The following is a 115343-nucleotide window of genomic DNA, read 5'->3' on the forward strand; positions in this document are numbered from 1 at the left end:
TGGTTTTTATAATTTAATGTATTTTTTTGCCCGTCTTAATACACGCTTGCATGATTCTTATTCACTGTTGCTGCAACTAAGCGATTAAATCGATGGTTTCTAGACGGCATTAAATTGTGCTAAAATATATACCATTTTTATAGTGTAATTATTAGGGCATGCAAGACAACTACAATCAATTTGAAAAACGCAAACAGGATCATATTGCTCTTGCGTTAATGGAAGCGAATCAAGCCAGTGAACGGAATGCCTTCGACGAAATTTCTCTCACTCATGAAGCACTGCCTGATCTAGATTTTGCTGATATTACAATCCGTGGTGAACGGTTTGGCCAACCTGTTGAGAAACCTTTTTTAGTGAGTTCGATGACTGCTGGACATCGGGATGCGATTAATATTAATCGTAATTTGATTGCAGCCTGTGCTGAAAGTAAATGGGCTATGGGGGTGGGATCTCAGCGACGTGAATTGACAGATAGGGAAGCAGCTACAGAATGGAAAGAGTTACGTAAAGATTTTCCTGAGGTTACTTTGTTCAGTAATTTGGGTATCGCCCAAATAATTAATACGCCAATAGTTAAACTTCAGCGTTTAGCAGATGCTTTACAGGCCCAGGCATTAATTGTTCACTGCAACCCTTTACAAGAAGCAATACAGCCTGAAGGGACGCCTTCATTTAAAGGATGTTGGCGTGCGCTTACCCTTTTAGTGGATAAACTCCCAATTCCTGTCATTGTTAAGGAAACAGGTTGCGGCTTTTCACTTTCAACGCTTAAACGTTTAAATGAAATCGGAATCAGCGCGGTTGACGTCAGTGGTTTGGGTGGAACACATTGGGGAAGAATTGAAGGACATCGTGCCGCCGAAGGTAGTGTTCACCAACGTGCTGCAGTGAGCTTTCGTAATTGGGGAATTGATACGGTACAGAGTGTTAAAAATGCGGTTTCCTTGTCTCCATCTTTTGAGGTGTGGGGGTCAGGTGGTGTACGTCATGGGCTGGATGCTGCCAAGCTATTTGCATTAGGTGTAAGCACTGTAGGCTTTGCAAAACCGATGCTCGATGTGGCCTTGCAACATGCAGAAAACGTATATGCTCTGATGACAGCAATTGAATATGAATTAAAGGTTGCTATGTTTTGCACTGGTAGCCGGATACTCGCTGAACTTAAGGAGAAGGCATGCTTTTAAGCAATAAAGCCGATCAATTATTTCAGGGTTTTTCCAAGTTAACACGTGAGGAACGTTTTCAACGTTTATTAGAGCTGGGTGCTTTAACTGCTGAAGATATTCAATACCTGCAGCAGGGAGGAGTAAAAGAGACTATTCTTGCGGATAAATTAATTGAAAACGTTATTGGTTATTTTCAGCTTCCTTTAGGAGTAGCCACTAACTTTTGTATTGATGGAGAAGACTACGTTATTCCTTTAGCAGTTGAGGAAACCTCCATTATTGCCGCCCTGTCTAAAACTGCCAAATGGATAAGACAGCATGGAGAAATTAAAACCTGGGTAACCGGGGAGTGTATTCTTGGTCAAATTCAAATGGCAAAGGTTAGTGATTTTGCCAGGTTGTCCACTATTTTTAGTGAAAATAAACAATTTTTAATTGAAAAAGCCAATGAAGAAGTGGCCTCTACCATGGTTAAACGAGGTGGTGGTGTCATAGACTTGCAATTGCGCCATATCCCTCGGCATGATGGCGGGGATATGGGGGTTATTCATGTCACAATGAATACTTGTGATGCTATGGGTGCCAATATTATTAATCAGGTTCTCGAATTTTTAAAAACGCCGATAGAAAATATCACTGGTGAACAAGTTACCATGTGTATTCTATCCAATCTAAACGATGAAAAACTAACTACAGCAAAGGTAACTATTCGTAACGTCGAGCCAGAATTAGGGGAACGTCTACAAGAAGCTTCCTTATTTGCAGAAATTGATCCTTATCGGGCCGCTACTCATAATAAAGGCGTAATGAACGGAATTGATCCAGTATTAATTGCGACGGGTAATGATTGGCGAGCTGTAGAAGCAGGAATTCATGCTTATGCGACTCGCTCTGGTCACTACCAGGCTATCACGCGCTGGCGTTACCAGGAAGGATGCCTTGTTGGTGAGTTAACAGCACCAATTATCGTTGGTACTGTAGGTGGGGTTACAGCACTGCATCCTACAGCAAAACTTTGTTTACGTATGATGGGTGTTCAATCAGCCAACCATTTATCCCGTATACTGGCAGCAGTAGGTTTGGTGCAGAATTTAGGCGCTATTCGAGCCTTATGTACTGAAGGAATTATTCAAGGTCATATGAAGTTGCACATCGATAATTTGCTATTAGTAGCAGGGGCTACAGATCATGAAATGCCAGTTTTGAAAGAACGCTTGCAGCACTGGTTGATCACAAATAAACGAGTGAGTGTCAATAACGCTTATGACCTTTTAACTGAAATTAGACAAGCTCGGATAACCTCATGAAATGGCATATCCCGGCGAAAACGTTTTTAGTTGGCGAATATGCCGCTGTCGCTGGTGGTTCCGCCATCGTATTAACAACCGCTCCCTGTTTTGAATTAGCCATTGCCCATGACAGTTTAATGCACGGTATTCATCCTGAGTCGCCTGCAGGACAATGGTGGATACACCATTGTATTCCCATGCAGGGATTACACTGGCGTGATCCTTATGAAGGAAAGGGAGGGCTAGGGGCCTCCAGTGCTCAATTTATAGGTGCATACTTTGCAAGTTGCCATCTATTACATATTAAACCAAATCTTGAAGCTCTACTGGATGCTTATTACCAATTTGCCTGGAAAGGAGAAGGGTTAAGGCCAAGTGGCTATGACGTGTTGGCGCAAGTCCAAAATCGCTGTGTCTATATTAATCGTCAAAACGATAGCATGGAAACTTATGATTGGGTTTTTGAAGACGTTGCTTTTTTATTACTGCATAGTGGTCAAAAGTTGGCAACCCATTATCATCTGCAGCAAATGACCTTACCAGCTTCCATTAATGAGTTATCTGCTATTACAGAGCACGCCAAGCGAGCGTTTGAACAAGCAAACAGTCATGCGCTAGTTGAGGCAATTAATAATTACCAGCAAACGTTGATAAATTGTAATCTTGTTGCACCGCATAGTTTGCAGCATATTCAAATTTTTAGACGGCAGGAAGATGTCTTGGCCGTTAAAGGCTGTGGTGCTTTAGGCGCGGATGTTTTACTTCTGATTGTACCGAAGCGTGTGTTAAAGCCCAAAGTTAGCAGTTTAATCGCAGAAGGCTGGACGATTTTGGCGGGCAGTGATGATTTATACACAGGTCGAGCACTAATGAAAAATAAAAGACAGAAAACACTTGAAATTTTACCTTAATCCGGTATCATTCCAGCCTCTTTAGGGCCGTTAGCTCAGTCGGTAGAGCAGGAGGCTTTTAACCTCTGTGTCATAGGTTCGAATCCTATACGGCCCACCACTAAAGTAGTAATTTAATGTGGTGTGATCTAAAATTTTGTTTACCTGTAAGGGCCGTTAGCTCAGTCGGTAGAGCAGGAGGCTTTTAACCTCTGTGTCATAGGTTCGAATCCTATACGGCCCACCATTCTGGCTATGCTTTTCAAAGTCCAGACAACAGTGTAGCAATAAACCGAATTATCAAGCAGTAACCCAAATTGCGCTCGTAGCTCAGCTGGATAGAGTACTTGGCTTCGAACCAAGGTGTCGGGGGTTCGAGTCCCTCCGAGCGCGCCATTTAGGGGATCGGGCGGGTCTTCGGGTCTTCCCCAAATCCGGGGGCACTTTACTCATCCACAAAGCACTCTAACTCTTAATCTATAATTTTCAAAATTTGGGTCTTCCCCAAATCCGGGGGCACTTTACTCATCCACAAAGCACTCTAACTCTTAATCTATAATTTGGGTCTTCCCCAAATCCGGGGGCACTTTACTCATCCACAAAGCACTCTAACTCTTAATCTATAATTTTCAAAATTTCTAAACCCATAAGCCCTGCGTTGAATCAATTTCAGGGTCTTCCCCAAATCCGGGGGCACTTTACTCATCCACAAAGCACTCTAACTCTTAATCTATAATTTTCAAAATTTCTAAACCCATAAGCCCTGCGTTGAATCAATTTCATCTTTCGATGAAACCCTTCAGTTATTCCATTATTCTTAGTAAAACGAAGCATTCTAACGACTTCCTCTCTCCATTTAAATAGTGTATTTCCTAAAGTTCTAAGCGATTGAAAAGCGCTTTGCTTTAGTTCTTTAACCATTTCCAAGAATTGCGGTAATAAGCGTTTACACTCTTTTGCTGTACAATGCTTCTTAGTTAATAGTTCATGCAACTGTTGTTTAAAATCATAAATCGCAGCAATCGCGGGTTGTTGTTTCAGGTATTGGTCGCGTTTGCTTAAACGTAATGACGTTAGATTCTCTGGCTTTGTCTTCAAAGCCATGAGTGTGCCTCTTTGATACTTCATTGTGGGATCAATTTGATGAAAGGTTTGCATGCTCAGTTGGTTAATTAATCGGATGACATGAAAGCGATCAGCCACAATCTTGGCCTTAGGAAAGTGGCGTTTCACCAAAGCCCGATAGCTGCTACTTAAATCGATACACACGACACGTACACGCTCTTTGCCTTCCAATGTTTTAAAATAAGCCTCTAAATCTCGCCCTGAGCGGCCTTTAACAATATCAAAAATATTCGTACTCCTTCTATGTTTCTATTTCCCTCAACAATTATTTGCAATTAGCACTGATAATCAAATTGTTATCTTTGGTGATAGCTATTCTGACAATGGTAATACCTTCAAAAAATCCTCTAATACTTACCCTGGCCGTGCTTATTCATTAGGGCGATTTACGAATGGTCCAACCTGGTCGGAGTATTTAGCTATGAAGTTGGGTATCGATAATATGGATATTACAGCATATAGAAATTATGCTTATGGCCAAGCTCAGCTCTTGGGTAAAATAGAGCTTTTGACTCATAATGAAGAAAAAGAATGGTCCTTCACTGTTCCCGATCTGTCATCACAAATCGATGAGTATCTCAAGGATGTAAATATAAATCCCAATAATTCTTTATTCTTTGTATTTATTGGAACTAATGATGTGTTGAATTACAAACCAATTAGTAAAGAAGAAAATAAAGCTTTTATTAGCGATTTACTACATCACTTAAGTCAACAAATTAATCGTTTAAAGGAAATTGGTGCAAATAGAATTATTTTATTTAAATGGCGTGATTTAAAACATTTTCCTCTATCTAAACAATTAGCTGATGAATATCAAAATAACTATCTGAATACTTTAGATGAGATGATTGAACAATTTAATCTAGGAATATTAAATCTTTATCAAAATGATAGGATTGTCCATCTTTATGATACTTATTCCTTTGATTACAAAGTTTATTCTTCACTCAAAAAATATCAATGGAGAGGTCAGAAACTGTATCTTTATGAGAAAGAGAATGCCTGTTATCTCCATGGCGGTAATTATATAGATTATATTCATAATAAGTATTGCTCCTCTCCGTGGACTCATTGGTTTTTTGATCGGATTCATCCAACAACCTATATCGATTTTCTAATGAGTGAAGATGTTTATTTCTTTTTAGTCAAAGCAAACTTGGTATAATAATATGAGATTATCTCAAGCATTAAAACATTATGATCTAATCGTTGAAAATGGCCCTCTAGGTACACGTCTCAAGTATGACTATGGCCATACTGGCAATGATTTTTCTAAAGATAGTCAGAGTAGAAAAATATTAACTGAGTTATATAAAGGCGATATAGCTATCGCACGCGAATATAATACTCCCATTATTATAAACGCCGCGACCTTTCGAACTAGCCGTAATCATCTTGCCACCAATGGTCTTATAGATTTTGAGCAGGTAAAAAAAATTAATTTAAATAATCTTCAAGTTATAATTGATTTGAAGAAAGAGGTGGAAAGCGACGTAACTGTGATTCTTGGTGCGCCACTGGGCTCCATGTTTGATGCTTATAGTGTGGAAAATAAACCAAGTATTGAAGAAGCTTACAATTACCATAAGGAACAAATCAATCTTTTTAAAAGTATGCCAGTTGATTTTATCAATATAGTTACTCTACCCACTCTCTCAGAGGCGACAGGGATAGCCCGAGCATGTGATGAATCAGGAATGGAGTATACAATTGGATTTATTTTGGGGAACAATGGAAAATTATTAGATGGTACTACTCTTAATGAGGCTATTACAGAAATAGATAGTAGAACTAATCATAAGCCTCTCGGTTATTTAGTTACCTGCACACACTCATCAGTTATTGAACTATTAGACAGCAATTCCAAAAATATAAATAGATTAATCGGATTGCAAGCAAACGGCTCTTGTTTGTCACCCACTGAGCTAGCAAAATTAAACAAGCCAGTTGCGGATGAGCCAGAACAATTCTCCCAGGAACTAAAGGAATTAAAGGACAAGTTGAACTTAAAAAAACTTGGTGGGTGTTGTGGTACCACCAAAGAGCATCTCTCCCAAATTATACAGGTTTCTCAATATGAGAATCGTTTTGTGCTTTCGTAAGAGGTAAATATTATGTCGAATACCTGTATCTTAGTATTAGGAGCAAATCAATTTCAAAGAGAAAGATCTTTAATCGGTATTGAAAAAGCGATTAATGCAACGGTTATTACAGTAGCCCCGAATGCACCTTTCCATGAGAATAAATATCCTTCAAAAGTTATTCGTTCTAGTGAAACGAATCCTGATGTGCTACTCCAAGATGTGCAAAATTACTTACATAAAAGCAAAATGCATTTAATTGGTGTTATACCATTAAATGACTTTGTACTAAATTCTGGATTCGTTATTGCACAGTTTTATAAATTGCCATACAACAGCGCTGAAACAATTATAAACTGCCGATATAAAAATAAGCTTAAACAAGTTTTGGCGAATGCAAATTTACCAGTAGTTAAGAGTTATGAAATTTCATCTTTTAAAGATGCCGATGGAGTTGCCCCTCCTAAACCGAACCATCTAGTTAGCTGAAATGGCCAATCGAAATTCTCTTGGAGCCATCCTATTAAGCCCTTTATGTGGGGCAAAATTATTATAATCCTCAAACCAAATCGGTAAGTTTTTCATTAATGATTCAGCATTCATAGGATCATAAAAAGCGATATAATCGCGTTTAAAAGTTTTTACAAAGGCTTCTGCCATGCCATTGCTTTCTGGGCTATAAGCAGGAGTTGTGCAAACATCAAACCCCAGCTCTCTAGCAAAGCTAACAGTTTCCCGTGCTACATAGCAAGGACCGTTATCACTTAGCCACTGAATAGTTTTTGGAAGCTGGTTTATTTTACCAAATCGATACTCAACACTTTCGAGTATTAAATCACGAATGGCAGCACCATCAATTCCAACAGTTGATGCAATATAGCTAAGAATTTCTCGGTCACAAGTATCCATAGAAAAAGCGATAAATACTCTATCTCCATTAGCACATTGAACACTAAAACTATCGGAGCACCATCGGGTATTGCTATGCAAGGTAATAATTTTTCCGTCATGTAGTCGTGTTGGTTTTTTTCCGTAGGCTGGAAGTAATAAGCCATTCTTTTTCATAATACGGTAAACTCCTTTATGGTTTACTTTATTCTTATTTTCCTGCTTTAGTTGACGATTAAGTAATGTGGTTACACGGCGATAGCCATAACTAGCTCGTTTATCAACTATTTTCTTTATATAAGGTAGCAAGAGCTCGTCTTCCTCTGGGTTGACTCGAGACGCACGAGAACAATTTTTTTCCATCTTTTTTATCCTTGTCGTTAAATGGGAACGGGAAACTTTAAGAGCATTGGCTATGGCTCTTATTCCATATCTTCCACTCCGAGCAAGGATTGTCGCGAGATCAGTTTTTTTTCGCGACTTAACTTCACTGCTTCTTTTAAAATCTCGTTTTCTAAAGTCTTTTTACCTAAGATTCTTTCTAATTGTTTAATTTGACGTTTTAACTCATTTACTTCCCTTTGTGGTACAACATCCTATTATGCTTGGTTAAAAGGTTCTGAAAGCTCACGTATACAAGAAGATAAACGTTTAGCACAAACGCTTCGGGATGAATTTTTGCAATCGCGTCAAACCTACGGCATGCCTCGATTACAACAGGCATTGCGTAAGTTGGGTAAATATCATGGGAAAAAGAGGATCAAACGCTTAATGCAGCAGGAAGGACTCAAACCTAAAGCGGCAAGGCGTTTTAAAGTGACAACAGATAGTCGCCACTCAAAGCCTGTGGCCGAAAATATTTTGGGAAGACAATTAATCCTGTTGCTATTAACACCGCTTGGGCGTTTGATATAACCTACATTCATACTGATGAGGGCTGGCTTTATCTAGCTACGGTCATGGATTTATTCAATCGAAAGATTGTCGGTTGGAGCATGGGAACTCGGTTGGTTACAAGCCTTATTGAAGGTGCTCTTATCATGGCGATTCACCGCAATAACCCACCTAATGGCGTCATTCATCATTCTGACAGAGGATCTCAATATGCAGTAATGCTGATCAATCGCTTCTCAAAAACATGGTTTTATTTGCTCCATGAGTGGCTCGGGTAACTGTTATGACAATGCAGTTATGGAAAGTTTCTATCATACTTTGAAAGTCGAAATGATTTATGGGGAACAATATAAAACTAGAAAGGAGCTCAATTAGCTCTATTCGATTACATTGAAGTGTTTTACAATCGTCAGCGCATCCATTCAATTTTAGGGTTTCAGACCCCGAATGACTTTAGGTTGGTTGCATAATGTTGGTGTCCGGTTTTTCGAGGAAAGATCAGTCGTAGCATAACCAACTTTCCGATTAAACGAATGCTCATCAAGGCCTAATACTCTAGGACAAGAACGTGTCGCTATCTTCTTATGGCGAAGCTCATAACCGTGATGATACCAGCCCTCTACAGTTGATTTCCCAAGCTTTAAATCACGGGACAAATCCTTTTGACTCACTCCTTTACTGTGATAATGAAAGATCTGTTTACGTAAACTCTCTGTCGCTCTTTGATGTTTACCTATCCCAGGAAAGCGTTGATTAAAATAACGACCGCAAGGTGGGCAATAATATTTATAAGCCTTTAAGCACAAATAGCTACGACGTAAACTAATAGACTCATGACGTATACGTCTTATAAAACTGTCTTTTTTACGTAACTTCTTATTTACCGCAATGAATACAACGAACCACCCAACGATGGCTTACCTCTATATATACCGGGTTTTCTCCACTTACTCTTTAATAGAATATCCCGGTCAATTTAGGATACAATCTTTCTTAGGCATTTTAATCTTCCTTTTGACCCTCAAATCAAAGGTTAGTCTAAACTAACTTGATTAAAAGGCCTTATTTGGGGTAGAGCCATGGAATCAGCCTGATTATGGGTGCAATAATGGATATTAAGATCATTAATCAAATTATTAAACAAGAAATACAATTACTTAATAGAACTGATTCGCCAGATATACTTGCTGAGCTTATTGATGATGAGTTTGTAGAAATTGGTAGTAGCACCGTTGTTAATGATAAAACTGAAGTAGTGCGATGGCTTGCCAGTGATGATAAATCTGAATATGTTGGAGATGCCTTTAAAGCTTATCCGCTTGCTGAGAACATCCTCATATTAACCTATATTAGTACGACGAAAGGCCCCTCAATTACTGAAAAAAGACAAACTATGCGGTCTTCAATTTGGAGATTGACAAATGGTCACTGGCGCATGGTTTTTCATCAAGGGACTCCATTAAAATAGGGAGGAAACATCTCTAGTAAAAGGCTAAGTGCCCTTATACATTTTTTTAAACAAATGGGTATCTGGATTTAACACCTTGCGGAGATCAACAATGTTTTCTCCTAACGTTTTAGACACATAAAAATGATCTTTATCCCCAAGATAAGCGGTTGCATCCAACCCCATTTTAGAGGATAGACCACGACTGTCACCCGACGGATCAAGTTTTGAGCCTAAGGCACGATTCATCACTACCAAATCACGATCGGCTTGAAAACGAGTTGCGACCGCCCATTCAATTTGATCGGGTGAATCAATATCAATATCTTCATCAACAACGGTAACTAATTTGATATCGTAGTGCATACCAAAAGCACAAGCGATAACATTTTTTGCTTGACCATACTGATTTTTTTCATTTTAATTACTATGTGGTAGCGACCCTGTCCTCCCGGAGTTAGACGTAGGTCAGTGACATTTGGAAAGATAACCTGCATTCGTTCTAAAATACTCGCTTCACGTGGCACCCCACCTAAAACGATATTTTCTGCCCCTGCAGGGTTATTGGTTTGATAGATTGGTGACTTGCGATGAGTGATACAATCAATTTGAATCACGGGAAGCATACTATAACCAGTATAATATTTGGGAAATTCACCAAAAGGGCCTTCTAAGCAGCGTACATTAGGTAAAATGCGTCCTTCGATAGAAAATTCGGCAGTTGCTGGAATCATGATATCGTTAGTATACGACTTGACCACTGGTAATGGTTTACCTTTTAAAGCACCTGCAATTTCAAGTTCGCATAGGTCAAGTGGTGCCATAGCTTGAGAAGAAAGTTGCACAATTGGATCATGGCCGATAGTGATCGTGATCGGCAGAGGCAAATTCTGCTCTTCTGCATAACTAAAGTAAGCAAATAAATCCTGTGGTAATATGAGTATACTTAGTTTATCCGGTGCTTGAACCTGCATACGGTGTATATCAAAATTTTGTTTTTTGGTTACTAGATTTTTAGCGTTTACACATCCAGAAGTAATAAAGGGTCCCGCATCTTTTTCATGATGAGTGACAATTGGTAATATTTTTTTGATATCAATGTCTTTATTAATAACTACTTCATGTACGGGAGCTTGATCTTGCGGCACCTCTTGCCATGGCATGGGGTGACTTACCGCATGTTGTAAACGCGATAATAATTTTTCCGGATGAATCCCTAATGCCGCTGCAACCCAACTTCGTTGTTGTAGAATTCCAGTGACCACAGGCACGGAGTGGTTAGAAGGTCTAGGGAAAAAACAAGCTTTTTTACCCTCAAATTTTTGCGCAATATGCATTAAGTCATATTTTAAATCTACATCATCGCGAATAACGCTAAGTAATTCATTGTCATCTAAATAATGTAACCAGTCCCGAAGATCGTCCATTATTATTCCTCAAAAATTATGACAGTCTAAAAAATCATAGTTTTGTTTGTTTTGCTCATCGCTTGGTTTTGTTGGGGCAGGAGAGGAAGATGGGGTTACTTTAAAAGTAGGCAAAATAACAACCTCATAACCATCATGATATTCGGCACTGACAGTGGCTATGTTGTCCATAGCGACACCTTGTTCACTTAATAATTTTTTCGGATCAGCGAGCAATGAATCTAAAAAGGTTCTATCTTTTTTAGCGCGTTCTTTTACTGCATATATTTTATCAGCTAAGTCTCTTACAGGGTCGTCCATGTTTATCTATCCTCGGATTTAGTTTTTATTAAACGGCAGCATATCATATATTTTTCTTCCCCCACAAACCAAGACCAGTGATTTCCCGCTAAGTATTGGGGAGTACGATTTATATAACTTAGCCTTACTCTGATTTTTCTGAATGATTAATCCATTGGACAAAGCGTTTCGCATGGTTGACCCATAACTCTGGATATAATAAGGTAAAATGGCCATGTGAAAAAGGTGTGCTATTCTGCAAAACCCATTTTTCATATTTAACGTGTTTCATTAAATCAGGCATGCGATAAAAATTGGGAGAATCTAAAGCATCGTCGGTGAAATCAAGAGCAAAAACCTTGGTTTTTATAGAATGTAATAAAGGCTCTGGACTATAACTGGATGAGGCTGACATAATATATATTACGTCATTGGGATCATGCTTTGCACTCTCTAACATCGCTGAATGAATGTAATTACTCGCCTCGTTGGGATTAGAAATTATACGCTGCATATGTGGGGTACCATCTACCATCATCGCTACCCATGGCCAAGCAGCCTTTAATCCGTAAGGAGTATTTTTATAATTTCCATTCTGCCAAGATGGATCATTTTTTATACTGTGAACAACAACTTGTCGCCATAATAAATTTCGTCCTTCAATTTGCTGAGGAAGACATACGATTGCCATAATGCCATCCATAAAATTAGGATATAGCTCACTCCACATCCAAGCATGCATGCAACCCATCGAAGTTCCAACAATCATCTTTAAATGAGCAATTTTTAATTTGTCAGTAACTAAATGATGTTGCAACTCAACCATGTCGTGATAATTATAATGAGGGAAGGCCATGCGTAACCCATCACTAGGTTTGCTCGAATGACCTTGGCCAATATTATCTGGAAAAATTAGAAAATATTTATTCGCATCAAAGGGTTTTTCTGGGGCTAATAGAGCCTGTTTAAAATGGATAAGCATTTCTTTTCCACTTCCACCCGTCCAATGCAAAAATAAAATCGCGTTTGTAATTTCCCCTCGTTTATTTTTGTGAGAGGTACCCATAGTAATGTAATGTATTCGTAGATTCTCCAATGTCTGATTATTTTTAAAACGATATTGAGGAATAATAAAATTATCTTCTTTATAGTTATTTTTCACATTTTTATCTAAAGCAAATCTAAGTGATTCATTCGCTTTTCCAAAAGTTTGTGGTAGCTGAAAAAATATTAAAAAACACAATAGAAGAATTCTCATAAGAAATTCCTAAATTTAAATGACAAGGGATTATGTGTATCTCAAGCGATCAACATTCACACCACTAAAATTGATAATTAAAAATCCTCAATTAATCGTTAAAACCCTAATCAATTGTAACTATCAACATTTGAAAAGGTTTTAATTTTCCTTAAGATTCCATAGAAGAATAGAACAATTTCCATTATTTAAATCAACTTAATTCTTTCTTTATGCTCTAGTTTTTAAACTTTTATTAATACTTGAAGTCTAATTCATTGCCATAAAATGGGCTTGTTATAAATATCTTATGTGAGATAATTGACTACATATCAAGGAATGATACAAGGAATGATGATGACAAAGCACCTCAATGATTTGCGTGAATATCTTAACGAACTCTCCAAAATTAACGAGGTTCAACCCATTGATCAAGAAGTGGATTTATTTCTTGAAGCAGGTGCAATAATAAGACGTAGTTATGATTTGAAAGCACCAGCACCTCTAATGTCCAATCTAAAATACAAAAATACGAAATTGAATAATGGGCTAAGGGTTTTAGGTGCATCTGCTGGAGCCAGTCGCCAGCCTAAATTATTCCTCACTCGAGTAGCAATTTCTTTAGGACTTGAACCAGATGCAACATCCCAGGAAATTATTGAGGCATTGGTAAAATTACAGTGTTCAACACCGATTAAACCGGAGATTGTTTCTACCGGGCCTTGTAAGGAAAATATTTTCCTTGGGGAAAAAGTGGATTTAGAGCAGTTACCTGCTCCTCAAATTAATCAGAATGATGGCGGTCGTTATCTCAATACCTTTGGTACTATTGTAGCTAAATCAGTTGATGGCCAATGGGTTAATTGGGGTATCGCAAGAATTATGTTGCTTGACAAGAAGCGTTGTGTGGCCAATGTGGTGCCTGGTCAGGACACACGGAAAATCCAGGAAGAATGGTTTTCTCAAGGTAAAAATATGCCTGTTGCAATTTTCCAGGGAGGCCCACCTGTCATTCCGTTTGTTTCGGGAATGGGGGTTCCTTCTGGAGTTTCTGAAAGGGATTTAATTGGTGGCTACCTTGGACACCCTCTACAATTGGTTAAATGTGAAACGGTTGATTTGGAAGTTCCGGCAACAGCAGAAATTGTGATTGAAGGAGAGTTTTCTGCCACAGAAAAGGCAATGGAAGGGCCGATGGGTGAATTTTCAGGAAGCATATGTCTTGCGTCTAAAAACTATAATCCTGTCATTAATGTATCGGCTATTTCTTACAGAAATGAAGGTATTTTGCCGGTGGTTGCTGGTGGTTACCCTATTGAGGAAAATCATTCTTGTTGGGCATTAGGTATGTCATCCAAGATATATGCTGATTTAAAAAATGCAGGATTGCCAGTCACACAATGTTTTATTCCTTTTGAAAGCGCAGTACATTGGTTAGTCATTACAGTGGATAGAAATTACATCTGGCATAAAAAAAACCGCGGAAAATATTCTATCAATACATTGATAGATGAATTTAAGAAAGTTCTATTTAAAATAAAGCCAGCCATTTGGATGACCAAAATCTTAATCATGGCTGATGACATTGATGCGAGTAATATTAATGATGTGGTATGGGCTTTTGCAACGCGTTGTCATCCTGATCAACATTTATTATTTCCTAACGAAGATTTGCCCATGCCTTTAGTTGGTTTTTTATCTGATGCAGAGAAGAAATCATTAAAGTGTCCAAAAATTATTTATAATTGTTTACGCCCAGAAACTTGGAGCAAAGAAGAAATCCCGACTCCAGCCAAATTTGAAACTAATTGGCCCAAAGACATTCAGGAAAAAGTTCTCAAAAATTGGTCTGAATACGGTTATACGGATCTACTCTGACGGTTGAATGGAAGTATTTTGGTTTTTTATTTGGAAGTCAGACTGCTTTAATGGTCTGGTAGTTATTTAATCTGACAGATGATTTTATGAAAAAAAAACGTATTATTATAGGGATAACTGGAGCATCTGGCTTAATTTATGGTGTACGTCTTCTCGAGTTATTGCGATATACAGATTATGAAACGCACCTCATTGTTTCCAAGGCAGCTCAACAAACCAGAGCTTATGAATCGACTCTTACAGCCGCTGATCTTTATAACCTTGCCGATAGATATTATTCAATCAGTGATATAGCAGCATGCATTTCGAGTGGTTCTTATCTAACAGGAGGAATGATTATTGCACCTTGCTCAATGCGCACTTTGGCTGATATTGCTTATAGCACGACATCAAATTTATTAACACGTGCAGCTGACGTCATTTTAAAAGAGCGTAGGCGGTTAGTTTTAATGGTTCGTGAAACACCTTTGCATTTGGGGCATATTGAAAACATGAAGCGGGTTACAGAAATAGGAGCAACAATTGCTCCTCCCATCCCTGCTTTTTATAACAATCCGAAAACCATCGACGATCTAGTTAATCATAGTGTAGGGCGCGTTCTTGATTTGTTTGATATTGATATCAATATCGTCCAACGTTGGGAATCAAGGAATATTAGTGTCAATTTAATTTAAATGATTAATTAAGCCCCCCTCTAATGGGCTTCATTATTCAATAAAAATGATTCTAATAGGTTGAAAAATGAATTTCTCTATATACACAGGATTGTTTCCTGTCACCTTGACTATTAGTAACCAGGTAAATTTAGGATAATATCTTCTTCGGCACTTTGATCCTCTTTTGATTGCAGAATCAAAGAGTTGGATTACTATAATCCATTAAAGTGCCCTACATTTGGGGGAGAGCCAAAAACTAGAGTTACTATATAATAGTAGCGCATAATCTTAATCAATTTAATTTCAGACCAATGTGTCGGGAGATTCCAGTCACTCTCCACGCATCATTTTTGGAAATATCTATGAATTTAAATAAACCATTCTCTAACATATCAACAGCAAGTAAGCTTATACTTTTATGGACACCTTGTTTCTCTTTTATTATATTTAATTTTTTCCCTCTTCTCTTTCCAGAATTAATTAGCAACCTTAACTCAAATTTCTGGCCAGCAACCTTAATTGTTTTAACGGTACTTCTAAAATGTTGGTTTATCATCCTACTTCCTGGCATATGGACCTTATTGATGATTCATTTCTTTACACCTATGAAAGAAATCTTAATCCATAAATGTATTGATTTACAATTTCAAACAGTAAAGCAGTATTTTTTTTATCCAATCGTAATCATATGTTTTTATTTGGCTCTCATTAAATATTATTTTCATGGAGAGATTAAAAATATTTTTGCTTCCTTAATAGCATTAAGCTTTATGTTTAGCTTTTTCATTTATTATAAACAATCACAAAAACACCTCCCTGCATATATAAGCCATAAGACATTTTTTTTGAAAAAAGGAGCTAATACTTTATTAATAGCTAGCACGTTCTATATTTTCATTGCTTTCATTCTTTTCTTTTTAGCTTTACTTATTGAAAAATGCGCTATTCCCTTTGCGCCTATAAAAAATCAAAAATCATTAGAATTTACATATTTTTTTGCACTATTGCTTTTATTTACATTACCTTCACAATGTCTTTTAATTGCATTTACACGCAAGTCAGAAGACACATATGTGTGGCTATTAAATGCTATTTTTACCATGTTATGCATTTTTTTTCTTTATATCGAATGGTGTTCTCCTATCTTGAAACCCGAATTAAAGAAATATCACTATGCCTTTTTTAATGATATTGTGTACTACTTTGACATACCTTCGTGCTTAATTTTAGAACAAAATAAAATAAAACTAGAGTACTTAGATAAAAAGCTATGTACTGTGAAAGAAAAATTTGAAACTACATCTGCTATTGGTAGGGAGCTTATTTTAACGTTTAAAAATAATCAACGAATTGTAATTCCAAAACCGCATTATTACTCTCAATTATTAGTCGCATACAATAAAAATTGAAATGAATGTCACTCGATATGTATTTATTACTCTAAAGGATTGAACAAATAATGCTTCAGAGTAAATGCAGCAATAGGTTTCACCTTTTGTTTATCTCTTCTATAACTGATCATGAGGTTGCACTTCCTTATAAACTTTGCTGCGCTAACCTCATTTTAGAATTTTAAAAGTAGATTATGGCAGCTGAGAGTTCATCGATTGGGGATTTTATCTCGGTTGCAAGCACCTGGGATACGCATTCTGACCTATGGCACTAAATCTAACCCTTTCGAGTCTTTTTAGGTTTTGTTTAAGATTACATGTGCAAGAAATGCCTATTAGCATACGGGTGTAGGAGGCTGAAGGGGTGAAGTGTAATGAAAGTTCCTTTGACATAAACTATGAGTGCCCCCAATGCCTATCGGGTAAGCTCGCCTTTCCACTCTGCAAGACCACCACGAAGATGGAGGACTTTTCGAAAGCCCAATTTTAGTAAGTGACTAGCCCCTTCGGCGCTTCTTTTGCCGATTTGGCAATAGACAAGATAGGTTAATGTGGGGTCTAATTTGTGAATAAGGCGCTCATCCGATAATAATTGAGGAAGCGGTAAATGAACGGCATTGTTTACATGACCCGTTTGCCATTCACCGAGTTCCCGTACATCTAAGAATACAACATCCTTTCTATTTAAATACTTTTCTCCCTCTATCGCTGAAATATGCGGTATTTGTTTGGTTTCAGAAGCACATTTTTTTTCCAAATCATGAAGAAAAATCGCTGCCTTTGGTTTGTTGCATATCACACAGGTTTTTCTTTTTTTTATCCTGATGGTATTGACCGCCATAGTGCGTCCATCAATTGTCCAAAGCTTTCCTATCAAAGGCTTAAAGGGGGCAATAGGGCTAGGGGGCTGATTAATGATCCATTTAATTGTTTCCATCGATTGCACACAACCAATAATACCAGCCAATGCACCCAAAATGCCGAATTCTGCACAATTTGGAATATAATGTTGAGGCGGTTCTGGATAAAGACAGCGATAACATGGACCGGCTTTATCACCAAAAACAGTTACACGACCTTCAAAGCCTAGTATTGAAGCATAAACGTTAGGAATACCCCGCTTTAAAGCGGCATCATTAATAAGATATTTGGTGCTAAAATTATCACTGCCATCAACTACAATATCATAATTCTGCAATATTTTTTCAGCATTTGATGCCTCCAGTACCTCATCATAAATATGAATTTCCAAATGCTTATTGAGTTGAAGTAATTCTTTTCGAGCGGCGATTACTTTTTTCTGCCCAATGTCCCGCTCACTAAAGAGAATTTGACGGGGTAAATTAGTAATATCCACTTTATCGCCATCAATAATACCTATGGTACCTACACCTGCTGCAGTTAAGTAGATTAATATAGGCGAGCCTAATCCCCCTGCGCCTACACAGAGTACTTTAGCCTTCTTAAGCTTTTCTTGCCCATCAATACCAATTTCTGGCAAGATTATTTGCCTCTGATATTGCTTCAACTCCTCAGAGGAGAGTGTAATTTCGGAGTGCTTAACCATAATCTATTTTTTCAATGTAAAGTTACCTGCTAAGTATTGATTTGAGCCATCAAAATAATTCTCCTGTTTCCATCTTGGCAATCGTTTTTTAATTTCATTAATAATATAACCCGCCATATCATGGGCTAATTTAAAAGAACTAGCCGATACCATTACAAGGGTACACACTTCTCCAGCTGGGATATATCCAGTTGTACAGGAGATATAGATAGCTGCATTGTTATCAAAGTGTTTTTTAGCTTCGTGTGCAATATCCCTCAACGTTTTTTCAGCCAAGGCCGTATGCATTTCATAGGTTAAACCTCGTACTGCTTTATTTTTATTGTACGAATCGATATATCCCACCATCATACTGAGGGCACGCGAGTGATTTTTTTAATAAATTCTTGGTAAATTTCTACAATGTCTGACAAAGGAGAAAATAAAATTTTTATGGTAATATTATTTAATTGAGTGCTCATTTTATCCTCCACAAACGGGCGGTAAAATTGCAATTAAATCTCCAGATTGCAACACAAAATCGTCTTCCTCGATTAAATCATCATTTTTTGCAAAGGCTGAACTTTTAAGGATTTGTATGAGCTCCTTGTTTTTTTCCTCACTATAGGATGTGCTTTGGCAAAGCGTAGTATAGATAATTTGAGAAAGAGCCTGAATTGTTAAATGGGCTGGTACCTTTATCTTCAACAGCTTGTCATCAGGATGATAATTATGCAAAATCCCATAGAACTTTATATTAATTTGAATATCCAATTTGGCTCCTAATCAATTAAAAACGTTGCAGCTCCTCAACAGCTTTTACAAGAAGCTCTGGTAAGACTCTCATCGATTCATATATCGCATTTTTTGAACCAGGTATTGTTACAATTAAAGAGCGGCCTAAAACCGCCCCAAGAGAGCAGCTTAACCAGGTAAAAGGGGTATGTTGTTCACCTGTTTTCCTAAGCAATTCACCGAAGCCTGGTATTAACCGATCAGAAATTTCGATGACAGCTTGGGTAGTAACATCCCGTTTAGTAATTCCAGTTCCGCCACGCAAGAAAATGACATGACAAGAAGCATCGGCGGCCTTTTTTATTTCTTGTTGGATTAACTCTTTTTCATCAGGTACTAAGGCATAAGAAATGGCTTTAGCCCCAAGTTTTTCAAGTTCTTCTTTTAAATAAATGCCAATGTCAGGATAGTCTTCGTGCCCTTGATAAGCACGATCACTGATACTGATTACTGCCATTCGTAAATCCGCAAAGGGGGTTTGAGAAAACAATTTTTGCTGCAACCATTCTGGGACACCTTGAGAATGTACCCATAATCCTGATTTACCCCCTTCTTTATATAAAAGATAAATGTCACTTATCAATAACTCTTTATTGACTATTTTGCAAAGATCATAAATGGATAATAAGGCAGCATTGACGCCGGCTAAGGCTTCCATTTCCACACCGGTCTTAGCAAATGCTGAGACGATGCAATAGATCATAATTGAAAATTCTTTTTCATTCGGTTCCGACAGTACAATAACTTGATCTAAATTTAAGGGATGGCAAAGAGGGATACATTGAAAAGCACATTTCGCCCCCGTAATTCCTGCCACTTCAGCAAGTATTAAAGGATCACCTTTGGGCATGGTTTTATCTTGAATTTTCCTAAACGCTTTTTCACCCACATAAATTTTTCCTTGTGCGACAGCGCAGCGGAAGGTCGGAGTTTTTTTCCCTATATCCACCATTCTATAAGCATGTTCAGGAAGACTATTATTCCATGGATCAGAAATGGCTTCTTTCTTGCTAGATTCTGAAGTATGCTGATGTATCATTCCTGCTCGCTCCTCGTTTAAATAAATTAGCCACCTACCCGAAACATGTCGACTTTTTTTCTTCTTTGAATCTCTTTCAATGAAAGTGAATGACGAATTTCGGAGTAGCGATCTTGACGCAACTGCCAACGTTGGCCTAACCATTCTTTTAATTTCTGATCACTAATACCATTACGCAACGCTTGTCTTATATCTAGCTTTTTTTCAGCAAATAAGCAGGTATAAAACTGGCCGTCTGCAGATAAACGCGCGCGGGTACAATTTCCACAAAAGGGCTGACTTACTGAAGAGATTACACCAATTTCACCAGACCCATCTAAATATCGATAGCGTTTTGCTACCTCCGATCCCGTGTTGTTGATCGGCTCCAAAGGATATTGGGAATGAATTTGTTCTATGACTTCAGAAGATGGAATTACTTGTGTCCAATCCCAACCTCTACTATTTCCAGTGTCCATAAATTCAATAAAACGAAGGACAATTCCAGTACCTTTAAAATAGCGCACAAGCGGTAATATCTCCTGTTCATTTACACCACGTCTTAAAACAGTATTGATTTTTATGACATCAAAACCAGCTTTTTTTGCATGTTCTATCCCATGCAAAACCCGATTGATATCAACTGGACGACCGGCCATTTTTTTAAAAGTCTCTTCATTGAGAGAATCAATGCTAATGGTGACACGCTGTAGCCCTGCCTTGTGCAATAAGAGGGCTTTTTCAGCTAAAAAATAACCATTCGTCGTTAAAGCAATGTCATTAATTTCTGGAATTTTAGCAATTTGTCTAACTAATTCTTCAAGATTCTTTCTGAGTAAAGGCTCTCCTCCTGTTAGCCTGATCTTAGAAACACCCAGAGCTGTGAATGCTTTAATTACACGAATGATCTCAGCAAAACTTAGAAGTTGAGCTTTTTTAAGAAAATGAAATTGATCATAAATTTCCGCAGGCATGCAATAAGTACAACGAAAATTGCAGGAATCGATCACTGATACACGTAAATCTTTTAGCCTCCGTTTCAGCTTATCTTTGACAATATAATCCGCTGACCTCATGCATTGTTCTTAAATGTGAATATATTAAAAAAGTATAGGTTATAGTGATTGTGTTATCCAGAACTAGCCTTTTTTAACCGACCACTAAGCTTCCTATGCCTCTGGGTTAGCATAAATCGTACTGGATCACAGGCAATTCTCAATCTATAGTGGGTTAGTGCCTCATGAATGCACCATAATACCTGTGCTATTTTAAGCGTATATAATAAGTGGTCTTTGCTGAGTATGATGTGCAATAATTTGTGGAACAGGGGCTTGAAACCCAGTATACAAAACCTGAGTAATAGGAGCCTCTAATGCAAGCTGTTCTGGTATTTGCTTCATATAAATAATGCCCTGACTTGTCAGGAAGCGCGCTACATAAGACCAACTAGTAGGTACGTACATGTTAATTATTTTTGGCGGACTCCCGGGAACCGGGAAAACAACTTTATCAAAACAACTTGCTAAACAATTAAAAGCAGTTTATCTACGAATTGATACAGTGGAACAGGCATTTAAAAAATTCTCTGGTTTTGCGGAAAAAAGGGTTGGGCCTGAAGGGTACATGATATCTTATGCTATTGCATTAGATAACCTAAAGCTAGGACTTTCTGTAGTTGCTGATTCAGTCAACCCCATTGCTATTACACGTAATGCTTGGCGAAAAGTAGCAATGGATGCAAATACTCCTTTTATTGAAATCGAGCTGGTGTGTTCAAATGCCAAAGCGCACCAACGCCGCATTGAAACCAGGAAAGCCGATATACCAGGACACAGGTTACCTAACTGGATTGATGTATTAAATCGAGATTATGAACCATGGCTATCAAAATCAATGACCTTAGACACCTCGGAGTATTCTATTGAGGAATCAGTAGAGCTCATTATGGATTTTATCAGGTCAAAGATTTGAATGAATCTAATTAATAATCACTATGACTATTGATGATAAAAAACAGCGTGATGTGAAGCAACAACTCAATGAATGCCTTGATGTGCTGACAAAGGTTTTAGGCGCAGATCTTTTAGGCGTTTATCTTTATGGCTCTTTTCTTGTAGGCGGTTTACAAAAGTACAGTGACATTGACTTATTTGTTGTCACCAATCGTGCCATGAACACTAAAGAAAAAAGGGAGTTAATTAGCCATCTTCTTCAAATATCAGGCATTTATATGAAAAGTACAAAGCCACCGCTAGAAGTGACCCTAGTGGAAAAGAGGGCTATCAATCCGTGGCATTATCCTCCTCTTTTTGATTTTCAATATGGTGATTGGCTGCGTCAATCCTTTGAAAAGGGAAATGTTGCACCATGGCAAAGTCGTGAAATGCCTGATCTTGCTTTGATTATTACGCAAGTATTATTGAAGAGCCACACCTTGTTCGGATCAAAGCCTGAACAATTATTAGCCCCCGTCCCTTATCGTGATTTTATAAAGGCGATGCTCCATGATCTTGAGAGACTTTCAGCTGATCTTGAACACGATACTCGCAATGTGCTACTGACCTATGCACGAATTTGGAGTACGTTAGTAACGAATGAGATTAGATCAAAACCTGCTGCAGCTGATTGGGTAGTGCAGCGTTTACCTAAAAGGTACCAGCCTGTAATAAACAGAGCTAAATCCATATGCATTGGTTGGGAAGAGGAATACTGGAATGATATTAATGTACTTGTAAAATCCTGTGCAGATTTTATGTTAAGCAGAATTAATGAACAAACGTCAGCAGTAAACTTAAAAGATCCTTCCAAGGTAATCACGTTAGCGTAAATCTTTTCCTGTAGTCACTTCATTGGGTTTGATAATTGCTTTTCGAGCTGCCGCAAGTTCTGCCTCGGTAAATTTTCCTTATAGCCTGTCCCGACCGAATTGATGCGTCTAATATTCACTGCATTTGAAAATTTTCTCTGTTCCGCCACTTAAATTGCTATTACCTCCATCCCTGATTTTTCGACATGCTCGTCAGGCAATTCAAGCCCTCTCAATTGATAAATTCGGTTATAAGCAATACCGCGGTTAGACTGAAACAAACTGAGTTCATTTTTTTCAATATAGCGTGCTGATGAAGCTTCTTGATAATTAGTAGCGCCGCATAACTCTATTCTTTCCGCAGGAGCAAAGAAAGAATATTTTGTCTCTCTTATAGTCACAAGATGCTTTTTTTCATTAGTGCAACAAGCTTGCGCTAAATGAAACGTTAAAAGAGCTGATGCAACAACTGTGAGCAACATAACTGCAGCTAATAATGCAGGAGGGAATGCACAAAAAAATCCCAAGGGGACATTTATTATAAAAGCAGCAAGTGCAGAACAAATTAATGCATCACAGAGGCTATATTTCCTGTAAAAATTATCAACAGCATAATATTTGAACTTTTCGTTCAGCTTGAGTGATTCTGATAATGCACCATACACCCAATAATAGGGATTAAGGTACACACTCATAAAGGCATGACAAGTACTTCTTACTCCCCAAAAGCCACTTAATTTTAAATATTCTTCATGAATAATTTTATTTAACTCAGTATTAAACCATAGGATATGGTCATCTATTCTAGAGAAAAAAGAATTAATTATCGGATCTTTCTTTAACTCCCTTAAAAAAGATTGATAATCCTCATCTTCTTCTTTACTTAAATAATTATAAGAAATATTTTTTTCTTCATCATATTCTTTTCTTGTCTGAGCATTTCCTAACACTAAATAGGCAAGCCTCACTTGTTGAAACTTCTGATTCAGTTCATCTAACTTTTCAGGAGGTAATTCAGGATGTTTATCTGGATGAATATCAAGTAGTTTTTTTGTGTAGGCTTTTTTAATGTCAGCTTGAGTAATCGTTTGTTTATTCTTTGGATCCAATCCTAAAACTTCATAATAACTAGGCATAATAAAGAGGAACCTTTAATTTAAAATATTAAGGAGCTAATTGTACTACAGCTTATTAATTAGCCTATTAATTTCGTTGATTCTAACTAAAAGGACCGTCATGTTGATGAGTTTATTTGGAGATTGTTATAGTCTTGCCTGTTTCAACATTTTCATTGCGCAATCTTCCCATCTTTTCTTTAATTTGCTTTGTAATATCTGATGTACCAGTATTTAAGGTCGCGACAGAAGAGTGAGTAGGAGGAGCTTGTAATTTACCATTAACCTTTTCTTGAGCTAGATTCTTTTCCTCAAATTGTACTGTTTCATCATTCTCTGCATTTCTAGTTTGCTCTTCTCGTTGACGAGCTTCTGCCAATTCACATTCGCTAGCCATTTCTAAATTAACTTCCTGTTTTTCTCTTAAGCCTAAGCCGTCGACTTTGCATTCTCTTTTTTGCACAACTTTCGCTGCGGGGATAACCACTGATTGCACGCTTTTATTGAAGGCGGAACCGCAGTTTTCCTCAAGGCCTGAGTCCAATCCATGCAATTGATCGAGCTGAGCTTTCATATCCTTTTCTAGTTGCAGATACTCAGGGGGGGTAAATAGTAGGTCGACGTCAGCGGAAATATTTTTTTCAACAATGGTGGGCACATCAAAATGAACGTCAATAAACTCCAGAGCATCCTTTTCAGCTACTTTAATATGATGATTGTCACATATTTTTAGTAAATTTTTAGCGCCGTTTATTAATTTATTAAGAACAGATACTTCCCCTTTTATTTTTTGAACTTCTTCCTCATTTTTCTTAGCTCTACCACGAATCTCAGCATGTTTTTCTTCCAATGCTTTTAAATCCTTCTTATATTTTTCCCTTGCTTTAATTAACTGATTTTGTAGAGGCAACACTTTTCTATCAAGATCTCTTAAAATTTTAAAATCAGCATGCAAAATGATGCCTTTTGCTCGTTCATCATCAGGGCCTTTAATATATATTTCTTTTGAGCGCGAAGATTTGGCTTTGTAATTATCAAGTATCTTTTCAGCGGCTTTATGACCATTCAAAAAATTAACCGCATCTTGTGTCATTTTGTCAATTTCCTTAGTTGAAACGACCATGTGCTGACTTTCCAGTGCTTTTATGATCGCTGGCTTAATATCAGCCGCTTTAACGGGTGCTTTATTATAGGCTAAAAGTTCGGGAGGCAGTTCATAATCAGGCTTTCCAAGCTTGCTTTTCATGACCCCATGAAGGATCACAAAGAAATTTTTTTCTTTTCGATCTTCAGATGATGGATTCGTTGTGGCATTTAGTAATCTTTGTGTAACTACATTCCTTATATTTCTTTTTAAGGCAGCCTTATTTTCCTCTTCATCTTCTTCAGAATTGGCCGAAATAGATAACCTTTGCATAACAGTTGAAATAAACTCTCCAATACGGGGAATTCTTCTCTCGGAAATTTCTTCATTATCGTTCACTGCAAGAGCTATTCGTTTTACACGAGAAGTCATGCTTTCGAGAAAAGCCTCCGGCGTTAAATTTTTATCTTTTCTAGCTAAAATTATTTCGCGCTGAATACCCTCAACAAAAGGTTTCCATTTTTTAGCATTTCTTTCTGGTTCATTCTCATAGATAAAATCATCATATATGTCAAGATCATAGAGGTGATAGCGCAGAAATTGATTTAAATCCATACCCTCTATTTTTATATCTGTATTTGGTACATCTTCTCCATTATCATTTTTACGAGTCGGAGGCTCTCTTGCCGCTTGGAATAATGAATCAATTAAAGTACCCTTACCGCTTGGAGTAATAAACTCCTCATATCTTTCCTCAACTGCTTCAAAAACCTGGTCGATATAATCATCAAGTTTTTCACTAATTTGTTGGGTGGTCAGTCTTTTGACTGAGTGTTGTTTGTAAAGCTGCTGCATCAAATAAATACAAGCTTCTCCCAAATTATCATGTAATATCCCATCCACTCGAAGACCGCTGTCTTCTTCATAGTCTCCTGTTCCAGAGCACATTGAGCGAAGCTGATCATTTAGCATGTCCTGATGCTTTTTCCGTTGATTTAATTCATCTTTAGCCGATTCAGGAAATTGAACAGCTATCTGTTCTTTTGCTTCTTTAACAAGTCTAGCAATTTTAATTTCCAAATCTTTAATTTTTCCTTTTATGGCAATGGGTTGATCGTCCGCCTCTTTTTCTGGCCCATACTCTATTTCACCTTTATATTCTTGCCGCAGCGCAGCTTTAGCAGCCTTAACATCGGCAATTTCTTTACGAATCTCTTTTCTTTTAATCATTGCTTTTTTGTAAGCATCCATAGTTTCTTTGGCAATTAGGGATAGCTGAGAATGATTTCCAGCCAAAATACGTTCTTTTAATCTAGATGAAATAAAAATATTCGTGCTAGTTAATTGTGGCTCTTTCTTAGTTTGGCCTATTGCACTTTGTTGTTCGACAGGTTGTTTAGTGGTTTGCTTTGTTGGTACTTGTACTGAAATTGTAACCCCTGTTTTTTGATGTGTAATGCCTTTTTTATCCGTAATGGTTTGATTTGTTGGCTTTATCCTGACTTGGATCTCTTGCTTATCAATACCATCAAATCCCCAGGTTGCTAATTCAAATATAGGGGTTTCTTTTGAGACATTTGGAGCATTTGCATACTGAATTGTCAGTGAGGGCTCTAATTGTGTTGGTGTGCATATACCGTTGAGAGCGGTTGCTAATTCTTCAACGTTTCCACCTTCAACTTGATATCGATACGCGGCAAAATTTAATTTATTTAACAGTTTTCCTTCTAATGACTTAACTTTGGGGCCTACAATGGGTAATAAACCTTCTGCACTATCGGAACGAATATCATACAAGCTCCAACCTTCTACAACCGAATTCTTAAAGGCATTTGCTTCAGCTTGGTTTATTATAATAACCTGAGGGCTTTTTGATTCTCTGGCCAGAAAATACCGTATGGGCGGAATTAAGTGGGCTCCCTTGCCCTTATAACTGGGACTACATCTAATAGAATCTTCCTCTTTAAACAATTGAGTCATGTGTAGTGTTTTACTAGCTAGTGAAAGAGTTTGGGTTTTCTCGCTCGTCAAAAGGAAATCCACAGAGGCTGGTTCTACTGTAATGTTTGGTTTTTTAATTCTAACTTCAACAACCACTTCTTCATTTTTAACATCAGAAAATGCATATGTTTGAGTTTGACTTTGGCTTTGACTTTCTGATTGACTGTGTGATTGGTTTTCAGTCTCAGATTGTGCTTCTGATAGCGAGTTTCCTTCTTGTGGAATAGTAAATTCCGGAGAAATTTGCGCTGCTCGTCTTTCTATTACTTCTCTTTCCATAGCAAAATAAGGCTCTTTATCTTTTTCTGATAGGGCGTTCAGCTCTAACTTTATTCTAGCTTTATTTACGGAGGTAAAAATATTTGCCATTCTGGCTTTAAATCGAGTGTCCAAATCCTGTATAAATACTTCTTTTTTAATTTTTCCGTAACATCCCCCATATTTTGTCTGCAAATTGGGTGAACTACCGGAAATAAATTTTGATATTTCATTTAATTCACTAATGCAATCCTTGAAAATGTTAATTTGCTCTGGAGTAAGATTGGAGCCTGTCATAAAATTTGTTATGTTTGCTTGTTGTTGTAGAATAGCGTTTTTAACAATAGCATCTAATTCAGTTGTCAATATCGCAACCTTGTTTAAATCATTCTTTAATTCTTTTTGTCTTAACCAAAAGGCAATATCATTACCAGTTAGTGTATGTGTTTTGGGGAGCTTTAAATCCTCCAGTATTTTATTCCTAACTATATCAGGCACAGCGATAGAAAATGATTGTTTTAAATTTCTATCAATAATTTTTCTCATTCGCATAATGGCTTGTTTATAATCATTATTATCAAGTGTTAAACTTGCGGTAAGAATGGCCTTGGCCCCATCCATTTGTTTGATATCTGCACCTCGAGAATGGCTTTGGTCATAGTACGTAAAAAATTTGCCTTCAAGGTCGGATTTCGCCACCAGTTCGGGTGTTAAATCTTTTATCGTTTCTTTACTGTGAGCATCTAAAATTAGCACCTTTTTCATATTGGTGATATCATCATAGAAGATAACCCCTTCAAGGTTATTTAGTTTTGGATTGATACTTTTTCGTAATTGCAGTGCAATTTCCTTAGCTACCTCGCGATTGGATACTTTACACAATCCTCCAACGTCAATAAGAGCTCTAGTACTGTCTTCGAACATTTCAGCAAATTGAGCAATCATTGCTGCGCTATAATTTTCATCTACTTCTGATAAACTGGCTGAATTAACAATATGAGTGCCTTGATTTTCTGAACGGGCCATAATACCCAAAGTCATATTTCCATCAGCCGCCGGATCAAGCATATTTTCTTTAAAATGTGAAGAGGTATCCCCGGCCGTTCCCGAAAAACCGATGACCACATCTTGGGGAGTTCCTTGTTCGTAACGATTACTATTAGCTTTTCCTGCGTCAAATTTAATCTGATCTTGAATAATAGTACGTGCTAACATTCTTCTGAACGCAGGCATTCGTGCTATCTCTGTAAAGTAAGCCTCTCTTTTTTCATTTCGAGAAACTGTTTCCGGCGTTTCAGCAACTTTTTTTATAATTTCTAAAGCGTCAGCAAACTCTGGTTCAATATGTTGTTCTGTCGGATCTAAATAGGGTCTTTCACCAGAACCACTTCTAAATGATTCTATTAAAAATTCAAAATGAGGTACTGCACAGATTTCAGTATTGGGATCAAGATAATATAGGAAGGTTGTAATCGCAGTTACTTCTGGATTGTCAAATCTCGAGCCCTGTGGTTTGGGTTGATTGGCAGATGAATAGGGTACAGTAATCAGTAAAGGATTTTTTGCTTGTGTTTCAGTCGCTGTTCTCAGTGCTTCAAAATCGTATTTTTTCTTACCGTCACTACCATTTTGGAACCAAACTCCAAAATCTTTTCCAGCCTCTTTCTCGGTAAAAAGCGTGAGTATACCTTTGGGATCCGTTAAAATAGCACGCATTAAATATACTAATGTACTATTTGTTGGAGTCACAGAGCTGGGTTCTCGTTCTTCTAAGGAGAGAATGTAATTGGAGATACTGGCTCTGTCTTCCCCGTGGACATTGAATTTATCCAGTAATAACTTAGCTAAATTAGCCGGTGATTTATCTTTGGCAGCCAGAATAGTTTGAGTGATAACTTCTAATGGATAAATTTCTTTAGGATCCAGAGGTAGTTTATTACCTGAAGTATAATTAACCTCCGTTGTTGCACTATCCTGAGTTGCATCTAATTCGTCAAAGACAGATATCGTTGTTATTGAACGAATTTCATTTAATACTGAAATACATTCTATTAGTTCTTTGTTTTGCAAAGCTTCTGTTGCTGTTGGTTTTTCTGAAATCCTAAGAAGCATGTCTAAAAAGATTTTAGCTTGACACTCCATTGAATTGCGTACACTAGGCGATTGGACCAAAACTTCTCTATTGGCGATGATTTTCTTATATATTGCTAGTCGTTTCTTTAAATCTTCTTTTGCACTTTGAAGAGATTGAAGACGTGAACTCTCTAATCCCATGTCAGCTTTAGGATCTGAGGCAATACTATACCGTTGAAAATCATCTTTTACTGCACGTTTACCTATCACATTGGTTAGGGTAACCGACATGTCAGCGGTATTGGTTTCCAAAGCAGATTTTGGAACAATGAAGCGTACTAGTTTATCGCCTCCTGTTTTATAGAGTGCAACTAAAGGTAATAATGTCGTTTTACCAAAGCCCATTCTTGCCTGGGCAGAATCAATTTTATCGGGATTCGTTTCCTCGTCTAATAATAATCCGCGGAACACATTCACTTGACGAGTATTACAACGGTGATTGAATTCAGATTCAAATAATAAGAATGCTCGTTGCATTTTTTGCTCTTGTTCTTCCTTAAACACTTCCTCTGGAGTAGAGTTTTTATCTAATTTTGATGCTGATAGGAGTAGTTTATCTAAGGGATAATTTCTTTTAATGTATAGCATTGAAATAGCTTTACTATCCTGTCCCATTTCAAAGGTATTTTGCACATCATTCAAATGATCCAATTCAGTCTTATAGTACAGCATTCGCGTCATGGCATTATTTAAAGCAATTTGCACTTTAACATGTTCTTCCGGAGGAAAATTGCTAAGGATTTCCCGGTAATCATTTAACAAATAAGCCGCATGCAAATCTGCCATTGTGATCTCGTCAGAAGCTTGGGTCAAAAGTGAATCAATTTTGTTTTTGGCTCCAAGAAATTCAAGGTTGTAATGCTTCTGAGCGTCGGTTATTTTTAGGCGCAACTCCTCCTTGTGACCAGCTGCAAAAGTGTATGCACCCCCATTTACTGCGGTTTGATATAAAAAGGTCTCCAAGCGATCAGAAACCGTTTTTATTGCTCCTCTGTCAAAACCTTTCTCAGCAAGAAAGGCCCCAACATCTGGATGGGAAAAGAACTCAATAGGATGTTTAGCAATTTGAAATTTTCCCTCCATATCTGCAACATTTTTTATCCATTGCTTTTCTTTCATTAGTGTTAGGAGATCTTCGATATTGGCTTTAGTTAAACCTTCAATGCCAAGATGCTTGGAGGTAATACTAAATAAGTGTTCTAATGTTTTATTATTAAATAACCCAAAATTTTCATAGTAGTACCCATCTTCCTGTGCCTGTATGGATTCTTCAAAACCTTCGAGTTTTTTTAATCGAGTAGCAAGTTCCATTTGCTCTTTATCAATAAGAGAAAGAGGATTCTCATAGATTCGGAATTCAATCTGAGTATGTCCATCAAAATTTTCTATTGGCATATTATTAGTTTTGGTATTGATGCTGAGAGGTTGTTTGATAATTTCCGGCAATTGTTTTATTGGCTTAGAAAAGAACTTAATAACCTCATCGTCTTTTACAAATTCTGATTCTATTGCTCGCCATAACTCTGAAAATTGCTGAACGGGTATAGACTCGTGAGCTTTCTGTACAGCACTTACGGATTCTTTGAACGCATTAATTGCATGCATGTACGCTTTTCTATTCCACCCAGAAGATTTTCCTGTGGCAGCCGCGGTTCTTTCTAATAAATGATGTGTTATCTCAATACCAAGCAATGTTACGCGTGCTAGATGCTCTTCCGTGGTAGTAGGGTTTACATATTGAGCCTGAAGATTGTATAACTCTTCTAATTCAACTGTTTTTAATGGTGAAGTGGGGACATTTGCACTCAACATTTGGATTAAAATCTGCGTTTTTCCTTCGATTAGTCCAATGTGTAAGATACTATGAAAATCCTTGGCTTTTAAAGTTTCTTCTTTGATTTGATAGACGCGTAAATAATCGGTCGTTGCGTAAGCTCTCCTTAGTTCATTCTGCACTTTAAAAAATGCGGCTTTGGTTTGGTCATATTTTGAAGCTACTTGTTCCCTATCTTTACCCCCATCTTTAAATGCAGCGTAAGCACCTAGCATCTCTGTTCTTAATTGAGCATATCTTTCTTCCAATTCTTTAATTTTCGGCGAATCACCTACAAATAAAAATATTTCTGCATCCTTTATTTCTCTAATTCTAGATACACAAGCTTTGATAGAGTTTTTAATTTTTGCTTTAGACTGTTTACTTACGAGATTGGATTGAGTAATGGCAGCTAAATCCGATGTCAGCGAAACAATTTTTTTCTCTAATTTAGCAACCTCTGCAGCCTCTGCAGGACTTAATACCTTTTGCAAAATTGCGTTTCCTTCCTTGGTTACTTCAAAATGCTTACGGGAGGAATGGTCTGTTTTACTGTCTGCAATAAAATAATGTGGTGAAGTTTCATCTTTGATTATAAATTTAAAGATTGACGGTACGTATACTGTGTTCTTATCAACGGCAATCATTTCTTTAGAAGGGAAGATTTTTGAAAGATCCTTAATAAGGTCTAACTCCTTATTCAGAACTATTGAAATAAACATGTTATTTTTATCTAATAACTTTCCACTCCAAATTTCATTCTCTTTGCTTATTTTTAACACGGGTGTGAAATCAGCATTAAAAGCATGGATAGCGTTATCCTTATCGATGAAGAAGTGATCCGCATTCACTCTCCTTCGAAGTGATATTGGCAGCACCTCTTCTATTTTTTCAGGTGGAATATACTGTAGAGTAATATCTTTACCATCTATAGTTTTTAGTTCTCTTTGAATAATAAGACTGCCATCTTCCTGTGGAGTTATTGAGGCTTTAATTTTTTTACCTTCAGTATATATGTATCCACCATCTTTCGGCTTAAATGGAAGGCGATGAATGGATAATATTTCTAGGGCAATGTTTGATTGAATGTGGGCTGGTATATATCCCAATTTATTAGCACCAATGTAAATTGCTCCGTGTAAGGTATCGAGGCTGTTGATACCACCTAATGAAATAAAGCCAGGCACAGGGGAGGAAGAGGGTTTTCCTTGTAAATTAACCATCATATCATTGAATTTTCTTGCTTCAGCATATTCTTTAAATTCCTTTTCAAATATCCTCGCTTTTGCAGGATCTTTTAGATCCTTAGAAAATTGAATGATGTGGTGTTGTTCTTTATTAATATTAGCCTGAACCAGGGCCATTTCCCGAATGATTTCAAAATTCTTATCAATGCCTAATAAAGTATCTTCAGGAGTTTGGTCATACATCAATTGATAAGCTAAATTTGAGTAAATTAACTTCGCATACAATTTATCAGTTTCAGTTTGTGGCGCACCCTTAGCCCGGGCACTCTCAATCTGTAATGTAATTAAATTAATTTCTTTCGCAAAGCCAAAAAGTCGCTTAAGGCCATCTTTTTGTGTCGGATCAGTATATTCTTTGATAAATGCAATGGATTGGCTTAGTATAGCTTCTCTCTGTCGACTTTCTCCTGCCCCTTTAAATGCTTTAGGATCAAGTATAGATGCACGATATAATACCTCTTCAAGAAAAATTTCATGAGAAACCATAAGATTACAGCTGTTAGCTTGTTCAGGATCTAACTGGATTAATTCGATATGTTGTAAAAGTTTTTCTTTTTCAGAATCTGTCGCATTGACAAATGCATCAACAAAAGCTCTGATAAATAGCTCGCGTCCTGCGGTGCTATTAAGTCCATCAGCGGAAAGCAGCATTTTTTTATCGTAGAACTGAATAAATTGATGCGCTAAAATTTTATCACCATTGCGCATTCCAAGTCGGTCAGCTAATTTACGTAAACCAGTAAATTCCTCGTCCTGGTCATCTTGTTTTTGTTTCCCGTAATCCGTTAAAGCTATTTGTTGTCCTGTCTGACCTTCAAGTATCCCTTCGAGGCCAATGGGAGAGTAGAGAATTGAAGAATCTACGGCCTCAATGAGAGAATTATCAACTGGTATAGAGCCCCCGGGTTCTAGTTGCGCAATTCTTTCAGACATGGTCGTGTCTTTTGGAATAGTTAATCGTTCCCAATGTTTGATAGTGGAATAAAATTTTGCATCAACTTTGGTTTTGCTTCCTGGGATGTTAGGGAGTTGAGTTAAATTAAATTTGATTAAATTCGTTAAAATCTGAGCGCGCTGAGAATTTTCTAATTTCATAAACAATGTATCAAAATTTCCATTATCATCCTTATAACGCGCTAACATGGACGTAGAAAGGTCGATTACTAGTTTTGCACCGGGTGGAAATGGAAGAATTAAAGTATTGGCAGCAACCGAATGGCAAAACTCCGTAATACGTTGCTCTTTATTTTCTAAGCCTTGATGTCCTTCTAATTTTTCAAGGTAACTACTTACTGCTTGATAATATTCATTACACTTTTCCAGCGTTAACTCTGTTGGTAGGGTGGGTGTGGGATTTTCCCGCAAGAAATCTAAAGTACTACCATCAATGACCGTATCCGTATACAAAGGAATAAACTCTATATCAGCTGGGGCATTGAATTTTGCTCCCGCAGATGGAGCATGTGTTGCCATCAAATCGATGGCGGTCAGCTGAACGGGAAGAGGAGCAGGCTCGCGCTCAGGTGTTTGTTTAGGTTTTCTGCTAAACACTGCTTTAAAGCGTTCGGCAATCGTAAGTGAAGCTTTATGCTGAGCCTTACGATATTGAACCATTTCCTCTTCGGTAATTGTCTTCCAACCCAAATTTTGGATTGAAAGCTCAACTGGGAATTCAGTTTCTTTTAACGATGCAACTTTAATATTTGCTTTTTGGTGAAGGAAATGCTGAAAAACCTTTTTTATTGCAATTTCTGAATCTGATTTTCTTTGTAGATTATATAATTTTTCTTTGTCTTCATGCTTCAGCCAAATAGCAAACATTCCTTTCATCCACTCTGTTTTTACAGTAGATGAAATAGGTTTCTGAGTGATCATTTTTGCTTGCTCTTCAATACTGGCATAAATACTATTTCCACTACTCATTGTATCTAGTGAACTGGGTCCATATATATCGGTACTAAGAAGAACTCTACGCTCTATTTCTCCAGTAATTTTCCCTTTAAGTTGTTGGTTTAAACTTTGAATTTCTTGAAATACGGAACCTTTCAAGAAGGTATTTTTTCCTTGTTTATAAAACTCCTCTCTTTTTTCAGGAGTTTGCGAATACAACTCTCGGTTTTTTTGCTTTTCGGTTCCTATATTTCCCATCGCAAGTTCATCGAGAATACGATAATCTGGATTTGCCCTTAGATAATTACTAATAATTTTTTCTCGAAAAACCTTTAGTCCTTGAAGTCGGTGATTAGATTGTTGCTCAACATCATCCTCCTCGAATTCTCTAACACGTGATATAAGCTGTTTACGAACCTCTTCAAGTTCATTCATTGCCTCTTTAAAAGCACGGGAGACAGCGTTCATTGTGTTTAATTTAGGGTCATTATCTTTCAGTTTCGCCAAGATTAATTCAGCTCTGGTTTTTTCAGCATTATTTCCACGAAGATTAAGCAACTTATTGGACACAGATATTTTCAAAGCATTTAGTTCATCCATTTCTTGCATTAAGAATTGGACTCTAGCGTCTAAATTTTGTAATTTTATTGATTTATTTCCTTCACCAATCAATGTTTTTTCACTGAAGATTTCTTCATTCAGGTGATCAATATTTTCTTGGCATTGTGCCATTAATATTTTTACTTTTTCTTGACCTTGCTCTAACCGACTTAGGGTAGTATTTATATTTAAGTCTGCCTTTTCTATATTGGTCGTTAATTTTTCTATAAATGCTTGACGTTGCGCTGGGTATACTTCTTTAATGTATCTTTTTTCAATTTCTGGTTTTGAATTACGCAAAGCATCAAGTAATCCCATGACTTTAGGATTAGTTAAGGCCTCTTTATTCGCTATAACTAAGCGAAAAAAAGTTGCTTTATCAATTTCTTTACGTGTTCTGCCTATATTTATTTCAATCTTAGTGTCTTCATTTCTGGAAAAACCTGTAACAAAAGAAACAATATTCGCATTCTCTAAATCTTTTAATGTTACATTTCCTGAAGCTCTCCAATAGCTGGCATGTTCTAACCGTTGATTAGGCGAATGTATATGTCGCTCATTTACACTTAGTTTTTGAATTTGGTGATTTAATATCTGCAGACTTGCTTTCCAAGCTAATGCAGCTGCATGTTCTGATACTCTATTTAATGCCGTGAAGAGAAGTTTTCCTTCATCATCCTCTTTGAAAGGAAATACATTACCCTCCCAGGAAAAAGAGTCATCCCTATATACTTCAGGAATAAAATATTCTTGAATCTCTTCGTCTCTGCCCGCACTTTTTAAATAAAAATAAAGTTCTTTGGCATGATTTGCAATTTTTTGTTCAATGCGCCTTATTGCAAGATTTTTGTCATTGTTCTCAGGCGCTTTTGCCAACTGTTCCTTAAGATCTATCAAGGAAGTGAAATAATTTTGATAATATTGGTTTGAGGGTGGTTCATTTATTTCAGTTAAACGCATAGAAGCTTCATGCAATTCTGCAGGAGAAAGATATTCGGGCTCCAGCCCTTTAAGTATAGGGATATATTCGGCATCCACAAATGCCTGTTCCCCTTTTTTATCACCGCAAATGTCGGAAAGCAAGGCCTGTCGTTGTTCGAGTAGCATTGCTAATCGCACTTTCTTATAAGTTGATTTTCCTAATTCATACAATTCATTGGATTGTGTTTTTTTAGCATAACAATTCCCCGTGTTTTGCGGGCGTTGCAATAGTTCTTCGAACTGAGGAGGGGCGTCTTCCGATGCTAAATAGCTAAATCTTTCAATATACCGTTGGTAGACATAAGCTTGATCATTTAAAGCAAAAGCTTTTCTGAGCCTACCCATAATGCTGTCACCCATTTGGTTTCGCTCTTCCATTGAAGTATGTCTAACATTTTCTTCAATATGGGTTTGTGCCCAACCTGCATAGCTTTTTGAATGGATTAAATCAGTTAAATAGGCTAATCCCTCAGCAGAATTAAGACGCTCTTCGGATACTTTGAATGATAAAGCATTTTTCCGCATTCCACTGTTACCTATGCGGGAAAGTTTAAGTAAACCGGCTAGTGAACCTTTATTAGTCGTATTTTCTAAAGCACCAGAAGAATCATAAGTTGAAAGCTTAAATTGGTTACCTTCTCGCTTTATAACAAGTTGCATGGCGTGACCTTCTAGTCCTGTTTCAAGATATAAAGCTTCACCATTTTTCAGCTCCAGACAGCCTCTTTGTAAAGCCTTGCCGGCCAAATCGAGTTTTGTCTGGTATTTCTTTTGTCCTTTTAGAAATTCTGCTGGGCCTAATTTTCGATAATCGTCTTTGCCGGGTATTTTTTCATATCCACCCCACTCCTCACAGACGTGCTGCATAATATTAATTAAATTTTCAGAGCGTTTTTGATTTTTATGATAGGTAGCAATTTGATCTCTTTCTTCTTTTGTAAATTTTAAACCGTAATCTTCAAAAGCATGAGGTAAATCAACGAGTTTACCCATCAAATTTCTTTCAAATGATGTAACCATTTCAGGCTCGCCACCAATGCCAAAGGCATGATCACCGTCTTTTACTTTAAAAGGGGATGTTCCGCCTGGATTTACGGATCGGACTGCACGCAATATGCTGTTCTTTTCAACATTGGTATCATCTAAGGTAACTAAAGAACCAATAACGGAACCTATAGAACTAAGTTGATCCGTCTGGGTTCCAGAGACAACTTGAGAAGCAAGGGCCATTCCAAAACGAGTCATAATAGCCGATTTAATTTGTTCAGGAGTTCTTGCGGTTTGTTCCCCAATAACGGTTAGAGCGGTTTTTGCAGAAATTTCATCTGCTCCACTTTGTGCAAAAACTTTTAGACGATCATTTTCCGCTTCTGTGATTTTTAATTCATAGGGTTTATCAGGAATTCTAGATTTTCTATATAGCTGTTTCAATCCTTTTCCAAGTGGTTTGGTAACAGGTCTTAAATATTCAGCAGGGATGGTTACAATAGAACCTACAGCTCCCAAAGGAAGACTAAAAATTAAAGTCACCGCATTGAGCGCAATCCAAGAGCCCAAACGCTGATCTTTACCTCGTTTGGGTGTGATAGTCTTCCAAACTGCCCCTACAGCTTTAGCGTATCCTTTAAATGGTGACAAAATTGTCCATTTAACTAGTGAAGCTACACTTGTCACTGCCACCTTCGCTGTGGTTTTAAGGCCATTCAGCATTTGGGACAATAGATTTTTCTTCGTTATTGGGGTTGCTTCTGGTGATTTAAGGACTGAATGATTACTAATTGCTAAGTTAGCTTTATGAACATTCTTAATAATTTTTTTCCAAATACTTACATCCCATTGAAGATTTTTATGCTGTTTTAGCCATTCTGCAGGTTTTTGAGAATTAAATTCTCGTTTGTTGTTGGCTTCATCTATTGCTTGTTGAATTGCTGTAAGCTGTTCATCTTTAAGACTTTTGAGTTTTTGTTCTAAGATAAACAATTCATCATCCGTTGCACGCGCAAGCACTAACTGTCTGATTTCGTTATTTTTTAAAGCAAACAGTGCTTCTTTGGTCAGATGTTCATAAGTTTTTTGCAAATATTCAGTAATTGTAGCGGTTTTTGCGAGCTCGCTTGCGAGAATTGGTTGTTTTCCCTCAGCAAAAATTTGCTTTTTATGCTCTGTTAAAAATTGTTTTATTTGTTTGCGTCTTGATAAATTTTTAATCTGAGGTAGAACTTCCGCATGCAAAATTTTAACATCACTTATTCCAAGTGTTGCGATATATGTTTTTAGCTGCTTAGTGTCGAAGTGGGAGAATAGAGTGGCAACTTCACCAGCATATCTAGTCATATGCTACCTTACTATCTATTTTCACAATTTGTTCTCCAAATGAATTTCAATCCGCAACAGTGAGGTTTAGTTAGAAAGATTATTGTTTCTTTTATTTTATTGTAGACCAGATAGTATTAATTTATGTCATTTGCAATTAATATTGAGCTATGTGATTTAACTTATATCTTTTGGTGTTATTTAAAGTCCAATAAGCGTTGTTTTTAACAGTTTCTGGTGAAATGAAATGCCGCGCTAAAATGTCTAAATAAATGGAGGGCCTTTATAAGGGATGGAGAATAAAATAGGTCATAAAATGGGCGGCTTTAAGAATTAAAGAGTATATTATTGTCTCTTAATATTTGGTCCAGGATACATTATTGCGTTATGTTGATTAGGTCCTGATCCCTTTATAGATGCTGGGGTCTGTTCATCGTGGCAGTGAATGAAGGCCAAGCGTAGGCTAATTCTTCAGAAATTTTTGTGACCTGGAGAGATGACCTCCAGGTTTCGCGAGTGTAATTATGGGTTAACTTGAGATTTTGTTTGAGTGATAAACAGTTCAGTATGTTCTGCTTGCAAACGTGCAATATATTGTGCCCCATCCATGAAAGCCATATTTGTTCCCTCATAAGTTTTCATTGCTTCATTAATTTTTGCGGCAAGTTTGTCGATAGTCAGGTGTTTCTTTTCACCACAATTAGGATCGAAGAAAGAGAAATCATTATCTCCCGTTTTCTTAATAACCATAGAATGACCGGTGAAACTTAAAAATCCCTTACTGAAAACACAAAATTTAATATAAGTACCATTTTCAAGAGAATTTAATTTCTCAGTTAATACCTCTACATTGGCTGTTTTATCATTATTTTGAATGTTGTTGCTGGGAAAGAGTGAGAACGGATATTTATTAAAAAAATAAGCTTTCAATTTTTCAAAAAAAGTAGCAACGTGAAGGATGTGGCTAACCTTGATTTTTTTCTGATTTATTGCAAATAAACCGATTTTTTCTTGCAAAAAATTACTATTCGAGCTCTTGATTTGCTGCAATTCAATAAACCCATCCAATCTTTCTCTCAGCTTAAAAGAGGTCTTGTTTAGATCTAGAGTTTCTTCAGATTTACCGAGTAAATCTTCCATTATGACGTAATTGGAGATAAGCTCACATAACCCATCATATTTCATTACAAAATTATTTAAGGTTTTATAGAGGCTTTTATTCAACTGCACTTCAAAGCAGATTCCTTCTTGATCAAATTTTACAGTTTTTTGTTGATCAAGAGCGAACAATTTAGAAGAATGATGCAAAGCCTGTTGTAGTTGCTCATGCTCCCTCTTTGCAGCCATGAAATTTAAGAATTGCTGACGATATTTTTCTGCATTTTCCTTTAAAATAGTGACCTTGTAGTAAGAAGGCAACTCTTCCCGATTAGTAGATTGGGATAAAATTTTTTCCTTTCCAATTTCTTTTAAAACTTCTTTTCCCATACTTAAGATTCATTTTTTTACCTTGTTATTATTATAATTAGGGAAACTTAAATAAATATTAACTGCTTTCTAAGATTATTTAGCCTAAACCTGCACGATACCTGGTTTGTGTAATAGGCTGAAGGGGGAGTAATGGAGTTAATCATAATCACCTATAGTAAGGAGTACAATCGCTCAAGATAAGCCACGAGCTGATGGGCTTTTTCTAACATATTATCCTCGAAGTACCAGCAAATACATAAGGCAGCTTGAATGATACACCAGCTTAATACTCTTTCTCGGTCAAAGGCAGTGAGTTCAATCACCCAATCAAGGTTACGTGCTAATTCTTTTGTTTCAAGAGGATCTTCAAGAACGCAGAATGGATTCCTCAAAAATGCGCCTATCTCAAATTCTCTTTCACCTAGAATACCTTTAGGATCTATCGCACGCCATTCCGAATGGTGTTGTAGGATATTGTAATGGTGAAGGTCACCATGCAATAACACTTGCTCTCCCTGACTTGATAACAGCTCTTTTGTTCGACCAACAACAAAATCTCGTAAGGGCTTTTTAATCAGTCGTTGTAATGCTTCCTGAGTATTAAGTCGCGCCAAGTTTCTTAACCATTGTTCTAATGAGATAAAGCGGTGAGGTTCTGTAATTGGAGACCATAAACGTTGCATTACAGACACAGCAATCGGAATGGCTTGTTGTTCATCAATGAGATCTACCAATCGTGTTCCTGGTAACAGTCGTTCCATTATCATCCATCCTTCATCAGGATTCGCATCAATTAAACGCGCGGAGCCTTTGCCATTAAACTGTTTTAATGCGTCAATTTCCATTGAAAACTCATGATGAGGTAGGCTTACTTTTAATACCCACTCTTCACCTTGGGAACCCAAAACAGGAAGCACATAGTTAAAACTTAAATGCTCGAAGGGAGGTAATAAAGTAAGCCCATGTGTAGAGGCTAAACTGTTAAGAAACTTAGGTAGGTGATGCCACCATCGTTTTCCCGCTTCACCATGCACAGTGGCAATTGTCTTCTTAAGTTGTTTGAGGGGGCTGTTTATCGCTTCTACCATGGTTTGACCTGGAGTATTTCAACCATTTTAGCAGAAATGAAATTATTTTTAACTGCTGCTCTAGCGACTTTGTTGGCTCAGCCACAAGAGCCCGGCATTGTAAACCACATCATGAGTTCCTTCGAAAATCTTAAGTGTTACCCCATTCGAAGTTTTTTCCAGCAGCAGCTTTATTCCAGCTGCCGCATATAGGCTGTCATAATAATCGCCAGCCATTCGGTCGGGGATTTTATACTGATCGACGATTTCCGCTATTTCTACTTCAGTGAATCGATCGCCTTCATCTGCCAGAGCGTTGAAGGCACGTAGTGAATGATCCGGCGGCACGAATCTATCTTTGATGCCTGTGGCAATATACACCTGAACGCCTTTGCCCCGGGCATTTGCAAGATAGGTTTTGGGGCTTCTTTTCGCACACTCCAGCGCGGCTGGAGTTCCAGGTAGCGGTGCGCCGCCGCAGCAGCGTTCAATATCGCGTGAGTAGTCATGGGTGGCATGTCGCGTAGTCTCATACCAGGCCACGAGATCATAAACTGGCACCCAAGCCACAGCAGCTGTCCATAATTGTGGGTATCGGCCTACCATATTGAGAGTCATCATTCCGCCGCCGGAAAATCCTGCCAAATACACTCGGTTCTCGTCCACCCGCGCATTTTTTTTGGCGTATTCGAGAGCATCTAGCACATCCTGTATGGCCAGTTCAGAAGCTCCGGCGTCAGGATTGTCAAAATCACCTCTAAAATTGGGATGAATAAACACCCAATCGTTCTCAATGGCCCAGATGCCGTAGGGAATACTAAAAGGTTGGATATAATCTGCGCTCCAACTATGCAGTACCAGCAATAGCGGTTTTTTGTGGTGCGAACCGGAATCGTAGAACAGGCTCGGTTGCAGACTGCCGTCTGCCGAGGATTTGATCATAACCGACTGCACCTGAGGCGCTGCTTTTTTCCACGCCTCGGCTTTTGACATGTTAGCCAAAGGGGATTTGGCCAGTTTCATAAAGGTGGTATAACTCTCGACCAATTTTACCGATAGACCATCGCTCTCAGCTGAATTGCAGGTAAAAAATGCGCTAAAGATCCCCAGAAAGACCATTGTTGGTTTTAAATAATTGATCAAAACAGTCTCCTTTGCATGCTTCTGACTTTCTTGCGCTTGTAAATTATGACTAATACATCTTAGGGGGCGATCGGTCTGACAAGTGGAATCCGTCTGAGCACCCAGATTGCGCTAAAAGAGAGGAAAAAAATCAGCGCGGCAAAAAGCGGAATACCCAGCGCCGCATGCACTTGTAAGGGCTCAAACTGCCAGCCGAGCATACCATCCCTTAATGCCTCCAATACCATCGCATGAATTAAATAAATACCCAGCACATCGGCACTCATTTCTTGCAAAATTCGTTCCTTTCTAGTGATTCCCCCATATGTGCCAGCAGCAAGACTTTTGGTTACCAAAAACACCGTTGCAGACATTAGCAATACATTAAAACTGAAATATTCATAAAAAATCCCCTGAAATTCGCCTTGATGCTGAAGCGTCAACCTGTATGTACCCCAAGCGGTCACACCGAAGCCGATGAGAAACAGCGCGCACGCCAGTACCGTATATCGCGGTGTCAACCGCACATCTTGCAAAAGAAACCCAAGCACAAAATAACCTGACAATGCAATGGTAGACTTTGCTATTCCCGTCCAATTATTCAGATTGACTTGCCAGAGATCAATCGCTGCAAAATAGGCCACAGCTGGTGGCACAAAGCTCAGTGCAACCCATAGACCAACTATTAACCAGGTGGCACGGGTAGAAAAATGATTCAGACCGAGCCTTAAAACCGGCACCAGAACATATAACCCGAGAATCACATACAAAAACCACAAATGGTAATAGACCGGCTTAACGAAAACCCGTGGAAAAAGATTTGTCCATTCTAGCGCATGGCCGTCGGAGTAAGTCTCCCATCCCAAGTAAATACCACTCCAGATCAAAAGAGGTACGAGCACCTTGCGCAGGCGCTGGGTGAAGAACCACAGAAAGGAATCCTCGGATTTGCCGAGCACCAATGAACCACTCACCATAATAAAGACTGGCACGCACCATCGTGACAGGGAATCATAAACATTGCCGATCCACCAGGTGCTTTCGTCTAATTGATTGTAACGAACGAGAAATGGTGCGGCGCTATGAATCAGAATAACGGCAAAAATGGAAACAATACGAAGTACATCTGCCCAGATCAGCCGCTGGTAATTTTCCATCTGATCTCCTGCCTTCTTCTTAATTACTTATGCAGTAAAATACATCAACAGTTTACCCTGCTTCGTGGTCATTGTCAGAGGATTGAAATAGAAACAGCTTCGGCTGCGTATACAACATTAGTTTTCTTTCTTTACCCATTTCCCGTCATCGTTCTTTTTATATTCATTCTTAACTGCGCTCCAGGCTACCGCATGCGATGTCTCTTCTCTACTACGACCCTCTTGCCTTTCATCTGGCTCATCATATTGCTCCCAGGCACTATTATAAGCTTCTTTATAAATTTCCTGCGCATGTTTTGGTAGATTATCCTTTACGCTATCGGGTAGTTCACTAATCTTATGGTATGGCATCAGATCTCCTTTCTGTGATGTTAAATGGCAGATTTGGCAAAAGGCAATGTTGTTGGAAATCACTTGAAGAACAATTGCCTATACAAACTATAGAACAATACAAGTTAAAAGCCAAAAGCGCGTATTATTGAGCGCTAGACAAGAAGTCCAATTAAAGCAATTATTGCTTTCCCTTGTTTCAAATTTTAATCTTCAGTGAGAGCAATTAAGCGCATCCATAAAACAGTGATTTCAACGAGAAGGTTTGATAGATGCAGAAATGCCGCCATAATTATTGCATGGTGACAGAGTACCTGTTAAGTTGATTGCTTCCTTATTTAGTTTTCAATAGTAGCGCAAATGGCATGACAGGGAGATCGGGTAGTATGAAATTAAAAGCTATTGCTGTAATTCTTCTTTGCTGTGGTAATGGTTTTTCTACGGCTGGAACAATGGGAGATATAACCTCTCTTCCCACAAAATTTTATATAGGTGTTGAGGGTGGGGCATCTATTTCTTTAGATACTGATTTTCAGCCCAGACTTGATGGAGCAGAAACTTTTCGTATTCTTGCGCCAAGCAATTCTGACTGGAGTCGTGACTTGGGTATTGGTGGTTTTGGCGGTTTATTTGTTGGGTATCAATATAATCCTAATATTGCCTTCCAGTTTACCTGGGATTATCGTAGTGGTTATGATTATTACCTCCACGCCAGCTATGGTGTTGATGCTACCGATCCAAATTACTATCTTGAAGATCGTTATGAAACACTCGGAGATATTAACATTCAGACTTTTCTATTTGATCTGTTTCTGAGGCCTGCAGTAAACTGGGGTGGCTTTGTGCCCTATGTCAAAGGAGGGATTGGCCTGGCTTATGATGAAATGAGCACTTTAAGAAATGTACAGCATACATTTTCAGGCAATCCAATCACTTATGATACTCGTATTCCTGGTGATTCAGTAACTAGTTTTGCTTGGGATGCTGGGGTTGGGGCTGATTACTTTTTTAATGATAAGCTCAGTATTGGTCTTGGCTATCGCTTTGTTGATGCAGGTAAACTGCGCACAAGAAATGTCTTCTATGATGTGGTATCTAGCGATGCGGCGACTATAACACCTTTTGAAACGAATCATCTTTTCTTAAATGAGTTTGTTGCTTCTATTGCTTATCATTTTGATATCGCTTAGCTCAAATAGCAGGTTTATTATGAAGAAAAGACATTCAATAAAGGGAAACTTATTTCACACTGGCGACTGGGTCAGGTATTAAGCTTTCCTTTCTTTTATCAAAGTTTAAATTACTTATTTCCTCTGGATATTGTTTGACAAATATTCTGTTAGAAGCTTTATGAGGCGTTACTGTCTTATAGCAAAGGATTTTAGGAAGTATAAGGAAGCTATATGAATTGGTTGTTGTTACTACATATTTCAGCCATACTCTGTTGGTGTGGCACATTGCTCTATTTGTTGGCTTTTATCACCGATGCTTCTTTGGGTAAACATGAGGTCGTGTTACCCAATATAAATCTACCTCATTTTCTATTTACGCTTGTGCTTACGCCCGCCGCCTTAATTGCCATCATATCGGGAACACTATTATTCATAACGATGAAAATTATCGCGCTATGGTTAATTGTTAAGTTGACACTAGTTGCTGGTTTGGTAATTTGTCATGCTTTAGCTGGTTGGATGGTTTTAAAAATAGGGACTGTGTCGCCGGAAAAGATGAAGCTTTTTGGGATTCTCTGCGGCAATATTTCCATCCTGTTAATCATTGCGATTTTTTGGATTGTTCTGGCCAAACCTCCTATAGGTAAATTACTATGACAAGTATCTTGTATAGATTACCTCATGACTACAATTTCTCACTGAGGTATTTCCACACCAACACCATACTCATACACCAATTGTCCTCCCATTACACTGGTAAGAAAAATCAGCAAAGCAGTCAAAAAAGAAAGATAAATGCCTGCAGGGAAAATATAGGTAGCTGGATCGGGTATGCGCAGCAAATAATTAAGGGCTGCAACAGAAAGCATAGTGACTGCAAAAATTGCATGACACCAGGCAGTAACCAAACGACGAATCCGAGTAACTATAAGCAAATCAATCAACCCAATCAGACCGGAAATGACTCCTCCAATAACTCCAGTCAATACCAGCCAGTAACCTGCACGTGCCCAGAAAAAATCCTGGGTATAGATATAAGCGCTGTCAGTAGCGATCAATCCAAGTAATGCTGCAACTGGAAAATGGATTAACATAGGATGTATAGGATGACCAGCAACAGACATACGACTGATAATAGGTTCTCGAATTTTTTTAATAGCCATGATCATTTAAATAAAAAGAAAATTATGGTTAAGAGCTTAACAGGGCTTGTTCTAATAATCATCTTTTTAGGATTAAACGGGTGCTCCGGTTCTCAATCTATCGTGAATCCTGCTAGTGAAGCTGCCTTCTCTATTTCAAAGCTTTGGTGGGGAATGTTTTCATTTTTCAGTCTGGTATTTTTTGCGATTTTATTATTATGGCTTTATGCACTTAGGCCTCGTGAAAGGGCCACAGAGCAAAAACATACAAGGCTAATAAGCTTGTCTTTAATCATTGGTGGTGGGATTTTATTGCCCTCCGTTACCATTTTTATTATTTTATTTTTTGCTATACCGATTGGTAATCGCATACTGCCACACCCGGAACCCAACGCGTTACGAGTTGAGGTAATCGGGCATCAGTGGTTTTGGGAAATTCGTTATCCTGACGCAGGCATTACATTACTCAATGAATTACATTTACCAGCTAAACAACCGGTCGATGTTGTTGTTACAAGTCAGGATGTTATTCACTCATTCTGGATCCCTCGTCTAAACGGCAAAATTGATGCGATTCCGGGATATATTAATAAATTACGTCTCCAACCAATGAAAACAGGGTATATGCGTGGTCAGTGTGCAGAATTCTGTGGTAAATGGCATTCACAAATGAGCCTGGCGGTTAAGGTTTATGAGCCGGAGGGATTTAAAACCTGGATTCAGGAGGAACAAAAAAAGCAACAAATTCATTTTATTCCTCCTGCAAAAAATAACGCTGTTTTAACTAATTAATGTAGAAAAATAATGAAAGATATAAAGACTAAACATGAAAGTTTAAATGCAGTATGGGGTAATCCGCCGGGATGGAGAGCATTGACCATTGTCAACCATACAACAATTGGCATTCGTTTTATGATAACTGCTGGGGTTTTTTTTATCATAGGCGGCTTGCTGGCAATGATAATAAGAACACAGCTTGCCTTACCCGAACAGCAGCTTGTTTCGCCTGAGATTTACAATCAATTATTTACCATGCATGGTACGATGATGATGTTTTTGTTTGCTGTTCCCATGATGGAAGGAATAGCAATTTATCTCGTACCCAAAATGATAGGTGCAAGGGATCTTGTCTTTCCTCGCGTGAGTGCCCTTGGGTATTTCTGCTTTTTGTTCGGTGGGATTATTTTAACTAGTAGTCTTCTATTAAATATTGCTCCAAATACTGGCTGGTTTATATATCCCCCTTTGACCAATGCTTTTTATTCGCCCGGAATAAATACTGATTTCTGGCTTTTAGGGGTTACGTTTGTGGAAATTTCCGCAATGGTTACGGGAATTGAACTGGTTGTATCTATCATTAGAACTCGCACTTCAAAGATGGCATTGCATCAAATGCCACTCTATTGTTGGACTATTTTAGTCATGGCATTGATGATTGTGTTTGGATTTCCACCTTTAATTCTTGGAAGTATCTTGCTCGAAGTGGAGAGGGCAGTGGGCTTGCCATTTTTTGATACCCATCGCGGTGGTGATCCTATTCTCTGGCAACACTTGTTTTGGTTGTTTGGTCATCCGGAAGTTTACATCATTTTTCTTCCTGCTGCCGGCATTGTTTCAACGATTATACCTGTTTTTGCCCGACGTGCGATGGTAGGTTATCGATGGATTGTTCTTGCAGTAATTATGATGGGATTTATTAGTTTCGGCGTTTGGGTTCATCACATGTTTACTGTGGGAATACCTAAGTTAGCCCAAGCCTTTTTTTCCATGGCCAGTATGCTAGTTGCTATCCCTACCGGAATTCAATTATTTGCATGGCTAGCAACCTTGTTGACAGGACGTCCTGTATTTCATGTGCCCATGCTTTGGATCAGCGGCTTTTTAGTAACATTTGTTATTGGTGGTTTAACAGGAGTGATGCTGGCGTTGGTTCCTTTTGATTGGCAGGTACATGATACGCATTTTGTAGTTGCACATCTTCATTATGTGGTCATCGGTAGTATGTTTTTCCCTCTGGTTGCTGCACTTTATTATTGGATGCCCCATTTTTCAGGCCGAATGCCCTCTGAACGCCTTGCAAAATGGGGGTTTTGGTTAACCTTTGCTGGATTTAACATCACTTTTTTAGGAATGCACTGGACTGGTTTGCTCGGCATGCCAAGGCGTGTGTACACGTATGAAGCAGGTTTGGGTTGGAACGGGTTAAATTTAATTTCATCCATAGGTTCCTTTCTATTTGCGGCGGGTATTGCAATGGTGTTACTGGATATTATTATCCATTTTCGCTTTGGACGCCTGTCCCCTGATAATCCCTGGAAGGCTGACACGCTGGAATGGGCTACAGACATGCCTCCCACCCCTTATAACTTTATCAGTTTACCTGAGTGCTCGAGCAGACATCCTTTATGGGAGAAGCCAAATCTACAACAACATATTGCCGAGGGAAAATATGCTTTATCCGTGGCTACTCATGGACGGAGAGAAACTTTGGGAACGGAACCTGTAACAGGCAGAGTAAAGGAAGTCATTCATCTCCCGGGGAATACCTGGCTTCCTTTTATTGCTTCTGTTTTATTGGCAATTATTTGCCTAACTCTGCTTGTAAAAACCTATACTTTGGCTGGCATTGCTCTGTTAGTTTTATTGGCTGTTTTATTACGCTGGGCGTGGGAAAATGGTGCTCACCCTAAAGCCGCTCCAGATGCGAAGGTAATGCCAGGGGATCCTCCTTTACACTCGCGTACTTTCGACGGGCCTGGTTTATGGGGTATGGGAATTAGTTTACTTGCCAATGCTGCCTTATTTATGTCACTTTTGTTTGGATGGTATTATTTATGGACTGTGGCACCACAATGGCAAGCTCCTGAAACAGTTCAATTTTCCCGATCATTATTCTTCTTAGGGGGGTTGATTTTAACATTTGCCACCATTTGGTTTTATCGAGTGACTCAACGCGTACGTCACCACAACATCAGATTTCTACAAATTAATCTTTGGGGGATCAGTTTGCTTGGGCTACTCCAGACGGGAATAACTCTGGGGGTATTGTTATTTGCTAATCTTCACCCAACGCAAACCTCCCATGATGCTGTTTTAACCATTCTGTTCTTGTATCAAATCATTCATAGTGCTTTATCCGTGATAATGACAACAATATTAGCGCTGCGTGTGGCCTACGGTTATATTGGGGAGAGAGCCCTCTATGAGCCTATTGTAGTTGAACAATGGTGGCTATATACCTTGGTTACATTTTGGATAATATTTGTTTCTATAGTTTTGTTTCCTCTTTCTTTGGGAGCATAAATGAGTTTTTTTTTACATCCTGTGCAAATGTTTCTTGGATTAGCTATCTGGAGTGTATGGTTTATTTTAATGTATAGCTTGTTGTCTATTGGCTGTGAAGTGGCCCCAATTTCACTTTTAAGGCTGAACGGGATCAATTTAATACTTTTTTGTTGTACATGGATAACGCTTATTATTTTAATTTATCTTGCTTATCATGGTTGGAAAAAGTGTAAGACTTATGCGGCAAAAAATTCTGCTGTTACTGCCTTTATTTTGTGGGTTAGTTTTGGAGGATATGTCACCGCTGTGATTGCAACATTCAGTATAGGTATGATGGTATTATTTTTTCCTCCCTGTTTATAAGATAAATATGAAAAGGATAAAAAATGAAACGAAGGAAAAGCTTATTTTCATTGATGATGCTTATTTCCTCAATGGCATTTGCCCACGATCCCTTTGTTTCAATCAGTAAGCAGTCGCAATGGCCCATCCTCTTAAGCGCGCTCTTGTTATTGTTAATTTGGATAGTCTACTGCATTGGGTGTTGGAAAATATGGCCAGGTTTCAAAAGATGGTTTCTCTTCCAATTGACTATCTTTACTGTGGGGATGACAATTTTTGGGTCTTTAGATGAATGGGCAGAAACTAATGCAGCAGCGCACATGACACAGCACATGCTCATGATGACTGTTATCGCTCCGCTATGGGTATTAGCTCAACCTTTACCTCAATTTTCCAGGGTGATAGGACGTTTTTCTATGAGACTAGTTTTTCCCTTACTTAACATTGTGCAATATCCCATGCTGGCTGCTCTACTGCATGGCGCTGTCATTTGGTTCTGGCATGCCCCCAGGCTTTATTTACTGGCCTTGGAAAATCCCTGGTGGCATGTAATTGAGCATGCGTGTTTTATTATCACAGCAGGTTTATTTTGGTGGTCTGTACTTCGCTGCACAAAAACCACAGCAGCAAAGGCTTTTCTAGCCTTGCTTTTTACTTTGATGCACACCGGTTTGCTGGGTGCTTTATTTACTTTTGCGCATATTCCCTTATACGGAAAGAATTCTTCGCTCCAAAATCAACAATTAGCTGGTCTCATCATGTGGGTGGCAGGAGCTATCCCTTATCTGCTTGCTGTGATATGGTGCAGTCACCGTTGGTTGCAACAAGTTTATCTGAATGACTTTCATAATAATAATTCAAAACTCTATAGTTAATTATCTGTCGAAGGTAAAATTCTATTTTCATCAGTCACTGTTTCATTTTGTAGAGGTTGTTGCTTCATTGATGACCAAAAATTAAATTTGGAATGAGGAAAAAAAGTCCTAAGTTCATTATTGAGGATGATTTTTTTATCATGAAATTTTTTTCGGTCTATAATGGCTAGTTGGGCATTTTGTATACGTTTTGCATCATCGTTATTGTCAGGTAAAACAACAGGTAGGCGACTTACAATATCTAAATAATTTTTAAGTGCTCTTGGTGGCTGTCCATGTTTGATATATTCATCTGCTATTAGGGGATAAGCCCAAAAATCTCTAAGATTAAAGTTAAGCTCATTCTTATGTGTCTGAAGTATTTTATCCATTTTTTGAAAATCACCATGCCGTGCATAGGAGAGCATTCGTTCTGCAAGTGGTAATTCTTGGGATAGTGTAAATAAATCCTTTGCATCGATTGTTATATCATCAATAACTGCTTCTAAATCAAGTTTCATTGCACATGCATTAACCGCCCTAATGTTTGCTGGCGAAAAATAGGCGTGGGTAAAATTAACAAAATTAGTCAAATCTACTTCTTTGCCCGCATGTAAATTAGCAAATAATTGCTGAGTGTATTTACCGGTATCATGCTTAATGGCACTGCCGATTTTAAATTGCCACTCCTCTTTTTCGTCTTTGAAAAATAGAACATTTTCAAATCCCATAGCATCCAGGATAAGGTTAGTCCTTTGGTAAAAATCACGGTAATGGTTAAGGAATTCACCCATTACAGTCCTAAGCGGTGGGTCCTCTTCCAAACGTTGCAAAATGGCACCTATCCTTACATCAATGATTGCATAATCATTAAGGTTTATAGTAGGTTCAGCACCTTTTTGACCAATAAGAATTTTAGTAAAACTCGCAAACAATTCCTGATTGTGCCTCATTAGGTAAGGGTCTAATTCTGCGGGTTCTATTTTAAAATCAAATTTTACTTTAGAGTTGAAGCATTTTTCATAGGGGACAATGGAGAGGGCTGCATCGTGGGCATCTTTTCCAGGAAGTAGCACCTGATGAGTAAAATGCAGCTCTCGAATACAGCGTGATTTTCCATCTTTGTCAAAACAATCGTATAAAGCAGCATATTTTTGTTCTAATGCTTCAAGCGCTTCGGGTTTAAGGTTTTGTTTCATTAATTTGATAACAAAAGGCGCCTCTGGGAATCGATAGAGTATATGAGTTCCGCCTTCTGCAATACGCTCGGCTTTGGTTAAATCAATGACACGCTCTTGAGTTAAGGCTAATTTAATGGACTCTAGCATGTTTGGACATAAAATCTAATGGAGGAATTCCTATTATATTTTGGATAGAATAAATGACTTTCTGATGCGAGTTAAAATTTACACATAATTTTCAGTTGCCTTTTCATCGAAATAAAATAAACAGTACCAGGTTCAGTCAAACGATGGTAGTTTATTATATCCTATCGAAAGGATTTCATATAATAACGCTGATGCGTAGGTAGAAAATGACAAAATTAATTTACGTAGTAGGATTAATCATTGCATGGCTATTATTTTATAAAATTTTAACTGCAAGGAAGGTTAGACTGCCGAAAATAAAAACAACAATTATTGTACTTTTGTTCTCCGCATTCATTTATAGCTTCAGTTATAACCTTTATGCCTTTCTTGATAGGATAATATTTTCTTTTAATAAAGACGGTGAAGTAGCATTGGTAAATTCACCTTTTAAAATACCTTCAGAGGCTGATGTAAACTATTGTAAACAATTTACTGATCAAGATGGACAGGTAATAACAACTATTTCAACGCGAAGGGATGGAAGGTATTGTGGTGAGTTTTGGCACTTTAACAAGAAAAAGAATTTATTGCTGCCTTACAAAAATCTTAATGAAAAGCAAACCATTTATTGGGCTTCTCCTACGTTGAGAATAATCATAAATAAATGATTGATGCCAAACTCATTACACATTTAAGACACTATTTAATTGTTCTATACGTGCCTGGTAAAGTTGGATAAATTTTTCCGTCTCTTTCTCTTCGACTGGGTAACCATTGTTTTTGAGAACCTGATTGATAGCCGCCGCTAAACGGCGTTGAGCAGTAGTGTCTGTTAATTTTTTTACCTTTAAATGAGCAACGTAAAGACCGCCGGCCAGCTCATGGGCTGATAAAGGATCAGAAAAAAGATTGCTCATAAAGGCTGCTAATGAGTTGTATTGGCTAATCGTCTTACCTGTGCAAAAAAAGGGAAGACAATGACTATTTTTATGCTCTTCAATGCACTGGTAAATTTCTTGTTCAAGTTGGTTGATACCATGCATTAAGTTGAGGCGTCGTAATTTTTTAGCTGAAGTATCTATGGTCTTAGATGCATTGTTAATTATTGTTTGTTCTTCTTTACTTTTGGATTTTTTTCCAATTACCATTGCTAACAAACCTGCATATTTATCAATGACTGCCGCAGCAAGCTCTATCTTTATTTCTAATTGTTTGGGACTTTGAGGATCACCAGGATCACGTTTTTTTACTGTTAATTCGACTTCGGCATTCTCTAAAATACTTTGCAAATGATCATTTATTTTGCCACTGTAACAATCTTTTAGTAAGGAAAAAATTTCTCCAAGAGGAATATCGCGGGCCGCCAATAATCCACTTTTTTAGTATGCAAAGCCTGCTGTATTTGCTGTTCTGCTTGCATTAGAAGTTCAATCGTGCTGCTTAGCTCTGGGTATCGAGATGCTTTTTTTGTAAGTTTATCGATTGGCAGAAGAAGGGGGCGAACGTTCTCTTTTATCCCTTCTAAAATGTCTTCTTCCAGTGTTTCGTTTTCTTTCTCGTCCATGGCAAGTTCTTTTGAAAGTGTAAGTAAGGAGCATTGAGTTCTATTACCTATAACGTGTCAAAGTGCGACGAAAACATGTTGGCAATAATGACTCGGAATAACTTTATTATTTCTTCAGATTTTAAGGAATTGCAACTCTTATTTTTTAGAAAGCTCTAATGGTTAGTTTCACTTCTCCTTGCTCTGTAACCAGATATTATGACAAAGACTAGGAATTGTTTTCAGTGAGCATCTCTTGTCTTATAACCTCCATTTTTTCCGCAGTTTCTATGCCCTTAACAGGTAAGCCTGCTGGATTTAATAAACCTATCTGGACAAGGACACTTGCCTGATCCCAATAGATGTGTTCATGGTTAACTTTGCCATCGGAAAACCCTACAATCACAACCAAAGGAATTTCAATTCGTTTTCCTGTGGGGGCAATTTCAGGTAGCATCCAGCCAATTTCGGTGGTGTGAGTACATTTAAAAATAATTTCATCCACTAGTTGATGTTGGTCAATAGTTCGTGAAATAGGGACCATTTCAGTATCGGGAGGGAAGAATTTTCCTGACAGAATGAATTTACTGTAGAAGCTACGAACCCCCTCCAGACCTATTCCCCCAATTGTGGTTGGAATATTGTTAAGATGAGGATTTGCAGACATTGTCGCTAAGGTAGCATCCAAATCTTTTCGAAGCTCTGCATCAACATGGTTTTGAAAGGCTTCGAGAAGGGTTAATTGTTCTGCTGACATAATTATCATTCCTTTGATTAATTGTATATTTTAGATTTTAGTAAAGATTATAGGATCAGCACATGATTAATAAAGAGAAATGGGATAAATTAGCAATATCGATGAGCAAAATTGGCATTAATGAAGCGGATCTGATTGAAAAATTTATCGTGGGTAGCGGTAAAGGCGGACAGAAATTGCATAAAACTGCTTCCACGGTTTATTTAAAACATATTCCTTCCAGTATTGAAATAAAATGCCAGGATTCAAGAAGTCGTGAAGACAACCGCTATTTTGCAAGAATGAGACTTTGTGACAAATTGCATGCCATATTTAGTGAGGAAAAATCAAAAAAACAACAAGAATTAGAAAAAATAAAGCGCCAAAAAAAGAGGCGATCAAGACGAGTCAAGCAAAAAATTTTGGATAAAAAAACCAAGCAAGGTGAATTAAAAATCTTAAGAAAAAAACCTGGTATTTATGAATGAGAAATAAGACCTAATCGGATTAATCTATTTCAATATCATAAATTACAGTCTTACCAACACCTGCGTAGAGTGCTAGTTCTTTCTGGGTTAAGCCACTTTGTTTACGGCAGTAGCGCAAAATTCTGCAATCTCATCTGGCGTCATCGTGATGTATAAAATATAAATATTTTACTGTCATAGCAGTAAAATTATCCTATTAACTAACCACTGTTGTAGTGATGGAATAGGTAATTTTACCCATATCCACCCTAATTGATCTTTATTACACTGGCTGAAATTAAAAAAGGAACCCCTTGGAAACAAGAGGTAATTAAGGAAAATAACATGTACTCAGTAAAATTCTTCAATGAAACAACAACAGAAATAACCATTCCCAATCTTTTTTTTGAAACGAGTATTGTACTTGATTGGGAAAGTAATCCTCCTGTCTCAGAAGACATGAAAAAGAGGTTAATGGATAAACTCCCTGAATTTGCACAAGCGTGGAAGACTAAGGGTGAGCCTCTCTTAAAAAATACTATCAGACTTCTGGGAAAGAATTTTTCTCGTCATGAGCTGACAGCCTCTTTGATGTTAAATCCACAAAGACACTCTATGAGCCAACCCTTTGTCATAGCAGCCTCCCCTTATTTGCAAGAAAAAAATCAAAAGTCGATGGATTTGTTTGTCTATGAGATTTACCGAGTATTACTTATCCATTACCTGGATGAGTATTTTAACGAAATAACCCAACAGAATTCTTTAGTAAATATATTTAAAGAGGAAGCTGATACAGTTAAAGAAAATCTTGCGCTTGTTGCCCTGATGTACTCGGTTTATCAGTTAACCTATGGCAGTGAGATGATTGAGTTACTTGTGAATTCAATCGACGATGCAAATATGCAACGTGCCTGGGCTTTGGTGATTAAAGGGGACAAAGCTTGTCAAAAATTTATTCAAGAGCTACTCACATTCCAAACGTCTAAGACGGTAACTAGCCCGCAATCTATTGGCCTGTCGGAAAATATACCCAGCCTTTTTTTTGAACATGCGAAAGATTTGGATAAAGAGAGTAAAAGTCCTATTACACCCTCAATGATAGAGAATTTAAATCATACCCTTATACCAAAACTGACGGAAATTTGGCAAAAGAAGGGCTCACCCCTACTAATGGAAACCGTAAAACTTCTACATAAAAAATTCGCGCGACAAGAGTTAACAGTCTCCGTGCTGCTGAACCCTGAAAGATTACCAATGAGTTATCCTTTCGTGAATAATGTAAGAAGACAGCTTCGTTTACCGGGAGAATTTCAAAGAACAGAAGCCTTCTTTGTATTTACAACCTGTCGCCTGGCATTGTTTCGCTACCTTGAGGAAAATTACCCTCAATTGAATTCACTCAGTAAGTTACTTAACAAATACAAGTCAGAAACTGATATAGTAAAAAATCGTCTTTTCCCCATGGCAATTATGAAGTATGCCTATGAAGCTCAAGGGCGTATTAATGAAATAGAGACATTGATAAAAAATGAACTTAATACCTCTGAATCATTCCATGTTTGGGACATTATAAAAAAAGAAGGAAATATGGCCTTTATAGAGGAATTATTAAATTACGAAAGTCTTGAACCCAGCCTGGTTCCCATACTATAACCATTGTCAGAAGCTAAGAGGTGTTCATTTCTATTGAAAAAGATTACTCTATTTCTGATAGCTTATCTCGATGGAAATGAAATTAACTGACTGGAGCTGTGATGAAAATGGTTGATGTAACGGTTGTGCGGATTTATACGGTAGAAGGTGATGAAACATTGACAACCGTTCTTAATTATCTGCGAAAAGAAATAAAAATTTGTGGATTGAGTATTTTTAGAGCAATTAGCGGCTGTGGTGAAACAGGAGCTCATACTGCTTCACTTCTAGATCTGTCCTTTTCTTTACCATTAATTGTTGAATTTTTTGACTCTCCTGAAAAGATAAATACTGTACTGGAACATTTAGCAACCATTGTGAAGCCAGAGCATATGTTATTTTTTCCCGCGAAGGTTAATGGATAATTAGAGATTCTTCATTTGCCGTAACGAGGATATTGAGATTTACTCCAAAGGTGTTAACTTTTCCAAAGTTGTTGGAATTAACTCGGAAACCGTGGGGTGAATATGGACTGCGTCACGAATTAAAGTGTAGGCTTTTTCAGCATACATGACATCCAAAATTGAATGAATAATTTCATCTGCATTGACCCCAAGTATGGCTGCACCAAGTATTTTTTGCGTCTCTGCATCAATCAAAATTTTAATAAATCCTGTGGACTCACCTTTAATGACAGCTCTTTTAACTTGCGTCATAGGACGTTTGGCTACCAGCGCTTTATAGCCTTTGGCACGTATTTCTGCCTCTGTTAACCCGCATCTGCCCAAGGGAGGATCGATATAAAGCGCATAGGCCATAATTCTGTCGGTTACTTTTCGCTTTGTACCATTAAGTAAATTGTCGGCAGCAATTTGATAATCATTGTAAGCCGTATGGGTAAAGGCTCCACGACCATTGCATTCGCCCAAAGCCCACACGTTTGGGACAGTAGTCGCTAATTCATCGTCCACTACGATTATACCGCGTTGATCAATTTGAATGTCCGTATTTTCTAATCCTAGGTCTTCTGTATTGGGTTTACGCCCAATTGCCATTAATACATGAGATCCTGTAATGAGGTTTTTGTTGCTCTCACAACCTAAATGGGCAGTGATTTCATTACCGGAGGATGAAAAAGATAAGCAATTGGTGTTAAGCCGAACATCAATGTTTGAATGTTGCATAATTTCAAGTACTGTGTCGCAAACATCGGGATCTTCGCGTGCAATAAGACGAGGGGCTTTTTCAATGACAGTCACTTTGGCTCCAAAACGTCGAAAAGCCTGCGCAAACTCAAGTCCAATGTAGCTACCACCTACAACAATTAAATGTTCCGGGACATAATCTAACTCCAGAATTGAAGAGTTCGTTAAAAAATCAATTTCTTTAAGCCCTTCCATCGGAGGTACAAATGCACGTGCACCGACATTAATAAAAATTTTTTCTGCCGATAATTTTTCCTCATTAACTGTAATAGTTTGGTTGTCAATAAACCGTGCATGTCCTTCATAGACGGTAACATTGGGAGTGTTTTTTAACCATTCTTCGACACCATGAGTGGCCTTATTAACAATCGCGTCTTTACGTGCCTTGACTTTTTTCATGTCTGTTTTAATCGAGCCGTTAATTTCAATACCAAACTCACCGGCACGTTGAGCTTGATGCGCAACTTCGGCACTGGCCACTAAGGTTTTGGTAGGAATACAGCCGGTATTAACACAACTACCGCCAAATTTGTGTCTTTCAACGATGGCGACGGTCATTCCATGTTGTGCCAGGCGAACAGCAAGTGAGGGGCCTGCTTGACCTGTGCCAATGATGATAACGTCAAAATTTTTCACCATACTCTCCTTGTAGGATTACTACCTTAAAGATAGCATAATTAGATCTTTTTCATTGAAAATTAAAACCAAGAGATAAAGTACTATATTTCTGCGATCGTAGTTCATCTTTATCAAACGCAGAGAAAAAGGCGAATAATAAGTCATGAATAATTTAATCGCTTAAAGCGATTAAGTGTTTAGCAAATTGTCTAGGATTAGGACCAAGTATTTTATAGGGTTTAAACGAGGTAGAGCCGGCGATAGTTGCGATAATTTGCATAATTCCAAGGTCGCCATTATTCTTCCTGCCTACGGTTAAATCGACAGTCAATAATTGCGTCATTTCTTCTTTATCACTTTGCCAATTCACCATTAAAGGTAATTTAATTTCCCATTGGTTATCCTGGGTTTCGATAAGTTCAATTTTTCCATTGAGGCGACTGTTCATCGTTATATGAAATGCTTTAATTGCTTCGATATTGCCTGACTTATCCAGAGCAGTTTTAAATTCAGTCCAGCCGCTTTCTGTATAACAAGATTGTAATTTAAACAACTCCGTTTCAATGGTTGCCGCATTAAAGTTAAAAGATTGAAGGGCAGCTTTTTCTGCCCAGTTTAAAAGGATGGACTTGTCAATATGAGTTACTTCAGCAGGGATTCGATAATTGCAATCGATGCTTGCAGTGTTCTGGGACTGAGTGATTAACTGTGTTTGAGTCAATGAATGGGTCGATGAAGGTATTGAGGCTATTTGGGAAGGTAAAAAGTCGCTGCTGAATTTAGGTTTGATAGGCATAGTAAGAGTACTGCTGATTTTAAATCCCAGTGTCAGATCGATAGTAACCAACGGAGTAATATTCCCTTTATTATTTTGATAAGCCACATTTAAGGGAAAATGAATATTCCAGTGTGTGCCTTCCCGCTCACTGCGCTTAAGCACCTCTTTAACGACGTTGCTGAAAATCAATTTTTGCTCTCGGTTGGGTTCTGAAGTTCTGTTTCTTAGGGTCATTTGGGCATGCCAGTTTTGCAATTTTTGTGAGGTGCTTAAGATAGAGGGCTGAATAATTGTTTTATTTAACCAGTACAAAAAGAGGGTTGGATCAATTTTAATGGCTTTAGTAATGATTTTACTGGGGCGGGCAATTAGCATTTTGGCGAGGTCTTTTTGTAAATTTTCAGCTGACAGGAAAAGATGGGGTGAGGCTGCTTTTAAACTATCAGGTGGTGATTGGGCCAAAATGGCTCTCTCTTTTGTCTCAGTAGAAGTGGTAATCATTCTGGTCGGGGCTGGAAATAGAGAGGAAAAAAAGGGTGTGAGCAATTTTTCTTGTAAAGCATGGTGAATTTCGGCATTTTTTTCATAAATTATAATATAAAGGCCCTGGCCTATTTCTTTCATCGAGCCTGCTTTTTGAAAAGAGGGCATCGCATGTGGTATGGCAATCATTTGCATGATGCCTGGCTCGCCCCTTAGTTTGCGACCGACTGTAAAATATACATTTAAAAATTGGGTAATTCTTTGCTGATCATTTTGATAAATCACTCGTAAGGGTAAAGTTATTTTCCATAGATCTTCTTTGGCTTCAATAAGTTGAGCTGGCCCGTCCAGTTCACTGGAGACAGTTAGATGTTGCGTTTTAATTCGTTCAATATTACCTGATTTGTAAAGCGCCTTATGGAGCTCATTCCATCCCTGCGGCGTATAACAGCCTTGTAATTGCTGCAGTTGAGCGTCGATCAATTCAGGTGTGAAATGAAAGGAGTGTATTGCTGCCCGGGTAATCCAGTCTAAAATATACGCGGTATCAACGTCTGCAGTTTCAGTGGTTAGTTTAGAACTACAGGTAAAATTTTCCTGCTGTTGTGGAGTTAAAGGAAAGGGTTTGTTTAGAGTTGTCTTGTCTATTTGCCCTGATAGCGGAGTCCAGAGTAAACTTAATATAACACTACAGAGCATCCTGTTCTTCATGAGTAAATCCTTTCCAATTTGATGATGGAATAATCTGTCTAGCCTTAAGAAGATTATCAGGCATTGAAGCAATAGGATAATTAATTTTCCTTTGAGTGGTCAATCAAGTGTTTAAGTCGCTGTGCATCATTCGGAGCGCAACCTTTTTCATCATTATCAAAATAACAATAAACAGCTTTATTCGCTTGTTGCCAATGGCGAATCTTCTGTGCATAGTTTGCTAGAACATCTTCATCGTAAGAACCATAATACGCTTCTTTATGTGGTCCATGCATGCGAATATAGATAAATTTACCAGTTACAATTTCCGGTGACTGATAAGTTTTAAAGTCATAGAAACAAAGAGTCATTTGATGTCTGTGCAGTAACTCATAAAGGGGCTCACAAAACCAGCTTTTATGGCGAAATTCAAAGGTATAAAGATAATTTGAAGGTAAATTTTTGATAAAATTCTCTAAACAGGATAAATCCAAAGACCAATAGGGCGGAAATTGAAATAAAATTGGCCCTAACTTTTCCTCAAAATAACTAAAAGCATGAAGCAATCGCACTACACTCTCTTCAGTATCTTGTAATTTTTTAGTATGTGTGATGTAGCGATTGGCTTTACAAGCAAAAATAAAAGGAGATGGCGTTAAATGTACCCATTTTTTTATATTTTTTTCTTTAGGAATTTGATAAAAGCTATTATTTAATTCTACTGAATCAAATGTCTCGGCATAGGTAGGTAATAGAGAGTCGGGTTTGATTTTTTCTGGATAAAATCGTCCTATCCATCCTGCGTAACTCCAGCCTGAAGTTCCGATATAGACATTATTTTTTTGCATAAGAGCATTTCCTTGTTCTTTTATAGATAACTATAGCAACTGGGTGTGTCGACGCATGCTAAGAATCTTAAACTGGATAAAATTTTTATGTCATCATTGCTTCATTTTGTTGGTAAGGACAGGAATAAATTTGTCTGTGCAAAAGTTAAGAATCCAGCAGTTTTCTTAATATTTCTATAAGTCTTTGCAGTTAGAATTGCTTCCTAACCCGGGGCTCCAAAAGTCTGTGATGAAAAAAAAGAAAAAAACTGCTCAACCGTATCCTTCTTTAATTCCTGTCAGGGATAAAGTTTCTTCGCATGCTTCTTTAAGCGAATCGCTCTCTATACGGCATCTAAAACTTGCTAAAAAAATGCATCAAGCAGGTTATGTCTATGCTTTACATGGCTTATTAGATGGTGGAGTGGCTGCCTATGGCAGTATGAAATTTTTCTTCGATATGCTCTTTATTAACCAATCATCCAGTATCTTGATCCATGATTGGATACAAACGCCTGAAGGTATTTCAATTGTAATGTTGGAATCAATGGCTTTTGCTGGTTTATCATTCATTGCCAATACTAGTGATGAAAATGCTTCCAGTGCCTTCAAACAGGCAACTGCCGCATTCTGGCCTTACTGTCGGAATACTGTCAGCGAACTAAAAAAGACCAGTAGGGCTGTTACCAACACATTAAAAATGGCAGCTTTCTTCAAAGAGCAAAACTTTGATCATATTCTAATGCCATTTGGCTTCACAATGGGGGTGGTTTCTGTAGTAAATCGTATATGGTTTCGACGCATGCAAAATCGAAGACAGCTGGTAAAAGATAAATTGCAAGCGCTGGAGAAGGAAGTTACGGCACTAGCTCAAGCGGACTGGCAAGAGCTCAATAAACTTCATACCTATTATTACAAAATACCCACTCAATCCAAAACAGAACAAAAACTGGCTTATCTTTCTGCTGCTTATACTGGCTTACTGGAAGCAGTGGCCTTTCATATGGGTATTTTAACCTTTGTTTCTTTTACTTCACCCGCGTTTATACCCTTGGTAACTTGTTGTATGGCATTTGCAATTCTTTCTATTGCTACGCGCATTCATGAAGAATATGAACATCAACGTGAGTTGGAAGTGAGTGGTCTAATTATTAAATTACGCTTGAAACAAAAAGAATTAATGGCATTAACCGTGTTGGCGAAGACTCAGGATATTGATGGGAGGCGGTTTGAATTGCTTTATATCGATATTCTTAAATATTCAAATGGTCTTAAAGCAAAGGCAACGACTGCTTTCGGTAAAACATTGAAAGGCGCAAGACAAGGACTAACCCTTTATGCCTTTATTAATAAAATAATGTTTGGTGCCACCGTATTTTTAAGTGTAGTTCCTGTTGCGCTTGCTGTAAGCAGTGTCGTCATAGGAGTATTTATTTTACTATGTACGATAATAAAAGCAGCAATGAAGCAGACAAACTGGGTAGAAAGTCATCTCAATCAGGAACTGAATGCAGAAAAAAATATCCCCGCGATGATAAATATTTTTATTGATGATTTAATTCAAGCCTATCATCCTGCTGAAAAAAACAAGTCATTTTGGCGCTCCTGGTTTGATGTCGCTTGGGCTTTTTTCTCTGGGTTGGATAAAGGTAGAAAAAGTATAGGATATTTTCTGATGGTTTCTTTTGCTGAGCGAAGTCTTCACGAAGATTATTTACAGTCTCCTATTATGATTAATCTTTCTATAGCACTTGGGGTAATTAGCTCTCTTGTTTTTTCATTACGAATGTATGCATTAGGTTTTGGTGCGAAGCAAGACAAGGAATCCGCTGATGTAAAAACTCAGCCTGCTCTTTGTTTAACGAGCTACAAATAGCTGATAATGCAGGTAGGCTACGATAAAAAGGATACTAGCGCCCTTAGGGATGAAAAATGATGGAACACGAATTACTGCAAAATGTAACCTTTGATGAGCTTACTCTTGGGCAACAGGCAAGTCTCAGTAAAACCTTAACTAAAAACGAGATAGGCCTTTTGGCAGCAATGTCGGGATAATTCCAAATGAAGAGTGACTAAGGGTGTATTATGCGCTCTCTATTTCAATTAATCAGTAAATAAATTAAGTGTTAAAGACTAGCGAGCTTTCATAGAAACCGAATGAGGATTGATCTGTTTTTCAGTCATGGTGCTTGCTTCACTATGGGTGGCTGCTTTAAAGCGTGCTTTAAAATTGGCAGTATTTTCTTTTTTAGAGACTTTATTTAAAAAATCAGTTTCAATGTCTTTAGCAATATACACCTTTGTACCGTGCTGAAATAATTTTGTCTTATTTTTATAACCCATCGCTTCACTAAAAGCACGAGCCTCTTTCTGAGAGGCAAAAGTAAGCTGCATTGAATAATCCACGATACCTCTTGTATCTTGGCGGATTTTAATATCTTGATACGAAATACTAGGAGTTTTAACTGGCGTCTCAGTAAAAAATTGTGCTTTTTCCCTGCATGCTTTTTGCAGGTCAACTAACTCCAAAGAGCTGGACTTGGAAAGGGACGATACCTTAGGCAAGTTGAAATTTACTGTCATTATTTTAGAAATAGCTTCGTGGGTAAGGAATATTTCTTTTTCATTTTGAAATAAATGTTGACGATCATTCACTGCTACTAAATTAGTAAATTGTCTTGCTTGATTTGCGTCTTGAAAAGTTAATTTCGTAACATAATGTTGTGATTCATTTTTACGATAAGAGCATTGAAAATGTCCTGTTTCCATTTTGGCATTCTTAAACTCTATACTGGCAGCAATTTTTGCAGATAATTCTGTTTGTGTTGTAGATGCAAATGGTTGAGCTACTTGTTCTGTTTTTTCTTTACTTCATCAAATTTTTTAATAAAGGCTTCATCACAGCAATTCATTTCGGAAAATGTTTTTAACGGGGTAGTTTTATCCGTTGAAATAATGGCATCTACATTTACAGCTGTTCCATCTCGCCTGAATGAACTATTTTTAGCGCTGTGTTGATATCTAAAATTCGGAGAGTTTATCGCGCTCCCTAAATCCTTTGGTAATTGGTGTTCACCGGCGTTCATGTCGCCACCAACGACAAAACCAACGTTATGCTTTTTGCTGACAGCATCCACTTCTTTCATGACTTCTTCAAGATTAATGCGTTTAACAGTAACTCCATTTTTATTGACGTAGGTTGATTTATTACTTTCAGCATGAACATTGACTAAAAGACGTTTCTTTCCGTCGGGACCAACTCCTAAACCAAATAATACTTGCCCACGTGTAGCTTCATTGGCATCGTATTTTTTTTGCAGCTTGCTAACAGCAGCTTGTAATTGCCTATCTTCTGTTGAAACAGGCGCGGGTGCTGAAGCATTTTTACAAGTAAAGGTCAGATTTCCAAACTCATGACTGCCATTTCGCGCATAGTGCATTTCAAGTGTTTGTTTAGGGTTTAAATATTTTTCAATAGCTGCAATAAATTTATTTTGCTCCCCGTGTGGCAATTCCTGGAGCATCCCACTATCTATCTTTCCTTCATTAATTTTTTGAGCGATTGCAAAAGCTTCCATTTCTAGTCCCTTGGCTAATTTATTTCCAGATTTTGAAGCGCCATTGTCTTTATCAAGATTCCAAATTAAAGTTTTGCCAAACACTTGGGGGTGGTGGTCGGAATGTAACTCTAAAGGAGCCGTTTGTGATTGCACAGAAATTTTTTTACCCATACTCAATTGTCCGCTTTACCTCATATAAATAGTATATTCGTTTATGGGGATTTTTCACCAAGCTGTTCTAAAAATGATTAACTTATTAATGTATTTCTGCTTGCCTAATTAAATACCTTCGTCAAAATGATCTTTTTCATAACTTTAGACAATTAATCCATATTTTGTTCAGAATTCCTTAAGTTTTGCTTCCTATAATAAGTCTTTTGTCCATATAGTAAATAAATGGGATAAATTATGCCGCATGAGTCAAATAATCAACCAGAGCTTGACAATAAAAGTTCTGTTCAGCAAAAAGAGACTGAGAAGAAAGAAGTGTCGTCACCTATGACCACTAAATTATCTCATGTACTGACATTCGTTAAGTTTCATGGGGAGACTTGGGATCATAGTGCCACTATTTTTGGAAAACCAGAGGAGGTTTCACCAGAAAATTATTTTAGTATTTACCCGCAAAAAGAAACCACGCCTCCTTCTTTAGGCGATCCGGATGATGGAATTGCCAACATGCGCATTATTTTACTCAACGCAAAAAGAATGCTTTTTACAGGGATTCATTTTGAAAGTCCTCATGAATTGAAGCAGTTCCCACATGAAAAAATTGAAGTGCCTGTTACTAAGGCTCAATTTGAAGAAGCTTATGAAGCTGCTCAAAAAGAAAAAAAGCGAGCTATGGAGGGGAAGGCAAAATATTCAATTGTTCCTACCAAATCTACCTATTCGTGTGCTGGCCATCAGCAACAGATAGTAGACATTGTCGCCATGCCGCATGAAAAAAGTTTATTTTGGTCTACAGGTAAAGTGTGGCCAACACATACTTTTGAAAATGTTAAAAAGATAGCTGAGTATCGCAGAAATGGAATAATCGAAACACCCTCTTCCTCAGTTCCTGCATCGAAATCTCCTGAAGCGCAATTTTTACCAAATTTCAGCATGTTTAGTGTAAACTCTCTGGCAAAGGGATTCGCTAAAGCATTGGTTCAATCGCAAAATGACAAGCGGGAGCGCATTGGATTTTATGCGCCAAAATAGGCTTTTATTAAGCACCTAATGTGAGATTCTTACACGTTTCACATTAGGCTCAATACTAATTTAAAAATAGGTTAATTGTTCAATACGCATTGGATCTTCCTGGAAGGGATTGAGACTGCTGCTAGTATTGAAAAACCCCTTTTTGCTTACTGAAACCATTGTTCGGAGTGGAGAGGGTTCTTGTCGGGATTGACTAATTTTTTGGGCGCGTTTGAAATGAGCTTGTGGCCAAGCAATGGCATGTTCAATGAAACTTCGTTTAGCTAAAGATTCTTCTGGTGTAGACTGGGTAATTGTTTCTAAAACTTCTTGCGAACTCTCAGCGCATGAATTTCCCAGGAATTTAAAGACAGAATAGTTAGTTAACCCATTTTTGCCCCTTTGTATTTGTTGTTCAATAGATTTCTGAGCTTTCTGGTATTGTTCTTCTGTAACTGGAACCTCTGTTTTTACATACATGTATTGGTTTAACTCTTCTTTTTCTTCACCAAAAGTCATTCTTATTGAAACCATAGGTTCCACAACATTTCTCCATAATTCTAATACCTTGGTAGCCGTATCATCAGGGTCATGAAATCTATTAGAGACTGGAGGTTGAACATGTGTAATAGGGTGAGCACTTAAATAGTATTGCGGACCTGCTGCAACGGCAGTATGTGTCCAGGGGGTATCACTTTTAAATTCATAGAAAGTTACTTTGTGAGTATAGATTAAAGGAGGGGTAGAGGAAATTTCCCTTTTTTCTTGCATAGATATTCTCCCAAGCGTTTGCTATTTGTTAAATAATTTTTTGCAATAATAAACAGCTTGTTAAATGAATACGGGCTACCCATACTGCAAAAATTTGGTTTTAACATCCTGCCAGGTTGGATTATTAGCAATTAAGATGATAGTGCCAAATTATGAGCAATGATATCATAGTTTAAAATTTTCTAAAAATAGTTAAAACAATCAGCAGGTTAAGGAGGTAAAAAGTACGCGTTGACAACAGAACCAGGAATAATGCCGAAAATAAGTGCAAAAAAGAGACACAAGCCAAGCCTTTTGGTGAGGAAAACCTCACTTACGCTTTAATTCTCTTAAAAGCTGGCGACGAAAAGTCTGGTACTCCACTTCCAAGGCATGACGAATACTACCTTTGTAATGTTTTCGCGAATGCTTTATCTCTTGTTGAATTTTACGGGCTATATTTGTTGGACGTCTGAGATTTCCAGCGATAATTTTTGCTGCAATTTGAGCCTGATAGTCAGCCAGAGGCCAAATGCATCCTTGAGGCTGTACTAAACCAATAAAATATAAATTGGTGAACTCCGGGTGCATCATTTTTCGGTACAAGGGAATGTTTGTGGCTGTACGGTATTCAATTAAATTTCTATCAAAAAAAGGGAAGCTTGTTTGATAGCCGGTGGCAAAAATAATAACGTCAAATTTATCGCTGCTTCCATCCGCAAAAAAAACATAATCTCCCTCGAATCGCTCAATACCTCGTCGGGGTGAAATTTTTCCGTGCCTAATAAAATATAACAACTCAGAGTTAATGGTGGGATGAATTGCCAAAGGTTTGCACGTGGGTTTTTGCAAGCCATATTTGGGATATCGTCCTTGCCACAGGCGAATGAAATACTTCGCTAAAAACTGCTTTAACCCTAAAGGTAACCAGCTGAGTTTTGCGAAAAGAATATCGGTTGGTTTACCAAAAATAAATTTGGGAAAGATATGCTGCCCTCGACGCATGCTGATGCAGGTTTTAGACGCTACCCGTGAGATTTCTACTGCAATGTCGCAAGCTGAATTGCCTCCCCCTACTACTAAAACTCGCTTGCCTTTAAAAGATGAGGCTTTTTTATATTGGTGAGCATGAAGAATTTTTCCATTAAATGGGCCAGGATAATCAGGAATAAAAGGATCCCAGTGATGACCATTGGCCACCAGAAGGTAGTCATACATTTCTTTCTGAGTACCAAATTCATTACGATAAATCACTAGCCATTTATTTTCAGCATTAAGGGAGACGTATTCAACTGTGCTATTAAACTTTATGAATGACTCAAGTTGAAAGTGGCTTGCGTAGGACTCAAAATAATCTAGAATCTGCTGGTGTGAGGGGTAGTCCGGATAATCTGCCGGCATAGGGAAATCTTCAAATTCTGAAAGACGTTTGGAGCTAATAATGTGGGTCGTCTCATAGATACTTGAGTGAGTATTTTGCTCATCAAAAACCCAATTTCCACCTAAGCGTTCATTTTTTTCATAAACGGTAAAATTACTCAAACCTTGTTGTAGCAAATTTTTTGCGGCAGCAAGGCCACATGGGCCTGCGCCGATAACACAAATTTTTGGTGCAGTAATTGATGGTGGATTCATAAAGTCGGTGACTCGAATGAATTAGGCATGTTCTCTTGGAGTATGATTAATGACTGCCAGGACATTATCGAGCATTATCTTCTGAATTTCCTTATTCTTGTCGATAGTGAAATGATTGACATAAATAGCGTTAAGTTTGGAAACATCGAAGTTATTGACATAGGTAAATTCAGGATCTTCTGCTTTAATTTTGAGTCCACTAAACATGGGAACGTAGGCAGGTTTATAAAGATTGAGCACATATTTCACATTGGGGGGTACTTTTACCGGAGCTACCGCATCAACTGTAATTAGTAAATCAACAGGAATATGGGCTTTATACAGATTCTGAGCGACCTTGATTTGTTCATTAGCACCCAGGGAGTGACCAATCAAGACAATTGGCCCCGCAAGTTCCTGCGATTTTCGATGCTCAATGATATAATCACTTAATTTATTCGCCTTGTACCAAATAGTGCTCGCAGTGCGAATGTTATATTCATTGTCCAGGGTATTCTCAAGACGATTCATGCCTGTGCTAAAAATTCCTCCTAAACCTCGCATGGTGTAAACCTGTCCCTTTTTATACGTTGCCCCTTTTTTATTTTTAGCGGGTGTTTGCGAGGCAAGATCCATGCATCCAGAGAGAACAAAACAGAGCAGCAATAAAACGAGGGAGTGAATTGATAGAGGCAATTTAAAATTGAAAGGGTTCATAATGGATATTCTTTTTCTTTATTATTTTTGATTCTACATAAAATTCGATACAGGGTAAATAAATAGAAAAAGTCTAAATGAGAGCGTTAATGCATCTGATTTTGAAATTAATCTTCTCACCGAAATAATTTTTTTTTTACCGAGCCGGTATCTGCAACAACGCTTCTAAATTTTTTTGTTATACTGAAAGAAAAATTTATTTTACTTAAATAAAAATGCAGAAAATTTTGATTATTATAGGAATAATTTTGTTAATTACTGGATTATTTTGGCCGTGGATTAAAAAATTAGGATTAGGCCAATTACCTGGCGATATTTTTATTCGAAGGGGAAATTTTGTATTTTACTTTCCACTCACTACCTGCATTATTATTAGTCTTATTGTGATGCTGATTTGGTGGCTATTAAATCGATAATATTGAAAAGGGCCGATTCAGTATTCGACCCACTATTTTTCCTATATTTTATTGGAGGGTATTACCCGCTTTAATATCTAAGGCATCCTCTCCCAAATTCTTGTCAGTATTTGTAATTTCCTGAGTTGAAATGCCCTTAATGGAAGGAGCACCAGTTTCTGAGTTAGGTCGCTTAGAATAATTTAGTGTTTCTCCTGGAGCTTTAGGTTTGATTCCCAAACCCAGTATTTTCGCACCACTTCCACCGCCCACCTCATGTAAAACCTTGGCACTCTCGGATTCTTCAAATTCCTTTACAAGGTTTTCATTCTCTTTAGCAACCTTTGCTTTTGCTTGGGAATTTTTATAGTAACTCACCAAACCCACAATTGCTCCGATAGGGAAAATAATAGTCCCTATAATAGCTCCGACGACACCAAGAGGATTTGATTTCATGCGTGACCACCATGAAACGGGATGACCTTTCCATGCGCTGACCATCTGACTGGGTAGGCCTTTGTGAGCCTGCATACTACCAGCCTTGGTTTGCTGTAAGTTAGGTAATACACTGGCTTTTTCTTCGGCGTAGTTTCTGGATAGGTAGAAAGGGTGTCCTGGTTTGGCTTCTACTTTGGCAGCCGCACCCTGGTCAACCAAACTGACAATAGAGGCTGCAGTCTGTAATCCCATTTTATTATAAGCAGTATCGAGTGCTGATTTTAATTCATCAGCGGCTTTGCCAATTTGTTTTGTATTGGCTTTGGCTAAAGTATCCAAAGTCTCTTTAATAATTCTACCTTCAGAGGATAATTCTTCTTCAGGGGTGTTGAGTACAGCATCCAAAATTGCCACGCGACCATTAATTGCCTGAGCGCGTTCATTCCCACTTTTACAACCTCCAATAGAGGCTTCTTCGACAAAAACTGATAATGATTGAATCAGTTTGGCGTGTTCATGACTAAAATGCAGGTTATTGGCAATAAGTTTTTTTAAACCAGATTGTGCACTGGCAAACAAGTCAGGTGCCACTTGTTGAGACAATTCTTTTTGCCAACCTTTTTTAATTGCCTGGATGGCGCTAATTGCCTCTTGCCCCTGTGTTGATTGTGAAAAATAACCCTCCTCTGCTGTTCTTGTCTGTAGGAAGCTTTTATATTTTTCAAAAACCTGTTCGATACTTTCTTTCTGTTCAGGAGACGAGGCCTCATAAAGCGTATGCAGTAAAGCCATCTCTGTCATTAAGGTTGATTCTATTATTAATTCATCACCGGAATAGCCAAGATGATCACCAAAACCATTAATAGAAATCCCTTGTACGAGACAGAATACGGGATCTCCCTCCTTCATCTGTGCAGCATTGTAATCATGTGCACCTTTTAGAATATGGCGAGCGCTTTGAGTCTGCAGGTTACCGTTGCTATCACCAAGAGAATCATTAATTGCTGTGTAGCGATTGTAAATAAAGGCCTTGGGTATTTTTTTACTATGATCTGATAGGTTCTCTTTCAGAGAATATTCTAGGGTGATTTGAGCTAATTTCTCAGCGACATCGGCTATATACTCTTCTTCTTTCAATCCCTTTTTCACCACAGGAGAAGGCGTACGAATTTGAATGCGAGGATGGCTATGCGATTTAATATTCGCCTCTTTAGTCAGGGTGTGGGTAATTAATTGTCGATGGGCAAATTCTTTACCTGCTATTCGATGGTGAGCGGTATTTTCTGAACCTTTAATGAGGGTAGCCAAGTGTTGTTGGTTATCAGTATGTAACACATCATTTGCCGTGGCTGTTGTAGCTTCAGCAGCATGTTTGAGTGACGATTTTTTAAGTTGAGTAGGAATTACGCCTGTATGGCGTACAACTTCCTGTCTAAGAATCGTGTGAGCTTGAGGCGTGATGCTTTTTCGAGCCTTATCCAAAGCTTTGTTTAATACTTCAATATTCAAATTACCCTTACTGTCAGTAGCTTTTTCTAACGCCTTGGCATAAACGCTTAAAACAAGATGATTAACTTTTCTGGCGGCAGCTTCATGGGCAGCCTTCATTTCCGCTTCTTTGTCTTTAAATTTTTCTTCTGTCCTTAGATAAACACGCGCGGCCAGACCCAAGTGAAAATGAAATTCTTGCTGGAGTGCAATGATGCTTCCTTTGGGGGTGCCATCAAGTGCGCTAAGAATGGTATCCATTCGTTTTTTGTTATTCTTTTTAACATTACTACCTAACACTTTATCTAAATGTGTACGTAAATCCTCCTGAAAATTTTTCTGCAAGCTTGTGTTACTAATATCCAAACTAACCGTCGTTGTATCAGTTTTGCTTCCAAACTCTTTCTTTAACACAGCAACAGAAATTTTTTCTTTCAGTTCTTGATTAATCTCTTCGGCTATAGTATCCCAATCATTGTTGTCGAGTGTTACATCCACTAGTACGCGCCCTTGGGGATCAAAGGGTAGCTCATTTTTATTTGTTTTTTCTTGAGCTATCTTTTGTGCCTTCGCCAGCAAATATTGCATGTAAATGGCTTGTACGTTTGCTTTTTCTTTTAGCTTTGACATTTTCAACCTTAGCAATAGATATATAAATAAAGTATAAAAAAAAATAATTAAGAGAATATTAACTTTTTACTTGGCTTTTGGCTGATGGATTCTAAACTTCCTGGAACTATAGAATATACCGAAACTCTGATAGTTATTTGCTATTGTTAGAAATTTTTTGGCAACTGTAGGATTCTTAATATTTACCTAATATAAATTTGTTATTTTAAGTTAAAATACTATTAGACTATATCTATAAATATCAACTTTAAGGATTACAAATAGGAAACTGAAGTCCAAACGTTGTAGGAGTGTTAGATGATCCTCGCTGCCACAATTCAAGAGTGGGTAGATAAAATTGGCAATTATGAATTAGAAGTTGACAGTCCTGCTGAGCAACGTGATGCCAATTTTGATATTAATCGTTTTTTAAGTCCGGAAGGTCAAGTAAAACTCTATGAGGGTACTCATCCTATAGACAGTCCTGAACCCACTGCTGCCAGAGAAAGATTTTTACGTTTTTTAGGGCGTAAATTTCAAAATATTACGTGGGAGGCCAACCGTAATAATAAAACTGTCGAACTTGCTGCTTTTTTGCAGGATGATGAAGAAGATGGTGTGAAACTTTATGACGCAGCGATTGATGAAGAAAATGAAAGTAGAGCATTCAGAAGGGCAGTATTTTTTCGTCTCCTGAAACTCTTTCCTGGTAATAAATGGGAAAGTAGAATTGTATTATGGATAGGTGGTCCTTCAAGTTCAGGAAAGACTTACGCAGCAAAAGGCGTTCTTGAAAAAATGGATCGCGAGATTTTACAAAAAACAGATCAGCCTGGTGGTAATTATATAGTGTCTGTGGATGGAAGTTTTGAGCGCGAAACTTCGCAAATGCGACAGATGGTTCTGCAATTTGCGCTGGCATCAGGATACAAAGGCATCGAAGATTTACATGAACATAGCAAAAAATTGGGGGTAAAAAATTATATCAAGAATGCTGCTTTAGAAGATGAAAGATTAAGTTTAGTTATACCTGATACTTTTGTGCGTGAACCAACAGACGTTTACCGAGACTGTAAGACATTTGCTAAAAAAGGGGTTGCTCAAGCCTTTGCGGAAGTCAAAGCGGAAAAAGGCTTCGAAGATCGTTTTCAAACCTCTGTGAAAAAGATGGGTGATTCACGTGCATGGAATAGTAAAAAATTTACTGAAGAAAAAATAAAAATGAACAACCGTAACATTGGTTGTGAATCTAAAGTATATCAAGGCAACTATTTTAAATTCGGTCTTATTGGAACTAAAGTCTTTAAGCGGTTTTTTAAATCATTCAGCCGTAATAAATTGACTCTGACTGTGACTAATGATCTTATTTATCTCGTAAAAAAAGACGGTCTCTGGAAAGAATGTAAGTATGAGGATAATCTCGAGGACAAAAAAGAGGGCATTGATTTTATTCGCATGCCTGCAAGAGTATATAATTATTGGCGGGACAATAATATCAATGAACCTTTGGAAGTTTGGTATAACACTAAAGGCAAAGAGATAAAAAATTTAACCCAGCAACTTATTACCTATAAAACGAATGATAAATATTCTGAATCGTATTCCTTTTTTAATCTCCTGCGGACTAACCGCTGGTACAAGTCTCAAAATGACCTGGAAAAAGAAAAACGACACTTATGTGGCCAGATCGCTGTGAATGACGAAATCATGGCTTATTTAGAGACTGAGATTCAGGGAAACGCAGTGGCAGATGAACTATTAATTAAAAAATTAAGTCAATGTAAACTGTTACAATCTACCCTGAAAGACAAACTGGCAGCGCTTGATGGAAAGGGAGAAATCAGAGAACGTGCTACTCAATTTTTACCTTATCTGAATAGTTACCTTGATATTCCCAAAGAAGTCAAGCATGAATTGCTTGGTCAAACAGTTCCTGGAGCAATGTCAGCAACCTCTTTAGTAGCAAACGATGGCTTTCATGGCGAATTTATAGCGCCTCAGTTAGAGGATGAATTCTGTAGAGTTCACTATGTAGAACTTACCTCTGATCCTTCTTCACAAGCGATGTTTGTTCAGGAGAAAATAGAAGACGGTATTGAACTTTCTGCCGTACGGGAGTCCATGGGTAATGATCCTGTCTCTCTCATGGAAAGCTCGTTAGCTATGGCAGCTAGCCTGTTACTGGCATTGGATGAGTCGCCCTCATCTAAACATAAACTTTCTATTTATGGCTCTGATCCTATGCTGATTAATTATTTGTGGACAGCATTGATTGTATTAGGTGAAAAATCACCCAGTAGAAAGTTTAATAAAGACGCCATAGAAGTCCTAGGTTTTTTTAGTGTGGCTGAGCAGATGAAGAGCTCAAGCAAGTTCTCCCCACAGTCATTGCATGAAACAGTCTTTAAGGATCATGAAGCATTTGTCGATATGAAAGTAAGACATTTAGAATGTTTGCTTAAATTAAAAGCTAATCCTGAAGAATTACTGAGTAAAACATTAGTAGAGGCAACAGATCAGGTTGCGTCAATAAACAAAAATTAACAACTCGAACGCAGTCATTTGTACGACTCTCGATATTCAGCTGTAAACGCTTTGGCAATGTCTCGTGTAAGGCAAGTCAAGTTATTATTCATACTCACAACAAGTGCCTCGATGGTGATCGGTAGCACTTTCACACAATAATAAGCGTCACCTTTTTTAAGCAATGCCTCTTTATGATAAATAAGATACTCTGCTCGCAAAATACTGTTTCCGTTAACATCAATTTCAAATTGAGAAATATCAATTTGTAAATGGAAATCAGGTTTAAACTTGACATCCCAGGGTGAACTTTCAACAATGGAACCTGGTAATAAGGTCGAAAGATCCGTTTCAATGACGCGTGTTATATTTTTATCCAATGCTTCAGCCCACTGATGATATTCTTCCAATTTTAATTGATGAGGACTGCAATGAATCATTAGTTGTGGTTTTTCTATATAGGAAGGCGTGTTAATCCCATCGATGCCAATTTGTAAATGAGTGTAGGGTTTACTCGCCGTTTTAATTGGAGGTAGGGGATTTAATAGATACATTTGAGTCTCTTTGCTGCGGCTACAGGCAATCATTAAGACACAGATAAAACCTAGGAAGCATAGTTGAGTGGCTTTCACTTTTTACCTCGCAGTAATGATTCTGGGTAGCGTGATAAATAATCCGTTAGGTTTTTTGTGGAATAAGCTGCATTGGCAATTTGTTTCAGACTCTGGTTTAAGTAGGCTACGACTGAAGGAACATTTTGATTTAAATTGCCGGCCAACCTTTCTAGACTTTCAGCCATTAAACGTGCTGACTCAATGGTGTCACGCACTTCTTTCGAACGTACCAACTCACTTATATCTTCCAGTGTTTTCTTGGCTGCATTGAGTGCTTCATCAATACTGGTGTATTTTTCGGAAGTGTTTCTGGTTGGAAAAATTGGATAGCCGTGATAATAGGTTTGTTTGAATTTGCGGGTTGAGGTGGATTTTATTAATTCAATGTCGGCAATTCCAGTTATCAAATTAGGCTTGGAAATATTGGCCACATAACCATTATTGATGAGAAGACGAATAGGATCTTGACTAAAACCAAATGTCTTCTCTACAAAAAATTGCACATAAACAGGAATTCTAACTTGATTTCGCGCCTTATTTTCCGTGACTTCAATTAAGCGAACCTCACCAATTTTAACGCCACGATAGGTAACAGGAGCAGTAGGGATTAATCCTCTTAACGAGCCCTTAAAGAACATTACGAAAGTTTGTACTTGCGCGCGCTTGTATTCTTCATAAAAAAAAGCAGCACCAAGTAGCATCAAGCAAAGAGCCCCAATCACAAAAACACCCACTAATGTATAAAAACGCTCGTGACGCATGCTTGTCCTTAAGTTGTAAATGTAATATACATACTGGTCAATATCAGCCAAAAAGAGCCGCGGGTCATAATACGAGAGACGGCTTTTCTTAAAGACATATGTCTAACTGCTGCTTCATAATAATAATAGCCTGCGGCCAAACTCACAATGGCGCATAAAATCAAAGTCTTGAAAGCAGAATAAATCAGATCATAGACCGAGGTTCGACTGGTAATATGCGTTAAATATTCATAAGTTGTCATACCAAATAAATAATGAAAAGTCACATAAAAACTAAGTAATACAATTACAATAATATAAGTAAATAGTAATAAAGAAGTAATGTTTAGCCCCACAATAATAGGCCAAACGTGTTCTAATATAACCTCTTCCGGGTTTTGACGACGTCGCTTAAGCCTCGTGTTAATAAGATGTAATGCCGCTTGTATGCATAAAATAAAAGCAATTAGCACAGGGAGTATTTCGTGAGTCAGAATATTTTGCGCAATAGGTAAGGCCTTATGGCTTAAATGAAAGGAGTTAAAGAGAATATAAATTGTTTTGGCTTCAGAAAAAGTCAATAAATAGCAAATAAAAACAAGGGGGATTACCAGTCTTGCTCCTGAGTAATAAAGAATTTCCACCATGTTAAACCATGAAATGGACAATTCACCGAATAAGACATCCTTCAAGCTATGAAATAAGTGACCAAAAAACCGAAAAATAAGGATCAGTGAATGAAAAAATTTTACTACATGAAAGCCAAAACGTCGGAAGACATACATAATTTATCCTTGTGAAGATTTTGATAATTAAAAATTATCTTCTTCCGGCAGTAATCCGTTAGTAAATCGTTAAATTAAGATGAATAGTAAAAAGGATATCATGATGGTGCTTGAATTTATAGAATCCAGGATTACGATAACAATTCACTAGATGATTCATAAACCACAATAGGGTTAAAAGACGTCACTTCATTCGCAACGATAGCAATAAATTTTTGTCCTTTGTAGAGAAAAATGTTTACTAATAAATTTCTTCCTTAAGAAAAACTTAAGCTCCACTGGTTTATAATAGTTTAACTTAGGCCAGGACGAATTTTATAGGTCGTCGTTGTGAATAAAGTGAAGCAATACAGAACAGATTTTTGTTCAAAGATCGTACTGAATTGCTTCGCTGGCGCTCGCAATGATGTAATTCTAATTTTGTCCTGTGCAGAGATAGTTTAAAACTTATTTCTCCTTAAAAGAGAAGGCAGTATGTTGATTTTAAATGAAAAGTTATTATCGAAAAGATATTCCTTTAATTTACCACAAAAACCTATCAGAAAACTTGCTTTGAGAGGGGGAGGTGCAAAAGGAGTTGTTTATGGGGGCGCTATCCAGGTTTTGGAAGCAAAAGGAATTTTAAGAGAGGTCGACACTATAGCTGGCTCTTCAGCAGGTGCTTTAACCGCCCTGATGGTAGCAATAGGAATGACTGCGAAAGAAATTACCAATATAATTAATCATACTGATTTTAATCAATTTAAAGATTATGCATTTTCTCAAGTTTTCTCTGCGCGAGGACTTTGTACAGGAGATAAATTACTCACTTACATTCAAGAGGTAATTAAAAAGTATTTTTCTAAAAGGATGGATGAAGCAAGCTGCCTGTTAAAGGAGGGTATTCGTCATAATTTGCAATTACTTAAGGAAGATAAAGACACGAAGTCTTTTTTTCAAGGAGACATCGAAGAATTTTTAAGAGGAATGGAGACAGAAGACACGGTCAACACTACAGTAGAAGCTTTAAATCAATGGCTCCGAACTGATGCAGCATTAAATTTGAATAAAAAGCTTTCCGAAAATTCTGAATATATTCCTTTAAAAAGACTAACTGAGCAATTAATGCAGCTACAAAAGATTGATCTTAATGAGGTTAGGTTTAAAGATTTGGAGCTTCTCAACGCTTGTTTGGGTAATGTGGGTGCCAAGCGCTTAATTATTACTGGAACCAATCTAACAAAAAAAAGATTAGAGATATTCTCAGATGAAACTACCCCCAATATGTCAATTGCGTTAGCAGCCAGAATTTCCGCCTCTTTCCCTTTAGTGTTTCAAACAGTTAAACTCAAAAATAATAAGGGTGAGGTTGATGAATATATTGATGGTGGGGTAGGGGATAATCTTCCTGTAAGGCATTTGCTACATTTAAAAAAAGATGATGCTTTACTTGGGAAGGAAGAAAAAATTAATCAAACTTTAAGCTTTGCATTTGCCCAGTCAAAAAATAGAAGAACAGGGTTTTTTGCAACCATTGTTAATTTTATTAAATACTTAGCAAGTGGTCGTATTGATGTTGCAGCCAATACTGAGGAATTACTTGATGCATTAAAACACGATTTTAGTGAGCGAGTCATTAATTTACCCGTTGATATTTCTGCGCTGGATTTTAATATTGATTTAAAGAAAAAGCTTGCGTTACAGAAAGAAGCTAGAGTAGCTACTGAAAATACGTCGGCTATAGCGAAAAATATCACCATTGAGGGTGATATATTAGAATGTTTCCTGGTAATGTCAAAAGATCAATTGGAAAAAATAAATCCTGAAGAATACGATAAAGAACATGCAGAACTCATTAAAAAACTACAAGAAAAGCTATTAATTAAAAAAGAAAAAGAAAAAGAAATTTTTATTAACATTCTGAATGAAATAAAATTTATTAATGAGACGATTGCCTCTGGTGCTCTCTCGCTTGGTGAAATAACTGAGATTAAAAATCATTACAAAAAACTTCTCGATAATATTGATCAATTGCTTATTGATTCGATTGAATTGGATGATGAAAATAATTTGCAACTGGAGAAAAGACATAAAGAAAGACTTTATGGAAAAATTAAGGACATATGGTTTCTGCAATTAGCCCAGCTTTCTGCCAATATGACTATGCTCATGGCGGATAAAAATGATTTATTGAGCTCAGCATTCAGCTGTGATAATAGACACAATGAATTTTTTACCAATCTTCATTTGGAGGTCATAAAAAAAGAGGCGATAGCAGTACTCATTAAGGCTAAAGTTAAGCCTTTTCAATTAGAGCATAATGTCTGGTTGCTTAAAGAAGCTACAGCTAAACTTAGAAATGCTTATACCAGGGAGGAAGTGAAAGATATTTTAATCAATGTACAGCAAGAATATTATCGGCGAAATTTATTCTCTATTATTCCCGGTGCCAACAGATTTTTTAAAGGCTCACCTGATACAAGTACTGCCAAAATGCTAGCACGTTTTATTGAGAAAATTACTAAAATTGGACCACAGCCTACGGATAAAACTGAAAAAATTTCAGAGGTAGCATTTAAGTGATTCAACTGATCTTTTAGAATTTATTGCTTAGGTTCAGGGTAGTAAATCTGCATTGGCCGTCTATCTTTGTTCACAACGGCAAAGGGCGTCAAGTGGTGCGCTTGCACCGTATTCTCACTCATAATATGAAAAACGTGTAAATGCCGAATAATTTCTGCATCTGCAATTAAAGAGCGATGACAGCGCCAAGGAACTGCTTCTGCACACATGATAACAACTCGCTCCTTACTGAGCAGTGCATTTAAAGCTTTTAACGCAGAAAAAAATTCTTTGGTTTGCATGTAATCGGCATAGGCTCGAAAACTTAAGTTATGCCAGCCCAGATTAATGGAATCAGCTTTGGGGGAGCGTAAACCACCCAAGGCTGGCATATGTTGGTATTGAATATTTAATTTTTTTAAAGAAGCAGCAAGCGACTCCTTATTAAACCATGGAACATAACGTGATTTAGGTATAGTACGTATGTCAACTAACTTGCTAATTTTATACGCCGTTAGTAAATCAACAAATTCTTGAAGTTTGCGATTAGAGTGGCCAATTGTATAAAGAGTCGCCATTTGTCTCTACCTTCATAAATCTGGAGTGATGCTTGAATGTCCAGTTGTTCCTGAATACACATTTTTTACCGCATAAAACCCTACCTGGCTAACTGGAGTTGGTTTGGGTTCCTCTGAAGCAGGAATCGCCCGTATATCCAATTTTTCCAGACGATTTACTTGTATTTCCTGGCGGCGAAGCAATTGCTCGTAACGTTCGTTACTGCGTTTTAATTCTTCTTTGACCTCAGCGAGCTCTCGTTCGGCTTTACAAATGCGTTCAGCCACACTGGCAAAGCTTAATTTTTCATCCGTTAAGAATGTTTCCAATCGCTGTTGAAATGCTATCCGTTGATCGCCGTCTGAGATTACTGTGTCTGACAAGGTATTTACTGTTCCCTGCAGTGCTGCAGCAATTTGTTTTGCTTTTTGCACTTCAAGTCCCAGGGAAGCACGTACCTCAGCCAATTCGCCTATTTTTTCACTTAAATGGAGTTTGTTTTTTTCGTAGTCTTTTTTAAGTTGGGATAACTCCTCCTGATTAGATTTTAACAATCCTTCATTTTCCTGAACTGTTCTGTTTAATTTTTCAGTTGCTTTTTCCAAATCTTCTTTCTGTTGCTTCAGTAATTCTGCAGTAGCAGTTAATACTTCAACCTGATTAGTGAGTGATTCCATTTGTGCATTGAAATTATCAATCGTTTTAGCCAATCTGTTATTTTCTGCTCGAAAGCGATTAATTTCTTTGGCTAAATTCTCACGAATTTTATCAAGGGCTGAGATAGTGATTTCCAGAATATCTGCCAGGCTAAAAATTCCTTGCTTTAATCTGTCAGCAATATTCTTGTTACAACTATGGTGATCATCTAGCACAATTCCACTTGCAGTGTAAGCAATAACTGTAACGCCACTAATGGCCAATAAAATTCCAATATGCGCAGCGATACCTGCGGCTAGAGTAGGTACTGTTAAAACAATGCCGCCTACAATTTTTTGCCACAAGGGAAGTTGGCCCCAAAAAGTTGCTGCTCGAGAAAATAAGCTGTCATTTTGCTGCATGGTATCAATAATTGAGCCCAAACTTTGCTTGATTTGTGTGAGTTGCTCCTGGGTAATAATAATTTTGGCAAGATCATCTTGTGGAGAAGCAGAGGGAGTAGTAAGCGTGTTTAATTCAATTTCCTGCTTTTTTGGAGTAATTTTTTTTTGTTCGATGTGAGGCATTGGCAGCTCCTTTTGTGCATTATATTTCCTTATATAACTATTAATAATCATAAAAGAGATAAGAAAGCAAGCAAAAAGCGGGGTAATTCATCTAAATTTTGAACAAAAAAGTCCCTCTTTTGCCTATTTCCTATGCTTTAGGCATAGCATCCATACGAGCACGTATTAACAAGTTCAGCTCCCTGAGTTTAAATTAATCTAAAAGATTACTGTTTCAACAAAAATGAAATTAAAAAGCTATATTTAAATAAAAAGGCGAAGGGAATAACTATATGGAGCTAAGGTCATTTCAATATTTGGAAGAAAGCGGTTGGACTATCGAGTCATTTCCTGATTTGGATTCAGAGCAAACGATGGTGCTTGTATTTGCTGCTCCAGAGTTTCTCCACCTGCAGGAACCGATTCAGCAGTTAAACAATTTTTATAAAAAATCAAAGATGATTGGTTGTTCGAGCGCTGGAGAAATATTTGGTCCTCATATTTTTGATAAAAGTCTTTCCGTTGCCGTTATTAAATTTGAAAGGACCACCATAAAAACCGCCAAGGCTCAAGTTAATACCATTGACGATTCATTTGCCGCAGGTGAATCAATCAGTAAGCAGTTACAATCCAATGATTTAAAAAGTATTTTTGTGCTATCAGAGGGGTTAAATGTTAATGGTTCTGAGTTAGTGAACGGGCTTAATATACCTATTAATGGAGTTACACCACTCATTACAGGTGGATTAGCTGCTGACAGCAGTCATTTCAAAAAAACCTGGACTCTTTTTAATGGTGAAATTCTTTATAACCATATTGTAGCTATAGGATTCTATGGAGAATTTATCAATATTGGCCATGCCTCTAAAGGAGGCTGGGATATTTTTGGACCTGCGCGCAGAATCACTCGCTCTGAGGGAAACATTCTTTACGAGCTGGATAATCGACCAGCTCTGGCACTTTATAAAGAATATTTAGGTGAACGAGCAGCGGAATTACCTGCGTCCGGATTACTTTATCCTCTGGCGATTCAAGACGCCACATCGACAGAGTCAATCCCTTTGGTGCGTACTATTTTAGGGGTAGATGAAAAAAAACAAGCACTTATTTTTGCAGGAGATATGCCTACTGGTTACTATGCTCAGTTAATGCATGCCAATTTTGACCGACTTATCACCAGTGCCAATGAGGCTGGAGAACTAGCCATCAAAAAAATGATAGAGCTTCATGGACCCATTCTAACAGTCAGTATTAGTTGTGTAGGTCGACGTTTACTATTAGGGGAAAGAACAGAGGAGGAAACAGAGTCCACACTGGAGGCGCTGCCCCGCAGTCTACTCAGGTAGGATTTTATTCCTATGGTGAATTGTCACCCGCAGGTCTTGGTGATTGTAAGTTACACAATCAAACAATGACCTTAACCACAATTTATGAATCTTAATGAAATAATACTATGGAAATACATAAACTATTACTACGACAGTTGAATCGGGCGCAAATTGAAGTAGACAATTTACCCAGTGATCTGGGACAGTGGCAAGAATTTATTTCCCGTATCAATAAAACTTACCAGGAAACGGATCAGGAACGTTATTTACTCGAACGTTCCATGAACATTTCATCGCGTGAAATGATGCTATTGAACGAAAAGCTTGAAAGAGCTCAGCATATTGCTCGCCTTTGTTATTGGCACTATGATGCAGACACTGATCGCATTAGTTGGTCAAAAGAGCTTTACCATTTGCTTGATGTGGATTCCACTGCTGTTCAAACGCTTAAAGAATTTCTGGAGTTGGTTCATCCGGAAGATAGAGAACAATTAAAAAAATTGGTTAATCGTGCATTGCACAAACGAGTTGAATATACCTTTGAACTGCGGGTAAAGAATCGTGAGGGTCAGTATCAATGGTATAGAACAATAGCAGATTGTGAAGGTGAGAAAAATGAACTTTCAGGAATTTTAATTGACATTGATAGAGATAAAAAAAATGAAGAAGAAATTAAGGAATTAAGTCAAAAATTGTTGGTGACAGCTCGTCGGGCGGGAATGTCAGAAATTGCAACGTCTATTCTTCATAATATTGGCAATGTTTTAAATAGTTCAAACGTGTCTGTGAATTTAATTAAAGAAAGTTTTTCTCAACCATATTATCAAAAACTATTCAAAATCATTAGCTTGTTAAAGGAACATCAAAGCAATATCGAAGATTATTTAACCAAAGATGAAAAGGGTAAATTAATTCCTAACTATCTCATTGCCTTGGGCGATATTCTTGATAAATCACAACAAAATAACATTGAGGAATTAGATAATTTGGATGAAGATATACAGCATCTAAAAGCCATTGTTGCCATGCAACAGGCTTTCAGTGGTGTATCCAGTATTGCTGAAAAAATTTATGTGCCAGAGTTAATAGAAACTGCTTTACAGATGTCCTTAAATCCACATAAAGACAAAGGGATCGCCATGAATAAACAATATTGTGATGATGCCTTCGTATTTGCAGACAAATCAAAATTATTACAGATTTTAATCAATTTGATTCAAAATGCAAAAGATGCTGTTTCCAAAAATTCTTCTAACAAAAAGCGAATTGATTTTCTTGTCAAGAACGCCAATAAAAAATTACAAATTATAGTTACCGATAATGGCGAAGGTATTTTACCTGATAACTTAAAGCGTATGTTTTCTTTTGGTTTTACAACCAAGCCAAATGGGCATGGGTTTGGCTTACACAGTTGCGCATTGTCTGCTCAAGATATGGGTGGTTCATTAAAAGTTGAGAGTCCGGGACCAGGGAGAGGCGCTGTTTTCATATTGACCTTACCCACTATGGATAGCGAAAAACAAAGGAGTATCCAATGAGCGATATTGAACTTCGTATCATGGTTATTGATGATAATCCTGCCATCCATGAAGATTTTATTAAAGTTTTGACAGCAACAACGCAGGAGCAATCAAAAGCTTTCAGTGCATTGGATAAAGAATTGTTTGGTGAAGAAAGTATCTTTGAGAGTGAAGAAAGTCTATTGCCTGAATTTAAAATAGATACTGCAGAGCAGGGGCAAGAAGGAGTTGAAAAAATTAAGGAAGCCTGTGAAGCAGGAAAACCGTATGCGCTTGCGTTTGTTGATATCCGTATGCCTCCTGGATGGGATGGTCTTGAGACAATAAGAAGGATGTGGAAAATTGATAGTGACATTCAAGTGGTTATTTGCACCGCTTATTCTGATTATTCATGGGAAGAAACAGTGCAAAAATTAGGAGTAAGTGATAATTTACTGGTGTTAAAAAAGCCATTTGATAAAGTGGCAGTCAGGCAACTGGCGTGTGCCTTAACCAGAAAATGGTTATTAGCCAAGGAAGCCAAAAAATATACTGAATCATTACAAAAAATTGTTGATGAGCGTACTGAGTCCTTGCAACAATCCCTTTCTCTATTGCGTGCAACCATTGAGTCATCTACGGATGGAATTTTAGTGGTGGATTTAAAAGGAAAGTTAATTGACTGCAATCAGCAATTTATAAAAATTTGGGGTATCCCTGATGCATTGCTCCAACAAAAAAGGGAAGATTTATTATTGGAATATATGTTTAATAAATTACGAAAACCGGAGGAATTGTTTAACCTGATTAATCATTTACACCATCATATTGATGAGACCTCTTTACAAGTTGTTAAATTTAAAGAAGAAAAAATTATTGAATGTTATTCGCAGCCCCATCGCATCAATAAAGTGACTGTAGGAAGAGTGTGGAGTTTCCGGGATATTACAGAAAGAGCCTTCCTGGAGGAAGAGTTAGAACATCAGGCAACTCATGACTCACTCACGGATCTGCCAAATCGGGTATTATTAAATGACAGGATTCAACAAGCAATTGCAGTTGCGGCCCGAGAGCAAACCTGTTTTGCAATTTTATTTTTTGATTTAGATCGCTTTAAATTAGTGAATGATAGCCTGGGACATGAATTTGGCGATGAAGTTCTTTGTGAAGTGAGTAAACGATTAACTTCCCTGTTAAGAGCTGAAGATACTTTGGCAAGGCTTGGGGGAGATGAGTTTGTCATTGTGGTGCCAGAGTTGAAAAGGAGCGAAGACGTGGTTTCTGTTGTCCAAAAAATTCTTAACTCGTTCAGTCAACCACTTTATATTGCTGGTCATGAATTTACATTAACCACCAGTATAGGCATCAGTCTTTATCCTGAGGATGGAACAAGCCTCAATACGTTGTTAAAAAATGCCGATTTAGCGATGTATCAGGCAAAAGAACAAGGCGGAAATCAATTTAGATTTTATACTCCCCAACTGAATCAAATTACTAATCAACAATTAGAACGGGAATCAGAATTACGCCATGCGATTCAAAATAAGGAATTTTTTCTGGTTTATCAACCTCAGTACGATGCAAAGAATCGTCAGTTGATAGGTCTTGAAGCCTTAATCCGTTGGCAACACCCACAAAAAGGTGTCATTTTGCCTTTAGAATTTATTCCTACTGCTGAGGAATCAGGTCTGATTGTTCCTTTAGGTGAGTGGGTAATACGAGAAGTATGTCAACAGATCAGTGAATGGCGGGAAAAAGGTTTTCCCAAAATAAGAGTGGCTGTCAACGTTGCGACGCAACAATTGAAGCAGGTAAATTTTGCCGAAACCGTCCAAGGTATTCTGGAGGAATATCACGTTAATCCGGAATCTTTTGAAATAGAAATTACTGAGAATGTGATTATCACTAATATTGAAGTTCAACGTATGATCAATAAGCTTAAGCAGATAGGTGTAAAAATTGTTTTGGATGATTTTGGCACAGGGAGTTCAAGCTTAAACTATCTAAAGCAACTTCATATTGAACGCTTAAAAATTGATCAATCTTTTGTTCAAAATATTTCAAGATCTCGTAGTGATGAAGTAATTATTGAAGCCATTATTGCTATGGCGCGCAGTCTAAATTTTACTGTGTTGGCTGAAGGGGTAGAAAATCCCAATCAAATTAATTTCTTAAAAGAGCAAAATTGTGATGAGGTACAAGGATTTTTTTTAAGTAAACCGTTATCTTCTGACTCAATCACCCAAATTCTGCAAACGACTTTTTCTGGGAAAGAAAAGCCTAAAAGACGTCGCCGATCCTAGTTTAAGTTACGGGCTAATCCCAAGCATCAGATTAAATTGTAACTAGTTTTTCAAGAATGGTGAATGTGTCTTTATTCGTGAGGTTGGATAATGTGGCCTCAATATTGAGGCCGCGCGTGTTTGGGTCGGGTTGAAAAGAAGCTACTACATGGGGATTTGTGCATGTATTCAGCACAATCCGGGTAAGGATGAGCTACTGGAGTAAGGATGGTCATCAGCTGCGCTCTCTAAAATACGCTTTGCAGAGTTTAGCTTGGTTAATCCACCTTCCAGTTTTTTCATCCAGGCACGCATGGATTTACAGGTCTCTGGCGTATGCACGATAAAATCATCTTCTGTAAAGCCTGCATCAGAGATTAACTGTTTTTTAATCGGCATAATCCCTGCCAAAAGACAGCGTTTGGCACTGGCAGCACAGTTTGAATGAATAAAGCTATAATTTTTCTTTTGTTCATCTTGCATAGCTTCCAGTACCAACTCTTCATCAACATAAAAAACGAGGCCACTATCTTTTGTGGGAAGCTTGACGGTATGATCCGGCATTTTTCCTGTTGTTACTTTATTTTGGGCTCGAAAATTTTCTTCTCTTTGTAAAGCATCGACTTGCATTTTATGCAGCGCTTTTAACCCAGTGATTTTGCCTATCGTTTGCCCCTGAAGGATTTCTGCTTCCAAATCGTTTAAACTATTTTGAGCAGCGTTAATTTCTGCTAACAATAGCTGCAAAGTGCTCTGTAAATTATTTAAATTGGTTTGATGCTGCTCATTTTCAGTCCGCAGTAATTGTTCCATGACCTCTGTTTGCATTTCAATTGTTGATTTTTGTTGCCTAAGGGTAAACAATTGCTCATGAAGTTTAAGATGCTCATTGAGAGTCTGCTCGTCAAAATTTTCGATTTTTTCCAAATAGCTAAGTTTACGCAGAAGAAATTTTTCTTGTTGTTGTAGTTTTTCATACTGATCATAAAGTTCATCGTTTTGTTGAGAATTTTTATTGGAATATGCTTGTTCTACATCGGTGATTTGCGCTAGTAAGTCTTCCTTCCTGGAAATTAAATGATGTATCTCTTGCTGCAGCTTTTCTTTTTTCTCAAGAGCAACTTCTAATTCATTTACTTTTATTGCCAATTCTTGATTTTTTAGCTTCTCCTTTTGCAAAGGAGTTAATCCCTTTTTTTCCCTACCAGTGGAGTCTAAAAGTACATTATGCTTAATACAGAAGCGTTCTTTTGGCAAAGCTTCTCTTTCCATATCTTCTTCATGACTGGCAATTTCAGAAGGAACGCCCTTCGCTCTGGGTAGCAAATGCATAAAATATAAAATATCCTGAAAAACACTTTTTTTACTGCTTTTCGCTGGCCAAAAACTATGGGTTACCCCATTAACTCTGATTTTTTGGGGTTGCCAAAATTTCAGTGTTCCTGCTGATGGAAGCCCTAATACAGGCTTTTCCGGAAAAGACTGTCCTACAATCATTACACTTTTTTCAACGGTGAGGTCATAGTGGCGAGCTTCCATTTTTTGAAAGGCTGCTGTTCCTTCGGGTACTGTCAACAAAAAATTGACGTGTCCTGCATTTTCGTTAAATGCTGCAGAAAAAAATGAACCCAAAGCGCTTTTAATTCGTTTACCAAAAAGCTTTGTTGTCGGCATCCAAACGTTAACTTCAATCATATTAAAAAACATCTTTTCAAATTTAGGAGTAAAATAACTTACCAAGCTTAAGAGAATCTTAAGTATATGGGTAAAATGTGCCAAATTTAATGAAAATGTATAAGTGAGGTACAAGTTAAAATTTGACAAGTGTACTGGCAACCGTTACAAAGGAATAAGAATATTTTTATTAGTTAAGTTATGGAATACAAAGACTATTATCAGATAATGGGACTTGATAGAAATGCAAGCTCTGAGGATATCAAACGTGCATACCGGAAACTTGCGCGAAAATATCATCCTGATGTAAGCAAGGAAGCCAACGCAGAAGCAAAATTTAAAGAGCTGGGTGAGGCTTATGAGGTATTAAAAGATCCTGAGAAAAGAGCCAAATATGACCGTTATGGTCAATATTGGAAAGAACAGGGGCAACAGGGCTATGGGGCTCAAGGTGAAAAGCAGCACTATTATCACCATTTTGATGAAGCAGAAAGGTCGGGATTTGAGGATTTTCTTAATAGTATTTTCAGAGATCGCTTTCATCAACAAGCCTCTTTTTATGATCAGGGTCAGGATATTCATGCCAAACTTAATATCACGCTTGAAGAAAGCTTTCACGGTGCTGAAAAAAATTTACAGCTACAAACGCCCGTTGCTGACCAACATGGCCATGTTAGCTATGAAACGCGCTCAGTAAGAATAAAAATTCCCAAAGGAATTGTTAACAAGCAACAAATTCGTTTAAAGGGGCAAGGGGGAAGAGGCCCAGGTAAGCAAGCGGGAGATCTCTACATTGAAATTGAGTTCACTCATCATCCCTTCTTTCATCTTCATAAAAAAGATATTCATTTAAACTTACCCATAACTCCCTGGGAAGCTGCTTTAGGTGCTACAGTGGAAGTGCCGACCCTAGGAGGCCCTGTCCATTTAAAAATTCCCAAACTGTCTCAAACAGGTAAAAAGATGCGACTTAAAGGACGGGGGTTACCAGGCAATCCACCTGGTGATCAGTATATTATTTTACAAATAAGGATACCGCAGGTTGAAAATGAGCAAGCAAACAGATTATATGAGCAGCTTGCCAGTACCATACCGTTTAATCCTCGAGAGCATTTAGGAGTGCGCTAATGACTAAAAAAACGAAGAAACCAGTAGCTTTAGAATGCGAGGATTGGTTTTACTTGTCATTACGCGAAATCTCTTGTTCTTATGGTGTATCAAAAGAACTGATCCTGGAAATTATTGATGAGGGAATTGTAACGCCGCAAAGGGATGAAAAAGAGGAGCTGCTGTTTGACAGTGAAGCAGTTAAAAATATTGGTACTGTTTTACGATTAAATCGGGATCTGGGGGTTAATTGGGCAGGTGCAGGATTGGCATTGGAATTGTTAGAAGAAATTGAGCATTTGAAAAGGCTTCTTGCTCAAAAGCTATAAGTTAATTCAGTCGGGGATAGTCGTAATAATGCTCCTGGTGGTGAGAAGAAAAATTTAAGATAATTCTATGGCTGTTAGGTTAGGTGCAGATAAGTTATGCTACTAGTCTCTGCATAATGAGGAGAAATAATGAGAAGATATTGTTGCATCGCATTGATAAGTATAAGTTTGATTGGTATGGCTGGTTGTCAAATGTTAACCAGTGGCAATCTATTCGCTCCACGCTTTTCAGATGACGCGATTACTTCTTCCGTCAATCAGGCCATGATGAATAACATAAATTTGGCCGGTATTCCTATACATGTTGAAACACATCAGGGAAATGTGATGTTAAGTGGCTATGTGAAAACAATTCGTCAAAGTGATACTGCAGGGGATGTAGCTTCAAAAGTTCCTGGAGTTAAGTCTGTACAAAATAATTTAATTGTTCGTAAATGGTGATTGAGTAATTGCATCACGGCTCCATATGCCTTGATAATTTAACGTCAACTGCAGAGCAGGGATTGTTGCGATTGCCCTGGTTCCTTTAAAAGCAAGCATCATCGGGAAAGAACAAGGGAAGTTCAGTGCAGGTGATTTTTTTCCCGATACCCTGGGCTTATGGTTTCACTTCAATACCTTTTACTGGACTGCTATCACGGTTACCACGTTGAAAAAAACCTCCCCAATTAATTGCTATTGGTGATGGCTCTTGCCATGGATAGGACGGTGTATCTTCTATGGGTTTACTATCTTCTTCTAGATTCATTGCATGAATTTCTTTGATCTTTCTAAGAGCAGCAGGAAGAGCAAGTCTATAATCAGTCATTTCCCCAGCAATTTTTTCAAGTGCAATAAGACACTTAGAATTGCGTACCCGATTAGGTAAGCGGTTAACCAGCACTTGAATAGTGATACCTAAAGCATAGATATCAGACGCATAAGTATAATGTACAGCACTCTTATTTTTTCTTCTGTCTCTAAGCTCAGGGGCTAAATAGGTATCTTTACCGCATAGAGCATGTTCAGAGATACCGTTACTGTCTTTAGGTAATTTAAGCGCAAACCCAAAGTCAATTAAATAAACTTTACGCTCCTTGGGTGCATAGAGAAAGTTATCAGGACTAATGTCTCGATGAAGACATCCTTTTTTGTGAAATTCCATAACGGCCTCGAGCATCCCCTCGGTAATTTCAAAAAAATGGTGAATAAGATCGACATTACTTTGCTTAGAATAGGGATAGTAGATAATTAAATTTTCTCCTTCAATTAATTTTTGAATAATATAAAATTTATCGGTTGTTTCAATACAATCAATGAATAAATTCTGCTCTTTTAAGAATTCGATTTCATTAGGCTGAACTAACTTATTGAGACCTATTGCTGTGCTGAATTGCTCAGAGTGAGTTTTTTTTATTACCTTAACAGCATGCCACTGTCCTGAGATTAAATTTTGACAAATGGATATCTTGCCAAATCCTCCCTGCCCAATAACCCCCTTTGCTGTTTTTCTAATCCCAAAGGTGCTTGATACTTCCTTCCTTGTTAATTTCTCCATAGCTGTTTCTGGTTGATAGATTTTATAAATTTTCTGCCTGTTTCGATTAATTAAAACAGCACCTGGAGTGGATTGATTCAATGGCGATTTATTGGAAATTTTCTCATTATCCCCACTGTGAAAAGCCATGTGGAATAGATATTTCTCTTTTTCGGTATTTGATGATAGAAAGCCATTTTCTTTGATATATTCTGGGGTAATTGGGGATGGCAAGGTAGGGTGTTCTTGCTTTAAGTAAGATGTTTCTAATACGTGCAGAGATGAATAAGTAGTTTGCTGTCCCGGTTTTTTAAAAAAATTAAGGGATAAAAAATAGTTGAGCATGGTTTTTTTATGGTTGAATAAAATTATTGCATTATATAAAAAATTGAGCCATTTTTGCAAAAGCATGTTTGGTACTAATAGACAGAATTACTGAAAAATTAAAACAAAAACTTGAGGTTTTTCGTAATCCTGTTGCACTGACGAGCGCAAGAGAAGAGTGTTTGATAGATAACTTTAGGCATTCGTCTATTTAAAAAAAGCCAGTTTCTATTTTTGATGGATATCCATCTAACTCCTTTTCTTGTAACAATTCTTCAAACTCAGCCATGCTATGGGGGGTTGACCAAAAATGTAAAATATTTCTTTTCTGAGCACAAACAGCTCGAATAGCTTCGATGTAGTGTTGTTGGGTTTCCTGCGTTAGTTGATCTTCTGTATCTAAATTGTTTTTAATGGCATTCAATAAATTTACTTTCCATTGACTATAAGTGTTGGTTTTACGTCCATTCGCTTGAGCAGATATATTCTTTTTAAGCTGCGCTATGATGTCCAATAATTTATTGTGATTCTCTTTAAAATCAATCGTTAGGGGCTCGTCCTCAATAATGATTTTTTGCTCAAGAGCTAAGCTGGTAAGAGATTGACGTGCTTCATTCACGGTCTCTGTTTGTAGAAGAGGATTACTAATCTGCGCCATTAAGGGATGCTGTGGAGTAAAGAAATAGAGAGTGCAGCCTTTTACTCCATTGGTTTTAATTTTTTGATCAATATGAGTGACCATTTCTTCTATATTTTCTGTAGAAGAAAGATCACCGGTTAGTGAGTCATAACTATAATAAATATTTTCTCGTTTCACCAATGGAATGGTATGACCTTCCATACGAATAGTGATTCCTTGAAAGTTCTTTAACTGATTAATGATTTCTCTAAGTTGCTCGCGTAAGGAGGGTTGATTATTTTTAGGTAATAGCTGCTGCAATTCTTTTTCGGTAATTGTCGACCAATCAATCCATCCCTTTGGAATAACCTTTCTAATTGCCTCAATTGCGTCAAAATTGAAACTATAAAACGCTTCCGTCAAAATGCCATCTTCTCGAAGGGCATCACGATTTTCTATTAGATGAGTAACGTCGTGAGCGCTAACAGGTGCAAGTAGCTCAACAAGGTTCGGAAGGTTAAAGTAATCAACGAAATAAAGTTGGTAAGCGGCAGTTTCTAATAAACCTTCGCCATCGTCCACCCTGAAAAATCGCTTCTTATATTCATCTTCTGCCCACCGATGCGCGTTGATAATTTCTGCTTGGCTTGCTAATTCATTTTGGGTATTTAATAGGGCCTTGATAACCCCCAAACTAATTAAAGTACAGGCATTTACGGTTTGAGGATTGGTTAAGTGAAGTATTTTCATTTGATATACTAAATAATATAAGCATTTGCAAAAATTATACTATTAAAAAATTAAAGGAAGATTAAGCATTAAATCATTACTTACTATTTTAGAGTCTGAAATTGGACTTGTATTGTCCAAGTTTCAAGCTGTTTAAGGAGTTTAAGATTTCTTTTTAGCTACAATTTTAAAATTTATTTTAACCTCATCTTTAATTTCTTCGGTACTTGCCCATTCACCTTGGCCGACGCCAAAAGTACTACGCTTTATGATGGATTCTCCTTCGACCAATGCCTTTCCTGGAGAAGTTTCATTGGCAGTAAATACTAATTTTACTGGTGCGGACTTATTCCGGATGGTTAATATACCGTTTGCTTCATAAGTGTTATTGTCTATTTTATTGAATGTGTTGGACTTAAATTCAGCCGTGGGGAAGTGTTTAACATTAAACCAATCCGAGGTAACAAGGGTCTCTTTTAAATCGATATAGGATGCTGATAGTGAAGTCATGTCCACAGTAATGGTGATACTGCTTGCTTTATAATTTTCTGGATCTACTAAAATAGTGCCGGAAAATCTTTTGAATTCACCTGAGGCTGGCGCGTTATTTTGTGTGGCAGTAAAGCTGAGTTTACTTTCACTGGGAATAATTTCCCATTCACTGACAGCAGCATGAATTAATGTTGCTGTAAACACCAAAAATAAACCGGTCAATAGCTTTAAGGAATGAGTTATCATGGCATCATTCTCCGCAGAATGTCATCTTTATTGATGAAATGATGTTTTAAGGCGGCAGCGGTATGTAGGGCAATAAAAACAATTAAACCATAAGCTAACCATTTATGGAGCTCTTCAAAGGCCGGTCTTAACTCTTCATTGGGCAAAATTAGGTCCGGTAAAGTTACTAGCCCAAAAAAGGAGGCTGGTAGACCTGCTGCCGAAGTAATTAACCACCCTGTAATCGGCAGGGCGAACATCAAACCGTAAAAAATCCAATGAACAGTCCGGGCAGCAAATTTCTCCCAAGCAGGTAATAACAGTGAGGGTGAGATATTAATCCAGCGCCAAAGCAATCTTAGAACGGCCAGCCCCAACACCATAAAGCCAAATTCTTTGTGCCAGCCATAAAGCTTGAGCTTTTGCAGACTAATTGGAAGCCTTACCATATAAAGTCCAAGGATTATAAGGCTAATCATTAAAATAGCTATCAGCCAATGAAAGAAAATACTGACAAGTCCATATTCCTTTTCACTGTTTTTTAGCAGCATTACTGTTAGCCTGATTGTCTGTTACTGTCTTGGAAGCTTCATCTGCTTTATAAGCTTCAGCTTCAATTGTAATTTTGACCTCATCACCTACTTTAGGAATAAAGGCATTTATACCGAAATCGGAGCGGTTGATGGTAGTGGTGGCACTAAATCCCACAGTCATTCTCTCATTGATGGGGTTTTTACCCACTTTATTTAAGGTGACGTCTAAAACGACTGGCTTGGATACTCCATGTAAGGTTAACATTCCTGAGACTTTGGCTGAATTGTCTGAAACGACCTCCACTTTGTTACTGACAAAAGTAGCCGTTGGAAAACGTTGTGCATCAAAAAAAAGTTTTGCTTTTAAGTGCTTGTCCAATTCCGCTATGCCGGTAACCATATCAGCAATTTTAATCGTTGCCTCCACTTTACTGTTTTCAGGTTTTTCTTTATCTAAAATCAATGTGCCGTTGACATACCATTTGCCGGATTGAGTAGAAAAGCCTAAATGTTTAACTTGCCAGAGGACATAACTGTGCTGATTATCCAGAATCAGTTTTTCAGCACAGAAAGCAGAGAAAGAAAAAACGGGTAATAATAGAATACTAGACAAAAAAAGCCGGATGAAATTCCTTATCATAACAACTCCCTGCATATTTCAGTATTCATTTAAGAGTCTGATTTACTGTCAGCTGTTAAGCGGCCGCCGACGAGTCTCTCACAAATCCCTTTGGGAAGAAAAATATAGGCATCAGCTTGATTGTCTTTCGTCGAGGAACCTGCACAGGAAGCAGTTGCTGTAGCGCAATCATTCATTCCCGCTTTGACTACACCATAACATTTTTCAGTAATTTGTGTTGATGGTTTTTCATTGGCTACTACTGCATCGGCAGCAGTTAAAGTGAGGAAGGCGGTAATAGCGGAAGCAACGAGCAATTCTTTTTGTTTCATGACAACTCCTGTTTAAGTTTAATTTCCGATAATAATTCCGATTGTATCCAACTCTTCAATAGGGACGCTGCTTGCATACCAACCTGTTCCTCATCATGCCATTCACCTAATCCGGTGCAGATTTCCCCAAAATTTGCCCCCTGAATCATTGCTCTCATCGCCCAGCATTCATCCTCAGCCAGAGAATAAAAACGACTCCTATAATTGCTGCGCCATACTACCCACGTGATGGCTTCTGCCTTTTTTACGGGTTTTGGCAGGGGTTGATCATTAGCAATAGCTTGCCATATAGGCACTATATTCCAATAAAAATGCTTTTGTTGCAAGGAAGGATGGGGGGCGAAGGTCATTGTCGCCCAATGCTCTGGTGCCACATTGGCCATTTCTTCAATGGTTACAACCCGTGCATCAGCTGCATCGAAGGCCAAAGTCAGACTCCATTCAAATTGAGCTAATTCAGCCAGACAGTCTTCCTCTATACTTTTTAGATAAGTACTAAAGCTATCGCCAAACCAACGAATTGAGCGATAGGAGGAAGGATTTTTTTCAAGATAGGCACGACCAATTTCCTGAAAAGCCTCAAGACCCACATACTCTCTTAGCATGGGAAAATTACTTGCAAGACATTCCAATAGCCGAATGTAATAGGCGTTGCGATAAATATTAAGCCGTTTTGCCGCTGATACTTTTTCTGAGTCAACGACAGCTTGCTCTATGGCTTTAGAACCAGAAAGCAAATAATTTTGAAACATCTCCTGCAAATGGAATAGAGTATTCATAGGACTGACTCGTTAACGGTGCTGGCTATTTTTTTTGCTTGGCTCAATTCCAGCAGTAGTTCCGCTAGTGGGGGAATATTACCATCCCGTTCTATCATCGTAGAGATTAAACCGAAACGTTTAATTGCTTCAGCATACAACTCCCAAACGGGCTGAATAACAGGAGCATCATGTGTGTCAATAATATAATCACCGAAATTGGAGTGTCCAGCTAGGTGAATTTGTGCCACCCGTGCCGCAGGAATACCGTTTAAATAGTCCAAGGCATCAAACCCATGGTTAACCGAGCTTACGTAAATATTATTGACATCACATAGCAGGTAGCATCCTGTGCGGTTGGTTATTTCGGAAATAAAGGCCCACTCGCTCATTTCGGATTCTTTATAGCTAAGATAGCTGGAAACGTTTTCAATGAGAATTTGCTGGCCAAAATAATCCTGTATTACGTGAATGCGCGCAACAACATGTTCAATAGCATCCAGCGTATAGGGAAGGGGCAATAAATCGTGTAGGTTAAAACCATTAATTCCTGTCCAGCATAGATGATCTGAAATCCATTGAGGTTCGATACGTGTGACTAGTTCTTTAACTTGTTTGAGGTAGTCCCAATTAAGCGCGTCAGTAGTGCCAAGGGATAAGGAGACACCATGCATCACCACAGGATAGTTTTCGCGAATCTTATCCAAAAAATAAAGCGGTTTTCCGCCAGGAATTAAATAGTTTTCGGTAATTATTTCAAACCAATCAATGGCTGGAGAGGTTTGCAAAATTTCTTCATAATGTTCGGGCCGTAATCCCAGACCAAAACCAAGATAGGGTAACTTTTGCGGTATAGAAGAAGCCATAGTGCACTGCTTTTAGTAGTAAGTAGTCAGATAGAGTCTAGACTACCTGACTAATCATTATTGCTCAGAGGAGGAGTGGTTGGAGTCATCACTATTTGATGAGTCAACAACGGTACCACCCGATTTTTCACATTCCTCTTTAGTCATCATAGTAATACCCTGACCTTTGCAGGAATTTTCACCTTTACAAGCGTTTGTAGCGGTTTTACAAGCGCTTTGACCTTTGCAAGAATTAACCCCTTTACACTGAATTTGTGCATTTGAAGCATCAGAGGCAGAGGAAGCAAATACTGGAGCGATTGAGAACATTGCTGCTGCGCCAACAGCTAATGCTGCACCGGTTAATTTTTTTTTATCCATAACAATTCCTTTCGTTAGTCATAGCTTGATAGCTTAAACGCATGTTAACAGTTAATGGCTTTCTCTCAGCAGAATAGTGTAGAGAGGCCAAATTAATGCTGTCAAGAATTTACAAAAAAAATTATCGTTATCAACGACTGAATCAGGGCAAAATCATACTTTATCTAAATTATAAGCAACAAGGCGTCATCAACCATGTTTCCCCCTTCACATTGTTCGGGAGCTGAATTGACGATGACTTGGGTTGATTAAAATTGCGCTCAATCCCCCCGGCCTCATTGCGAGAAGCGTAGCGACGAAGCAATCCAGGGATGCGAAGCAAGGAGCAATGTGTTTTGGATTAAATTTCGTAAAATCTAACCATCGCAATTTATGCTTTGGGTTAAAATCAATTTTTTCTTTCTTGAACCTCTTTAAATTTGTTGGGTTGAGTAATGACTGAAAGCCTATCCGCATAGAACCCGTAAACTAACTTTACACCACTCTATTGCTTAATAAATCCAGGCTGAAGATTTTATTTATGTTGATATCCATTAAGCATCAGATTTCTTGCTTCGTATCTCGGAATTGCTTCGTCGCTACGCTTCTCGCAAATGACGCCGGTGGACTTGAGCTATTTTAATCACACCCATGATACGTGAAGCGAGAAATTATAAGTCTAAAAAATATTTTTTTAAGCAAGTTGATCAAGCCCCAGTAACTAAAGGTTTTAATCTTGCATTGGCAACTGCTACTACGAAACTAAACTTCCCAATATCAACACCTACAAAATTATTGTACAATGGCATCATAGCCTCGAAATAAAAATCGTTAGGATTGTAAGCGGGTGTGTAATCAGACCCAAGCAACTATTCAAACGTTTCGAGAGCTGGGCTAGAGTACCATGATCTCCGCGGTTGGTTAAACCAATCCCTCAACGGTCGCTCATGCCCGCGCCCTTTGTTTTTGCAAAGGGCAACCCTCTTAGTTCCTAATATAACCACTTTTAGACTTACAATCCTTCATGCGGCTTTGCCGCATTCTGGATGACGAGATGTAAATAGACAAAAAGACTCCGACCCACGTCATCCTGAAAGCGACATCGTCGCTTGAAGGATCTTTTCATTCAAAGAGCGGGATTTTATCTGCTGGGGATCCTTCGCTTTGCTCAGGATGACGGTAATTTGTGCAAGATACTCGTGTGAAATTAATTCAAAATAGGTTGATCTTGCCCTGACGACTGAATTAATGAAGCTACTTAAAAATGACTTTCTGGTTGATTATTAGATGGCTCATTTTCTGAATGCTTTCTTTGTTCCGTTTTAAAAAAGAAATTATTTCTTGAGGAGAGGGAGCGAGAAATAGCCCGCGGAGTTTCCGCTGAAGGGATATCAGAAAGAGTTCTCGGACTTCCTGTTGACGATGTTTCTTCAGATATAGTTCCTCTTCTTCCAAATAGCTCAAATACCTTTACACTATTAAGCCTTGAAGGTCTCGCAATAGTGAAATCAGACTGAGGCATTGCATCCAATATCTCTCTTGCGTTTTTTTCAATTAAATCTGGCGTGGTGGAAGTATTAAAAGTGAGCTCTGGAATTAAAAGATTTAGCGAAGAAAATTCATTGTTTGATAATTTTTCTCGGGATTTTTCTTTTTTGGTTAACTCTTTTATTTCCTGATCAGTTGTTGATTCCTCCTTAAACGTGGAAACTTCGCTGAGAGAGTAATCTGATGGCGAAAAATAGGAAGTGCTTCCCTCTTCAACCTCAATGCTCGATTCGTTTAAATTTTGCCTTGTAAATTTTCCTATAATGGCCATTTCAAATATTAATTTAAGAAGTGGGGTAGTAACTAACGCATAATATTTCTTACGCACTTCAGCCTGTTGTATTAATGTTGCTGGTTTCATGCTCATGTCATATAGGATTTGTAAGTCTGTGAGAACATCAATTGAGACTAAACTATTTTTTAATAGCACCTCATTAAGAAATAATGTGAGATAAGTAAAATAATTGGTAAAATCAGAGGTAGTAGCCCCTAATATTTTAATGGTTCTTTTTTGCGACTCAATTAAAATATAACTCTGTATTAAAGCTGCCTGTTGATATCTTGCATAGGCTCCTAACTCTATAAGCATCGCATTACGTTTAAGCCCGCCAACTATCATTTCAACTTCATCAAGCACTTTATGGATTTCTGTGTTTTTTGATGTAGTTTTTAACTTGCGTAACTCAGCGAGGATATTGTCGCCAAGTTTATTGAGATTTTGAAAAAAATGTGTAGCCAGCTCCCCGTAGTAAAATAGGGAAGATTGGAATTTATTAAAGATAGAGACTATTAATTGAATCTCTTCTTCATTTAGGCTATTTTTATTGATTCTGATAACGGTTTTTTTAAATTCTGTTATTATTTTATGCGCAGATTGCTCGCTAGTGAAGGAGGGTTTCATGTTGTTCAAAGGGAGAAGCGGATTTAATTGTAAGCTAATCATTTGAATAATAAGATTTTGTGTTAAATTTATCTTCGGATCACTACTTTTTCCTTTGTTAATTACTGCTAAAAATTCATTAAGTTCAGCTGTAAAATTTTTTAAATTTTCAAGAAATTCATCATTCTTATTCATGCATTGCAATTTATCAATTTCTATTATAATTGACATAAAACGAGTAAATTGTTGTTCTAATTTATCGTGAGCAATATCTTGATTTAAAAAGTTAATAATAGGTGATGCAATGTCTCTTGATGCATAGATTAATCTTGATATTATTTTATCAAATTCAATCTTTCTTATTTTAGCAGAAGCTGCTCTTGCTTTAGGTGTGCTAAGAGGTTTTTTCCTTATAATTTTATTATTATCTGATTTAAAAGAAGCTTTTTTAATAATTAAATCAATTATTTTTTTATAAGATTTTATTTTTTCACCCTTAAAAACGTCTATTAATTTATTTGCTAAGGTAATAGTGTTTAAAAGTTTTTCAACGAATTCAGCATTATCTTCTGCAAATATTTCGGGTTTAAGCGCATCATATCTCTCTTGTATTTTTTTTAATTCTGCAAGAACAGCTTCAACAGCGTTAGCCTGCTTAGTGAAAACTTCCCTATTAATTGCTGTCTTATCCACAATATTTCCCTGGGATTCGATATTCTCATAGACATAATTTTTCCAGGGGCTATTAAGAAATATTTCTACATTGATTGCTTGATATTCTTTATTGATTTTAGGGTTTGTTGAATAAAATTCACTTGATAGTATTTGGTATTTTTTTAATAATGATTTTAGATAAAACGCATCTTGACTCGCTTTAATAATGGCTAAATAGGCATTTGAAAGTCGTAATTGTAAATCCAGAAATTTAAATGTTATCTGAGACTCTCTTTTTATTTTGCTAGTGGGAATATTGGTATTGTTTTTAGCGAGTAATCGAAACATAGTTACTTCCTTTTAATTTCCAATTCGACAGTTACATAAATAAAGATACTTTGGTTTCTTGCAGGAACTAAGAATTTCCTAAATGTAGATAGTTTGAGTAATGTGATAAAAAAATGAAATAGGTAAATTTACCCATTATAGTTAACAGGATTTTAAGAATTATAGCGGGAGCTTAATCATCATAACCATTCAAGTAGTAGGTTAACACCATTGAGCGTTCCAAAAGAATATAAAGCCCAACTAAGTGCTCCCTTGCTTATAACTGAAATATTTTTCAAATAGAATGCGGTTGAATCCAACCCATACTGAAGGCCAAAAATAGAAATAAAAATAAGACTAATGATAATCCAATACGCCAGGTTAATGCTTTGACAGTACGTTTGGTTTTGCCTTCATCCTTGACCAGAAAAATCAGGCTGCTTCCTAGTGCGATCAAAATAATGAGCATCACAATAAGGATGATAGCTTTAGTAAACATTTGTTATACTCCACATTTTAAGTGCTATTGCGAACTTCACTACTAATAGAAGAAAGAATGTTGAGTTTAACCTGTTTTAATCGTCGTTTCACGCCAAATTGGAAAATGGCAGTTTTAACCTGTATCGGCATACTATTCTTTAGCCGTTTAGGATTTTGGCAATTACATCGAGCCCAGGAAAAAAAGCAAATGTTGACCACACAAGCTCGATTTTCCACGGCATCGCCTGTTTTGTGGCAGCCTGGCGTGCCCTTGCCAAAGCAATATCAACGAATAGTGGTTACAGGGAAATTTCTGCCAAAGACAATTTTATTGGATAACCAGCATTATCAACATCAATTCGGTTATAATATTCTTACGCCATTGCTGCTGTCATCAGGTTCTGTGGTGTTAGTCGATCGAGGGTGGATGGCAGGTGAGCTTTCGAGACAAACATTTCCTTCGCCTAAAGTACCTGATGAAGTTTTAAACATTGCAGGCAATGTTTATTACCCCTCTAAAAACTGGCTTATGGGAGCTGCGTTTGAAAAAAAACAAAATATCATTCTGATAGAACGTATTGATACAGATTTACTCAGTCAACTTTTGCATAAAACGCTCTATCCGTTTATCATTCGCCTCGACAAAGCAGAAGCTCATGGTTATGTGCGAGAGTGGGCAATCGTTGCAATGCCTCCGGAGCGTCATTATGCCTATGCAGTACAATGGTTTGCTTTGGCTTTTGTCTGTTTTATTTTATTTGTTGCACTAAATTTTAAAAAATTGAATGAAAATGACCCTACGTAAGTCTTTTATTTTAATCCTGTTAATGGTGGTATTTGCAGCACCCGGGATAACTGCTTATCTATTTTTTTCCCACCCTCAATGGCTTGGAACTTCAACAACCAATCGAGGAAAACTTCTGACGCCACCTGTTCAGTTTGTCGAAATGAATGAGAAGGATAAATGGCATCTTATTCTTTGGAATCCCACGGTTTGCAACAAGAATTGTCGCGAGCAGCTTGACAAGTTGGCAAGAATTCGTCTCGCTTTGGGGCGGCACTTGTATAAAGTAGAACAATGGCTAATAACCGATGATAAAGCCACACTTCCTGGATCCTTACTGAATTTGTTGAAAAAAGAAGACATTCAAGTGCGCCAATTGTCTTTGGATGAGCAAAAAAAGGTTAAAATTTTACAGACAAAACCGCAAGTGTTTATTGCCAATCCTGCGAGTTATCTTATTCTGACCTATGCGTTGGATGCGAAACCTGAGGCAATATTTCATGACATTAAACACTTATTAAGCGTGGAAAAAACGAATGGCTGAGCAAAAAGACGTTAGATTCATCCGAGGGGCTGCAACGATAGCTGTAATTTTGGCCTTATTTGTAGTAATGCTGGGTGCTTATACCCGCCTGACTGATGCAGGATTGGGATGTCCCGATTGGCCTGGGTGCTATGGTCATATGGTGTTGCCAAAGAATCAACATGCCTTGGCATCGGCACAGTACCAATATCCGCAGATACCCATCGAAGCAAGAAAAGCCTGGACTGAAATGATGCATCGTTATGCAGCAGGTACGTTAGGGCTATTAATATTTTTTATTGCAGGTGGGAGTTTGTTAAGACGCAGGCAAGGCATGAAATTACCCTGGCAATTGCCAGCAATCATGGTCCTTTTAGTTTTATTTCAAGCAGCCTTAGGGATGTGGACTGTCACATTAAAACTCTTACCCGTCGTTGTAATGGGGCATTTACTAGGTGGTATTGCTATTTTTTCCTGTTTAAGCTGTTTTCGCTTGCAGCTAAGTGCAGTGAAATCTACCACGCTTCCTCGATGGTGTTTTTGGATTGGCCTTGGTGTGGCAATTGTGTTTTTGCAAATAGCTTTGGGAGGATGGGTAAGTTCAAACTATGCTGGTATCGCTTGTGTTGGTTTTCCCCAATGCAATGGGCAATGGTTTCCGCCTTTACATCTTGCAGAGGGTTTTAATTTATTGACGCCAGTAGGTGAAAATTATCAGGGTGGTCTTCTTGATAATGAGGTAAGGATGACTATTCAATACATTCATCGCCTGGGCGCAATTATTACTGCAGCCTATGTGCTGGTATTATCGCTGTTCTGTCTGGCAAAAACCTCGGAAAAAATGCTACATCGTTGCGCTTTATTCGCCATATTACTGTTGATTGTGCAATTTTGCCTTGGGATTGCCAACGTTATTTATTTGTTGCCTTTGTGGGTTGCTGTAGCTCATAACGGTGTGGCAGCATTGTTATTGGCAACCATGCTAATGATGCTATACCTTACCCAGGGGAGACCTGCTAATGCGTCCTAAATGTAATGCCAAGTTCAATGTAAATTGGCGTGATTATATGGAGCTTTGCAAACCGCGCGTGGTAGCACTCATGTTACTTACCGTGATCGTAGGGATGTATCTGGCGTCTCCCGGATGGATTTCTCTCTGCACACTGATTACCGCGCTTTTGGGTATAGCCTGTTGTGCTGGCAGTGCTGCGGCTATTAATCACCTGGTCGATAAACGTATTGATGCAATCATGGCTCGTACCAGTAAAAGACCGGTTGCTCAAGGGCGTGTCTCAGTGAAGCAAGCCCTTTATTTTGCTTTTTTATTAGGTACACTGGGACTAATAATTCTAACAGTATTTGTCAACAGCCTTACGGCGATGCTGACTTTTGTGACCCTAATTGGCTATGCAGGTATTTACACAGGTTACTTAAAGCGAGCCACGCCACAAAATATTGTAATTGGAGGCTTGGCTGGAGCGGCGCCTCCTTTATTAGGTTGGACGGCAGTAACTAATCAACTGGATCCCCAAGCGCTGTTATTGGTGTTAATTATCTTCACCTGGACACCTCCGCATTTTTGGGCTTTGGCGATTTATCGCTTTGAAGAATATAAAAATGCAGAGATCCCCATGCTGCCAGTCACCCATGGTGTTGCATTTACTAAATTAAATGTTCTTTTGTATACTATTTTGCTGCTAATTGTTAGTATTTTGCCTTTTATAGTAGGCATGAGTAGCTGGTTATATTTGGCGGGTGCGCTGTTATTAGGTCTCCGTTTTTTATACTGGGCTATTGTTTTGTTACGAACTGAAAAGGCAGTGATAGCGATGCGTACTTTTCGCTTTTCTATCGTTTACTTAATGATGTTATTTGTTTTTTTACTCATTGATCATTATATCTAAGGGGATAAAATGTCTGCCCAAATTAATTCCAGAATTCTGGTAGGAGGAATTTTTCTTGCCTTCGTTGCTATTCTTGGTGGCGTATGGGTTGCTCAATACTTACATGCGGGCAAAAAAATTAATATTGAGCAATTCAATGGCACTTATCTTGAAACTCCTCGGGAAATTAATCAATTTACGCTAACAGGGATTGATAACCAACCTTTTAATAATGAAAGTTTAAAGGGACAATGGACCATGATTTTTTTTGGTTTTACCAATTGCGGTTATTTATGTCCCACCACAATGGCAGAGTTAGCCAAGATGTATCGTACTCTTGAAGAAGAAGGTGTTCAACCCTTACCTCGAGTGGTGATGATTTCTATTGATCCAGCCAGAGATGATTTGGATAAGCTTGATCATTATGTAAAAGCTTTTAATCCTCATTTTTATGGTGCAAGGGGGGCTGATGAAATCGTCAAACAAATGACGCGAGAAATGGGAATAGCTTATGCCAAGATAGCAATTTCCAACAGCAATGATCCTAATAATTATGATGTTCAACACAGTGGGGCAGTCATGTTGTTTAATCCACAAGGAGAGCTCAACGCTTTCTTTACCACTCCCCACCAAGCCAGTCTTTTAGCGAAAGATTATCAACTGTTAGTATCTTAACCTCAAAAAATCAGTAAATTAATCAATTGTTATACCTAAAGAGATTTTGGGTATAACAATATTCTATGATGAGGAACTAAAACTCTCTTGAAGGTCTATATGCTAAGGTTCAAGTTTTGAGCTAGGCTTTTCTTATCACCACAAAAAAATAATAACTTGAAGGAAGTTTGATCCATGAAAATTGCGATTTTAGCCACTAATCCTCAGCTTTATTCACACCAGCGATTAAAAGCAGCTGGTGAGGAGGCAGGTCATGAGATCAGCATCATTAATCCACTTTACTGCTATATGAATGTGGCTACTTCAAATCCGAAAGTACATTATCGAGGAGGGGAGGCTTTACCTAAATTTGACGCAGTTATACCTCGAATAGGTGCTTCGTTGACTTTCTATGGTACGGCTCTGTTGCGCCATATGGAAACTATGGGAATGTACACACTGAATGAATCAATAGCAATTTCGCGATCACGAGATAAATTCAGGGCGCTACAGCTTTTGGCTCGAAAAGGCATTCCTTTACCCCGTACTACCTTTGCTTTATCACCAGATGACACCGATGACTTAATTCGTATGGTAGGCGGTGCGCCTGTGGTTATTAAATTATTAGAAGGAACGCAAGGCAAAGGTGTTATTCTGGCCGATAGCCATCAATCAGCGGTTAGTATCATCAATGCATTTAAAGAAATGTCGACTAATATACTTGTCCAGGAATTTATTGAGGAATCAAAGGGTACTGATATCCGTTGCTTTGTTATTGGTGATAAGGTGGTTGCAGCGATAAAACGCCAGGCTAAAGAAGGTGAGTTTCGTGCAAATGTTCATCAGGGAGGGAAAGCAATCAAGATAAAACTCTCACCACAAGAGCGTGCTATTGCCGTTGCTGCTGCTAAAACAATGGGCTTAAAGGTAGCTGGGGTCGATTTGATTCGTTCAAATCATGGTCCTTTAGTGTTGGAAATTAATTCATCGCCAGGTCTGGAGGGCATTGAAAAGGCTACACATATCAATATTGCTGGTAAAATAATTCAATATCTTGAAAAAAATGCAAAGCCTAAGAGTGTTAATCAAAGGTTCCAGGGATGAAAAACAGAGCACCTATCGTTATTGCCAATGAAACTATCAAGCCAGGGCAGTCCCACTGCGTTAAACTGTCATTGGCGATGTTATACACTTCTACGCCGATTGAAATTCCTGTTTATGTCTTTCATGGCAAAAAAGAGGGGCCAACTCTATTTGTTACTGCAGCTATTCATGGTGATGAAATTAACGGGGTAGAAATTATCAGGAGGTTACATCAGGCCCCGCAATTAAAGCGCTTGCGAGGTACACTCATAACTATCCCTATCGTCAATGTTTATGGATTCTTTTTACATTCTCGTTATTTGCCTGATAGACGTGATTTAAATCGTCAGTTTCCTGGGCGAGAAAAAGGTTCAATGGCTTCCAAGTTAGCCAATCTTATTATGACTGAAATAGTTGAGCATTCTACACATGGAATTGATTTGCACACGGGGGCAATTCATCGCTCAAATTACCCACAAACGCGCTTCAGTCATCAATGTGAACAATCCGCTCTTCTGGCAGAGGCTTTTGGTGCTCCTATTATGGTGGCAGCAAATATGCGCGATGGGTCTTTACGAGAGGCAACGGATAATCTAGATATCCCAATGTTTATCTATGAAGGTGGTGAGGCGCTACGTTTTGATGAATTAGCAATAAAAATAGGTGTCAGAGGAATCTTGAATGTAATGACTTATTTGCAAATGTTTTCTCCTTCGCAAAGAAAATTGCGTAAAAGAAAAGGCACCATTTCTGCTATTGCTGAGTCAACCTTTTGGGTCAGGGCTTTGGAAAGTGGGGTTTTGATTAAATGTAAATCACTTGGTGAAAAGGTTAATAAAGGTGAATTGCTCTGTACTATTGTTGATCCCTTAGGGGATAATGAGGTTAAAATTAAGTGTCCCTGTGCGGGAGTGATTATTGGCAAAACCAATATTCCTTTAGTCAATGAAGGGGATGCTATTTTTCACATCGCAGTATTTGAAGACTTAAGTAATCTTCAATTACCAGATGAAGATATCGAGGAGTGGGATTGAGGGGTTAGGCACGTGTTCTTTTCTGCTTCTGCTCACTCTTGCCGATTAACCAATCAGCACTAACCTCCAATTCCTCAGCAATCATAGTTAGATGCTTTTGATCGGGTAAAACAACACCGTTTAAAAAAGCTTCTGCTTTAAACTTAGGGATTTTTATAAGTTTGGCAAAAGCCTCTATTCTATCTTCACTGCGAGACGGCATGCCAATAGCATCAAGCTCTTTATTTAGATGCTCTGCAAATTGTCTGTAAGGCATAGTTCCTCTCGAAATAAAATTGATATTGTACTCTATAGCATAAAAAAAAGCTTTTGCAACTATTTACAAAATCAACCGCTTAGCAAGTCAGGAAGATTGCTTACCCAAAGCTCACTGTCATTGACGCAAGGAATAAGTGTAAAATGGGAGCCGCCCAAGTGTTGCCATTGTGCCTGGGCCCGAATACCTATTTCTTCCAACGTTTCAAGACAATCCGTGACAAATGAAGGGCAGGCAATGGCGAGTCGCTTTATCCCTTTTTTGGCTAGCTCGGGAAGAAGGGCATCGGTGTATGGTTTTATCCAAGGTGTTTTTCCCAAGCGTGATTGAAAAGCCGTACCATATTCTTTCGCTGTTAATCCTAAATAATTGGCTAATTCATTACTGGTTGTGTAACACTGGGCTTTGTAACAGGACTGATGAATTTCAGTAATCTTTGGACAATGATTAATGCAGATAGATGGACAGCTGGCTTGTTTTAGGTGACGTTCAGGGATGCCGTGATAACTAAACAATATAAAATCATGCGTTTTGAGGTGAGGTTGAATCAAAGCTGCTTGTGCCTTAATGAAGGCTGGATGTTGGTAGAAATCACGAATAACTGTCAATGACGGTAAAATTTTTTTAACAGCTAGCAATTGTAAAACTTTTTCAATGGAAGAGCCCGTCGCTGCAGAAGAAAATTGTGGATAGAGAGGCAGGATGGTAAGGCGTTCACAGTTTTGCAATTCTTCCAGAGCAGCATGCAGGGAGGGTTGACCATAGCGCATTCCTAAAGCTATTTTCCATTCATCACTAAGATGCTGTTGTAACTTCATTTGCAAATTGCGGCTATGAACAAGTAAGGGCGAGCCCTCCGTTGTCCAAATTGCTTGGTAAGCATGAGCGGCTTGGCGTGGTCTGAAAGGTAAAATAACAAGATGGAGAATTAAATAACGAAGTGGGGCTGGTAAATCAATAACCCGTCTATCTGCAAGAAATTCGCGTAAATAGCGTTTTACAGCCAGAGGTTCAGGAGTCTCCGGAGTTCCCAGATTAATTAGTAATAGACCATTTTTTGTCATAAAAACATTAGTACAGCAGAGTATAATAAAAGAAGCTTTGGTTAAACACAGCAGCAAAAGCTGCTGTATTACCTAAGAGAGTTTAAACGCTCGTTTCCTCACTGGCTAGAGCTATCACATTTGAGGCATGCAAGCCCCGCTCGCCTTTTTCAAGATCATAGCTTACTTGTTGTCCTGGAACCAGTGTCTTGTAACCTGTACCATGAATTGCCGAAAAATGTACAAAAACATCTTCACCACCACCTTCTGGTACAATAAAACCCCATCCCTTGGCATTATTGAACCACTTGACTTCGCCTGTAGCCATAAATCCTCCTTTTGCTAAAGCTATCAATCGTCAACAGCTTAAACCGTTGAGCAATTGCCTTCATCCTTAAATGACAATTGTTAAGAAGCCCATCTTAACATGGGTTATTTCAACATAGCTTAAAATGGGACTAAGTCTCAATAGTTTTTAGAAAAAATTGTGTAATTAACACTATAAAAGGTTAAATACTCAACAATTATGGCTAGAGAATAAGCATTTTAGCTAAATATAGTTTTATTCTAATGATCAAAAAATTGAGTCTCACGTAATGTCGTGATAAATCGTTGCGCATCGGGACTGAGTTTGTGTGCTTTACGATAAATTATAAAATAGGGCACATTCAATGCGTCATGTTCATAAATAGTAACTAATTCCTTATCAATAATATTTTTGGGAAGAAAACACCATCCTAATCCTAGTTTTGCCAATTTTAACAGGGCATAAATAGGTTCAGCCTCATGTCGGACTGCTATGGTTAGATTTTTCCTGAAAACATATTCTTCTAAAAGCTGTCTGGGAGGAGCATATTTAGGCATTACAATGCCGGGGTGCTCCAAAATTTTGCGCAGGTTTAAATTTTTTTCTTTCAATAAAGGATGAGCGCGTGAAGTCTTAATGACATAAGGCAAGGTAAATAAAGGAATTAATTCAAATTCATGAGCAATCTTGCTGCTAATGCAGTTAAGACAAATTTCAATGTCACGATTTCGCAGTGCCTTAAAGCTCATTAAAGGAGAAAGATAACTTACAGAAAAATTTAAATTGCTGTGGTCTTTACCAAAGGAAGCAAGCAAATCAGGAAGCATGAAGCTGCCTATCAAAAAATCCACACCCACTTTTAAAGGATTTTTCTCTTTATCAAGGAATTGACGGACCGCTGATATACCGGATTGAATAGTTTGCACTGCTTCAATGACATGAGGAAGAAAAATTTTTCCTGCCTCAGTCAAAACTAAACGATTATGCTCGCGAATAAATAAGGGGGTTTTAATTTCATTTTCCAGAGTGGCAATTCGTTTGCTAATAGCTGATTGAGTAATATAAAGATAATCAGCTGCCAAGGTAAATGATTGAAAATCTGCTGCAGCGATAAATGCTCTTATTTGATTAATATCCATTTTTCAAGAATGACTGAGATCCCTACTCTAAGTATACTCAAGCTTTGCCAGAAAAATAGCAGTAATCAGGAAGTAGAGAATTAAGTCTTGCAGCTTTCTCTGTCCTGACACCTTTCCCTAAATGAGATATTATCCCTGTCTATCTTTGTATATATCTGAATAGAGAAGAATATCGTGACATTTGAAGTCGACAGTAGAATTCGTGCCGGTTCATTTTGGTTGGGTGACTGGCCATTATCGTCTGTTTATTTAAAAAATAATGTATATTTCCCTTGGATAATCTTAATTCCCCAAGTACCTGATGTACAAGAAATATATCAATTGTCAGCAAAAGACCGAGCACAATTGATGAGCGAAATTACTGCCCTGTCAAGAATAATGGACGATGTCTTCAAGCCGGATAAATTAAACGTCGGAGCTTTGGGAAATATTGTGTCTCAGCTTCATATTCATATTGTGGCGCGCTTTCGCTACGATAAATGTTGGCCACACAGTATTTGGCAGCCTGATGTGGCTATTTCTAGCTACAGTCTTAAGCATACCGAGGAATTAGTTCATCGATTGAAAGAGCAGCTAGCCAATATTTTCGTACTCCGGTAAAGGTTTTTGATTTGGAAAAATTTCCTCAAGTGAAACGGAAAAGCCATCCTCTCTAACTATGCGAGCATGCTTTCGCTTTAATTGTCTTGGTTCTTCAACACCGCAGGAATGGCAAAGAATTGCAACTTCATGCGCCATATTATTGGCATAATGGTACACACGCTCTGCTTTATCCATGACTACAAGACCGCGTTGCAAGCGTGGGTTATGGGTAGTAATTCCTGTTGGGCAGGTATTCTTGTGGCATTGCATGGCTTGAATACAACCTAAAGCCAGCATAAAGCCACGTGCTGAGTTGACAAAATCTGCACCGGCACAAAGCGCCCAGGTAACTCCTGAAGGAGTGATAAGTTTGCCACTGGCAATTACCTTAATTCGTTCACGCAAATTATAAAGGACAAGAATATCAACCAGCTTTGGTAAGGATTCCTGAATAGGAATGCCCATGTAATCCATTAACCCTTGTGGTGAGGCTCCAGTGCCACCATCTGCGCTGTCAAGCGTAATGAAATCGGGGGCAAATTTAATGCCTTTTTTGTGAATAGCCTTACATAAATCATGCACCCATTCGTAACTGCCTAATACAAATTTGCAGCCTACAGGCTTGCCTGTAATTTCACGAACATGCTCGATGCTATCCAACAATTCATCCACATTACTGATATCAATATGGCGATTAGGGCTAATAGAGTCAACATGAGGTAAAATGCCTCTAATTTCGGCTACTTCCTCTGTTACTTTGACGGCGGGAAGAAGTCCACCTTTACCTGGCTTGGCTCCTTGGCTTAGTTTAATTTCAAACATTTTAATACAATCTATTGCAGCAAGTTCCTGTAAGCGTTTATCCGATAAATTGCCTTCTTTGTCTCTGAATCCATATTTCGCTGTTCCTATCTGAGCAACAACATCGCAACCTGATTCTAAATGATAAGGAGAAACACCTCCTTCCCCCGTATTCAACCAACAGCCAGCTTTTTTAGCACCTCGGGCCAGGGCTTGAATGGCTGGTTTGGAAATAGCACCATAACTCATCGCTGAAATGTTAAAAATGTGGCTGGAGGTATAAGGTTGTCTGCAGTAAGGTCCGATAGTTAAGGGCCGAATGGTTGCTTTGTCGGTTGCAAGCGGGGGAAATGGAGCGCTCACAAAATAGACAGTTCCAGTGTTATGTAAAGGTCTGGTGGAGCCGAAGCCAATCGTAGTATCTACATTCTTGGCGGCACGGTACACCCAGGAACGCTCCGCTCTGTTAAATGGCATTTCTTCTCTGTCATTTGCAAAAAAGTACTGGCGGAAAAACTCTCCTAAAAATTCAAAGAAGTAACGAAAATGACCTACGATGGGATAATTGCGCAAAATGGCATGATGTTTTTGACGCCTGTCCCAGAGATAAACAGAGACTAGCAAGATAGCCAAGCCAAGAACAAGCAGCAGCAAAATGACTTCATTTAATTCCAGAGCGCGCAGGAAAAAAACATCTTTCTTGGTAAGTTGAAGAGTTTCCACGTTAATACTTCCTTCTACTCAAATCTAGAATAACTCTACAATCTAATTTCTTATTCATTTCAAACTACTCTAAGTGGTATTGCAAAGATAGTCTATAGAAAAATTTTTTTGGGGAGTATTGTCTTAATTTTTAGTACATATTTGTAAAATAGCAAAATTTACTCTTATCCTTACTAAAGTGAATGCATTTATTTAGTGTATACTTATAGTAAATCAATTAGGATTCAGGGGGTGTGCCATGAAAATAACTTCCTCATTGGCTAACCACCTGTTAATTGCTATGCCTTCATTGACTGATCCTAACTTCGACCATGCAGTGGTTTATATTTGTGAACATCATGTTCAGGGCACTGTAGGTTTAATTATCAATCGGCCAATGCAATATCCTCTTGGCCTGGTTTTTGAGCAAATGCAAATTGAACCCGCCAAAGTTGAACATAATCAGAAACCTTTGCTTTTCGGTGGACCAATACAGCCTGAGCGAGGTTTTGTCATTCATCGTCCTATTGGTGGGTGGCGTTCAAGCTTGTCCTTACGTGATGACGTGACCGTGACTACTTCCAATGATATTATTCGCGCAATAGCTGAGGATAAAGGCCCCAAAGATGCATTAGTAACTTTGGGCTATTCTGGTTGGGGTGAGAATCAGTTGGAAGAGGAGGTACTGAATAATGCCTGGCTAGTATGTCCTTTTACTCCCGAGCTATTGTATGAAGTTCCTTTTTCTGAGCGCTGGGAATACGCAGGTTCACTTATTGGCGTTAAGATGAGTCAATTAACTTCTATCATCGGTCACGCATAATTATTTTTTATAGAGGTGTTTAATGCCTGAAGGGGTTTATTTAGGCTTTGATTTTGGCTATAAACGGATTGGTGTGGCGGTTGGCCAGCGTATTACTTTAACGGCCAGACCGTTGACTACACTGGATGCAAAGCAGGGTATTCCCAATTGGGATGAACTACAAAAAATTATTACTGAATGGCGTCCAGAAGCTTTAATTGTAGGACTTCCCACTTGTATTGATGATAGTGAACAATATACCACCGCAGCTGCTCGTGGTTTTGCTCGAGAGATGGAAGAACGATTTTCGTTACCTGTTCATTTAGTGGATGAGCGTCTTTCTACTGTAGAAGCACGATCACAGTTGTTTGCTGAAGGGGGATACCGTAAAATTAAGCAATCCAAGGTCGATAGCTTTGCTGCCTGTATTATTCTACAGCAGTGGCTACAATTTCCTGAATAAAATATGAAACATTTTCTAGAAATCAGTCAATTAACACATCAAGAAATTAATGCTCTATTAGAACGAGCGCTTTATTTCAAAAATACTCCTCATTATCCGGATTATTCAAAGCATACTGTAGCTACACTTTTTTATGAAAACAGCACGCGTACTCGAGTAAGTTTTGAGTTGGCTGCTAAGAAACTGGCCATGACAGTGGTGGATTTAAATTTACAGACTTCTTCTGAAGTGAAAGGTGAAGCGATTGAAGATACTGTTGCTACCTTGGCTGCGATGGGGATTGATTTGTTTGTAATTCGACACAGTCAAAATGGTTTACAACAAGCCCTGGCCAATCGATTTAAAGACAAAGTGAAAATTATTAATGCTGGTGATGGTCAACATGCTCATCCAAGTCAAGCGCTATTGGATTTTATGACTATTTATGAGCAAAAACCGCAATTTAGTGCGCTTAAAATTGCAATCGTGGGCAATATCCGTCATTCGCGTGTAGCAAACTCCTTGCAATGTCTTTGTTCAACATTAGGTGTTAAGGAGCTGGCACTGGTAGCGCCTGAAATTTGGCAACCGCAGCGCGTTCACTTTGGCTACGTCACGGATTCTTTACCCAAAGGATTGGATGGTGCCGATGTGATTATTTGTTTACGAGTTCAACATGAACGGCTCCAGAAAAATGAGCATCTGGATTTACACACCTATCGTCAAAATTTTGCACTGACTGTTAAGACACTTAATTATGCGAAATCCGATGTGATGCTTCTGCATCCCGGTCCTATCAATCGAGGCGTTGAGATTGATAGTGATGTTGCAGATGGTCCCCAATCATTCATTCTGCAACAGGTAATCAATGGTGTTTTCATACGAATGGCTATTCTGGATGCACTGGCTACAAAAATTTAATGAGTGCTCTCTGCTCATTTCGGTAGTTGTAAATTTTGCCTGAACGATAAAGCTTGCTGCAGGGCACTTAAGTCTACTTTCTCCAGATTATTCATATCGGCAATAGTTCTTGCCACTTTCAGAAGACGGTGGTAGGCACGTGCCGATAATTTAAGCTGGTTCATGACTTCACTTAAAAACCCTTGTTCTGCCTGGCTTAATTGACAGAATTCTTCACAATCTTTAGCGTCAAGTTGGGCATTAATACAATTTTGTCGGCTTAGCTGACGCGCTCTAACTTGTTCAACAGTTTGTCTGATCCGTTTGCTTTCTCCTGCAGTAGTAAGATTGGGTTTAATTAATTCCTCTTGTGTTAATGCTTGCAAGGTTATTTGCATATCAATTCTGTCAAGCAGTGGAGCTGATAATTTTGCCAAATAACGAGTAATGCGTTCAGGACTACAAAGACAGCTTGCTTGAGGATTCCCCCACTGACCACAAGGGCAAGGATTCATCGCAGCAACAAGTTGAAATTGGGCAGGAAATTCAATTTGAGTCGCTGCCCGGGAAATCCAGATATTCCCTGATTCCAGGGGTTCACGTAAGGTTTCCAGTACTTGCTTATGAAACTCAGGCAATTCATCAAGAAATAATACGCCATTATGGGCCAGTGAAATCTCCCCTGGCTTTGGTGGATTACCTCCACCTACTAGTGCAACTTGGGAGGCTGTGTGATGTGGCGAACGAAATGGTGGAGAGCGCCAGCTATTAAAATCTGGAAGCCGTCCACGAATGGACTTAATGGCAGCACATTCAAGTGCTTGAGTTTCGCTAAGATCTGGAAGGAGGGTAGCGAAGCGTTTGGCCAACATGGTTTTACCACTCCCGGGAGGTCCGCTTAATAAAATACTATGACCTCCACAAGCCGCAATTTCCATCGCTCGCTTTGCATGATACTGACCCTTAATATCAGACCAATCCATTTTCCCATTTACATAGGTAGTTTCAGGACGCGCAGGTAGGACTTTAAGCGGTGTATTTTGACATAGATAACTGCACACCTCGCGCAAGTTATTGGCACTAAACACGTCATTATAGCCTGCCAGTGAGGCTTCTGCAGCATTAGCTGTAGCAATTACTAATTTTTGATTATCCCGCCGCACAGCCAGGACTGCAGGAATGATAGCGGATACACCACGCAAATTACCACTCAAGGCGAGTTCACTAATAAATTCATGTGTAGCTAACTTATCTACAGGTAGCTGGCCTGAAGCTGCAAGAATACCTACGGCAATAGGTAAATCAAAACCACTCCCTGATTTGGGTAAATCGGCAGGAGCAAGATTGACTGTGATTTTACGACAGGGAAACTCAAATTGACTATTAATGATTGCACTACGAACTCTGTCTTTGCTTTCCTTAACAGCAGTTTCGGCAAGCCCCACAATTGTGAAGCTGGGCAAGCCATTGGATAAATGGACTTCGACAGAAACAGACTGCGCGAGTATACCTACAGTACTACGCGTTTTGCTAAAAGCGAGATTCATCGTTATCTTCCTGATTTAAAGTTGGACTGTACTACACGCTAATTAGTCTATCGTGTTCTTACTTGGATTAGCGAGAAAAAATTTCCTATTTAGCTGTTTTGTTTTTTATTTGAAGTTTTTCAATTTGTTGTTGTAAATCATCAAGTTTTTCACGTGTCCTTGCCAATACTTTGGTCTGAATATCGAATTCTTCTCTTGTGACCAAATCCAAACGTGCGAAGGCAGCCTGCAAGACTTCTTTGAATTTTTGTTGAATATCATTTTCAAAGTTTTGTAGACTTGTGGGTAAAGTGGCAAAAAGTGTTTTTGCCAGATCGTCAAGATGTTTTGAATGAAACATGCAAATCTCCTGCGTGTTTTTTGTTGGCGACAGTTTAACAAAATTTGAGGCTGTCAGTCATGTATTATCATTATGATGTCATGAGGAATGACCATGAAAATGCTCACCGCGATTATCAAACCCTTTAAACTTGATGATGTGCACGAGGCGCTGATGGAAATTGGTGTCCCTGGAGTAACGATTTCTGAGACGCGTGGCTTTGGTCGTCAGAAGGGACATACAGAACTTTATAGAGGTGCTGAATATGTAGTTGACTTCTTACCGAAGATCAAAATTGAACTTGCACTTCCTGATGATATGGTCGAAGCCGCGATTGACGCGATTTGTAAAGCAGCTTATACCGGCAAAATTGGCGACGGAAAAATTTTTGTTTATGAGCTGCAGCAGGTTGTGCGCATTCGTACTGGTGAAGTAGGCAATGATGCGCTTTAGTCTCTTTAAGGTTTTAAATGGGTAGTAATAAAATTCCATTCTTCCTTGGTTACGGGTAAAACAGACAAACGATTCCCTTTACGCAAAAGGAGCATGTTCTCGAGCTCGGGATATTGTCTTAGTGTATCTAGAGATATTAACTGCTTAAATTTTTCTTTAAAACAAATGTCCACCATGTACCAGCGTGGTTTATCGGGGGTGCTCTTAGGATCAGGATGCTCACTCTCAGGATCAAAGGCCGTATGATCCGGATAGGCATTGCTGACCACCTCGGCAATACCTATGATCCCTGGTGGATTACAATTTGAGTGATAAAAAAATACTTGATCCCCAATAGTCATCTCATTACGCATAAAGTTACGTGCCTGATAGTTGCGTACCCCATCCCAATGCACTGTCTGATTGGGGCTGTTACGTAAATCATCGATG

Annotated in this window: 107 protein-coding genes, 3 tRNA genes and 4 pseudogenes (2 of these 114 cut by a window edge); 53 read left to right on the plus strand and 61 right to left on the minus strand. The window is 38.1% G+C overall.

The genetic code is table 11. The annotated features are described in order from the left end of the window. The 7 genes from clem_RS02830 to clem_RS02860 form a co-directional block, all read left to right on the plus strand. Positions 1–88: the 3' portion of an FUSC family protein gene (locus clem_RS02830; protein WP_094090229.1), read on the plus strand. It extends 920 nt beyond the left edge of the window; 88 of the gene's 1008 nt are visible here — the last part of the coding sequence; the start codon falls outside the window, past its left edge; its stop codon occupies positions 86–88. Between the two features lie 70 nt (positions 89–158). Then, complete coding sequence (fni, locus tag clem_RS02835) at positions 159–1187, plus strand: type 2 isopentenyl-diphosphate Delta-isomerase (RefSeq protein WP_094090230.1); 1029 nt, start codon at positions 159–161, stop codon at positions 1185–1187. After that, complete coding sequence (locus tag clem_RS02840) at positions 1178–2476, plus strand: hydroxymethylglutaryl-CoA reductase, degradative (RefSeq protein WP_094090231.1); 1299 nt, start codon at positions 1178–1180, stop codon at positions 2474–2476. Before fni ends, clem_RS02840 begins: the two co-directional genes overlap by 10 nt. Beyond that, positions 2473–3369 (plus strand): hypothetical protein, encoded by an 897-nt coding sequence (locus tag clem_RS02845; RefSeq protein ID WP_094090232.1) that lies wholly within the window; start codon positions 2473–2475, stop codon positions 3367–3369. The genes clem_RS02840 and clem_RS02845 overlap by 4 nt, the downstream gene beginning before the upstream one ends. Positions 3370–3393: 24 nt before the next feature. Then, a tRNA-Lys gene (locus tag clem_RS02850) sits at positions 3394–3469 on the plus strand. 50 nt (positions 3470–3519) lie between these two features. Then, a tRNA-Lys gene (locus clem_RS02855) sits at positions 3520–3595 on the plus strand. A gap of 72 nt (positions 3596–3667) precedes the next feature. Next, positions 3668–3744, plus strand: a tRNA-Arg gene (locus clem_RS02860). A gap of 196 nt (positions 3745–3940) precedes the next feature. Here the strand turns inward: clem_RS02860 and clem_RS15380 are convergent. Beyond that, positions 3941–4054, minus strand: coding sequence for a transposase (locus tag clem_RS15380; protein ID WP_157698158.1), 114 nt, complete (start codon positions 4052–4054; stop codon positions 3941–3943). Beyond that, positions 4051–4701 (minus strand): annotated as a pseudogene (locus tag clem_RS02865) (ISL3 family transposase); the annotation flags it as partial. The gene clem_RS15380 and the pseudogene clem_RS02865, both read right to left, overlap by 4 nt. A gap of 70 nt (positions 4702–4771) precedes the next feature. On the opposite strand from clem_RS02865, the gene clem_RS02870 reads away from it, so the two are divergent. Genes clem_RS02870 through clem_RS02880 form a run of 3 tightly spaced genes read left to right on the plus strand, consistent with a single transcriptional unit; the run spans position 4772 to position 7046 of the window. After that, positions 4772–5641, plus strand: coding sequence for an SGNH/GDSL hydrolase family protein (locus clem_RS02870; protein WP_232505593.1), 870 nt, complete (start codon positions 4772–4774; stop codon positions 5639–5641). Between the two features lie 4 nt (positions 5642–5645). Beyond that, positions 5646–6578, plus strand: coding sequence for a homocysteine S-methyltransferase family protein (locus clem_RS02875; protein ID WP_094090234.1), 933 nt, complete (start codon positions 5646–5648; stop codon positions 6576–6578). A 12-nt stretch (positions 6579–6590) separates the two neighbouring features. After that, positions 6591–7046 carry a hypothetical protein gene (locus clem_RS02880; RefSeq protein WP_094090235.1) on the plus strand — a complete coding sequence of 152 codons (456 nt, stop codon included), beginning with the start codon at positions 6591–6593 and terminating at the stop codon, positions 7044–7046. Here clem_RS02880 and clem_RS02885 read toward each other — a convergent pair. After that, positions 7035–7898, minus strand: coding sequence for an IS3 family transposase (locus clem_RS02885; RefSeq protein ID WP_157698262.1), 864 nt, complete (start codon positions 7896–7898; stop codon positions 7035–7037). The two genes, clem_RS02880 and clem_RS02885, sit on opposite strands and share 12 nt — an antisense overlap. A 225-nt stretch (positions 7899–8123) precedes the next feature. On the opposite strand from clem_RS02885, the gene clem_RS02890 reads away from it, so the two are divergent. The 3 genes and pseudogenes from clem_RS02890 (at position 8124) to clem_RS15385 (ending at position 8809) form a co-directional block, all read left to right on the plus strand. Then, the gene (locus clem_RS02890) at positions 8124–8360 is read left to right on the plus strand and encodes an IS3 family transposase (RefSeq protein ID WP_157698159.1); all 237 of its coding nucleotides are present in this window, start codon (positions 8124–8126) and stop codon (positions 8358–8360) included. A gap of 5 nt (positions 8361–8365) precedes the next feature. Then, positions 8366–8617, plus strand: a complete 252-nt coding sequence (locus tag clem_RS02895) for a DDE-type integrase/transposase/recombinase (RefSeq protein ID WP_232505595.1) — start codon at positions 8366–8368, stop codon at positions 8615–8617. A gap of 52 nt (positions 8618–8669) precedes the next feature. Further along, positions 8670–8809 (plus strand): annotated as a pseudogene (locus tag clem_RS15385) (IS3 family transposase). 30 nt (positions 8810–8839) lie between these two features. Here the strand turns inward: clem_RS15385 and clem_RS02910 are convergent. After that, a pseudogene (locus tag clem_RS02910) lies at positions 8840–9298 on the minus strand (transposase family protein); the annotation flags it as partial. 149 nt (positions 9299–9447) lie between these two features. Here clem_RS02910 and clem_RS02915 point away from each other — a divergent pair. Further along, the gene (locus tag clem_RS02915) at positions 9448–9807 is read left to right on the plus strand and encodes a nuclear transport factor 2 family protein (protein WP_094092254.1); all 360 of its coding nucleotides are present in this window, start codon (positions 9448–9450) and stop codon (positions 9805–9807) included. A 24-nt stretch (positions 9808–9831) separates the two neighbouring features. Here clem_RS02915 and clem_RS15040 read toward each other — a convergent pair whose 3' ends face one another. From clem_RS15040 to clem_RS02930, 4 genes are all read right to left on the minus strand, one after another. After that, entirely contained in the window at positions 9832–10152 is a 321-nt protein-coding gene (locus clem_RS15040) for a UbiD family decarboxylase domain-containing protein (protein WP_232505536.1), read from the minus strand. Then, positions 10131–11213, minus strand: a complete 1083-nt coding sequence (locus tag clem_RS02920) for a UbiD family decarboxylase (protein WP_232505537.1) — start codon at positions 11211–11213, stop codon at positions 10131–10133. The genes clem_RS15040 and clem_RS02920 overlap by 22 nt, the downstream gene beginning before the upstream one ends. Before the next feature lie 9 nt (positions 11214–11222). Then, positions 11223–11513 carry a hypothetical protein gene (locus tag clem_RS02925; RefSeq protein WP_094090240.1) on the minus strand — a complete coding sequence of 97 codons (291 nt, stop codon included), beginning with the start codon at positions 11511–11513 and terminating at the stop codon, positions 11223–11225. 124 nt (positions 11514–11637) lie between these two features. Then, on the minus strand, positions 11638–12750 hold the full coding sequence (locus clem_RS02930) for an alpha/beta fold hydrolase (RefSeq protein ID WP_094090241.1): 1113 nt from the start codon (positions 12748–12750) through the stop codon (positions 11638–11640). Positions 12751–13080: 330 nt separating this feature from the next. Here clem_RS02930 and clem_RS02935 point away from each other — a divergent pair, with 330 nt between their 5' ends. Next, a complete protein-coding gene (locus tag clem_RS02935; protein WP_157698160.1) occupies positions 13081–14607 on the plus strand; it encodes a UbiD family decarboxylase in 1527 nt (508 codons plus the stop codon). 86 nt (positions 14608–14693) lie between these two features. Beyond that, positions 14694–15281 carry a UbiX family flavin prenyltransferase gene (locus tag clem_RS02940; RefSeq protein ID WP_094090243.1) on the plus strand — a complete coding sequence of 196 codons (588 nt, stop codon included), beginning with the start codon at positions 14694–14696 and terminating at the stop codon, positions 15279–15281. A gap of 274 nt (positions 15282–15555) precedes the next feature. On the opposite strand, the gene clem_RS14955 is transcribed toward clem_RS02940, so the two are convergent. After that, positions 15556–15819: a hypothetical protein gene (locus tag clem_RS14955; protein ID WP_094090244.1), complete on the minus strand. Its 264-nt coding sequence runs from the start codon at positions 15817–15819 to the stop codon at positions 15556–15558. Between the two features lie 49 nt (positions 15820–15868). On the opposite strand from clem_RS14955, the gene clem_RS02950 reads away from it, so the two are divergent. Next, positions 15869–16672 carry a hypothetical protein gene (locus clem_RS02950; protein WP_232505538.1) on the plus strand — a complete coding sequence of 268 codons (804 nt, stop codon included), beginning with the start codon at positions 15869–15871 and terminating at the stop codon, positions 16670–16672. A 397-nt stretch (positions 16673–17069) separates the two neighbouring features. Here the strand turns inward: clem_RS02950 and clem_RS02955 are convergent, their stop codons facing one another. The 5 genes from clem_RS02955 to moaA all read right to left on the minus strand — a co-directional run bounded on the left by clem_RS02955 (position 17070) and on the right by moaA (position 21089). Further along, positions 17070–18221, minus strand: a complete 1152-nt coding sequence (locus clem_RS02955) for a HesA/MoeB/ThiF family protein (RefSeq protein WP_094090246.1) — start codon at positions 18219–18221, stop codon at positions 17070–17072. Between the two features lie 3 nt (positions 18222–18224). Beyond that, positions 18225–18572 carry a molybdenum cofactor biosynthesis protein MoaE gene (locus clem_RS02960; RefSeq protein WP_094090247.1) on the minus strand — a complete coding sequence of 116 codons (348 nt, stop codon included), beginning with the start codon at positions 18570–18572 and terminating at the stop codon, positions 18225–18227. Between the two features lie 111 nt (positions 18573–18683). Then, entirely contained in the window at positions 18684–18974 is a 291-nt protein-coding gene (locus tag clem_RS02965; RefSeq protein WP_094090248.1) for a MoaD/ThiS family protein, read from the minus strand. 16 nt (positions 18975–18990) lie between these two features. Further along, on the minus strand, positions 18991–20034 hold the full coding sequence (locus tag clem_RS02970; RefSeq protein WP_094090249.1) for a cyclic pyranopterin monophosphate synthase MoaC: 1044 nt from the start codon (positions 20032–20034) through the stop codon (positions 18991–18993). A 26-nt stretch (positions 20035–20060) separates the two neighbouring features. Continuing rightward, the gene (gene moaA / locus clem_RS02975; protein ID WP_094090250.1) at positions 20061–21089 is read right to left on the minus strand and encodes a GTP 3',8-cyclase MoaA; all 1029 of its coding nucleotides are present in this window, start codon (positions 21087–21089) and stop codon (positions 20061–20063) included. Between the two features lie 385 nt (positions 21090–21474). Here moaA and clem_RS02985 point away from each other — a divergent pair, with 385 nt between their 5' ends. Together clem_RS02985 and clem_RS02990 are read left to right on the plus strand one after the other, a co-directional pair. Then, positions 21475–21984: an AAA family ATPase gene (locus clem_RS02985; RefSeq protein ID WP_094090251.1), complete on the plus strand. Its 510-nt coding sequence runs from the start codon at positions 21475–21477 to the stop codon at positions 21982–21984. Between the two features lie 22 nt (positions 21985–22006). After that, positions 22007–22840: an aminoglycoside adenylyltransferase family protein gene (locus tag clem_RS02990; RefSeq protein WP_094090252.1), complete on the plus strand. Its 834-nt coding sequence runs from the start codon at positions 22007–22009 to the stop codon at positions 22838–22840. Positions 22841–22989: 149 nt separating this feature from the next. Here the strand turns inward: clem_RS02990 and clem_RS02995 are convergent, their stop codons facing one another. From clem_RS02995 to clem_RS03025, 7 genes are all read right to left on the minus strand, one after another. Then, on the minus strand, positions 22990–23955 hold the full coding sequence (locus clem_RS02995; RefSeq protein WP_094090253.1) for a J domain-containing protein: 966 nt from the start codon (positions 23953–23955) through the stop codon (positions 22990–22992). Between the two features lie 112 nt (positions 23956–24067). Continuing rightward, positions 24068–38275: a DUF3638 domain-containing protein gene (locus tag clem_RS03000; RefSeq protein ID WP_094090254.1), complete on the minus strand. Its 14208-nt coding sequence runs from the start codon at positions 38273–38275 to the stop codon at positions 24068–24070. Between the two features lie 501 nt (positions 38276–38776). Then, the gene (locus clem_RS03005) at positions 38777–39742 is read right to left on the minus strand and encodes a hypothetical protein (RefSeq protein WP_094090255.1); all 966 of its coding nucleotides are present in this window, start codon (positions 39740–39742) and stop codon (positions 38777–38779) included. Between the two features lie 152 nt (positions 39743–39894). Continuing rightward, complete coding sequence (locus tag clem_RS03010; RefSeq protein ID WP_094090256.1) at positions 39895–40812, minus strand: aminoglycoside phosphotransferase family protein; 918 nt, start codon at positions 40810–40812, stop codon at positions 39895–39897. 60 nt (positions 40813–40872) lie between these two features. Further along, the gene (locus clem_RS03015; protein ID WP_094090257.1) at positions 40873–41934 is read right to left on the minus strand and encodes an alpha/beta hydrolase family protein; all 1062 of its coding nucleotides are present in this window, start codon (positions 41932–41934) and stop codon (positions 40873–40875) included. Between the two features lie 59 nt (positions 41935–41993). Then, positions 41994–43070, minus strand: coding sequence for an acyltransferase (locus tag clem_RS03020; RefSeq protein WP_094090258.1), 1077 nt, complete (start codon positions 43068–43070; stop codon positions 41994–41996). A gap of 117 nt (positions 43071–43187) precedes the next feature. Beyond that, positions 43188–43421: a ChaB family protein gene (locus clem_RS03025; RefSeq protein WP_094090259.1), complete on the minus strand. Its 234-nt coding sequence runs from the start codon at positions 43419–43421 to the stop codon at positions 43188–43190. Positions 43422–43786: 365 nt separating this feature from the next. Between clem_RS03025 and clem_RS03030 the strand changes: the two genes are divergently transcribed. Both clem_RS03030 and clem_RS03035 read left to right on the plus strand, forming a co-directional pair. Further along, on the plus strand, positions 43787–44590 hold the full coding sequence (locus clem_RS03030; RefSeq protein WP_094090260.1) for an outer membrane protein: 804 nt from the start codon (positions 43787–43789) through the stop codon (positions 44588–44590). A gap of 213 nt (positions 44591–44803) precedes the next feature. Continuing rightward, positions 44804–45229: a CopD family protein gene (locus tag clem_RS03035; protein ID WP_094090261.1), complete on the plus strand. Its 426-nt coding sequence runs from the start codon at positions 44804–44806 to the stop codon at positions 45227–45229. Between the two features lie 38 nt (positions 45230–45267). Here the strand turns inward: clem_RS03035 and clem_RS03040 are convergent, their stop codons facing one another. After that, on the minus strand, positions 45268–45735 hold the full coding sequence (locus clem_RS03040; RefSeq protein ID WP_094090262.1) for a DUF2231 domain-containing protein: 468 nt from the start codon (positions 45733–45735) through the stop codon (positions 45268–45270). Positions 45736–45759: 24 nt separating this feature from the next. On the opposite strand from clem_RS03040, the gene coxB reads away from it, so the two are divergent. From coxB to clem_RS03060, 4 genes are read left to right on the plus strand one after another with little or no spacing between them, the layout of a single operon-like run. Beyond that, positions 45760–46506: a cytochrome c oxidase subunit II gene (gene coxB, locus clem_RS03045; protein ID WP_157698162.1), complete on the plus strand. Its 747-nt coding sequence runs from the start codon at positions 45760–45762 to the stop codon at positions 46504–46506. Between the two features lie 12 nt (positions 46507–46518). Continuing rightward, the gene (gene ctaD / locus clem_RS03050; RefSeq protein WP_094090264.1) at positions 46519–49017 is read left to right on the plus strand and encodes a cytochrome c oxidase subunit I; all 2499 of its coding nucleotides are present in this window, start codon (positions 46519–46521) and stop codon (positions 49015–49017) included. Then, positions 49018–49362: a hypothetical protein gene (locus clem_RS03055; protein WP_094090265.1), complete on the plus strand. Its 345-nt coding sequence runs from the start codon at positions 49018–49020 to the stop codon at positions 49360–49362. 23 nt (positions 49363–49385) lie between these two features. Continuing rightward, the gene (locus clem_RS03060; protein WP_094090266.1) at positions 49386–50216 is read left to right on the plus strand and encodes a cytochrome c oxidase assembly protein; all 831 of its coding nucleotides are present in this window, start codon (positions 49386–49388) and stop codon (positions 50214–50216) included. Here the strand turns inward: clem_RS03060 and clem_RS03065 are convergent. Next, positions 50213–51523 carry a hypothetical protein gene (locus clem_RS03065; RefSeq protein ID WP_232505539.1) on the minus strand — a complete coding sequence of 437 codons (1311 nt, stop codon included), beginning with the start codon at positions 51521–51523 and terminating at the stop codon, positions 50213–50215. The two genes, clem_RS03060 and clem_RS03065, sit on opposite strands and share 4 nt — an antisense overlap. Before the next feature lie 206 nt (positions 51524–51729). On the opposite strand from clem_RS03065, the gene clem_RS03070 reads away from it, so the two are divergent. Then, entirely contained in the window at positions 51730–52173 is a 444-nt protein-coding gene (locus clem_RS03070) for a hypothetical protein (RefSeq protein WP_094090267.1), read from the plus strand. A gap of 15 nt (positions 52174–52188) precedes the next feature. Here the strand turns inward: clem_RS03070 and clem_RS03075 are convergent, their stop codons facing one another. From clem_RS03075 to clem_RS03085, 3 genes are all read right to left on the minus strand, one after another. Next, a complete protein-coding gene (locus clem_RS03075) occupies positions 52189–52872 on the minus strand; it encodes a hypothetical protein (RefSeq protein WP_094090268.1) in 684 nt (227 codons plus the stop codon). After that, a complete protein-coding gene (locus clem_RS03080) occupies positions 52827–53069 on the minus strand; it encodes a hypothetical protein (RefSeq protein WP_094090269.1) in 243 nt (80 codons plus the stop codon). The genes clem_RS03075 and clem_RS03080 overlap by 46 nt, the downstream gene beginning before the upstream one ends. A 208-nt stretch (positions 53070–53277) precedes the next feature. Then, positions 53278–53805, minus strand: coding sequence for an ester cyclase (locus tag clem_RS03085; protein ID WP_232505540.1), 528 nt, complete (start codon positions 53803–53805; stop codon positions 53278–53280). Positions 53806–53867: 62 nt separating this feature from the next. On the opposite strand from clem_RS03085, the gene clem_RS03090 reads away from it, so the two are divergent. Further along, positions 53868–54272 carry a peptide chain release factor family protein gene (locus tag clem_RS03090; RefSeq protein ID WP_094090271.1) on the plus strand — a complete coding sequence of 135 codons (405 nt, stop codon included), beginning with the start codon at positions 53868–53870 and terminating at the stop codon, positions 54270–54272. A 19-nt stretch (positions 54273–54291) separates the two neighbouring features. Here the strand turns inward: clem_RS03090 and clem_RS03095 are convergent, their stop codons facing one another. After that, positions 54292–54390 carry a helix-turn-helix domain-containing protein gene (locus clem_RS03095; protein ID WP_232505541.1) on the minus strand — a complete coding sequence of 33 codons (99 nt, stop codon included), beginning with the start codon at positions 54388–54390 and terminating at the stop codon, positions 54292–54294. Between the two features lie 206 nt (positions 54391–54596). Here clem_RS03095 and clem_RS03100 point away from each other — a divergent pair, with 206 nt between their 5' ends. Then, positions 54597–55904, plus strand: coding sequence for a hypothetical protein (locus clem_RS03100; RefSeq protein WP_157698164.1), 1308 nt, complete (start codon positions 54597–54599; stop codon positions 55902–55904). Positions 55905–56005: 101 nt separating this feature from the next. Further along, positions 56006–56308: a DUF190 domain-containing protein gene (locus clem_RS03105; protein ID WP_094090274.1), complete on the plus strand. Its 303-nt coding sequence runs from the start codon at positions 56006–56008 to the stop codon at positions 56306–56308. Between the two features lie 39 nt (positions 56309–56347). Here the strand turns inward: clem_RS03105 and clem_RS03110 are convergent, their stop codons facing one another. The 3 genes from clem_RS03110 to clem_RS03120 form a co-directional block, all read right to left on the minus strand. Beyond that, complete coding sequence (locus clem_RS03110; protein WP_094090275.1) at positions 56348–57727, minus strand: FAD-containing oxidoreductase; 1380 nt, start codon at positions 57725–57727, stop codon at positions 56348–56350. A gap of 151 nt (positions 57728–57878) precedes the next feature. Beyond that, positions 57879–59678 (minus strand): DotI/IcmL family type IV secretion protein, encoded by a 1800-nt coding sequence (locus clem_RS03115; RefSeq protein ID WP_094090276.1) that lies wholly within the window; start codon positions 59676–59678, stop codon positions 57879–57881. Positions 59679–59758: 80 nt separating this feature from the next. After that, positions 59759–60505: a DUF72 domain-containing protein gene (locus clem_RS03120; protein ID WP_094090277.1), complete on the minus strand. Its 747-nt coding sequence runs from the start codon at positions 60503–60505 to the stop codon at positions 59759–59761. 229 nt (positions 60506–60734) lie between these two features. Here clem_RS03120 and clem_RS03125 point away from each other — a divergent pair, with 229 nt between their 5' ends. Both clem_RS03125 and clem_RS15280 read left to right on the plus strand, forming a co-directional pair. Continuing rightward, positions 60735–62360 carry a hypothetical protein gene (locus tag clem_RS03125; protein ID WP_094090278.1) on the plus strand — a complete coding sequence of 542 codons (1626 nt, stop codon included), beginning with the start codon at positions 60735–60737 and terminating at the stop codon, positions 62358–62360. A 56-nt stretch (positions 62361–62416) separates the two neighbouring features. Next, positions 62417–62539 (plus strand): hypothetical protein, encoded by a 123-nt coding sequence (locus clem_RS15280; protein WP_269766806.1) that lies wholly within the window; start codon positions 62417–62419, stop codon positions 62537–62539. Positions 62540–62617: 78 nt separating this feature from the next. Here clem_RS15280 and clem_RS03130 read toward each other — a convergent pair whose 3' ends face one another. Continuing rightward, a complete protein-coding gene (locus clem_RS03130) occupies positions 62618–63253 on the minus strand; it encodes a hypothetical protein (protein ID WP_094090279.1) in 636 nt (211 codons plus the stop codon). Between the two features lie 77 nt (positions 63254–63330). Continuing rightward, the gene (locus tag clem_RS03135; RefSeq protein ID WP_094090280.1) at positions 63331–64215 is read right to left on the minus strand and encodes a hypothetical protein; all 885 of its coding nucleotides are present in this window, start codon (positions 64213–64215) and stop codon (positions 63331–63333) included. Between the two features lie 237 nt (positions 64216–64452). Here clem_RS03135 and clem_RS03140 point away from each other — a divergent pair, with 237 nt between their 5' ends. Further along, the gene (locus clem_RS03140) at positions 64453–65247 is read left to right on the plus strand and encodes a hypothetical protein (protein ID WP_094090281.1); all 795 of its coding nucleotides are present in this window, start codon (positions 64453–64455) and stop codon (positions 65245–65247) included. Positions 65248–65307: 60 nt separating this feature from the next. On the opposite strand, the gene clem_RS03145 is transcribed toward clem_RS03140, so the two are convergent. From clem_RS03145 to clem_RS03155, 3 genes are all read right to left on the minus strand, one after another. Beyond that, on the minus strand, positions 65308–65997 hold the full coding sequence (locus tag clem_RS03145; RefSeq protein WP_094090282.1) for a hypothetical protein: 690 nt from the start codon (positions 65995–65997) through the stop codon (positions 65308–65310). Between the two features lie 309 nt (positions 65998–66306). Continuing rightward, the gene (locus clem_RS03150) at positions 66307–67611 is read right to left on the minus strand and encodes a flavin-containing monooxygenase (protein ID WP_094090283.1); all 1305 of its coding nucleotides are present in this window, start codon (positions 67609–67611) and stop codon (positions 66307–66309) included. Between the two features lie 21 nt (positions 67612–67632). Continuing rightward, positions 67633–68226, minus strand: coding sequence for an alpha/beta hydrolase family protein (locus clem_RS03155; protein ID WP_232505542.1), 594 nt, complete (start codon positions 68224–68226; stop codon positions 67633–67635). Positions 68227–68522: 296 nt separating this feature from the next. On the opposite strand from clem_RS03155, the gene clem_RS03160 reads away from it, so the two are divergent. Beyond that, positions 68523–68723, plus strand: a complete 201-nt coding sequence (locus clem_RS03160; RefSeq protein ID WP_094090285.1) for a DUF2905 domain-containing protein — start codon at positions 68523–68525, stop codon at positions 68721–68723. A gap of 48 nt (positions 68724–68771) precedes the next feature. Here the strand turns inward: clem_RS03160 and clem_RS03165 are convergent, their stop codons facing one another. Beyond that, a complete protein-coding gene (locus clem_RS03165) occupies positions 68772–71258 on the minus strand; it encodes a hypothetical protein (protein ID WP_094090286.1) in 2487 nt (828 codons plus the stop codon). A gap of 297 nt (positions 71259–71555) precedes the next feature. Between clem_RS03165 and clem_RS03170 the strand changes: the two genes are divergently transcribed. Then, positions 71556–73781, plus strand: coding sequence for a hypothetical protein (locus clem_RS03170; protein ID WP_094090287.1), 2226 nt, complete (start codon positions 71556–71558; stop codon positions 73779–73781). 14 nt (positions 73782–73795) lie between these two features. Here clem_RS03170 and clem_RS03175 read toward each other — a convergent pair whose 3' ends face one another. The 3 genes from clem_RS03175 to clem_RS03185 all read right to left on the minus strand — a co-directional run bounded on the left by clem_RS03175 (position 73796) and on the right by clem_RS03185 (position 75899). Further along, positions 73796–74314, minus strand: a complete 519-nt coding sequence (locus tag clem_RS03175) for a PqiC family protein (RefSeq protein WP_232505543.1) — start codon at positions 74312–74314, stop codon at positions 73796–73798. Between the two features lie 74 nt (positions 74315–74388). Further along, positions 74389–75075, minus strand: coding sequence for an MlaD family protein (locus clem_RS03180; protein ID WP_094092255.1), 687 nt, complete (start codon positions 75073–75075; stop codon positions 74389–74391). Between the two features lie 68 nt (positions 75076–75143). Then, on the minus strand, positions 75144–75899 hold the full coding sequence (locus clem_RS03185) for an ABC transporter permease (RefSeq protein WP_094090289.1): 756 nt from the start codon (positions 75897–75899) through the stop codon (positions 75144–75146). 474 nt (positions 75900–76373) lie between these two features. Between clem_RS03185 and clem_RS03190 the strand changes: the two genes are divergently transcribed. Beyond that, positions 76374–78461, plus strand: coding sequence for a patatin-like phospholipase family protein (locus tag clem_RS03190; RefSeq protein WP_094090290.1), 2088 nt, complete (start codon positions 76374–76376; stop codon positions 78459–78461). A gap of 20 nt (positions 78462–78481) precedes the next feature. Here clem_RS03190 and clem_RS03195 read toward each other — a convergent pair whose 3' ends face one another. Continuing rightward, entirely contained in the window at positions 78482–79018 is a 537-nt protein-coding gene (locus tag clem_RS03195) for a DUF488 domain-containing protein (protein WP_094090291.1), read from the minus strand. 12 nt (positions 79019–79030) lie between these two features. Beyond that, positions 79031–80221 (minus strand): LegC2/C7 family Dot/Icm T4SS effector, encoded by a 1191-nt coding sequence (locus clem_RS03200; RefSeq protein ID WP_094090292.1) that lies wholly within the window; start codon positions 80219–80221, stop codon positions 79031–79033. 272 nt (positions 80222–80493) lie between these two features. On the opposite strand from clem_RS03200, the pseudogene clem_RS03205 reads away from it, so the two are divergent. The 3 genes and pseudogenes from clem_RS03205 (at position 80494) to clem_RS03215 (ending at position 85330) form a co-directional block, all read left to right on the plus strand. Next, a pseudogene (locus tag clem_RS03205) lies at positions 80494–81641 on the plus strand (FIST signal transduction protein). 12 nt (positions 81642–81653) lie between these two features. Continuing rightward, positions 81654–83066, plus strand: coding sequence for a sensor histidine kinase (locus tag clem_RS03210; RefSeq protein WP_094090293.1), 1413 nt, complete (start codon positions 81654–81656; stop codon positions 83064–83066). After that, positions 83063–85330, plus strand: a complete 2268-nt coding sequence (locus clem_RS03215) for an EAL domain-containing protein (protein WP_094090294.1) — start codon at positions 83063–83065, stop codon at positions 85328–85330. Before clem_RS03210 ends, clem_RS03215 begins: the two co-directional genes overlap by 4 nt. 168 nt (positions 85331–85498) lie before the next feature. Here the strand turns inward: clem_RS03215 and clem_RS03220 are convergent, their stop codons facing one another. Then, the gene (locus tag clem_RS03220) at positions 85499–87004 is read right to left on the minus strand and encodes a hypothetical protein (RefSeq protein ID WP_094090295.1); all 1506 of its coding nucleotides are present in this window, start codon (positions 87002–87004) and stop codon (positions 85499–85501) included. A gap of 180 nt (positions 87005–87184) precedes the next feature. On the opposite strand from clem_RS03220, the gene clem_RS03225 reads away from it, so the two are divergent. From clem_RS03225 to clem_RS03235, 3 genes are all read left to right on the plus strand, one after another. After that, the gene (locus tag clem_RS03225) at positions 87185–88111 is read left to right on the plus strand and encodes a DnaJ C-terminal domain-containing protein (RefSeq protein ID WP_094090296.1); all 927 of its coding nucleotides are present in this window, start codon (positions 87185–87187) and stop codon (positions 88109–88111) included. Beyond that, the gene (locus clem_RS03230; protein ID WP_094090297.1) at positions 88111–88419 is read left to right on the plus strand and encodes a chaperone modulator CbpM; all 309 of its coding nucleotides are present in this window, start codon (positions 88111–88113) and stop codon (positions 88417–88419) included. Before clem_RS03225 ends, clem_RS03230 begins: the two co-directional genes overlap by 1 nt. A gap of 129 nt (positions 88420–88548) precedes the next feature. After that, complete coding sequence (locus clem_RS03235; RefSeq protein ID WP_094090298.1) at positions 88549–88860, plus strand: BON domain-containing protein; 312 nt, start codon at positions 88549–88551, stop codon at positions 88858–88860. Between the two features lie 157 nt (positions 88861–89017). Here clem_RS03235 and clem_RS03240 read toward each other — a convergent pair whose 3' ends face one another. From clem_RS03240 to clem_RS03290, 11 genes are all read right to left on the minus strand, one after another. Further along, entirely contained in the window at positions 89018–90280 is a 1263-nt protein-coding gene (locus clem_RS03240) for a protein kinase family protein (RefSeq protein ID WP_232505546.1), read from the minus strand. 190 nt (positions 90281–90470) lie between these two features. Further along, positions 90471–91628 carry a hypothetical protein gene (locus tag clem_RS03245; RefSeq protein WP_094090300.1) on the minus strand — a complete coding sequence of 386 codons (1158 nt, stop codon included), beginning with the start codon at positions 91626–91628 and terminating at the stop codon, positions 90471–90473. Positions 91629–91769: 141 nt separating this feature from the next. Beyond that, on the minus strand, positions 91770–92345 hold the full coding sequence (locus clem_RS03250) for a YceI family protein (RefSeq protein ID WP_094090301.1): 576 nt from the start codon (positions 92343–92345) through the stop codon (positions 91770–91772). Then, positions 92342–92875: a cytochrome b gene (locus tag clem_RS03255; RefSeq protein WP_094090302.1), complete on the minus strand. Its 534-nt coding sequence runs from the start codon at positions 92873–92875 to the stop codon at positions 92342–92344. Before clem_RS03255 ends, clem_RS03250 begins: the two co-directional genes overlap by 4 nt. Further along, a complete protein-coding gene (locus tag clem_RS03260; protein WP_094090303.1) occupies positions 92856–93497 on the minus strand; it encodes a YceI family protein in 642 nt (213 codons plus the stop codon). Before clem_RS03260 ends, clem_RS03255 begins: the two co-directional genes overlap by 20 nt. 29 nt (positions 93498–93526) lie before the next feature. Continuing rightward, entirely contained in the window at positions 93527–93808 is a 282-nt protein-coding gene (locus tag clem_RS03265; protein WP_094090304.1) for a BufA1 family periplasmic bufferin-type metallophore, read from the minus strand. Continuing rightward, positions 93805–94587 carry an HvfC/BufC N-terminal domain-containing protein gene (locus clem_RS03270; RefSeq protein ID WP_094090305.1) on the minus strand — a complete coding sequence of 261 codons (783 nt, stop codon included), beginning with the start codon at positions 94585–94587 and terminating at the stop codon, positions 93805–93807. Before clem_RS03270 ends, clem_RS03265 begins: the two co-directional genes overlap by 4 nt. Then, on the minus strand, positions 94584–95432 hold the full coding sequence (gene bufB / locus clem_RS03275) for an MNIO family bufferin maturase (protein WP_094090306.1): 849 nt from the start codon (positions 95430–95432) through the stop codon (positions 94584–94586). Before bufB ends, clem_RS03270 begins: the two co-directional genes overlap by 4 nt. 57 nt (positions 95433–95489) lie before the next feature. After that, positions 95490–95792, minus strand: a complete 303-nt coding sequence (bufA2, locus tag clem_RS03280; RefSeq protein ID WP_094090307.1) for a BufA2 family periplasmic bufferin-type metallophore — start codon at positions 95790–95792, stop codon at positions 95490–95492. A gap of 1237 nt (positions 95793–97029) precedes the next feature. Next, positions 97030–99201, minus strand: a complete 2172-nt coding sequence (locus clem_RS03285) for a hypothetical protein (RefSeq protein ID WP_094090308.1) — start codon at positions 99199–99201, stop codon at positions 97030–97032. Between the two features lie 274 nt (positions 99202–99475). Continuing rightward, positions 99476–99679 (minus strand): twin transmembrane helix small protein, encoded by a 204-nt coding sequence (locus clem_RS03290; protein WP_094090309.1) that lies wholly within the window; start codon positions 99677–99679, stop codon positions 99476–99478. Positions 99680–99736: 57 nt separating this feature from the next. Here clem_RS03290 and clem_RS03295 point away from each other — a divergent pair, with 57 nt between their 5' ends. From clem_RS03295 to clem_RS03325, 7 genes are all read left to right on the plus strand, one after another. Then, entirely contained in the window at positions 99737–100465 is a 729-nt protein-coding gene (locus clem_RS03295) for an SURF1 family protein (RefSeq protein ID WP_094090310.1), read from the plus strand. Next, positions 100446–100988 (plus strand): hypothetical protein, encoded by a 543-nt coding sequence (locus clem_RS03300; RefSeq protein WP_094090311.1) that lies wholly within the window; start codon positions 100446–100448, stop codon positions 100986–100988. Before clem_RS03295 ends, clem_RS03300 begins: the two co-directional genes overlap by 20 nt. Next, complete coding sequence (locus tag clem_RS03305) at positions 100981–101997, plus strand: COX15/CtaA family protein (protein ID WP_094090312.1); 1017 nt, start codon at positions 100981–100983, stop codon at positions 101995–101997. The genes clem_RS03300 and clem_RS03305 overlap by 8 nt, the downstream gene beginning before the upstream one ends. Beyond that, on the plus strand, positions 101987–102871 hold the full coding sequence (gene cyoE, locus clem_RS03310; protein ID WP_094090313.1) for a heme o synthase: 885 nt from the start codon (positions 101987–101989) through the stop codon (positions 102869–102871). Before clem_RS03305 ends, cyoE begins: the two co-directional genes overlap by 11 nt. 9 nt (positions 102872–102880) lie before the next feature. Beyond that, positions 102881–103525 (plus strand): SCO family protein, encoded by a 645-nt coding sequence (locus clem_RS03315; protein ID WP_094090314.1) that lies wholly within the window; start codon positions 102881–102883, stop codon positions 103523–103525. Between the two features lie 174 nt (positions 103526–103699). Further along, on the plus strand, positions 103700–104608 hold the full coding sequence (rimK, locus tag clem_RS03320) for a 30S ribosomal protein S6--L-glutamate ligase (RefSeq protein ID WP_094090315.1): 909 nt from the start codon (positions 103700–103702) through the stop codon (positions 104606–104608). Then, on the plus strand, positions 104605–105621 hold the full coding sequence (locus tag clem_RS03325; RefSeq protein ID WP_232505547.1) for a succinylglutamate desuccinylase/aspartoacylase family protein: 1017 nt from the start codon (positions 104605–104607) through the stop codon (positions 105619–105621). The genes rimK and clem_RS03325 overlap by 4 nt, the downstream gene beginning before the upstream one ends. A 4-nt stretch (positions 105622–105625) precedes the next feature. On the opposite strand, the gene clem_RS03330 is transcribed toward clem_RS03325, so the two are convergent. The 4 genes from clem_RS03330 to clem_RS03345 all read right to left on the minus strand — a co-directional run bounded on the left by clem_RS03330 (position 105626) and on the right by clem_RS03345 (position 108366). After that, positions 105626–105877: a hypothetical protein gene (locus clem_RS03330; RefSeq protein WP_094090316.1), complete on the minus strand. Its 252-nt coding sequence runs from the start codon at positions 105875–105877 to the stop codon at positions 105626–105628. A 71-nt stretch (positions 105878–105948) separates the two neighbouring features. Next, positions 105949–106941: a ferrochelatase gene (hemH, locus tag clem_RS03335; RefSeq protein WP_094090317.1), complete on the minus strand. Its 993-nt coding sequence runs from the start codon at positions 106939–106941 to the stop codon at positions 105949–105951. Positions 106942–107023: 82 nt separating this feature from the next. Continuing rightward, positions 107024–107248, minus strand: a complete 225-nt coding sequence (locus tag clem_RS03340) for a cold-shock protein (RefSeq protein ID WP_094090318.1) — start codon at positions 107246–107248, stop codon at positions 107024–107026. Between the two features lie 239 nt (positions 107249–107487). Continuing rightward, positions 107488–108366 (minus strand): LysR family transcriptional regulator, encoded by an 879-nt coding sequence (locus clem_RS03345; protein WP_094090319.1) that lies wholly within the window; start codon positions 108364–108366, stop codon positions 107488–107490. A 174-nt stretch (positions 108367–108540) separates the two neighbouring features. On the opposite strand from clem_RS03345, the gene clem_RS03350 reads away from it, so the two are divergent. Next, positions 108541–108966, plus strand: coding sequence for an HIT domain-containing protein (locus tag clem_RS03350; RefSeq protein ID WP_094090320.1), 426 nt, complete (start codon positions 108541–108543; stop codon positions 108964–108966). Here clem_RS03350 and clem_RS03355 read toward each other — a convergent pair. Beyond that, positions 108940–110472, minus strand: coding sequence for an FMN-binding glutamate synthase family protein (locus tag clem_RS03355; protein ID WP_094090321.1), 1533 nt, complete (start codon positions 110470–110472; stop codon positions 108940–108942). The genes clem_RS03350 and clem_RS03355 overlap by 27 nt on opposite strands. A gap of 238 nt (positions 110473–110710) precedes the next feature. On the opposite strand from clem_RS03355, the gene clem_RS03360 reads away from it, so the two are divergent. From clem_RS03360 to clem_RS03370, 3 genes are read left to right on the plus strand one after another with little or no spacing between them, the layout of a single operon-like run. Beyond that, on the plus strand, positions 110711–111274 hold the full coding sequence (locus clem_RS03360) for a YqgE/AlgH family protein (protein ID WP_094090322.1): 564 nt from the start codon (positions 110711–110713) through the stop codon (positions 111272–111274). Between the two features lie 22 nt (positions 111275–111296). Then, a complete protein-coding gene (gene ruvX / locus clem_RS03365) occupies positions 111297–111716 on the plus strand; it encodes a Holliday junction resolvase RuvX (protein WP_094090323.1) in 420 nt (139 codons plus the stop codon). Between the two features lie 3 nt (positions 111717–111719). Further along, positions 111720–112616 (plus strand): aspartate carbamoyltransferase catalytic subunit, encoded by an 897-nt coding sequence (locus clem_RS03370; protein ID WP_094090324.1) that lies wholly within the window; start codon positions 111720–111722, stop codon positions 112614–112616. Positions 112617–112630: 14 nt separating this feature from the next. Here the strand turns inward: clem_RS03370 and clem_RS03375 are convergent, their stop codons facing one another. Continuing rightward, positions 112631–114142: a YifB family Mg chelatase-like AAA ATPase gene (locus clem_RS03375; protein ID WP_094090325.1), complete on the minus strand. Its 1512-nt coding sequence runs from the start codon at positions 114140–114142 to the stop codon at positions 112631–112633. 85 nt (positions 114143–114227) lie between these two features. Beyond that, entirely contained in the window at positions 114228–114482 is a 255-nt protein-coding gene (ubiK, locus tag clem_RS03380) for a ubiquinone biosynthesis accessory factor UbiK (protein WP_094090326.1), read from the minus strand. Positions 114483–114575: 93 nt separating this feature from the next. Here ubiK and clem_RS03385 point away from each other — a divergent pair, with 93 nt between their 5' ends. Further along, complete coding sequence (locus tag clem_RS03385; protein ID WP_094090327.1) at positions 114576–114914, plus strand: P-II family nitrogen regulator; 339 nt, start codon at positions 114576–114578, stop codon at positions 114912–114914. Positions 114915–114919: 5 nt separating this feature from the next. On the opposite strand, the gene clem_RS03390 is transcribed toward clem_RS03385, so the two are convergent. Continuing rightward, positions 114920–115343, minus strand: partial view of an EVE domain-containing protein gene (locus clem_RS03390; protein ID WP_232505548.1) — the 3' portion only. It continues 47 nt past the right edge of the window; only the last 424 of its 471 coding nucleotides appear in the window; its start codon lies beyond the right edge, outside the window — the gene reads right to left on this strand; the stop codon is at positions 114920–114922.

The sequence above is a fragment of the Legionella clemsonensis genome (assembly GCF_002240035.1).
Lineage (GTDB): Bacteria > Pseudomonadota > Gammaproteobacteria > Legionellales > Legionellaceae > Tatlockia > Tatlockia clemsonensis.

Coding starts and splice junctions, on each gene's coding strand:
- fni (WP_094090230.1), top strand. CDS start 159: ATGCAAGACAACTACAATCAATTTGAAAAACGCAAACAGGATCATATT.
- clem_RS02840 (WP_094090231.1), top strand. CDS start 1,178: ATGCTTTTAAGCAATAAAGCCGATCAATTATTTCAGGGTTTTTCCAAG.
- clem_RS02845 (WP_094090232.1), top strand. CDS start 2,473: ATGAAATGGCATATCCCGGCGAAAACGTTTTTAGTTGGCGAATATGCC.
- clem_RS15380 (WP_157698158.1), bottom strand. CDS start 4,054: ATGAGTAAAGTGCCCCCGGATTTGGGGAAGACCCTGAAATTGATTCAA.
- clem_RS02875 (WP_094090234.1), top strand. CDS start 5,646: ATGAGATTATCTCAAGCATTAAAACATTATGATCTAATCGTTGAAAAT.
- clem_RS02880 (WP_094090235.1), top strand. CDS start 6,591: ATGTCGAATACCTGTATCTTAGTATTAGGAGCAAATCAATTTCAAAGA.
- clem_RS02915 (WP_094092254.1), top strand. CDS start 9,448: ATGGATATTAAGATCATTAATCAAATTATTAAACAAGAAATACAATTA.
- clem_RS15040 (WP_232505536.1), bottom strand. CDS start 10,152: ATGCACTACGATATCAAATTAGTTACCGTTGTTGATGAAGATATTGAT.
- clem_RS02920 (WP_232505537.1), bottom strand. CDS start 11,213: ATGGACGATCTTCGGGACTGGTTACATTATTTAGATGACAATGAATTA.
- clem_RS02925 (WP_094090240.1), bottom strand. CDS start 11,513: ATGGACGACCCTGTAAGAGACTTAGCTGATAAAATATATGCAGTAAAA.
- clem_RS02930 (WP_094090241.1), bottom strand. CDS start 12,750: ATGAGAATTCTTCTATTGTGTTTTTTAATATTTTTTCAGCTACCACAA.
- clem_RS02935 (WP_157698160.1), top strand. CDS start 13,081: ATGATGATGACAAAGCACCTCAATGATTTGCGTGAATATCTTAACGAA.
- clem_RS02940 (WP_094090243.1), top strand. CDS start 14,694: ATGAAAAAAAAACGTATTATTATAGGGATAACTGGAGCATCTGGCTTA.
- clem_RS14955 (WP_094090244.1), bottom strand. CDS start 15,819: ATGATAAACCAACATTTTAGAAGTACCGTTAAAACAATTAAGGTTGCT.
- clem_RS02950 (WP_232505538.1), top strand. CDS start 15,869: ATGAAAGAAATCTTAATCCATAAATGTATTGATTTACAATTTCAAACA.
- clem_RS02955 (WP_094090246.1), bottom strand. CDS start 18,221: ATGGTTAAGCACTCCGAAATTACACTCTCCTCTGAGGAGTTGAAGCAA.
- clem_RS02960 (WP_094090247.1), bottom strand. CDS start 18,572: ATGATGGTGGGATATATCGATTCGTACAATAAAAATAAAGCAGTACGA.
- clem_RS02970 (WP_094090249.1), bottom strand. CDS start 20,034: ATGATACATCAGCATACTTCAGAATCTAGCAAGAAAGAAGCCATTTCT.
- moaA (WP_094090250.1), bottom strand. CDS start 21,089: ATGAGGTCAGCGGATTATATTGTCAAAGATAAGCTGAAACGGAGGCTA.
- clem_RS02985 (WP_094090251.1), top strand. CDS start 21,475: ATGTTAATTATTTTTGGCGGACTCCCGGGAACCGGGAAAACAACTTTA.
- clem_RS02990 (WP_094090252.1), top strand. CDS start 22,007: ATGACTATTGATGATAAAAAACAGCGTGATGTGAAGCAACAACTCAAT.
- clem_RS02995 (WP_094090253.1), bottom strand. CDS start 23,955: ATGCCTAGTTATTATGAAGTTTTAGGATTGGATCCAAAGAATAAACAA.
- clem_RS03000 (WP_094090254.1), bottom strand. CDS start 38,275: ATGACTAGATATGCTGGTGAAGTTGCCACTCTATTCTCCCACTTCGAC.
- clem_RS03005 (WP_094090255.1), bottom strand. CDS start 39,742: ATGGGAAAAGAAGTTTTAAAAGAAATTGGAAAGGAAAAAATTTTATCC.
- clem_RS03010 (WP_094090256.1), bottom strand. CDS start 40,812: ATGGTAGAAGCGATAAACAGCCCCCTCAAACAACTTAAGAAGACAATT.
- clem_RS03020 (WP_094090258.1), bottom strand. CDS start 43,070: ATGGAAAATTACCAGCGGCTGATCTGGGCAGATGTACTTCGTATTGTT.
- clem_RS03025 (WP_094090259.1), bottom strand. CDS start 43,421: ATGCCATACCATAAGATTAGTGAACTACCCGATAGCGTAAAGGATAAT.
- clem_RS03030 (WP_094090260.1), top strand. CDS start 43,787: ATGAAATTAAAAGCTATTGCTGTAATTCTTCTTTGCTGTGGTAATGGT.
- clem_RS03035 (WP_094090261.1), top strand. CDS start 44,804: ATGAATTGGTTGTTGTTACTACATATTTCAGCCATACTCTGTTGGTGT.
- clem_RS03040 (WP_094090262.1), bottom strand. CDS start 45,735: ATGGCTATTAAAAAAATTCGAGAACCTATTATCAGTCGTATGTCTGTT.
- coxB (WP_157698162.1), top strand. CDS start 45,760: ATGGTTAAGAGCTTAACAGGGCTTGTTCTAATAATCATCTTTTTAGGA.
- ctaD (WP_094090264.1), top strand. CDS start 46,519: ATGAAAGATATAAAGACTAAACATGAAAGTTTAAATGCAGTATGGGGT.
- clem_RS03055 (WP_094090265.1), top strand. CDS start 49,018: ATGAGTTTTTTTTTACATCCTGTGCAAATGTTTCTTGGATTAGCTATC.
- clem_RS03060 (WP_094090266.1), top strand. CDS start 49,386: ATGAAACGAAGGAAAAGCTTATTTTCATTGATGATGCTTATTTCCTCA.
- clem_RS03065 (WP_232505539.1), bottom strand. CDS start 51,523: ATGCTAGAGTCCATTAAATTAGCCTTAACTCAAGAGCGTGTCATTGAT.
- clem_RS03070 (WP_094090267.1), top strand. CDS start 51,730: ATGACAAAATTAATTTACGTAGTAGGATTAATCATTGCATGGCTATTA.
- clem_RS03080 (WP_094090269.1), bottom strand. CDS start 53,069: ATGGACGAGAAAGAAAACGAAACACTGGAAGAAGACATTTTAGAAGGG.
- clem_RS03085 (WP_232505540.1), bottom strand. CDS start 53,805: ATGTCAGCAGAACAATTAACCCTTCTCGAAGCCTTTCAAAACCATGTT.
- clem_RS03090 (WP_094090271.1), top strand. CDS start 53,868: ATGATTAATAAAGAGAAATGGGATAAATTAGCAATATCGATGAGCAAA.
- clem_RS03100 (WP_157698164.1), top strand. CDS start 54,597: ATGTACTCAGTAAAATTCTTCAATGAAACAACAACAGAAATAACCATT.
- clem_RS03105 (WP_094090274.1), top strand. CDS start 56,006: ATGAAAATGGTTGATGTAACGGTTGTGCGGATTTATACGGTAGAAGGT.
- clem_RS03110 (WP_094090275.1), bottom strand. CDS start 57,727: ATGGTGAAAAATTTTGACGTTATCATCATTGGCACAGGTCAAGCAGGC.
- clem_RS03115 (WP_094090276.1), bottom strand. CDS start 59,678: ATGAAGAACAGGATGCTCTGTAGTGTTATATTAAGTTTACTCTGGACT.
- clem_RS03120 (WP_094090277.1), bottom strand. CDS start 60,505: ATGCAAAAAAATAATGTCTATATCGGAACTTCAGGCTGGAGTTACGCA.
- clem_RS03125 (WP_094090278.1), top strand. CDS start 60,735: ATGAAAAAAAAGAAAAAAACTGCTCAACCGTATCCTTCTTTAATTCCT.
- clem_RS15280 (WP_269766806.1), top strand. CDS start 62,417: ATGATGGAACACGAATTACTGCAAAATGTAACCTTTGATGAGCTTACT.
- clem_RS03130 (WP_094090279.1), bottom strand. CDS start 63,253: ATGGAAACAGGACATTTTCAATGCTCTTATCGTAAAAATGAATCACAA.
- clem_RS03135 (WP_094090280.1), bottom strand. CDS start 64,215: ATGGGTAAAAAAATTTCTGTGCAATCACAAACGGCTCCTTTAGAGTTA.
- clem_RS03140 (WP_094090281.1), top strand. CDS start 64,453: ATGCCGCATGAGTCAAATAATCAACCAGAGCTTGACAATAAAAGTTCT.
- clem_RS03145 (WP_094090282.1), bottom strand. CDS start 65,997: ATGCAAGAAAAAAGGGAAATTTCCTCTACCCCTCCTTTAATCTATACT.
- clem_RS03150 (WP_094090283.1), bottom strand. CDS start 67,611: ATGAATCCACCATCAATTACTGCACCAAAAATTTGTGTTATCGGCGCA.
- clem_RS03155 (WP_232505542.1), bottom strand. CDS start 68,226: ATGGATCTTGCCTCGCAAACACCCGCTAAAAATAAAAAAGGGGCAACG.
- clem_RS03160 (WP_094090285.1), top strand. CDS start 68,523: ATGCAGAAAATTTTGATTATTATAGGAATAATTTTGTTAATTACTGGA.
- clem_RS03165 (WP_094090286.1), bottom strand. CDS start 71,258: ATGTCAAAGCTAAAAGAAAAAGCAAACGTACAAGCCATTTACATGCAA.
- clem_RS03170 (WP_094090287.1), top strand. CDS start 71,556: ATGATCCTCGCTGCCACAATTCAAGAGTGGGTAGATAAAATTGGCAAT.
- clem_RS03175 (WP_232505543.1), bottom strand. CDS start 74,314: ATGTATCTATTAAATCCCCTACCTCCAATTAAAACGGCGAGTAAACCC.
- clem_RS03180 (WP_094092255.1), bottom strand. CDS start 75,075: ATGCTACTTGGTGCTGCTTTTTTTTATGAAGAATACAAGCGCGCGCAA.
- clem_RS03185 (WP_094090289.1), bottom strand. CDS start 75,899: ATGTATGTCTTCCGACGTTTTGGCTTTCATGTAGTAAAATTTTTTCAT.
- clem_RS03190 (WP_094090290.1), top strand. CDS start 76,374: ATGTTGATTTTAAATGAAAAGTTATTATCGAAAAGATATTCCTTTAAT.
- clem_RS03195 (WP_094090291.1), bottom strand. CDS start 79,018: ATGGCGACTCTTTATACAATTGGCCACTCTAATCGCAAACTTCAAGAA.
- clem_RS03200 (WP_094090292.1), bottom strand. CDS start 80,221: ATGCCTCACATCGAACAAAAAAAAATTACTCCAAAAAAGCAGGAAATT.
- clem_RS03210 (WP_094090293.1), top strand. CDS start 81,654: ATGGAAATACATAAACTATTACTACGACAGTTGAATCGGGCGCAAATT.
- clem_RS03215 (WP_094090294.1), top strand. CDS start 83,063: ATGAGCGATATTGAACTTCGTATCATGGTTATTGATGATAATCCTGCC.
- clem_RS03220 (WP_094090295.1), bottom strand. CDS start 87,004: ATGATTGAAGTTAACGTTTGGATGCCGACAACAAAGCTTTTTGGTAAA.
- clem_RS03225 (WP_094090296.1), top strand. CDS start 87,185: ATGGAATACAAAGACTATTATCAGATAATGGGACTTGATAGAAATGCA.
- clem_RS03230 (WP_094090297.1), top strand. CDS start 88,111: ATGACTAAAAAAACGAAGAAACCAGTAGCTTTAGAATGCGAGGATTGG.
- clem_RS03235 (WP_094090298.1), top strand. CDS start 88,549: ATGAGAAGATATTGTTGCATCGCATTGATAAGTATAAGTTTGATTGGT.
- clem_RS03240 (WP_232505546.1), bottom strand. CDS start 90,280: ATGCTCAACTATTTTTTATCCCTTAATTTTTTTAAAAAACCGGGACAG.
- clem_RS03245 (WP_094090300.1), bottom strand. CDS start 91,628: ATGAAAATACTTCACTTAACCAATCCTCAAACCGTAAATGCCTGTACT.
- clem_RS03250 (WP_094090301.1), bottom strand. CDS start 92,345: ATGATAACTCATTCCTTAAAGCTATTGACCGGTTTATTTTTGGTGTTT.
- clem_RS03255 (WP_094090302.1), bottom strand. CDS start 92,875: ATGCTGCTAAAAAACAGTGAAAAGGAATATGGACTTGTCAGTATTTTC.
- clem_RS03260 (WP_094090303.1), bottom strand. CDS start 93,497: ATGATAAGGAATTTCATCCGGCTTTTTTTGTCTAGTATTCTATTATTA.
- clem_RS03265 (WP_094090304.1), bottom strand. CDS start 93,808: ATGAAACAAAAAGAATTGCTCGTTGCTTCCGCTATTACCGCCTTCCTC.
- clem_RS03270 (WP_094090305.1), bottom strand. CDS start 94,587: ATGAATACTCTATTCCATTTGCAGGAGATGTTTCAAAATTATTTGCTT.
- bufB (WP_094090306.1), bottom strand. CDS start 95,432: ATGGCTTCTTCTATACCGCAAAAGTTACCCTATCTTGGTTTTGGTCTG.
- bufA2 (WP_094090307.1), bottom strand. CDS start 95,792: ATGGATAAAAAAAAATTAACCGGTGCAGCATTAGCTGTTGGCGCAGCA.
- clem_RS03285 (WP_094090308.1), bottom strand. CDS start 99,201: ATGTTTCGATTACTCGCTAAAAACAATACCAATATTCCCACTAGCAAA.
- clem_RS03290 (WP_094090309.1), bottom strand. CDS start 99,679: ATGTTTACTAAAGCTATCATCCTTATTGTGATGCTCATTATTTTGATC.
- clem_RS03295 (WP_094090310.1), top strand. CDS start 99,737: ATGTTGAGTTTAACCTGTTTTAATCGTCGTTTCACGCCAAATTGGAAA.
- clem_RS03300 (WP_094090311.1), top strand. CDS start 100,446: ATGAAAATGACCCTACGTAAGTCTTTTATTTTAATCCTGTTAATGGTG.
- clem_RS03305 (WP_094090312.1), top strand. CDS start 100,981: ATGGCTGAGCAAAAAGACGTTAGATTCATCCGAGGGGCTGCAACGATA.
- cyoE (WP_094090313.1), top strand. CDS start 101,987: ATGCGTCCTAAATGTAATGCCAAGTTCAATGTAAATTGGCGTGATTAT.
- clem_RS03315 (WP_094090314.1), top strand. CDS start 102,881: ATGTCTGCCCAAATTAATTCCAGAATTCTGGTAGGAGGAATTTTTCTT.
- rimK (WP_094090315.1), top strand. CDS start 103,700: ATGAAAATTGCGATTTTAGCCACTAATCCTCAGCTTTATTCACACCAG.
- clem_RS03325 (WP_232505547.1), top strand. CDS start 104,605: ATGAAAAACAGAGCACCTATCGTTATTGCCAATGAAACTATCAAGCCA.
- clem_RS03330 (WP_094090316.1), bottom strand. CDS start 105,877: ATGCCTTACAGACAATTTGCAGAGCATCTAAATAAAGAGCTTGATGCT.
- hemH (WP_094090317.1), bottom strand. CDS start 106,941: ATGACAAAAAATGGTCTATTACTAATTAATCTGGGAACTCCGGAGACT.
- clem_RS03340 (WP_094090318.1), bottom strand. CDS start 107,248: ATGGCTACAGGCGAAGTCAAGTGGTTCAATAATGCCAAGGGATGGGGT.
- clem_RS03345 (WP_094090319.1), bottom strand. CDS start 108,366: ATGGATATTAATCAAATAAGAGCATTTATCGCTGCAGCAGATTTTCAA.
- clem_RS03360 (WP_094090322.1), top strand. CDS start 110,711: ATGAAAATAACTTCCTCATTGGCTAACCACCTGTTAATTGCTATGCCT.
- ruvX (WP_094090323.1), top strand. CDS start 111,297: ATGCCTGAAGGGGTTTATTTAGGCTTTGATTTTGGCTATAAACGGATT.
- clem_RS03370 (WP_094090324.1), top strand. CDS start 111,720: ATGAAACATTTTCTAGAAATCAGTCAATTAACACATCAAGAAATTAAT.
- clem_RS03375 (WP_094090325.1), bottom strand. CDS start 114,142: ATGAATCTCGCTTTTAGCAAAACGCGTAGTACTGTAGGTATACTCGCG.
- ubiK (WP_094090326.1), bottom strand. CDS start 114,482: ATGTTTCATTCAAAACATCTTGACGATCTGGCAAAAACACTTTTTGCC.
- clem_RS03385 (WP_094090327.1), top strand. CDS start 114,576: ATGAAAATGCTCACCGCGATTATCAAACCCTTTAAACTTGATGATGTG.